Here is a 115,343-nt window from a genome sequence, read left to right on the forward strand (position 1 = left end):
ATTACTACACTCAAACAACGTTTGAAATGACTTCATCCAACTTGGGAGCCCAGAATACCATAGGGGCTGGGGGAAGGTATGACGGACTCGTCAGGAATTTAGGAGGGCCAGACACACCCGCTGTCGGTTTTGCGGTCGGTCTTGAACGGGTGAATCTCCTTATTCCTTCCACGATTCTTTCAGAACCTTCACCTTTGGTTGTCGTAGCTGGGTTTGGGCTCAAAGGACGACCTGCAGGCCTTCAACTCTTATCTCGTCTCCGTGAATCTGGAATTCGGGCCGATTCAGACTTTCGGGCCAATTCGCTGAAGGCTCACTTAAAATCGGCAGATAAACTTGACGCGCTCGCAACAATCATCATCGGAGATGATGAAGTCCATAAAGGCCTTATCGTCTTAAGGAATATGCGAGATAAACGACAGACTGAAATACCCATACCCCATGTCCCGGATCGCCTGAATTCATGGATCCACCACGATACGGACATCTTTCTAAATTCTTGACTTTTTTCGCGAATAACTGTTATTTTTTCTCTTACTTTTCAATAAGAAACGATTTTTTCGTTTATCCCTCCGCTGTTCGATACAGCATGCTTTCTGGTGTGTTATCAATCGTATACGTTTCCAATTCTTCAATGGTTTGTTAATGCATCCATGTCTTTATCACTCATTGTCCTAATCCGTAAGGATCCAACGGTTTCTCAACAACCCGTAGAGGGCTTACGCATTGCTCTCGGTCTATCAACTGGCCCCAATCGATTAACGATCATCCTTATGGGAAACGCTCGCATGCTCGTCACTGATGAACTGAGCCCAGCTATCATGGATTTAGATACCCTCGAAAAATACTTACCCTCCATTCAGGATTTACAATTACCAATCGTCCTTCCGGAGGGAAGTGAACAGTCATTTGATTTAGACCCTGACTTTTCCCTACAAAAGAAGTCAAAACGAGACATTCAGACCCTCCTTCATGAAGCTGATAGAGTTGTTGTTTTTTGAGTAAATTCAGGATGGCCTCTCAGGTGAAACCCCATTCTCTCTATATTCTTTCTCCTAGAGCACAGGAATCTCATGATTTTGAATTCATTGATGATATCAAACAGTATGTTGAGCAACATGAAATCCAGTCGTCACTTGTTCTATTAGAGGAACCTAAAGGTCAATATCAGTTCTTTGGGGAAAAACAATATATTATTCAAGAAGATAGAGAATGTCAGGTTCAAGCGTTATCACAGACTCCAATTTCATATAAAGATCTTTTGAACCTAATTTTTATTTCAGATCGGATCTTGATTTTCTAACAGATATAAACATGAGATTGTACGACTCTTCTCTTATGTTTTCTGTCTAAATACCAAATTCGTCGTAAGAGTCGGAAGAATAGTAGGACCTGTTAATAACAGGAAGTTTAAATGAAAAATGTTTAAAATCATTACTTTAGACGTTCTATTGTATCTTGGAAACTTGTGAAGTACTCTCAGATTTCAAGAGAAAATCTGTAGATGACATGGTGTATGAGGCTGAAGAAGGTGGTGGTAGCTTGCTTTTTTTATAAGGGGTTCTTCGTTAACGTTTTAAAATTCTCATTGAATTATTAACAGGTGTTTATAAGTCTGTGAATAAATTAGATTCTTCAACGGTCGACCTTCAACATACTTGGAGTCAGGTACTTGATTTCCTGCAACCCCGAGTGGGGGGAGAGGTGTTGGAGACCTGGTTTAACCCCTTGTTATACGAGGGAATTAATGGGAAAAAAGCTAGAATTTCTGTCCCTAATAAATTCTTTGGCGAGTGGTTAAGCCGGAATTATTTGGCTGTTTTGACGGAAGCCATTCAAGTCGTGGGAGCGGTATCTGGTCCCGTAGAAGTTGACTTTATCGTGAGGGAATCTAACGAAGACCCGTATTCCCAGTCAGGCGCACCGATTAGGAATCCACCACGAGATCCCCAATCCGTCTTGAATCGGAACAAGAAGTCCCCATTACCAAACCCTAAATACACGTTCGATAACTTTGTGGTCGGTGCAAGCAATCAATTTGCTCATGCCGCCAGTCGAGCTGTCGCGGAGTCTCCTGCCTTAGCCTATAATCCACTGTTCATCTACGGAGGGGTAGGCTTAGGAAAAACACATCTTCTGCATTCGATCGGAAATTACGTGGCCCAGAACGGAGAACTCCGAATCGCGTATGTCACCACGGAACAATTTACGAATGAAGTGATCAACTCCATACGCTACGACAAAATGATTGAACTCCGGCGTCGGTATCGTAACGTTGATATGTTGCTGATCGACGATATCCAGTTTTTGGCAGGAAAGGAGCGGACACAGGAAGAATTTTTTCATACGTTTAACTCTCTCTACGAGGCTCGGAAACAGATCGTGCTTTCCAGTGATCGTTTTCCTAAAGAGATGCCGTCGATGGAAGAACGTCTGCGGTCGCGGTTTGAATGGGGGTTGATCGCGGACCTGCAACAGCCGGACGTCGAAACGCGCATAGCCATCCTCAGAAAAAAATCTGAAGAAGAAGGTGTGGGGATATCAGAAGAAGTCATTCAATTGTTGGCCGCGAATCTCAAGAGCAACATCCGAGAAATTGAAGGGGCACTCATTCGTCTGGGTGCGTATGCATCACTGACCGGCCAAGTCATTACGGTCGAGATGACGAAGAATGTCCTGCGTGACTTGTTAGGGGGAAAGCGGAATGTGATCACGATCGAAGACATTCAGGAGGCCGTCGCAAACCGGTTTCATGTCAAGGTTTCGGACTTAAAATCGAAACGTCGAACGAAGACCCTCGTTCATCCCCGACAGGTTGCCATGTATCTTTGTCGTGAACTCACGGATGCCTCATTTCCTGAAATAGGCCGAGATTTCGGGGGGAAAGATCATACGACGATTATCCACGCCTGCAAGCAAATTCAAAAATCACAAGAAACAGATTCCGTGTTACGAAATACGATTATGAGTCTGAAAGAAGAGATCGGAAAAGGTTAGCCTCCGCAGGAGTTTGGAATTATGAAGGTCACGATCCAACGGCAAGGACTGCTCACGGCCCTTCAGCGTGTTCAGGGAGTCGTCGAAAAAAGAAACACGATGCCCATCTTGGCGAATATTCTTCTAGAAGCCAAAGAAGATGGACTAGACATTCTCGCAACCGACTTAGAGTTGGCCATGCGTGGACTCTACAATGCGAAGGTGGACCAACCTGGAGCCGTTACCTTTTCGGCTCGGAAGCTGTTTGAAATATTGAAGGAGATCCGCGAACCAGAAATTCAGATTACCGTATCGGACAATTCCTGGGTGACCATCAAGGCTGGTCGGAGCGAATTTCGTGTTGTTGGTCTTCCAAGCCAGGATTTCCCCAGTCTCCCTGCCATCGAAAGGGACGGTCTTATTCCTCTTCCTTCATCCGGGCTCTTAGAATTAATCCGACATACCATTTTCGCGGTTGGTGACAACGACACTCGCTACGTCCTCAATGGAGTCTTAGTCTCCATTACCAGTGGCCCGGCCCAAAAAGCCACGATTCGACTCGTCGGTACCGATGGGCATCGACTGGCCTTGGCGGAAGAGGAAGTCTCGATCGAGCCAGGATCCCTTCCAGACAATGAGACGAAAGTGATCATTCCCAAGAAGGCTGCAGTCGAAATCCGACGACTGTTAGAAGAGGATGACAACGAACCACTGGTGGGATTTACGAAGAATATGGTCATCTTCCGGAAAAGCGGACTTGTCCTGACATCGCGTGTCATGGAAGGCGCCTATCCTAATTACCAGCAGGTCGTTCCGAAAGAAGGATCCAAGAAGATTAAAGTCTCAAAGGACGATTTTGAAGGGGCCATTCGACGCGTGTCGTTGCTCTCCAAAGATAAGTCCTACGCTATTAAACTCGCCTTTACAAAAGATCGAATTCATTTATCATCAAGTAACCCTGATTTGGGAGAAGCAAACGAAGAAATCGCCGCACAACATACAGGAGACGACTTTTCAACGGGGTTTAACGCCCGCTATTTGCTAGACGTCTTGAGTGCGATAGATGGGGAATTTCTGACTTTGCAGATGGAAACCCCGCTGAGTCCGTGCTTAATCCAGGAGCACGAGAATCCCAAATTCAAAGCCGTGGTTATGCCGGTCAAAGTCTAAGAGGCTTTGGATTATCGGGAGCATCATTTACTAACTTCATCGTCAGATTTGGAATCTATGGAATCTTCCGAACTACCGGGATCAGGGGACGTACATGTCGGGAGCTCTGGTGAACCGTCAGAGCACTATCATGCCGATCAAATACGCGTGTTAGAAGGATTAGAGGCGGTGCGCAAACGCCCGGCCATGTACATTGGCAGTACTGGGCCAGATGGATTACATCACCTTGTTTACGAAGTGGTCGATAACAGTGTTGACGAGCACATGGCAGGGTTCGGCAAAGAGATCCATGTGACGATCCAAATCGATGGCAGCGTGGTCGTTTCCGATAATGGGCGGGGGATTCCCACCGGCATGCATTCTTCTCAGAAGAAATCGGCCGCAGAGGTAGCGCTCACCGTCCTTCACGCCGGAGGCAAGTTTGAACAGGGGGCGTACACGGTATCCGGAGGCCTCCACGGGGTGGGAATTTCTGTCGTCAATGCCTTATCAGAATGGTTAGAACTTGAAATCTGGCAGAACGAGCAGGTGTTCGAACAACGGTACCTTCGCGGGGTGCCAACCGATACGCTGACGACAACGGGGAAGACCAAAAAACGAGGAACCAAAATTACTTTCATGCCCGATGCGCAGGTCTTCGAAACGGTCGAGTTTAGCTTTGATGTCCTGGCGCGCCGGCTTCGGGAACTGGCGTTCTTGAATAAAGGGCTCGCGATCTACCTTGTCGATCAACGGCAAGGCAAAGAAAAAGAGCAAGAATTCTGTTACGAAGGTGGGATCGTGTCGTTCGTCGAACACCTCAATGAAGCCAAGACACCATTACATAAACCCATCGTCATCGAGACCGAGAGATCGGAAATGATTCTCGAGGTAGCGCTGCAATTCAACGTGGGGTATGCCGAACACCTGTTCTCTTTCGCCAACAATATCAATACGCGAGAAGGGGGCACTCATCTCATTGGCTTTAAGGCAGCGCTCACCAGGACCATTAATTCGTACGCCTCCGCCAATGATTTATTGAAGAAGGAAGTCGAATCCCTTTCCGGTGACGATGTCCGTGAAGGGTTGACGGCTGTCGTGAGCGTGAAAGTTCGCAACCCACAATTCGAAGGGCAAACCAAAGCTAAGCTTGGTAATAGCGAAGTCAAGGGAGTCGTAGAAGCAGCGGTCAACGAAGCGCTCGGGCGTTATTTTGAGGAAAATCCTCCAGTTGCCAAAAAAATCGTCGGAAAGGCCATTGATGCCGCGCGGGCACGGGAAGCTGCCAGGAAAGCGAAAGAGTTGATTCGTAGGAAAGGAGCCCTTGATGGTGGCTCGCTTCCAGGTAAGCTTGCCGACTGTTCCGAAAAAGATCCAGCGTTAAGCGAACTGTTTATCGTCGAGGGAGATTCGGCCGGTGGCTCGGCCAAACAAGGTCGGGATCGAAAATTTCAGGCCATCCTCCCACTCAAAGGCAAGATCCTCAACGTTGAAAAGGCCCGTTTCGACAAGATGCTCTCCAGCGAAGAGATCCGGACGCTTATCATGGCTCTGGGCACGGGAATAGGGCGAAGACGTGAAGAGGCAGAAAAGGGAAAGGATGATAAGGAAGTGTTTGACATCAACAAAACCCGTTATCACAAGATCATTCTGATGACGGATGCCGATGTCGATGGCAGTCATATTCGAACCCTCCTCTTAACATTCTTATTCCGTCAAATGCATGAGTTAGTCGAACGAGGCTATATCTACATTGCTCAACCTCCGCTCTACAAAGTGAAAAAGGGGAAGGTTGAACAGTATCTCAAGGATGATGGTGCGCTTAACGATTATCTGTCTTTACTGGCTGTCGAGGAAGTCGAAGTCTTTGTTGAAGGAGAGCAGGCGTTCATCACCCAAACGGACTTACTGCCGATCCTGAAGAATCTTCTCGCATTCGAAGACCTCTTGAATCGATTCGGGAAGAAACAATACCAAACGGGTATCTTGCGGGCCTTCGTCGATCAACCGACGTTAAGCCGAGATCTCCTGAAAAATCGGTCACAGCTTGAGGCCGTGGTTACGGAGGTCAAGCAGACGCTCGAAAAGGCCTACCCTGGTTCGCGCATACTCCTTGAAATCCAAGATGAAGAGGAACATGACACGCATTCTGTTGTCTGTCGTGTCCCGACCAATGGCATGCTGCATACGTTGACCGTCACTCACGACCTCGTCGGTTCTGCCGACTTTCGTGAATTACAGAAATTGAGTCCGACGGCCATGGGTCTAGGAAAACCTCCGTACAAAATGAAAGTAAAAGGCGTCGAGTCAGCGTTCGCGACCTCGAACGATTTAGTTCAGGCTATTCTGGCAGCTGGGAAAAAGGGCCTCTCCCTGCAGCGGTATAAAGGATTGGGAGAGATGAACCCCGGCCAATTATGGGAAACCACGATGAACCCCGAGACGCGGGCGTTGATGCAGGTCAAACTTGAAGATATGACGGGGGTTGATGAAATCTTCACGATCCTCATGGGCGATGAAGTCGAACCTCGACGAAACTTTATCCAACAACATGCACTCGAAGTTCGAAACCTGGATGTGTAACTGATGCCCACTGAAGAACGTCTGACACAGATTGCGATCGAAGACGAAATGCGTCTGTCCTACCTGGATTACGCGATGAGCGTGATCGTAGGGCGCGCCTTGCCCGATGTGCGAGATGGCTTGAAGCCGGTCCATCGTCGCATCCTCTATGGCATGAATGAGATGGGGTTGGCGGCGAACCGGCCCTACCGTAAGTCCGCCAAAATCGTCGGGGAAATCATGGGGAATTATCATCCTCATGGCGATTCGGCCATTTACGATACGCTCGTGCGGATGGCGCAGCCATTCAACATGCGCTACACCCTGGTGGATGGCCAAGGCAACTATGGCTCTGTTGATGGTGATCCGCCCGCCGCCATGCGGTACACCGAAGCGCGGCTCACCAAAATCGCCCAAGAGATGCTGGTCGATATCGAGAAAGAGACGGTGGATTTCACGCCCACCTATGATGAGTCCAGCGTTGAACCTCTCGTCCTTCCCGCCAAGGTTCCAAGCCTGCTCATTAATGGTGCGGGCGGGATCGCCGTTGGCTACGCTACGAATATCCCGACCCACAATCTCGGTGAAATCGTCAGTGCTCTCATCGAATTAATCGATCGTCCGGAAATGAGCATTGACCAGCTGATGGACTATATTCCCGGGCCGGATTTTCCAACCGCGGGATTTATCTATGGCACGCAGGGGATTAAAGAGGCCTATCATACGGGTCGTGGTTTATTGACCGTTCGGGCTAAGGCCGAGATTGAAACGGATGAAAAAACCGATCGCTCTCGCATCATCGTGACCGAATTACCCTATCAAGTGAACAAAGCCAGACTGTTGGAAAAAATCGCCGAACTGATCCACGACAAACGAATCGAGGGTATCAGTGACCTTCGTGATGAATCGGACCGTGATGGCCTTCGTGTCGTCATCGAGCTGAAGAGAAATGAGACTCCGATCGTGGTTCTCAATCAGTTGTACAAACACACGTACATGCAGACGACCTTTGGGGTCATCATGCTGGCGCTGGTACAGAACCGTCCGGAAGTCCTCAACCTCAAGCAAATTCTGGAAGCCTTCATTGAACACCGTCGCGAAGTCATCATACGTCGAACGGCGTTCGATCTTCGCAAGGCCGAAGAACGCGCTCATATTCTCGAAGGCCTGACGATCGCCCTCTCCCACCTCGATGCCGTCATTGCGCTCATCCGTGGAGCGAGTTCGCCGGACGTGGCTCGACAAGGCTTAATCGATCAATTTTCACTGAGTGACATTCAGGCCAACGCGATCCTCGACATGCGGTTGCAACGTCTGACACAACTCGAACAAGAAAAATTGGCTCAGGAATATCAAGAGATCAAGGCCAAGATCCTTGAACTCAAGAGTATTCTGGAATCCGATTCGCGCGTTCGACAGATCATGAAGGATGAACTGGTAGAGATCAAAGACGCGTATCGGGATGAACGCCGGACCCGGATTATCCCGGTTGAAGCGGAAATCCAGCGTGAAGACCTCATCGCCGAAGAGGAGGTAATCGTTACTATCTCGCATGCCGGGTACATCAAGCGAAACCCCATTTCCGAGTATCGCGCGCAGAATCGAGGCGGGAAAGGCAAGATTGGAATGGGGGTACGGGAGGAGGATTTCGTAGAAAAGATCTTCAGTGCCTCCACCCATGATTACCTGCTCTTTTTTACCGACGCTGGAAAAGTCTACTGGCTCAAAGTGTATGAGTTGCCGGATGTGGGCCGTGCCACGAAAGGGAAAGCCATCGTGAATCTCCTGGCTCTTGGGCAGGATGAAAAAGTGACCATTACGTTGCCGGTGAAAGAGTTTCGTGATGATCACTATGTCGTCATGGCCACCCGGCAGGGCACGATTAAGAAGACCGAGCTGTCTGCGTTTTCCAATCCTCGTCAGGGAGGCATTATCGCGTTGTCGTTGGATGAGGGGGACAAACTCATTGGCGTGGAACTGACAGATGGACAACGGGACATCGTCCTAGGGACGCGTTTTGGTCTGGTCATTCGGTTTCGCGAAGATGATGTACGGGCCATGGGACGAACAGCCCGAGGTGTGCGAGGCATTAATTTGGAAGAAGGCAATGAGGTCATTGGAATGACAACCCTGCTGCCTGCGTCTGAGTCTTCAATCTTAACGGTGACAGAACTTGGGTATGGTAAGAGAACCCAAGCGTCTGAATACCGTGCGCAAGCCCGAGCTGGAAAAGGCGTGATCAGCGTGCGGGTGACTGACAAAAACGGCCCGGCAGTGTCCTTTCATCAAGTCACAGATGCTGATGACATCATGGTCATGACGGCCGAAGGCAAAGTTTTGCGGATGCACATCGGCGATCTGCGCGAAATTGGTCGAAACGCTCAAGGTGTCCGATTAATCGATATGACCGATGACGATCGCGTGGTGGGTGTTGCGAAGCTCAGTGATTCCTCAGGCTCTGGAGAGAATGGAACCAGTGCGCCATTATCAGGGCCTGACGTAAACGGACCGGCCGATAATCACTAAAACCCTCTTTCCGTTTTTTATACTAGTCCTCCAAACTCGAAGTGGCCGAGCGGCCATGTAGTGATTTTGCCGAAGGACGTTTCGGATAGAAAAAACAAGAACGGGCGGTTGGCTTCACTGCCCAACCGCCCGTCATGACAGAATCTCTGCCTCTGTTTAGCTCGCCTAAAACCCAGGTGTTGCCTAGTTTCTCCCTTTCCCGCTTCCTGGCTTCGTCGAACCGCCACTATATGTGTAAGAGGCAGTTCCTGGGGTCGTTGAAACATGTCCTACCTGATCGACGGCGTAGATGTCATAATGATTGTCCGTCGTCGTTGAAAAGTTCTTATCAGAAAAATTCAAATTGGAGGCAGAGCCGATAAGCGTTCCATTTCTGTACACTGAATAGGATGCAATCCCCGACCCCTGTGGTCCATCACTGGCGGCATCCCAGGTGAGTTGAACGGTTTGGTTTTGTTTTTTCCCTGATAATGAGGCAGAGACATTCGATGGTGTCGTGGGAGCGGTCGTATCAACTGTTACAGAAGCGTTCCCTATCGTGTCATGCGTGGGATTTTCTCCAGAGGTCGTGACGATCAATGGATAGCTGGCATCTCCACTATTGGTCGTCATGACGGTCATCGTCGTTGTCGCGGAAGTTCCCGGCGCGACGGTCAGCACTGAATCCTGGAAGGTGCCTGTGACTCCTGAAGGAAACGTTCCATTCAAAGATAGTTGTGCCTCCATGCATCCCAACGTGTCAGTATTGGTAATGGTGACCATAAAGGGATGAATGGCGCTGGGGTCACCCACTATTTGTGTTGACGGAGTCAGGGACACGCTGGGCGTATGTGCGATACAAGAATGAAAGCTTACGTCTACCGTGACATAGTTCGCATTATTTTCAATTTGCGAGATTGTAATGCCGTTTTCAGAGTCATGGAACTCATAAGAACTGGGATCGCTAAAATCACTCTTCAACACTTTGATCAGATAAGACCAATTATCAGTATCAACCCCACGGTGGATATTCACTCCGGTTGTGTAGGTTGAGGAAAGCCCTGTGTCCAAACCGGTTCTTTGCCGGTAAGAGAGATAATAGGGACGGCCTGTGGAAGGTGTGATCCGGACAATTTGCGGATAGGTGGAAGTGTCTGGATCTGTGCCTAGTGGCGATAAGCTATATTGTCCCGCTCCAGTCACATCAATAATCTTCTCTTGTAAGTCGGCTCGATCGAACCACCCGACTTGATCGACATGCACACTGTTAAGCTTCCGTTTTGAACAACAATATCCCATCAAATCCGATGTATCTCCATATTCCACATTTTTCAGTTCATCGTTGTCTGGATCCGTCGCAGCATGGTGCCAGCCGATGTTATGCCCCAACTCATGTGCAAAAGCGATCGGGTCGATTTTAGTACTCCAGGATTTTCGCACCGACGAGCTTCCGTAACTTCCCACCTCGCCGAGGGCCAGCCAACTACATCCGGAAATGGATTGAGGCGGCACTACGTACATCTTGTGTTGGTACCCTTGCAAACTCACGGGAGAAGCGGCATCGGCCTGGGATGCGATGGTTCGGTAAGCGCATGACTCTGAAGAATCGTAAGGAATAGACACTAAGAAAACATCAGTCAATGAACTTCCAGAAAATGTCACTTGCCCAAAGGAAGCTTCTTCGTATGCACTATTCACAGAAAATTGATCGTGAGCATGCATGGCGGCTCCTGATTGGTCCACATGTGTTTGGGTATAGGGTGTCGCACCTTGGGCCGCATAATCGGCTCCATCCATATTGATCACGAATGTGATCGTTTTTCGATCGCCGGTTGTCGCGGATGCGGCAGTATTTGGGGTAGTGCTTGAGGAGTTGTCTCCATCCAATTCAGAAACCTCAGAGACCCAGACTTTTCCATTGGCTGCGTATCCCTTGATCTTAACCTTTTTCCCGGTGTGAAGATGTTTTGGCGGGATACCTTCAAAGACCATTTCCAAGACATAATCAGATGTTCCAGCCTTTCGGGTGTGCAAAAAATACACAAAGCGTGATTGTTCCGGAATGACTTCATCAATATGAATTAAGGTCACTTCACCGTCAAAGAAGACTGCCTTGGCATGATCCGGTGGAGTCCCAAAAGCTAAAAGGGGTTGAGCTATTCCAACAAGGACTCCCAAAAGGAGCATGAACGTCTTTTTGCAGGTCGATCGTCGTCGCCGAGGTATTCCAGGATCATTCAAACGCATTGCTTCTTCCTCATGGGTTGCCATGCATAGCCTCCGTAAATGTGAAAGTGAATGGTATGGAAGAAATGAGGCAAGATGCCTCATGTACGAAAATGTCAACCTTTGTAGGTCTCGCCGTTGCTCCACTCTGTAGGGAAACCTATCGGCACCTACTTTAGAAACTTTTAGGAAAAAAAGGAAAGAAACGATCAGGATACGGACGAATGATCAGGCAATAGACAAAAAGGGTTGATGATGGGCCAAAAAGTCTCAGACACTTTTTTTCAGGAATATCTTTTTCTGTTGCACGCAGTTTGATAGGAACTTAGAGCAATTGAGATAAGGGAAGAAGACAATTGGAAGCCCATTTGAATCGTCTGATTAGTCTTGAAGAGCCGTCTTTCCCCTCTTTTGAGGGATGGTCCTGCCTTTCAACATCTTGAGAAAATTATGGACGGTCTTGGCAATATGACAGAAAAGGACAGCCCGTGTTTTCCCACATCGAATTCGTTGCGCGTGTTGCTCAAGCTGGACGGTAAGTCACGATACTGGCTTCTAGTCGTTTCAAATAACTTCCGTACGGTTCAACGTCGTACCGCGCAGAGTTTGTCCTATTTACCGATTGGGCCGTATTTGGATTCGCTATAATCATTCAATTTCGTTGCAGAATATGGATCATCCTGTCACCCGCCCGCAGTTACATTTAGGTCTCACGTCTGGTAGAGATACTGATGCTTCAGCCTGGTTCTTGGCCGTTCTCTCTGAATCACCCATACTCGATGGTTCCGTGACCGTTCATTTTGGTCTCGTCGGGGTGGGGCCGATTCTGCTCCCGCTATTCTTTCTGCGCAGCACCCGTGGCCAGCGGCATATTCTGCTCGAAACGTCTTTGAATCCTTTTCAGGCGGATCTACAGGGTCTGAAACTTCTACGGTGTCTTAGCACTCAAGATTCCTATCAAATTCATTGTCGTGAGCTGGCGACGAATACCGAACAGACTTTCACTGTGCCGAATGTCCATCAAGCCCAATATCGACAGGCCGTCAAGCTCCTTGAAGCCCATTCACCGTGGACCGCGACGCAGTTTGTTCAAGCCCAATTTCATCTGGCCCGTTCGTGGGCAACTCCAGAAGAACGTTATAAAAACCTTCTATGTTCTCCCGATCCGAATGCCTTTGACGCATAGCCGTATCCTTCTCAGCGATTGAGAAAGTATTGAATTGATACAAGGAAATTTTCAATGTCAATTCAAGGCTAGATCCCGTTAGTTGAAACCCTACCACCTGTTTATTTTTGCGGCCTATGTGCGTTTGTTCAAGACAGGTATCGAGTAGGAGCTGCTGTTTAACCTGACTTTTGGTCATACTGGGTTGCCCTAGAAAAATGCACTTTCATCAATCGTGGAGTGTTGTTAACGGCACTGAGCAATGGGGCAGTAGGTGGCATTGGAAACGGAGAGTGTGAACTGTAATGTTAGATTTCAAATGTATCTGATTCGATACTTTTCCTATTTCAGCAATACCAGCCCTTTTCCCTTCTTTCCAAATTTTTCCTTCACTTCGACAGGTTTTTCAAATACCCCAGAAGAGAATGGTTTTTGCATTTTTCAACTTTTGCCGCAAACAAAATTGAACTTTCCCGACGGCTTCAATGTCGTTACTCCTGAAATTGCGGTAGACACTTTAAATCTATCTTGTCTGGAAATTTGCAGGAGGAATATATGCCTACTGAGGGAAGCAAACTGGAAATCTTGGGGACGATCATCAGAAACGTGGTCTCAGCATTGAGAGACAGTGTGGTCTTTTTCTTGTTTGTACTCTTGCTGTTTACCCCAACGACGATTCGGGACAGACTGGTTGAGGCAGGCTTTACGAAAGGGTCCATCGCTGGCTTCGAATGGGGGGCCGAGCTGGAATCCGCGGCTGAACAAACGAAGTCAATCGGTCAATCTGTTGAACAGGCAAGTGAAAACTACTCCGTCCTGATAGCGCGATTGAACAAGCTGGAGCGGGAAATCACCGACCCAACGGTTAAGGCAACAGTGAAAAGCATTGAAAAAGAGGCTCAAGAGTCAAGCACGAAACTCCAAGCAGTAGATAGAAACGTTCGACATAATTTCGCCGTTCAACAACAAATTGTCGCGAAAATCCGTCCATCAGCCGTCACGAAGGCTGGTTGGCTCTATCTCGGTAAACTGAGTCAAGATAAGACAGCGTGGGTCGCGGGTTCTCCAAAACACGTCAAGTCGATTAGCCCCACAATATCGTCGGGAGAGACGCTGACTGTGATAGACGACGTGTATTTACGAGAGCGGGACACAGTCAATGGACGCCCTAAGCGGGGGAAAATACTCGGGGCCGCGAAGGAAGGAGACATCATCGAAGTCATTGACTTGAACTATTCACATGCACAAGGGGGGGGATGGTTTGTGTGGGCAAAAGTACAGCAGGTGTGAATACTGAAGAAATCAGGTTTTCGCAAATCATATTTTCCTTGACTCACCTGTTGATACCGAGGCAAGTCAGATTATTTTCAAAATGTATTTTCTTAAAGGCATTGACGTGTACAATCGTGGTTTCAAGAGGCCCACCTTTCTTGTTCCTGTCATCGCTCCCCGTGCTTGAATATGAGACGGCCTGTATCTTTTTGGATACGACCTGTATCTTTTGATAGGTTTCTCGTCTCTTTTAGACAAACTTGATACAGTTTCATCCTGCGGAAAATACAACATTTCTTTCGATAACATAATGAGCCTGTTTTTTGCTTAGGCTTTTGGTGGACTGGGAGATTCTCTCGAAGAAGCCCAATACTCTTTCTCTTCTTCACTCTCCTGAAGCCAAGCATCTTCGCTCATGATGCCTGGTGGCGTTTCGGATTTCTGTCATGTTGATGACGTGAGATTTTTTATCACATTATCCCCGATCTGATCGAACAGGAGGTAGGACGATGGCCACACCCTTTACCGGTAAAACATTCACATTTACTCAACCCGATGGCTCGACGGTCGAAGTCCGTGGCTGGGGTGATCAGCACTATGCCGTCTTTGAAACACTCGATGGGTATACGTTGATGAAGAACCCGAGGACTGGATTTTTTGAAGTGGCTCAGCTCTCGAGTGACGGAACGAGTTTAGAGCCGGCGCCTGGACCTCCCGGAAATCTCGATGGCGATCGATTGCCCGTTCAACGCGGGTTGCGGATCACGCGCGACGCGGCGCGCGCTCAAGGATTGGAAGGGGCGCTTCGTTTGGGTGGCCGCCGATGTGATCAACGTCGCGAGGAACGGAAAACCTTTGCGCGCATGGCGCGGATGATGCCGGGGGCCGTCTTTGCCCCGCCTAAACGGGAAACCGTGGGGGATTTCGTCGGACTTTGTTTGCTCATTGATTTCCCTGATGAATCGGGAGCGATTTCACGTGATGAAGTGGAGCGCTTCTGCAACGAGACAGGGTACTCAGGTTTTGGCAACAACGGATCAGTGTCTGATTACTTTTTCGACAATTCGATCGGCCGTTGCCGGTATACCAACATCGTGGCCGATTATTATCGAGCTCAACACCCGAAATCCTTTTATACCGATCCCAACATTCAGCAAGGCGTACGGGCACGTCAATTGATCGTCGAAGCTTTAACGCATCTCAAAAACCAAAGCTTTGACTTTACCTCATTGACCGCCGATAACGAGGGGTTTGTCTATGCGATGAATGTGTACTATGCCGGGGATGTCGTCAACAACTGGGCCGAAGGTCTTTGGCCTCACGCATGGCATCTGGCGACGCCGATCGAATTAGCTCCAGGCATTGCAGCTTTTGACTATCAATTTACGGATATGAGTCGGGAGCTTTCGCTTGGCACCTTCTGCCATGAGAACGGCCATATGCTCTGTGACTACCCAGATTTATACGACTACGGCAGTGAGTCGAGTGGTGTGGGCGCCTATTGTCTGATGTGTGCCGGTGGCAATATCAATGAGAAAAACCCTGTCCACATTTCAGCCTACCTAAAACGACTGTCCGGGTGGGCTAATAGCGTGACAACCATCAAGCATGACGAGGACATTGAGCTGGCGGCCGGGACCAACGACTTTGCCTTACATGCCAAGAGCAGTGGAGAATATTTCATCGTTGAAAACCGACAAAAAGCTGGCCGCGATGTCGCCCTTCCGGATGAAGGTCTGGCTTTCTGGCACGTGGATGAAGAGGGAAGTAACAATAACGAACAGATGACACCCAGTCAGCACTACGAATTGTCTTTGGAGCAAGCCAATGGGCAATTTCGATTTGAGCGATCACGTGGTCTTTATGGAGATTCCACCGATCTCTATGGCCGAGTCAATAAACGGTTCGCGGATTCTACCTCCCCCAGTAGCCGGTGGTGGGACGGTACGGCGTCGAACCTTGATGTCTTCGAGATCAGCGATCCCGGGTCAACGGTGCGATTTCGGACAAAGCTGTTCGATGACGGCAGTGTTGTCAGGCCAATCGTGAGAGAGTCTTCTCCCGGCCTCAGTATTCCGGATAATACAGGCGCTGGAATATCCGACAAGATTACCGTCGATCAGGATGCCGTCATCGCCGGAGTCAAGGTAATGCTCGATATCACCCATACGTACCGGGGTGACCTGCGAGTGACGTTGGTGACTCCTTGGGGAGAAGAAATTCGTCTCCATGAACGTCATCAAGGGGGAAGTTCGGATCACATTCTGGAAACGATCGATGAGTCGGACCTGCAGGTCCTGGCTACACTTCATGGTCGAAGTGTCAAAGGCGACTGGGGCTTAATCGTACAGGACTTGGCGCCTGCCGACATCGGTGTCTTGAACCGATGGGGGTTGGAGTTTGCGACGAGTGAGTCCTCTCAGGGACAAATCGTGCTAGAAGAATCTCCCGGGACGCATATACCCGACAATGATCCGGTCGGCATCCAGCGAAACCTTTCAACTTCCTCGCAAGGACAGGTTGCCAATGTGGAGGTCTCTGTCAATATTACCCACACGTATATTGGTGATCTACGGGTGAGCTTGCTCTCGCCAGATGGGACCGAAGTGCCCCTGCGATCACAATCCGGTGGATCGGGCGATAACGTGATTGAAACCTACACAACGGCCACGACTCCTACCTTGGGCGACCTTGCAGGACAATCCATTAACGGGACATGGGCGCTGAAGGTGTCTGACAATGTCGGACAGGATGTCGGGAAGTTAAACAACTGGCAGGTCGTGATCCAACCCGTGTCATAATGAAGACGTGGGTACACCACTTCGACATTGGTTTTTTCGTCCGGTTCCAAATTCTTGGTCTTTGTGTCTCCAATGGGCCTAGGGCAGGAAAGGAACAATGACAGCTACCAATATGCTATCCGAATGACAGGGCTGTTCATTATAGCCGTTTGAGTGATACTGAAACGATACCGTGCTTCCTTGCACGCCTTGGCCCTTCAAGACGTGAGAGAAATATCCAGGTGTGTCAGGACATCCAAGCGGGTATCACCTTCCGTCTGGCCGTCTGGTTCAACGTCGTACTGCGCGGGGTGTGTCGACTGAAGAGGGCCGCTAATCAACAGACACAGATCATCGACTGCGTGGCTGAGCCACGGGTATGGTTGTCATCTCATGGCTCAGCGGATTAGTAGAATGGTCGAAGAAGAAAACACCAAATAAAAGATTTGTCTCCTTTAAGGAGGGGCTGACTGGGTTATGGTAGCCGTCTAAGGAAAGAGAGCATGAGTTGTCACGCAGCCTTGGTCGAGGCTCTGTGAAAACTCCATTCCACTCCAGTCCGCACACTCACCAATCAATCACCACGATTGGTTGACCCTCTTCAGCCGGAGTCGTAAGGAAGGCGGGAACCTGAACGGGAGAAGATATCATTGGCCCTCCGACTTGAACCCCATTAATCAAATCATTATCTGTTTTGCTATAGGTTTTTAGTCCTAGCCCCGTTGCAACGACTTCGACCTTGCATAATAACGGAGGATTTGAAGGAATACGCCCCAGTAATTTACGTACGAGACGTTTGGCATGCTTCGGATCGTCATCCCCTGAAGCAAGCGTGGGAACGCGGTTTCTTGGATGTTTAATATCTTTGAGGGCATTCAACACGCCAGCGTTTGAGAAAAGAACGCGGACAGTGCTGTCCGCGGCATCGGGTAGGAACTGGCAGGTATGCTTCGCGAATAACAGGCCGTTTGTGACTCGGTCAGCATCAAAGCTGTTGATATGAACGACAACAGTACGGCCTCGATTATCATCTGCGTGGGTTAACCCCACGGTCGATAAAACAAGAATTGAGGCGCTGAGTGCCATGCCGATGAACGATGAAGACTTGGAAAACGATGACATAAGAAACCTCCTACAGTGAAGAATGAATAGATTTGAACCTCCCATACCGTATTGGACTATTCTGTTTTTCCTCTTGTGCCGTCAACGCGTTTTCTCAAACAAAAAGTCAGTGAAAATGATAAAGAGAATTTCTCTAAAACCGTTACTCGAAAGAAGAGATCATTATTGTCGTAGGGAGTGTCTTTCAGTCAGTTAGCAACGCACATGCCATGAGCTTCGCAACTGGATGAACAGGAGAATTGAATGTATTTACCTGGAAAAACGAGAAAGGCGTAAGAGCGCGTGAACAACGTCTGACAGAATGTGAGGAATTTTTCTCCAATAGTTTATCAATGGCCATGGAAATTTTACACAGATAAATTATTGAAGTGTAGTAAGTAACAGCAGCCGTTAGAGGCCATGGGTTCAAATGTGTGGCATTATGCATCCCTAGTTCCCACCATTGATTGATGGACGATAGGAAACTTACGTTAGTGTCACAATGGCATAGTCCTACTTTTCGACTCTGGTGACATTCTCTCGATCAAATTCTAATCGTGTGTAGAAATGTATTTTTTCTGGTTCCTGACGGTTCATTTGACTTGCTCGATACACGCACGATACATGATTCTGTAAGCACACCTTATCCATTCAATTCCTATCATCTTTCAAGACAATGCCGAAACGATGTCATGGCTTTCAGGTCTATCTTTTGCAGTTTTAATTGGCAGTTTCAAAATGTCTCCGAAATTTTTTGTATTCATTACATTTGTCCTAAGGAGATTCTGCATTTATGAAGAGGTCTGTAGGGATCTTGGGGATTCCTTGTATGGTAATCGCTCTCGTGTTGTTCGCCAACACGGCTGAAGGTAAGCAACACGGTGTCCCGCCTCCATCGGCAGCAAGTGACTTTTTGGATTACCTCAAGCCCAATGCCGCCAAGGTCGAACTCGGAAGGCTATTATTCTTTGACAAGATTTTGAGTGGCAATAAAAATATTTCCTGTGCGACGTGTCATCATCCACTCGCAAACACGGGAGATGGCTTGTCGGTTTCTGTGGGGGAAGGTGGACAGGGGGTAGGTGTTACTCGGAATGTGGGATTCGGTGCCAACCGTATTCACGAGCGGGTACCACGAAATGCCCCTCCAATCTTCGGGCTAGGTGTGTTTGCGATTGACAAACTCTTTCATGATGGACGAGTGGCGATAGACGACAGCTTTCCCTCTGGGTTTCGAAGTCCTGCAGGTGAAGATCTGCCGATAGGCTTGGAAAACGTCTTGGCTGTTCAAGCAATGTTTCCAGTGACATCCACGGCCGAGATGGCTGGCCAAGCTGGGGAGAACCCGATCGCCGATGCGGTTACGTTAGGCCATGTCGCTGGCCCAACGGGCGTCTGGGGGCTGTTGGAGCGACGTCTCCAAGCCATTCCTGTCTATCGGCAACGCTTTGAGGAGGTCTATGGAATAAGCGAAGGTGAGATTACATTTGTGCATGCTGCCAATGCCATTGCTGCTTTTGAAATCGCCACCTGGAGAGCGAATAATACCCCGTTCGATCGTTACTTACGTGGGGAATGGAAAGTCCTGAGTCCAAGGGCAAAGCGAGGGATGCGCCTGTTTTACGGGAAGGCTCAGTGTGTCTCGTGTCACAGTGGGACGTATTTGACGGATATGGAGTTTCATTCCATCGCAATGCCGCAGGTGGGGCCAGGAAAAGGAGATGGTTTTGATGGACATGAAGACTTCGGTCGTGAACGAGTGACTGGGAATCAGGGGGATCGATACCGGTTTCGAACACCGCCATTACGAAACGTGGCATTGACAGCTCCCTATGGACATAGCGGAGCTTTTAACACGCTTGAAGAGGTTGTTCTGCACCATCTGAATCCTACGAAATCGTTACAGGAATATCGTTGCCAAGAACAGGTTGTTTTGCCCCCTGATTCTATGCTGGATCCGCTAGATTGTATTATACAGAATGACCCGGGCCGTGTTGCCCTCATAGCTGCGGCAAATGAGTTGCGGGAGACAAAACTGAAACCACAGGATTTTCGGGACTTAATCGAATTCTTACATGCCTTGACTGATCCTGAAGCCTTAGATTTACGCAAGGATGTACCGTTTGCTGTGCCAAGTGGACTGCTGATAGCTGAGTAGCTTTCCTTCTGGTAAGACCCAATTGGGGGCACCGGCCCCTGTGTGGCTCTGCTTCATAAACGAGACCACCCCGATCAGAACTATTGCTGCATCGAGGATGTGGAAGTGACATTGCAGTTGGGAAATCACATCGACGTTAGAATCTTTGTAGAATTTTGAGGAAGTTGCCGCTGCTCGGTCGACCGGAGGCGAATTTTAAAAATGACGCGCCGGCTTTGTTCATGGTTGACGAGATGGTTTGAATCGTAAATCAGATCCTGCCGTCCTCGACCGGAAGCGACCGTCAGCTCTTGAAAGCACTGGTATACCGACGGCTTGCGTGCTTTGATGACTTCTAAGCCTTTCACCATCACGGCCAGTGAGCGTTCTTGGCTGAGTCGTAAATTATAGACATCGTCTCCCTGGTTATCCGTATGACCTTGAATAGCCAGGGAATCTATCGTCCTACGCAAGGGTCCACACAGGGTTGCTGCGTAGAATGGCATGGCTTCTTCCAAAAATTTTTCGGCGCGGGGGGTAAGGGTATTTTTTCCGAACTGAAACGTCAGCAAGTTGTCAGGGATGACGATCATCAGCGTCAGCGGATCACGCGGATCGGACGAAAGCGATAGTCCGACGTTTTCTAAATGGTCGCGCAACGCCAGCTGAATTTCGTCTTTCTGTTCCTCCAACGTCGATTGCGCTTTGGATGAGGTCTGAGTAATAAAAGCGGAAAATAGCAGGATGAAGACCATGGCTAATGACGTCATGAGATCGGTCATGCCATACGTGTTCGTCGTGGTTATCCCTCGAGGTATAGGGGTGTTCATCCAGTACGTCCCAGTGATGAAAGTCGTGGCCACCGAAGGCGCGGTTTCGATTTTCCCGTTGGGATAGTGGCGGAGGGGGCCATGACATCAGCGGAGTTTTTCCATAAAAGAGGGCGTTTCTCGAATGGTGATTCGACTGTTGCCACGAGTGGTTGCGCCTCTTTGAGAATTTTCGTCAGATCGTGAATGGTCTCGGTTAATTCCTGAAGAGAGGGTTGTAACTCTGTTTTGAGCAGACGGGGAACCTCGGTCATCATTCGGCGCGTCTCGATTTGTTCATCCTCCTGCATCCTGGTCAACGATTGAACGGCGGTGGTCAAACTGGCCATTGATCCTGCGAGCCCGTTCATCCCCGGTCCCCGGTAGTCGCGTTGGGCTGTCACTGCAGGCGAACGTTCTTCCTGGCGGCCATTGTTCAGTCCGGTGAGTTGCTCGAGCATCTGTTCGATGGTTTTCCTCGGAAACAAGTGATCCACCAGACTGAGAAATTGACGATGAGCGTGCATAACCTCGGACAGCATCGGTTTTTCGATGAACGTAAAGATATTCGCGACAATGAGCCCGACGATCGATGTTAAAAATTTTCCGGCTAGACCATTGATCAACCCTTGGATCCCGACAATCTCACCCCCTTCGGCATGCAGTTTCCCCAGGCCAATGAAGAGCGCAATAAATGTCAGCAAGAGCCCAAGGCCGGTCACGAGGGAAGGAAATTGGCCATACCAAGGCAAGTTGACTCGATTGGCCATGATCGATTCTTGGGTAAAGATCTCTTCAGCCCGCCTGGTACTGAAGATGCGCGGCTCTAAAAACCAGGGAACCTGTTCCATGATTAATGAAGTCCGGTATTGGGCCCATGGTTCCCGAAGGAGCGGGCTGTTAGCCATGACGGTGTCGATTTGATGCAGGTCGTCACAGTCGATACGCGTGCCAGGACCTTCATTTCTCCGCGGTAACGAAGAGGATGGCTTTATGTTCGGAGTAAATCGGTCTTTATCGATCTCACCTCGTTCAGTGACAAGGGCCGCCAAACGAGGAGAAATCTGCTCCAAGCCTTGCCGAATGCCAGACAATTCTTTTCGCAGGCGGTAAACGTTCCTGAGAAAAAAAATCAGAATTCCTAAAGAGCCCAGCCAACTCAGCATCGGGCTTTCCGGTCCGCCCAAGAACGAAACGTCCTGGCTCAAGAACGCCCAAATTTCAGGTATGAAGGTCATCGTGTCTTTTGTTCTTGAAAGAAAGAAACGAGTTTATGCCCTATCTCCCTTCATGTATGTTCTCAAGTATTGTGCCGCGCGAAAATTCCCGGAAACGGCTATGAAAAGCGGTAAACTGAAAGTGGCGTCCTGGGGCAGAGGGCAGGCATTGGGCAAGAATTGCCGACTGTTTAGGCAACAAAAAGGGTATCTTCTTTCAGATCATATGGTAAAGTGGCGGAGTATTAGCTCGCCTGAAGGCTGTGAAATCATATCCTTATTTTGGGATAACATGACGATGAAAACGCTGTATGTATTCAGACATGCAGAGGCCGCTTCTACGGATAGGAATGGCACTGACTATGATCGCCCCTTACATGAGCGTGGCAAATCTGAGGCTTTTGTCATGGGGCAACGCTTACTATCATGGCCTAAGCCAGATATTATCATTTCAAGTCCAGCCCTACGGGCGACGACAACCGCAACTCTCCTCGCCACGGCAATTTCCTACCCATTGCCGCGCATAGTCTTCGATAAGCAAGTTTATGAAGCTGAGATGGAAGATTTATTCTTGGTAATCAGGGAGATTGATGATTCTCTGTCTTGCGCGATGCTGGTGGGGCACAATCCCGCGTTGACGCAATTTGTCAACATACTTGGGCGATGTGATGTTGGAAATATGCCGACATGTAGTATGGCGATATTACGACTACCCATGGATACCTGGAATGACATTGACAGAATCAGAGGGGAACTCAAGGTATTCGATTATCCCGCAAAGCCCGAGAAGTCCATGAGGGCGACTAGATAACATGGGGATGACACGTCAATCCGTCTGTGAAAGCCGTATCGCCGCTGGAATTCAGGCTTATTTTCTTGCCTTGGAAGGCTGTGCGAATAGCCGCTATGATATACTGAAATGGTTGGAAATTTTGACGATTGGGAAGAGCGGAGTTCCATCGTTCTACGAACCCTGTTAAGGGTATTTTGAAGAAACGTTCATGAAATCTCTTGTTGTATTTGCCCTGAAAAGCGAATCAAAATATAAAATGTGTGTCAGAAGGGTGCTGGCGATTCTGGCCATCTGTCTTCTCCTGCTGGTATCGGTAAACAGCCAGATTTTCGCGCACAACTCTCATCGCCAAGGCGCAGAAAACATAGCGATACAGGCCGAAGATGCCTGGCTGGACGGAGCGAACGTGCAAGCATTGGAAATGTTGGACCAAGGTATTCAAGCCCATCCTGACGCGTTACGACTTCAACGATTAAAAGGGGATGTCCTCGCAACTTCCAGACGTATTTCGGAGGCTATAGAAGCGTATGACAGTGCATTGCGGGCCGACCCGAAAGCCTTGGACGTGCATTGGGCCAAATGGAGTGTACTGCTTCGAGCTGGACGAAGCGAGGAGGCGATATCCGAGTTAGAACGTATCGCCGACATTGATGCGAAAAATCCCCTTGTGCCGCTTCAGATAGCCGTAGAACTTCGAAAACTCGATCGTTTGGAAGAATCGTTTAGATGGTACGAAAAGGCCGTGGCATTAAAGCCTGAGATGCCTGGTTGGCGTTTAGCGATGGCCCGGGCGCGTTTTGATATCCTGGATGGTCGAGGTGCCAGGGATGAAGTCAAGAAGGTCTTAACGATGGTCGTTCCTGGTTCTCCGGAAGATATGGCCGCCCGGAGTTTGCTCTCAGTGGTCTACGGGGCGACGAAAGAGCGAGGTCGTCGCTACCAGCCAATTTTTAGCCCGGAAGGAACTGCTGCGGAACGAAAGGAATGGGCAGCCATTCGAGCGAAAGCATGGGGCTTGTTTGAGGCCGGTCAGTATGCGGAAGCTGAACCCGTCTTACGGAAGGTTTTGACGCTCAAGCCCAGTGACCATGCCGCGACCCATGATTTAGGCGTCACACTCATGGAGTTGGACCGGTATGAGGAGGCCCTTCCCGTTCTGGAAAAAGTGTTGACCATCACGACAAATGAAGAAGTGTTGGCCGATACGTTTTTTCAGATCGGGCAAACACTGACCGCCTTAGAACGATGGTCTGAAGCGTACGACCATTTTGAAATACTCTATCAAGCGGCCGTCGAATTTGAAGAAACCAACAAGGATGTCGGTGTGATGCCAGGGGTTCGAGTGTTGAGCAAGGAAAAATTGGTGGAATGGATGGAGAAAGTCCGGCCCCATGTCCCAGACGCCACCAAGCCGGCGCAGGATAAAGCCAATGCGCAGATTCCACCGGCTGACCCCGCGAGCCCAGAGGCCCAGTCGGCTGACCAGGTCTATGAGCAGGTCCTTGAAAAGACGCTCAAGCCCGAAGACCCCATGTATCGGAGAGCTTCGCTCATGGGGAGAGATGCAGACTTTAGCACGTTTCGATTCGTCATATCCGCAGACCGCGTCATGCGGGACGATCTCCCGAGTGGCGCTCATGATTTTATCCCGATCGAACCCAACAATACTTTCTCTTCCACACAGGAAGAGGTCATATTGGTGTTCGGGCTTGTGACGCCCTCGTTTCATGATGTGCAACTCACGGCGGAATGTTTCATGGAGACCCCGAAAATACTCAGAGGTCAAAAGGCCGTCGCTCAAGACAAGGTTGTGATGGCCATGAATGAGCAGTCTGGGTATTTTGTCCTGTCAAAACCGGAACAGGCGGAATGGACGCCCGGGCTCTATCGGTGTGGTTTATTCATAGGAGAGGAAATTTCGGCGTATACCCATGCGGATGAGGTGCGATTCCGTATCGTCGAACCTGTTCGGTCATCCTAATCGTCCTACCTAGAATCTCCCAAGACCTATGCGCATTCTAGCATTCTGATTCAATCTCTTGACCCGTCGTGCCTGACGAGAATAACGTCGAAACATTTGGATACATGAAGTCCTCAAAGCCTCCTCGGAAACCTCTTGATACGCTCGTTAAACTCGGATTGGGTGTGTTGATCGGCGGATTTCTCATGATCGGCCTCGGCATGTTCTTGTCCCGTCCCGATCGAACCATTCCACCCTATAGCGTCGGAGCGCAGGACGGCATCACCGTGTTAATCCATACGCCATCCTGGACGAGCGATCCTGAAATTCGAACGCTTCTCGAACGCTTTCGATCCAAAGCCCAAGAAACACGAAATTTCGCCCCTATGAAAATTCGCCCCACGACGCCAGATGATCCGCAAGGCCGCTATCAACGTATGAAACTCTACGTATTTTCCGACCACCAATGGGCGGAAGCGGAAAAACTGCGTCGGTACCTTTCGGAGTCGACAGAAAAAGAAGACATGGAATTCAAGCGTTTGTTTGAATCCATGGTCAGAGGCGGGTTGTCGATCGATCTCAAGGAGGTCGTCGGATGGCTTGGACCAGTGGGTGGGCAGCGAATCGGGCAGGCCGATAGTGAGGTGGAGTGGCTGTTCAATGAGCCGGCACGACTCACGCACGAAATTTTATAGTGTTACGGGAGTTAATCAACCCAAGCAGGACGCGGAAACTTCGTCATCGAAAGATCTTTCGCGATCACCGTGGTCAGAAGGGCGCGAAGTTCTGGCTCTTTAATAGTGGAGGTCAAGGCGGTCGCATATTCTAATGACTTCGGGGTCGGTGTTACAGGGTCATTTGTAGGGGAAATGCTGGCCTGCTTCGCTGGTTCAATAGTCCCGATACGGAGGATGATATCAACGATTTGCGTTTCCTGATTAACGTCATGGAGCTTTTCCAGGATCATCGGCTTCAGGAAGACAAGTTGCTGGAGCCACGCGGAATTTTCTGCGATCAAGACCAATTTTCGAAATTTGATCGATTCCGGGCGAGTGTGTGAGGCGAGGGAAGCGCCCACTATTTTGGGCCAGTCGCGTAGTAGACGACTTTCCAGGATTTTCACGTCCAAGCCGTAGGATTTGGCGATACTCGGAACGAGTGATTGAGTAGAAGAGAACGCCCCCATCACGGTACTATAGCGTACCGAAGCCTGGCAGTCGAATCCTCATCCCAGTAAAACGAGAGCTGAGAGCGAATAAGTGTTATGAGCAAAACCAAGACGGATCACGCTATCGGAACGAATCGCAAAGCTTTTCATGACTATGCGATCGAAGAAAAAATCGAAGCAGGCATCGTGCTGCTTGGGACCGAAGTCAAATCGCTTCGTGAAGGAAAAGTCAATCTTCGCGAAAGCTATGCATCGATCGATTCGGGGCAAGTCATCCTTCATCAGTGTCACATCGGAGGCTATAGTCACGGCAACCAAATGAATCACGAACCTCTCCGACCTCGAAAGCTATTGCTTCATCACAAGCAAATTCAAAAGTTACAGAGCAAGGTCCAACAAGCGGGTCTGACTCTTGTTCCGCTTCGCCTGTATTTTAACCTCCGTGGGATCGCAAAAATCGAATTGGCGTTGGCGCGGGGGAAGAAGCACTATGACCGGCGCGAGACGGTCAAAAAACGTGAGGCCAACCGGGAAATTCAACGGGCGATGAAATCTTCCAACCAGTCACGATAGAGTCTTTCTTTCACTCGAGAAGCCTGGATCATGAAAATTCGATCGGCCGAATTCATCAAGAGTTGTGTGGCGCTTGATCAGTGTCCCAAGGCAGTCTGTCCGGAAATCGCCTTGCTGGGCCGGTCGAATGTGGGAAAGTCGTCAGCCTTGAATTGTTTGCTGAACCGGAAAGGGTTGGCCAAAGTGGGAAAAGTGCCGGGGAAAACTCAAATGATCAACTTTTTTCACGTGGAGTTGGCCGATTCGCAGGTCAGGCAACTGCATTTCGTCGATCTTCCCGGGTATGGGTATGCGAAAGTGCCTCAATCCGTTCGTCAAGCGTGGGGACCTATGATTGAGACCTATCTGACGTCGCGTCACACATTATGTGGAGTGGTGGTCTTCATCGATATCAGGCGGGTTGAACGCTCCGATGAAGAACTCTTGCACTGGCTGAAGACGTTGCCATATGCGATGATTGTTGTCGCGACAAAACTGGATAAAATCTCAACGGGCAAGCGGCGGGAACATTTGGATCGCATTCGGAAAGGATTGTCGCTCCTTCCTCACACGGAACTCCTCCCGTTTTCGTCCTATACTCAAGAAGGACGCGCTGAGGTTCTGTGCGCCATTAAAAATTTGATAGTGGCGAATATTTAATCTCAATGAAAGCCTTTTTCTTCAGGCCTGCGAGCCATTCCTGAAACACATGGTCCGTGCGTTGTTTGAGGAGTTTGGCTTGTATGTGATTTTCGACTTCTTCAAAAAGCTTGGGGACTTCAGGGGTAATTTCATCGAGAGCCAAAATGTGAAAGCCTAGCCGTGTTTCGATCGGTCCGCTGAGTTCTCCTGCCTGCATCGTTTTTAACGCGTTGGCCAGCGGAGCGAGGAGTTCATCGTGTGGCACCGCTCCCAACTCTCCCCCTTCTGTAGCTTCCGGTCCACCTGAATATTTGAGCGCAAGCTCTTGAAAGCTTTCTCCCGCTTGAAGGCGCTGATAGACCGATCGCGATTGAGATTGCTTATGGAGCCGCTCTTCATCAGTGTCGACGACAAATAAAATTTGACGTAGACGGTAGACGGGAGCCGTCATAAACTCATCTTGATGTTCTTTGTAATATTGCGCGATTTCCGCATGTGAAATCGTGATAATTCGACGAATCTCAAAGCTTCGTATTTTATCCAGAAGAATCTGTTTCCGGAGGTGCTCGGTATAGGCCGCATATGCGGCGTCATCCAGTTCCACTTGGGGCGGCTTACGTTGGAGTGCCGTGTCTAACTCTTCTTCCGTGACGGTAAACCCTTTCGCTTTGGCTTCTTGAAGTTGCAGACGTTCTTCGATGATGGCATTGAGGACTTGAGCTTCTTTCTGAGCCACCCGCCGATAGAGTTGTTCTCCACTGAACCTGGCCATCAGGCGAATGCGTTCATCTCGCACTTCCTCTTCTAACTCAGAAAATGTGATGACTTCTTTGTTGACGACCGCAACGATTCGGTCCATAAACGCGTTCACCGTCGAAATTGAAAAACTGAGGGCCATCAACGAGACCAGAAGGCTTGGCAGGAACAATCGAAGAAACAGACGCGTAAAAATTTTCATGACTACAGCTCTTGAGAGTGACAGAATTCTTTTGCCAACATTCATGACGGATGAGCTTCTTCAAGGGTCTGATGATGTCGATGGAGCCCTTGTAAGATTGTATTCAGCTCTGGGTACAGCACGTCCCAATCTTCAGACTGCATCTCCCGTTCAAAGGATCGTGGGGAAAGAAAGCGAATCTGACCCGCACCGCGATCCATCAACCATTGAATGCCCTCGTCTGGTAACTTGGCTTGCTCATGAAACGTGATCACAATCCTACGGCCCTGGAGCTCAACGGATTCTAGCGTTAAGGCCTTGGCCAAGAGTTTGACTTGCATCACTTCGTAGAGGCGTTCGACAGGTTCTGGCAGTGGACCATACCGATCCTGCGTTTCCCCATGAAGGAGCGCAAGGTCACTCATGTGTTCGCTTCCTGAGAGCCGCTTGTACAGGCTCAGCCGTTGATGGGAGTCCTCGATATAATCTTCCGGAATGAACGCCGACACATGGAGCTGGAGGGTGGGTTCCGGTATGTCTTCGATGGTGTGTCCTTTGAGTTGTTGAACGGCCTGTTCAACCATGTGCAGGTACAAATCCAGCCCGATGACAGCGATGTTGCCGGATTGTTGTTTCCCTAACAAATTCCCCGCGCCGCGGATTTCCATGTCGGCCGCGGCAATCCGGAATCCGGAGCCGAGTTCCGTAAACTCTTGAATGGCATTGAGACGTTTTTGCGCGTCGGTACTCAAGGTTTCTTCATTGGGCACGAAGAAATACGCATGAGCCTGTTGTCCTCCACGCCCGACGCGTCCACGCAATTGGTAGAGTTGGGCCAGGCCGAACAGGTCTGCCCGGTCAATGAGGATGGTGTTGGCGTTCGGAATGTCGAGTCCTGACTGAATGATGGCGGTGGCGACCAGCACGTCGGCCTCATGGTGAAAAAATTTGAGCATGACACTTTCGAGTAACCGTTCGTCCATCTGCCCATGGGCGATCACAATGCGAGCTTCGGGGACCAGCTGTTGCAGCCATGTCCCCGTGCGTTCCATCGTTTCGACGCGATTATGTAGGTAGAACACTTGCCCTCCCCGGCCCATTTCCCGATGGATCGCCTCGCGAATGACGTTCGCGTCAAAGCGCAGGACCTGTGTTTGAATCGCCAACCGCCCGGAAGGAGGGCTTTCGATGACCGACAAGTCACGTACGCCCGAGAGGGCCATTTGAAGCGTGCGGGGAATGGGTGTGGCTGACAGCGTGAGGACATCGACTTGCGTACGAAGTTGTTTCAGTCGTTCTTTGTGCCGTACGCCAAACCATTGCTCCTCATCCGTGATGACAATGCCTAGGTTCTTGAATGTAACGGATTTGGTCAATACGCGATGGGTTCCAATGATGATGTCCAGGGTTCCTGACGCCAGATCCCGAAGAATGACTTTGCATTCGCTCGCGGTTTGAAACCGGGTCAACATGCCGACCCGAACCGGGAAGGGGGAGAATCTTGCCGAAAAGGTCTCGTAATGCTGCTGAGCCAACAAGGTCGTGGGCACGAGCACGGCCACTTGTCGATTGTTCTGAACGGCTTTGAACGCCGCCCGCATGGCGACTTCGGTTTTCCCGTACCCGACGTCTCCACACACCAATCGATCCATTGGTTTTGGGGATTCCATGTCACGGTAAATATCCTCGATGGCTTTGAGTTGACCGGACGTTTCTTCGTAGTCGAAGGCCGCCTCGAATTCGTGCGTCAGCATCGTATCCGGCGTGTAGACCGCTCGGCGTGCAATCTCGCGATTCGCGTAGAGGGCCACCAGTTCCTCGGCCATGTCTTCGATGCTCTTTTTGACTTTAGCCTTCGTCCGAGCCCAGCTCGATCCCCCGAGTTTATCCAATTTGGGGGTCCGTTGATCGGCTCCATGATAGGGCTGAATTTCCGAGAGGCGTTCCAAAGGGACATAGAGCGTGTCGGTCCCTGCAAACTGCAATAACAAGTAATCACTCTCGAAATCCTGAACAGAGAGCCGGCGCAGACCTTGATAGCGGCTGATGCCATGATGGACGTGAACGACGAGGTCGCCTTCCTGAAGGTCATCAAGAGAGGAAAGGAATTTGGCCGTGTGGGTCTTAGGTTGCGGACGATGCCGCATACCTTTTCCAAAGAGTTCTTCTTCGGTGATAAATGCCAGACGCCCTTCATGGGTGATAAGCCCCGAGGATAGTTCACCCTGGATGCAATAAAAGGGGAATCGTTCATCAGGAGAACGCTTGTCATGTTGTGATGGATCCCATGGCGAGGCTGGATACCCATGTTCAGACAACAAACCCAAAAGACGTTCGACTTGTCCTGTGCTGCGAGCGATGAGAAACACGGGTCCCTGACTACGCAGTTGATCCAGCTTGACGAGGTTTTCTTTAAGCGGGACGCCCCGGAGCCCAAGTCCGACACTGTTCGGGGATTGCGCGGGAAAGGGTATGACGTCTTCCCAGTCTTCAGAAGCAGCCGGTGCGATCGTATCGATACCGATCATGGGCCATCGCTGTATTCTCGTAAGAATATCGTCGTAGAGATCATACAACCGGTCAGGATCAGGGTATGGTGGCTTGTCTTGAGCGGTCGAGGAGGAGTCTTGTTGATCCCATACCTGCAATATTTCGTCCCAACTCGTTGAGGCCATGCGTTGAAGACTCATTGGTGCATGCAGGACGACATGGGGAGCTTCCTGAAAATACTCCGTCACGGACTCCATCGTCCCGTAGAGATCGGGTGCATACCATTCAGCATCGGGGGAGAGAGGCGGACAGCCTTCCTCGTGAGTGGAATCATCAACAAGATATTCGCGAACCGGTAAAATCCAAGCTTCCGAAAGTTGTTGAATCGACTCCTGGGTCGATGGGTCGAACATGCGCAAGGATTCGATCGTATCCCCTAAAAATTCTACTCGAATAGGCTGATTGCACGCGGTCGAGAAAATATCCATGATCCCTCCTCGAACGCTGAATTCTCCTGGAATTTCCACGATCGAGACGCGGCGGTATCCAAGTTGAAGCAGTTTGGCGATCAGCGGTTCGTGCTCATGCACATCCCGAAGTGCAAGCGAAAAATAGGCGTCAAGAAATACCTGTTGAGGGAGTACCTTGTGCAGCAGGGCAAGGACCGACGTGACCAGTATGGTCGGTTGTCCCGTGGTTAACCGATGCAAGGCGCGAGCGCGCTGAGCGATAATATCAGTCGGAGGCAGAGAGGATTGATAGGGCAGGCTGGCCCATTGAGGAAAGTGGACTAACGGTTCGAGAGGAAGGTTGAAGACTGAATGGTAGAATTGGAGATCTTGAAATACCTGAAGCGAGCAGGGCTCGGATTCCGTGATGATCAACCATGACCTGGGGTGTTCAGGCTGCCTTTTGTGCGAGAATTGATTGTAGTACAGACCCAGTATCGCGAGTGAATGCGATGAAGGAGCGACGCTCGTCAGACACAGATGGCCGTGATGTTGCTCGAGAGCTGTGTGAATCGGCTCAAGAATGTGCTCGAGAGGCTGGAGGAGTGAAGAGGCGAGTTTCATAAAATCTCTGGACTTTCCTGCATTTGGCTGAGGTTAAGACGGTCGAGATGGGGATGAGGCTGCGATTTCATCGGCCGGAGATACGGAGCGTTTAAGGATTCGTTCGATGATCGCAGTCGTCGAGATGTGCGGGACCAACGGGAGAGAGACGACCGATCCTCCCAGGTTCTCCACGACTTCTCGGCCGATCATCTGGTCTGGTGACCAGTCGCCACCCTTAACCAGGGTGTCGGGCAGAATTTTTTTGATGATGACTAACGGGTCTGGCTCATGAAAAATAGTGACATAGTCCACGCAAGACAAGGCGGCCAGCACCTCTGCGCGTTCGTCTTCAGGGATAATTGGTCGGCTGGCTCCTTTTTCAAGGCAGCGGACTGAACGATCGCTATTCAGTCCGACGATGAGGAGGTCTCCCAATTGCCGAGCTTGTTCCAAATACCGAACATGGCCAACATGCAGGAGGTCGAAACATCCATTCGAAAACACGATCCGTTTCCCTGCCTGCCGTTCGCTATCGAGGATGACGACGAGTCTATCTACCGATTGAATTTTAGGGTGCAACATTCTCTCCTGTTATGCGATAACCTTATGATACCTGCTCAATCATGGAAATCCTAGAAGGAAAGATGGGATACACTCGAAAGGCGAGGGTGGGCCTCATTGGTGGACCGATCATCGCTGTATTCCTCTACATGATACTCCCTAATTCCTTGGACGATTCGTCCAGGGTGTTGGCGGCGGTGTTAATTTGGGTCGTGACGTATTGGATTACTGAACCCATTCCCCTTCCTGTGACTGCGTTACTCGGGTCGGGACTCTGTGTGGTGATGGGTTTGGGAACTATGAAATCCGTGTTTTCGGCCTATGCTCATCCTATTATCTTTCTATTTATCGGGAGCTTTTTTCTCGCGGAAGCCCTTGTCGTTCACGGTCTCGATAAACGGTTCGGTCTCTGGTTGCTTTCCCTCAGATGGGTCGGCGCTCACCCGGTTCGGGTGTTTATCGTCATGGGTGGGACTGTGGCGGTCCTGTCAATGTGGATCAGCAATACGGCGGCAACGGCCTTGATGTTACCGATTGCGTTAGGTGTGCTAGCGACGATTCGGCAAGAACATTCCAAGTCTGGAGAGTATGAAACCGGGTTCCTCCTATTCGTATCCTATGGGGCCGGAGTCGGCGGAGTGGCGACCATTATCGGGACGCCGCCCAATTTAATCGGGGTTGGCCTTCTTGCCGAACAAGCCGGGACATCAATTTCTTTTCTATCGTGGTTCGTCATTGGACTGCCGTTAGCCATCCTGATGTTAGCGGTTACCAGCGTGGTGTTGCTTCGGCTCCATTCTCCCCCAGCCTCGCTGCCGCATTTTACCGATGCGCTGAATGCCAAACGAGTGGATCTCGGACCATGGACGATCGGCGAACGGCATGCCTGTCTCGCGTTTGCGTTGGCCGTTGGCTTATGGCTTCTTCCTGGGGTTCTGTCGGCGTGGCTAGGTTCAGATCATCAGATCGTGTCCTGGCTTTCCCAGCATTTGCCAAAGGAACTGGTTCCGATCCTCGTTGCGGGCCTCCTCTTTCTCTTGCCAATCGATTTTTCATCCGGCCAGTTCACGTTGTCATGGAAACAAGCGGTCAATATCAATTGGGGAACGATTCTCCTTTTCGGAGGGGGTATTGCGTTTGGCCATTTAATGGTCGAAACTCACTTGGCTCATACGATTGGAGAAAACCTCGTCAATCTTTTTGGCGTGCAATCCTTATGGGGTTTGACCGCCATGTCGATCCTTACCGCTATCGTGCTGACGGAACTGGCTTCCAATACTGCGGCGGCCAGCATGTTGGTACCCGTAGTCATCGCGATTGCTCACGCTGCAGGAATGTCTCCTATCCCTCCGACCTTAGGGGCTTGTATGGGCGCGAGCCTGGCGTTTGTCTTGCCTGTGTCAACCCCGCCCAACGCGATTGTGTATGGCACTGGGCTCGTGCCGGTCACGAGTATGGTTCGTGCAGGACTGATTCTGGATGTGTTGGGTGGAATTCTTATCTTTATCGTGCTGCGAGTATTTTGCCCGATTCTTGGGTTTGTTTCCTAAACATGGATCAGGCATGGTGTTGGGTGAATGTATGAATCGATTGACATTCAAAAATCCCATACGGGATAATCGCATTCTTTTCACGGTTTAGACTTACCCATTCAAGGATATGACCACTCATCCATCTCACCTTCGCGTTGTTGTTTTATGCGATGACGCCAACGTTGCTACTCAACTGAAATTGGGAGATCATGAAGACACCATCACGCTGGTCAAAGACTATGACGCTCTTCAAAAAGCGATAGCCTCGGAGTCATATAGGGGAATCGTTCTGGAGGGGAATGGATCCACATCAGAACAATTAAAAGACTTAGAACAAACCCTCGACCTTTCAAAGACATTTATACTTGCGGGATCATTGCCATCCTTAGAGACGCTGAGTCAGTTTGTGCAATCGGTGGGAACAGGAAAAGAAAATTCCGTCAAACCGACTAAGACCACGTTAAGTCTTGTTGAATATGTTGAAGCGCAGTTTGGAGACTTCGTCCGTGCGATGAAATTAGGGGCCGCCCAAGATCTTTATCCCACGTTTATTCGAGCCGTTGAGCGCCCGCTGATTGAGCTTGCCCTTCAAGAAACCAGCGGAAATCAAATGCAGGCCGCACGCCTCTTGGGTGTGAATCGAAATACGTTGCGAAAGAAAATCAAAGAATTCAATATTTCCGTTGACCGTTGTAAGAGCGAGCGACGAAAAAAGGGGCCAGTTCAGCTGAGTCATGCATAGCCGACAGGCTAGGTTGTCATTAAATGGAGGGTGACACACTTCTCCTTGACAACCTCTGAATGGTCGACTAGCATGAGCGAAGGACCCATAGGCGCGTAGCTCAGGGGGAGAGCGCTACCTTGACACGGTAGAGGTCGGCGGTTCAATACCGCCCGCGCCTACCACTTCTCATGTAAGGCACCTAAGGCCAGAGCTGTGGTGTCTTTTTTTATTCCTATTTACGGCTTCTTAATTCTGTCTGATTCCGAATAATCCCCGAGTTGAGGGGAGCGATACATATGAGAGCTCAGCCCCAAACCATCCAATTGACATTTCCTGACGGGACTTCATTTCCGGCGTCAAAAGGTATTACCGGTGCTGAAGCCATTCGACAGCATCAGGGGGGGAGTATTCCTGAAGGCACATTCGCAGTGAAGGTCAATGGAGTGCCTCGTGATATGGAAGCGAGTCTTCAACAAGATAGCATGTTGGAACCGTTGGATTTTTCTTCAGAAGAAGGAAAGGAAATCTATAGGCATAGCAGCACGCACATCATGGCTCAAGCGGTGAAGGAGTGCTTTCCTACCGCGCAAATGACGATTGGGCCAGCCATCGAAGAAGGGTTTTTCTACGATTTTGCCTTTGAACGGCCGTTCACCCCTGAAGATTTGGAGAAGATCGAAGAACAGGCGAGAGAAATCATTCAGCGTGATTTGATGGTGACTCGTCAAGAATTTACCAAGCAAGAAGCGGTGGAGTTCTTTCAATCGCGGGGTGAGGATTACAAAGTTGAGTTGATTCAAGGATTTCCGGATGGAGAATCGATTTCCGCTTACGCCCAAGGGGAATTTGTGGATTTATGCCGTGGCCCGCATATTCCATCTACCGGTCACATCAAAGCTTTCAAATTACTGACGAGTGCCGGAGCCTATTGGCGTGGCGATGAACGTAACCCGATGCTCCAACGAATCTACGGAACTTCGTTTCCTTCTCAGGATGCGCTTGATGCACATCTGGCCAACCTGGAAGAAATTAAAAAACGTGATCATCGCAAATTAGGAAAAGAGCTTGATTTATTTAGCATTCAAGATGAAACCGGGCCCGGACTGATTCTTTGGCACCCCAAGGGAGCCTTGGTGCGCTTACTCATCGAAAATTTTTGGCGAGATCAACACATTAAAAACGGGTATGAACTCGTCTATTCGCCGCATGTTGCCCGTCTTGATTTATGGAAAACCAGCGGTCACGTCGACTACTACCGCGAGAACATGTACGCCCCGATGACCGTGGAATCGAGTGAATACCAGTTGAAGCCCATGAATTGTCCCTTTCACATCATGGTCTATAAATCGCACCTCCGGAGCTATCGAGATTTACCGTTACGGTATGGAGAACTCGGAACGGTCTATCGCTATGAACGATCGGGGGTTCTTCACGGACTCATGCGGGTCCGAGGATTTACGCAAGATGATGCGCATCTCTTTTGCCGTCCTGATCAATTGGCCCAAGAAGTCAGCAAGGTCTTGGACTTTACGATCTTTGTCCTTCAGACATTTGGGTTTACCGAGTTTGAGATGTACCTTTCCACGCGTCCCGAAAAGGCCGTGGGCTCGATGGAGCAATGGGAACAAGCCACTCAGGCTCTAGAGGAGGCCTTGCAGAAAGGGAAGTTTGAGTACAAAGTTGATCCGGGAGAAGGGGTCTTTTATGGCCCGAAGATTGATGTGAAGATCAAAGACGCCTTGGGTCGCTCATGGCAATGCTCCACCGTTCAGGTCGATTTTAATAATCCTATACGGTTTGAACTCTCCTATAGGGGGGAAGATGGTCAGTCACATCAGCCGATCATGATTCATCGAGCTCTGATGGGATCAATCGAACGATTCTTTGGAATTCTGTTGGAACATTATGGAGGAGCTTTTCCGACATGGTTGGCTCCAGTGCAGGCAGCTGTCCTGCCGATTTCCGATAAGCAGCGAGAATATGCGGTTTCCGTCGTCGAGAAATTGCGTCAAACAGGCTGCCGAGCAGAATCGGACTTGCGGAATGAGAAAATTGGCCTTAAAATCCGTGAAGCTGAAAAAGCAAAAGTTCCCTATATGCTCGTCGTCGGTGACCGTGAGTCTCAAGATGGAACGGTTTCTGTCAGAAAGCGTAATGGCAAGAATGTAGGTGCCATGTCCGTAGAGGAGGTTCTTACGATTATTCGAAATGAAATTCCGTCTGTACTGTCCTGTGATTCGTCGCGTTCAGTATGAGTCGACCCCCAGTCGTCAAACAGCGTATTAATCACCTGATCCGCGTCCCGGAAGTTCGCGTTATCGGAGCTGAAGGGGAACAGCTTGGGGTGATGAAAACGCCTGATGCTGTTCGGCAGGCGAAGGAGGCGGGCTATGACTTGGTCGAGGTAGCCCCTACCGCTGATCCTCCGGTTTGCCGGATCATGGATTTTGGAAAATTCAAGTACGAACAAAGTAAAAAGCAACATCGGACTCGACAACATCAAAAATCCACACAGGTCAAAGAAATCAAGTTACGTCCGAGAACAGATAAACATGACCTAGAAACCAAAGTCCGTCAGATTCGAGGGTTTTTAGAGGAAGGTAATAAAACAAAAGTTACGGTCATGTTTCGTGGGCGTGAAATGGCCAATAAAGAACTTGGATTTACCGCAATTCAAAAAGTGATTGAAGAGTTGAATGAGGTCGGAGTGATCGAAAGTGCCCCTCGTCTTGAAGGGCGGAACCTATTTATGATTGTGTCACCTAAGTAAAAATTTCAAGGAATCCAGAAGACACGAGAGGGGTTTTGGAGGAAAGTATGGCCCGGCAAAAACTAAAAAATCATTCAGGGGCGAGCAAGCGATTTAAGCGAACCGGTAGCGGAAAGTGGATGCGTCGTCGAGCCAAGATGCGTCATATCTTGACGACAAAACTTCCACGCCAAAAACGTCGTCTCACAGGGGCGGCACAAGTGCGGGATGTCGATTCGACTGCCCTCAATCGCCTACTCCCCTATTGTTAGTCTCCAAAAATTATTGAAAATATGAGGAAGGAGTATCGCTCATGCCACGCGTAAAAGGTGGTCCGCAGACACGACGAAGAAGGAAAAAACGACTCAAGCTAGCGAAAGGACAGTATGGTGGCAAGAGCCGTCTCTTCCGCACCGCGACCGAGTCAGTGGACAAGGGTGGAGTCTATGCGTACATCGGGCGAAAGCAACGAAAAAGAAATTTCCGCCGACTGTGGATCGCGCGAATCAATGCGGCGACCCGTGCGCACGAATTGACCTATAGTCAATTTATGAATGCGCTCAAAAAAGCGGAGATTTTCATTAATCGGAAAATGCTTTCCGAAATGGCGATTCATGATCCTGAAGGATTTGCTCAACTCGTTGGGTCTGTCAAATCCCAAGTCTCTGGAGCTGCCGCGTAATCACGCCCTCCTGGAAATCTGAAACTCAAAGGCCGCGATAGGCATGTGAATCTGCCAGGCTTCAAGCACTTCGGGATGAAGTTCTCCGATAAAGCCAACTGCGTTTTCTTCGCAGAGAATCCTACCGACTCGTCCATCCAAGAATGAGCCGTGGTTGCTCGGTTCAAGACGATAATCTCGAACGAGATAGTACATTAAAAGATCGAGATAGGAATGAATGTCTGAAAAACTCGCGCCCGGTTGCGCGATGATCGCTGCGATCTTCGAGACGGTTCGAGCCCCTAAGTCCACCCCCATATCTGGCACGGCGACCTCCCCGATTTCAAACAGTTGATGCGGGTAAAACGATCGCGGTGAGGCTGCTTCCACGCGAAGCAAAAAGGGAAGAATCGATGAACGAAGACAGGCGTAACTTTCTGTCATGGCGTTCTCGATCTCAACCACATGGCCATGCTCCGTTCCTCCGATGCGCATGCGTTCGATGAGGTCGGTCTTCGAGGCAAGAATATTCGAGAATATTTCTTGAAAGCCGAATCCGATCATCAAGTCGCGAATTTGATCGGAAAATTTTTCAGAAATTGACAGTGCGCCAACCGTAAATTGTGCGGGCATGATCGGCGAAAACGATTCATAGCCCCGGCTGATGGCGACGTCTTCTGCCACATCCATGACATGCATCAGATCATTCCGGTAGGCAGGGAGCTTGACGGAGAGCGTATGCCGAGTGGCTTTCACACGATAGCCATAGGCATGGAGGGCCTGTTCGATAAGCTCGGAGCCGAGCGGTGTCCCAAGCGCATGTTCTATGGCATTGAGGGAAATTCGCTGGGAGGTGGACATGTCGATCGGGGTTTTCACCGTTTTTCCGAACTCCGTAGAATAGGGATAGGTCACGTCGATCGAATGAATGTCTGCTCCACGGTCCGCAAGGTTAACGGAAAAAATATTCAAGGTCAGTAGGACCATAGGCAGGTCCGTGCCTGTGACTTCGACCAAGAGTTCGGTATCGCCGATTTGAACCTCCCCAACCTCCCGGCTGTTGATTATCGGTGGAAAGGAAAGAACCTGTCCTTCTTTATCCCAAAGCAGCGGAACCTCTGTCGCCTCGGAAAAGTCTGCGCCATACTCTAATCCCTTGGGATGAACAGTCAAAATTTCTTGAGGAGTCATCTTTTCGGTAAATCCGAGTGGCGTAAAGCGGGTTTTATCGGATTTCACGAGCCCATACGTAATGGGGAAAGAGATCGGCCCTAAACGATAAACCCCGATGGATACCGTCTGGCGTTTTCTCCCAAAGATGTCCGCTAATTTTTCCTGGGTTTGAATCAGTTGCGCTAGCCCCTCTTCCGTCACTTCATACCCTGTCGCGGTACATGCAGCGATATAGGGTCGAATTTTTTCAATACCAGGCAGTACCATTAATCGACGTTTCGAACGTCCTTTACTCGACAAGAACGGGTAATCGACAGGTTTGGCGTCGAGAACGATGCGGATTTGTCGAGCAATGCCTTCGACACACCATAAGTCCGGCCGGTTGCTGTCTTGAAGCTCAACACGGAGTTCGCCAGTGGAAGGGTTGTGATCTTTGAGCTCACCCTTGACGTACGGAAGCCAGGATTCAATCTGATTCACGTTCGTCTTGCGGTGAAGCAGGCGTTCAAGGTCTTTGTGAAAAATGGAAATGGTTGGCATAGAAATTAAAACTGGCGCCGCATGGTGCGGACGGCTTCGAGATCAGATGTAAATAAATCGCGGATATCATGAATGCCCAAGGCGACCATGGCCATCCGATCAAGGCCCAACCCCCACGCGATGACCGGAACATTCACTCCGAGCGGAATCGTGACTTCCGGACGGAAAAGTCCCGCCCCCCCAAGTTCCATCCACCCGAGGTGTGGATGGCGAACATGGAGTTCCACGGATGGCTCGGTAAATGGAAAGTAGGCCGGTAAAAATCGAATCTCTTTGGCTTGAGCCATTTCAGAGGCGAATAAATTCAATAAGCCCAGAAGGGTCCGGAAATTGATTTCGTGACCGAGCACGATCCCTTCGACTTGAAAAAAGTCAGTCGCATGAGTGGCATCGACCTGGTCATACCGGAAACAGCGGGCGATCGAAAAGTACTTCCCTGGTATCTGCGGGGAGCCGGCCAGAGTCCTCGCGGAAACGGCAGTTCCTTGACTTCGTAAAATGAGCCGTCGCGCCCGATCCCGGTCGTATGGATATTGCCATCCTTTAGAGCCGGTCGATCCACCGTTTTCATGAGCGTCGGCCACTTGAGTTAAGTAGGGCTCGGAAATGGATTTGGCATGGGTGGGATTCTTCACGAAGTACACATCGTGAATAGCCCGGGCCGGATGAAACTGAGGCATGTAGAGCGCGTCCATATCCCAAAACTCCGTCTCGACCAACTCGCCTCGCATTTCCTGGAAGCCCATGCTGACGAGTTTATGCTTCACCGAATCGAGAAATTCTCTATACGGGTGTCGTCGCCCCACGGCTAGCCGCGGAGGGCGAAGTCCGATGGAATATTTGCGGAAGGTATAATTCCGCCAGGATCCATCTTTGAGCATATCCGGTGTCAGCTGCGAAACTTCCTGCGTCGCATGCGCTGAGGTGAGTTGACTGAGAGCCTGACCTTCAGGGGTCAACGCATAGGTGCGAAGGATATTATCTTCAAGGCGAAAGGGCTCATGCGCACTCCCACGTTTAATCGCATATTGACGAATAATAGCCTGATCCGCCTCGGGCAATGTTCCTAGCGCTTGAGACCCTTGGGATAATCGTTGAAGCAGGGCTCGCAAGCTGTTTGCCGTCGAACTGGGTGTCCCAGTGGTTTCAAGAACGCCTCCGGCAACAAGCCGAATGGCCTGGTCTTTTTTCAACAGCCCGATCGCGCGACTTAATTCAGTCGGTTGAAACGATCCCTGAGCCTGAAGGTCTTTCACGGTGATTGGCTTCTGAAGGGTCTCGGATTCTTGAATGGATTGCAGAATCCATTCCGGGGGAGAATTTGAGCGATGATACGATTCACCCGTCTCACTTAACGACACCATGGGTGTGATAGTTTCTGTCTCTAGCGTGAGAAGCTTTTTCGTTAAGAGCCACCCAACTGCCATGCTTACCTGGGAAAGCTCCAGGGCCGTAGCGGAGGCCAGCTCGCCATCAGATAAAGCCCCGCTCGCATTTTTGAGAACGGTGAGCACCTTGATTTCGAGCGGATGAAGACTATCGAGAAGAATGTCGGTATTCATGTAAATCGTTAGACGTTGACGATGTGTCCGGCTTGACGCATGTGTTGGATCGTCCTGCTCTGATCTTCGCTTCCAAAGATGGCCGATCCAGAAACCAGGACATCGGCTCCCGCGTGAATGATTGAACCGGCGTTCTTGAGGTTCACCCCACCATCAACCTCCAGAAAGGCGTGACTGCGGGCGGCAGTAAGCATCTGACGCACTCGAGAGATTTTGTGAAGGGAGGAGTCGATAAACTGCTGTCCTCCAAACCCGGGATTCACCGACATGACGAGAACAAGGTCGATTTCACCGATAATCTCCTCAAGCGTCGTCACGGATGTTGCGGGATTCAACGTGACTCCCGCTTTGACTTTATGCTCCTTGATCAACTGGACCGTGCGGTGTAAGTGAGGGCAGGTTTCCACATGAACGGTGAGATGATCGGCTCCGGCATCGGCAAATTCTCCGATGAACGCATCTGGGTTCGTCATCATCAAGTGGACATCAAGCGGAAGTTTGGTGACTTTGCGGAGCGCTTCGACGATGGGCGGTCCGGCCGTCAGGTTGGGCACGAAATGCCCGTCCATCACATCAATATGAATCCAATCAGCCCCTGCCGTCTCGACTTGATGCACTGCTTCTGCCAGTCGACCAAAATCCGCTGACAGTATGGAAGGGGCGATCAGTGGCGTGGAGGTACTCATGTCCGATGTCCTTTCACGAAGCGCGCGGCGAAAAATCCATCCATTGAGGCGTCATTAAAAGCGGTGAGCAAACACCCTGTTTCATCGATGAGAGATCTTGCCGCCGCCGGTAGCCACGGCTCCACTGTATCTTGAGAAAACTCCTGATGTTCGGCAAGAAAGGACTTGACCACATCATGAGTTTCTTCTTTTTCTATCGAGCAGGCACTATAGACCAACACTCCACCGGGTCTCAAGAGTGCGCTGGCCCGGTCAAGGATCTTCTCCTGTGCGGATCGGGCCTGCTGAATCAGTTGGGGTCCCTTCCACCACTTGCCTTCCGGATGACGACGAAGGGTGCCCAGCCCCGAGCACGGTGCATCGACCAAGATGCGGTCAAAGGTTTGGGCGAATGGCGATGCTTGAGATGGGTCTTGCTCGCCTTGGGAGGAGGTTGAAACGCGTCCAGAGGTCTCTTTGGTGATATCGCCACAATGAGTAGTAATGTTCGTCAAACCCAGACGCTCCGCATTCTTCCTTACGAGGTGCAAACGCTGTGCGTTTGAGTCGAGCGCCAAAATGTTTCCCTGATTCTGCATGTGTTGGCTGATGTGCGTGGTCTTCCCGCCAGGGGCTGCGCAGACATCCAAGACATGGTGCTCTGGTTTGGCATCAAGTAATGTGGGAATAAGTTGTGCGGCTTCATCTTCAATATAGCAATATCCCTCCTGTAATGGGGAAAGATCTTTCAAGTCACCACATTTTTTAATGGTAATGCCAAGTGGACTCAGGAGCGTCGCGCGGGCTTCATATCCTTGTCGCTGAAGTAGGCGTAACAATTCGCCCCGAGTGCAACATAACGTATTGGTTCGCAGCGTCAAGGGAGGGATGTGGAGGGTGGATTCACATAACGTTCGTGTGCGGTCGATTCCCCAGGCATGTACCCATCGTTCAACCATCCAAGGAGGGCAGGAGTATCTGATGGAAAATGCCCTGACGGGGTCCTCGTCAATATGAGGCCATGCAGGTGCCGATTGTCTCATCAGGTTTCGAAGAACGGCATTCATCATGCCGCTCCAGTCCCGTCCTTTGACGGTCTTCGCCAGTTTGACCGATTCATTGACCGCCGCAGATGGAGGGATCCGGTCAAGATGCAAGAGCTGATACGCTCCTAATCGAAATATCATGGCAAGGGTGAGTGGCAATCGTTCAACGGGACGATCGGCCACATGATTAAGCCGCCAATCCAACGTCTCCCGGTGCCGCAACACCCCATACACCAGTTCGGTGATCAAAGGACGGTCCAAGTTAGATACATTTGACGTCTCTAACATGGAGTCGATGACCGAGTCTGCGAATGGTTCTTGTCGATGTATTTGTAAGAGAATCGTCAGGGCAGCTGAGCGAGCCCCGACGTATCGTATTTTCGGAAAGCGCTTTTTTGATGAGGCCATCGGAATGAATACTATCTCTCAACGAGATAATTCGTCATAACGCGTCGGGAATGTTTCCCTGGGTATTGGTCTGAGGTCAACGAGGTTGAGTGGCCAGTTGAGCAGCTAAGGTGATGGCCTCGATTAAACTCGTCGGGTCCGCCTTGCCTTTGCCGGCGATGTCATAAGCCGTCCCATGGTCAACCGATGTCCGAATGAATGGGAGGCCAACAGTCACGTTCACGCAATGCCCGAACGCCAGGGTTTTCAGCGCGACAAGTCCCTGATCATGGTACATGGCGACGACGCCATCGAATTCACCCTGAGCGGCTTTGCCAAAAAGCGTATCGGCTGGGTATGGCCCAAAACACCGGATGCCTGACGCTTTGCCCTGCTCGACGGCAGGGGCGATGGCTCGTCGCTCTTCCTCTCCAAACAACCCCTCTTCTCCCGCATGCGGATTCAATCCTGCGACGCCGATCCTCGGTCGTTTGATCCCAAACAGGCTGCGCAAGCCCTTATCTGCAAGGCGAAGAGCTCGGAGTACGTTACGTTTGGTGATGTGTTGAGGGAGCTGACGAATAGCGATATGCGTGGTCACAAACATGATTCGAAGGGGACCTCCAAAAATCATCATCCCAAATTCTTTAGTGCATGTCAGCTTCCCCAACATTTCGGTGTGGCCCGGGTATAAATAGCCCGCGAGGTGAATGGCCTTTTTATTGATGGGGGCTGTGACGATGCCGTGAACGCATCCGATCTTGGCTAAATGAACAGCTTTCTGTATGCAGCGGACGGATGCTTCTCCAGCAATAGCAGTGGCGCGACCTTTGGCGAAACGCCCTAAGGGCCTTTCAAGCGGGTCGAGCACAGGGAGAAGGCTTCGACGGAAGGCATTCGTCGAGCTGTCATGAGCGTGACCGTTCACGGAGGAAACCGTTAAGGGAATCTCGTATTTCGAAACTGCCTGTTCCATGATGAGGCGGGACCCGATCACCAAAGGACGGCATTGCCTGCGGATTACCGGTGAGGCGAGAGCTTTCACGATAATCTCGGGGCCGATACCGGCTGGGTCTCCCATAGTGATAGCTAAAATTGGGAGACGAGAAAAGGGTGTTCGCTTCGACATGTGTTAAGTATGAGCCTTTTCGAATGAATTTCTCGCAAGACGCTCAGGTATTCAACGAGAAGTTTTTGCCGCTTTGCGGGCGGTCCCTCGCGTCGTCTGTCTGTAGGCTTCTAGGGCTGAATCAATCACTTCACGAACAGGTTTGCCAGTTTTTTTTGCGAGAGACTGACAATCCCGATATTCCGGCATGATCTTCTCACGTCCTTCTCCGATATCAGCGATCTTGATTCGGACCTTTCCTTCGGGTAGCTGAATTTTTTCCAGTCTGCGATGAAGGACCGTACGATCAACCTCATGAATTCGCACGCCGAGCGTCGTCGTCTCCTGTAACAGGCATTGAATAACGGCTTCTCGACCTTGATCGGGAACGAGGACAGAAAGAATAATGCCGGGACGACTGCGTTTCATGATGACTGGAGTGAGCGTGACATCCAGGGCACCTGCCTGGAATAGTCGTTCCATGACCGACTCATACGCCTGGGGATTCAAATCATCAATCGTTGTGTGGATTTCGAGGATTGATTCAGTGTCATGGAATCCTTGAGACGATTCTTTTGCCATGAACACTCGAAGGGCATTGGCCCAATTATCGGGATTGGCCGTTCCCGCTCCATACCCAATGTGAGTGGGTGTTAATGGAGGAAGAGGCCCAAAGTTTTGCGTCAGGACGCTGATGATAGCCATTCCGGTTGGCGTGGTGAGCTCAAGCCTTGGTCCTGCCGCATAAATGGGAATCTTCTGAGCAAGTTGCGCGACAGCCGGACCGGGAACCGGTAATTCACCGTGGGCCGTTAGGATGGTCCCTGAACCAACGTTGATGGGAGACGCTGAGGCAGAAGTGACGCCCAAGTATTCGATTCCTAACAATGTCCCCACGACGTCTACCAGTGAATCCACCACACCGACCTCATGAAAATGAAATTTCGTCTGAGGAACTCCATGGACAGCGCTTTCGGCTTCCGCCAGCCGTTGAAATACCTTCAATGAATGCGTTTTCACACGAGAAGGCAACAGGCTTTGTTTAATCATTCGCCGAATCGTCGGGAGAGAAAGAGGCCGCTCGAATCCTTGGCGCACCTTGACCTCGACTTTGGTCGCTTGAATCGTTCCTCGATGCACGGGCTTGGCGTAAAGATGATAGCCATTCGTCTTTAACAGCTTGAGGCCCTTCTTGAGAGTGGCGAAGGACAGGCCTGCGTCAACCAGCGCCCCAAGGCACATATCTCCGCTGATTCCCGAGAAACAGTCAAAATGCAGATGAGACATCGTCTTCTTAATATTGAGCAAAGTTATAGAGGGATCCCATCATAGCAGATACAGTCGAGGTTCATACATGCTTATTCGTTGCGATCGTCTTCCATTTGACTGATGCGAAAGCCTGTGGTATTCGACCAGTAGGGTGAACATAAAAACTGTATCCTTCGCTATGAAGTACACATTCCCAGCCGGATCTGAGAACCCTCGTCACTTTTTCGTGAGGATCAGTTTGTGTGTGCTCGTGCTGTGGTGTTGTGCCGGGTTAGTCGTCGAGTCAGAAGCCCAAGAAAAAAAGCGACGTGCGGGATCTTCAGGTGGACTTCAAATTTCTCAGGTGACGACTTCCCCAGAGCCTCTCGAGGTGGGCAATGGAGCATTAACGTTTTCAACGGTTGTGCAGGTTCCTACAAATTTGTCAGGTCTTGACGTCTTAGAAGTTTCAGCTTTGATTACGTCGCCCACCCAACGATCATTACGATTTCTTTCTCGACGTATCACGATAAACGCTCAAACTCCAAATCGAGTTGGCCGTAGGATTTCAACAGACTTGGTATGGGATGGAAAAGACCAATCTCGGATGTTTGTGGCACCAGGGACGTATCACTATGAGGTTCGAGCTAAACTGATGGCCGAGAAGGATGTCGGAATTCTTACCCGAATGGTGTCACGGCGCTTTAGGGGAATGGTTGAAGTCATTAAGTATCAAGTTCCCGACCCGCCTAAGACCGTTGAGTCTCCTCAAGAGCTTCCCCGGGAGGTTATGGACGAGATTTTGATCGAAGAGGAAGAAATAGTCGCAGATGAACCGGTAGAAACGGCCGCTGATGAGGTGGAAATGCTGCTGGATGAATCGACGAGTCACCCCTTGCCGGAACAAGGCGAAGGAGGAGAGCAAACGAGTGAGGACAGTGAACCTATAGAGATTCCCCCAGCAAATTAATACGATGAGCCAAACATCCCGCCCCAAATCCATTATCGATATTCATCACGCCGATCCCGCTGGAACAGGCATTGAGCATCGTGAGTAAGGCCGCGAGGCCTCCAAAATTCGCTCCATATCCCTGACTTGTCGGAACGGCGATGATCGGACGATCGACGAGCCCTCCCACGACGCTTGGCAGGACGCCATCCATGCCCGCGGCGACGACGATCACCCGTGCTTCCACTAATAATTCTTGGCGGTCAAGGAGTCGATGAAGACCTGCCACGCCTACGTCGAAAAGCGTTTGAACGGAACTACCCATCACTTCGGCAGTAATGCGGGCTTCCTCGGCCACGGGTATATCCGATGTCCCAGCCGTTACGATTAACACTCGTCCCTTCCGAATCGGCTTACGCGTTTCAACGGACACGACTCGAGCAGCTTCGTGGTACACCGCCTTGGGAATCGCGCGCTTCAAAGATCGGGCGATCTCTGGCTGCACACGCGTCGCGAGGAGATTGTTGCCTCGTTTCATCAATGTTCTGGCAATATCGACGACTTGCGTCTTGGTTTTGCCTTCACAAAAAATCACTTCTGGAAACCCTTGGCGAATCGCTCGGTGATGATCGATCGATGCGAATCCGATATCTTCGTAGGGCAAGGAGCGAAGCTGTTTAAGGGCGTGTTCAACTGTGATGGTCTTGGAGCGTACCTTCTGTAAAAGGTTTTTGACGTGGGTATTGTCCATGTTTCTCCATTAGCGACTGACAGAAAATCGTCAGGTTAGCGTCAGGTTAAAGAATTGCCGGAATCGTTTTCATACTTTGCGGCCCGGTTCATGAGGGAGGTGACGGCCTCTCGGGGACTCGTGCCTTCAAAGAGGACGTCATGAATACCCTGGACGATAGGCATCTCCACATGATGGCGTGTTGCGAGCCGCGTCGCTGCGCGGGTTGTTCGAATGCCTTCAGCGACGGTGGGGGTCTGTGAACAAATTTCGTCAAGCGTCAAGCCTTGTCCCAGCTTCAGGCCTACCGAATAGTTTCGGCTTAATGAACCGGTACATGTCAGGACAAGATCACCCAATCCCGACAGCCCGTATAACGTTGTGACGTTTGCGCCCATCTCTTTGCCTAACCGAATCATCTCCGCCAATCCACGCGTGAGCAATGCGGCGCGGGCGTTGAACCCTAAATCCAGTCCGTCCACGATCCCAGAGGCTATGGCCATGACATTTTTAAGGGCGCCGCCTATTTGCGCACCGATCATGTCGTGACCAGCGTAAACCCGAAATTGAGAAGTCATGAACACCTGTTGTAATCGAATGACCAGGCTGTCTTGATCGCCTGCGAGCAAAATCGTCGTGGGTTTTTCCTGGCAAACTTCGAGCGCAAAGCTCGGCCCGGTTAGGACGGTGAGGGCTTGATGCCAAGATGATGGAAGTATGGAGCGTATGACATCAACCATGAGACGACAGGAATCCTCTTCGATGCCTTTTGTCGCGACGGTAATGGGAATGGGGTCCGTCAGATAGGGCTGCATCTGTGAGACGATGGTACGCATCACATGTGAAGGCACTGCCAAGATGATGAGTTCGCAATTCGTGAGCGCATCTGAAAGAGTATGCGTCGCGCGTAAGGATTGAGGGAGCAAGACGTTGGGAAGGTACAGAGAATTGCGGTTTGTCGCTTCAATCGATTCGACAACTTCACGCTCATAGGCCCAGAGCCGAACGGTAAATCCCTTGACGGCGAGAAGCCGGGCCAATGCCGTCCCCCAGGCTCCTGCCCCAATCACAGAAATTGTTGTAATGGATCGATTCGTCATACGTACTTAGAAGAATCTCATGGACGAAAGACGTGTAAGAGAAATAAAATATGGGAACATTGTCCTGAGACTCTAGACCCGTTCAAAGGGTTTTTCAAGCATTCCTTCTGACTCTCCACTAAGGAAGATAGTCCATGAATGAACGAAAAATTTGTCGTTCTTGCGGTTTTGGTATTCCCACCGGAGGTCGCTATTGTCTCAGGTGCGGAACCAGGGTCGATGCTCAAGAACCCGAGCTGCGAGCTGGGGAAACTTTGAACCTTCGAATCCTGTACATCATGGTAGGCGTGTTGATTCTTGCCTTACTTTTCCCTCCCTGGGAAGCGGCCCCTGGAGAGCCGACTCAGTTTCTGGGATTGCACTTCATCCTTTCTCCCCCGCGCGAAGAGGCGATCGTGAGTCGTATGTTACAGACGATCGAATTGGTGACGATTGCAGTGGGTGGCATGTATTGTTCCTGGTTGTTTCGAGGGAAATAGCGGATCAGCATCTCCATCACCGGGTCAATTGGCACAAGATCTGTTGGCGAGGTCTTTATCGGTCCTCGGTTAGATGGCAATTCCCCGCCTCCGCGCGCTTGTGGGTCGAGCGCTCAGGCGTGGGATCAGCGTGCGCAAGGTATTTGACCATGCGCTGCAGGTCTTCTTGAGTGATGCGATCATCATAAAATGAAGAAGGAAGGGTATGTTCTGCGTATAAAGCGTGATCGGGGGCGATATACTTGTCATGGGATAAGATGGATTCCGTTATATAAGCTGTGAGAGACGAAGCGTGTCCTTGATATCCGTGTTCTTTCAAACGTTCGAACGTGTTTCTTATCATATCTAGCGGGGGGCCGAGTGTTCCCGCAGGTCTCTCGAGACCGGGTATGCGATGACATCCGGCGCAAGCATGCCGGAGAAAGAGTTGCTTGACGGATGTCGACTTATCCAAGGGTTGTGTTTCGCGAGTCACGTAGATCCATTCTTCTTGAGAAAGAATGTTGTGATAACTGTCTCGAATGGTTTGCGGGGAAGGGGGTGGCGAACCGTCGTGCACGTAAATCCATGTATCAATGGCGATAAGTTCTTCCATAGTCAAATTGATTGGTGGTAAATGAACACGAGGCATTGACGACTCACAGCCGTGACTGCCGGGTAAGGCCCATCCAGCGACGACGTAGCAACTTGGACAGACGTGAGACTCGGCGAGATATTCGATCGCGGTCTGTTTCGTGCGTTTTCTGGCGGTAATTCCCCATAAGCTCGGGGCTCGTTTCGTGGGTTGTCCTGGCTGAAACGCATGGCACACCGGACATTGAGCCTTACCCGAATGTCCATGTCCGTCTGGTCGTCTCTTCTTGCCAAACAGTAACTCTTCTCCACGTTCGACGAGTTGTGGAGTCGTCAAATTGTCAACGTCGACGAACTTGTTTTGTACGGGGCCTGGAGTTGATGAGGACGGGTTCCCGTGCGCGAAGCCGAACGTTAGGCCCATCAAGCCGATCAGAAGAATGAATAAAATGCCACACGGGACACCCTTCCTCAACGAGTCCCACATTTTGCCGCTGTACCGTGCCATGACCAAGCGCAAAAATATTCTATTGTTTTTCCTCCTCAACACGTAATATTGCCTGGGTTTCTTGCGCTTTGCGTTTCTGAAGGCTCAAGAAAACGTCTTGTCCGTTGATAAGCCGGTATTGAACGTCTTCGGTCTTCACTTTGGCGCATAGGCCCTCACCGTTTTTGTAAGCGGAAAAACGTGTGACGGTGTTATTGCGACGATGTATGCGTAAAATGCTGATTGTACAAGGCTCTCCATCATATGGTTCACTCACCAATTGTTCGTCGTCCCACTCTTTGATGGCATACACATGAGTCAGGATATTCAGCATCGAAGCCTGCTCCACGAGAAGCACAGCTGTCGACTCAATGCACTGTTTCTGCTTTCGAAAGCAATAGAGCCGGGATGTTTGAATGGCATCGGATGTTGGTCCCGTATCCCGTGCCCATGTTCCTTGTACTTGGATGGCCTTTTCCCACTGATCAGCTTGGAATGCATACTGAGGGAGGTAGGGTAACGGTTGATCGAGGATCTTATTGTCATCCGTCAAATGTGCGAGCGTTGGATAGTCAAGCTCTCCCGTTGATGGGAGACCAACATGATGCTGATAACGTTGCAAGGCTTTCTGCGTTGCCTCATCCATCGTTCCAGTGTACGGACCCACGCCGTATCCAAATCGACCAAGAAAAATTTGTACGCCCAAGACCAAAACGCGATAATCCTCCGGTCGCTGCCTTATCGCTTCTAATTCTTGTTGTCCCTTTCTTTCCTTCAGAGACATTTGCCCGGACTGTTTTGACGTGGAAGTCTGTGTGGTCGAAGACGGTACGTCAGAAGTCGATGAAGTATCAGGCTGGACATCGTCGGCAAAAGAAATTGCCGCCGTTAAATGAAGAACAATGAGGGTAAAAATCCACTTACGTACCATTGTCAAAAAAGCCTCCTCCTCAAGATGAATGTATGTGACAACTCGGACTGCCCCATAATCACAGGAGACTTTGAGGGAGTCAAGGGATAGGCTGGGTGAACGGTGTATGCTGAAGGAGCGCTGAAGGAATAAGAGCAGTCAAAAAACATGGGGTGAAGCCGAAGCCCCACCCCACATTATCGAAACCCACAAGGAAAACTACTTCTTCTTCGCCGTCGTCTTCCTTTTGGTCGTGGTTTTCTTTTTAGCAGCTGGCGTTTTCTTTGCCGTGGTCTTCTTGGCTGCTGTTTTTTTCTTGGCAGCTGGCGTTTTCTTTGCCGTGGTCTTCTTGGCTGCCGTTTTCTTCTTAGCGGCTGGCTTTTTCTTCGCTACCGCTTTTTTGGCTGGCGCCTTTTTTTTCGCTGTGGCCAACGCTCTCACCCCCTTTCTAAATCTGGAGCTACCATCACCGTAGCCCCGACCGTCCATGTCGTTTCATGAACGGGTTAAGACACTCTATTCATCCGAGCGACACGGTGCTCGCCAGGTTGTCGTCGCTTCTTCGGTCAACGTGCTCAAAAGGGAATGATGTATTAAAAAGAAATTGAAAGTTTCGGTGTGAGATGTGTGTTGGAAAAGCGAAATAATATTTTTCATGACATCGTTAAAGATATACTACAACGTTCGAGAGAAATTTGCCAGAAGAAAATACATTTTTTTTCTTGACCGCAAAATTTCTTTCATCACGAATTTTTTGAGAAGCGATTCACGAATTTTTTTTGGAAAAGGGGAAGGGGAATAATTTGTGTTCAAAGCGTAAGACAATCGAAGGTTCAATGAACAATCGTACGAGTCTCTCCACGTTCATCGATCATCGAGGCCGCGAGAACATCTATGCGGCCGATGATGCGGCCATCTTCTGTTTCGACATCGACTCGCCATTCTCCCGGGTCCAATCGTTGTTTCCATGTATAGCTCCGGTAGCCATGTTCTCGTCCTCCGGAAATCGTGATGGGAATACGATCGGTCGTCAAAAACGCGGCTTCGCTCCCTTGTGGGCGATGCTGCCAGTGGTGGTAAATCGTGGTCTGCAAAGCGACTGGCGCGAAGACACTCGTAAAGCAATAGATCGGTCTGTCGGTCGAAACCCGATCGTCAGATTGTTTCCCAAATTGATACCAGGCTCCTTTTTGAAACGTCAGATGGTAGGCATTCTGTTTTTTTTCTACATGCTCATACATCCCCCCGTTCTTGAGTGAAAGGGGAACTGGTGGAATCCAATTGAGAAAGTATAAGCCGTTGAGGATAAGGATAAGTCCTAACGCCGGCAGGAATGTCCACACTGGTTCCCACGGTGAACTGAGTTCGGCATCGACAAAGATCAGGCGAATGATCTTCCAGATGATCAGGACACTGACAATTCCACCGAGAAGGAAGACCCATGTATTCATCCATCCTGTGAGGACGGGAAGGAAGAATGTAAAGAAACTGAACACGACCATGGTGTAGAGGCAAACCAGAAGCTTGAGACTCGACAGGCGATGGCGGGACCATTCATTGGCGATCAGGAGGAGAATGATCAGGCCTAAGAAGATGGACGAGGTCGTGAATGATGCGCTTTGAAAGTAAAATATCGTGTAGGCGCTGAAGAGCCCGCCCAGCAGAAATTGAAGCGCTTTGGTGAAATGAGGACGTGCCCATTGGATGCCATGGAGGACCGTCCACGATGACTCTTGGGAAGCGTGAGGAATCATCCCCAGTTGCATCCGGCCCGTGAGGACGACGAGAACCCCGAGCAGACTCAAGTATAAGAGTAAAATGAGATTGTCCAATAAACGGTCGATCCGGCTCAGCGTGAGTGTGTCATAGGCTACGCCCGATAAGAAAAACACGACGGGCATGAAGGGTTTTGCGAGCGTCGAATAGGTGCGGAGCGTGGCGGGGAGTTCGACGGATTGGATCATGGATATCAAACGGGGAATGAATGGGACGTTCCGGTCAAATAGATGGCATTCAGAAGATGAGACCTATCCATGATCGCGGCCATTGAGCGGGCCAGGATGCGGTTGGCGGATTAGTCGTCTTCATCTTGCCACTGCCTTTTAACTGCCTCGGCACGTTGGCGTTGTTTCTTGAAGGCATAGAGCGCTAAGACGATGATACTGACCCATAACACGCTCGAACTCGTCGCGACTGGAATCCATCGGGACCAAGGAGTCTGTTGATCCCAAAACTGGTCGCTGGCATGTTCAAATGAATGGGAAGTGATAAGTGCGAAGGCTGCGGGAAAGGAATATTCCTGCGAGAGCGCGGCGAGCGATTGCCGAGGCCACTGATTGCTGTATTGCCGGATGAGAAATCGAACGAATGCATGAGAAAGCAGGTACGCACGATGGGGCGCGCTACCATCCTGACTGAAGAGAGTGTCGAATGTTTCAGGCGATGTCTGTTCAGTCGTGAGCATAGCCCATATGAGTCTGGCTCGATCATCAAACTCCCAGGTATGGGAAGCGACCATCGCCAATCCTTCGTCGAGCCAACGTGGTACGGATTGACCGCCTGCAGCCCGCCCGATCAAAATATGGGCCAATTCATGCTCGAACAAACTCTCGAATGAATCGTACGGGTAGCCGATGACGCGTTCAGGAAGGAGCACGATGAGATCACGTTCCGAGATCGCGTAGCCTAAAACCCATGAAGGGGCTTGCCGGGCCCAGTCGGAATCTTCGGGCATGATGAGTACGCGAATAGGATTTCCGGGATGTTCTACGCCGACGAGATTCATGATGGCTTGCAGGCGGGCCTTGTCGATGTCTTGGACACGAGTCGACAGGTGGGAAAGAGCGGCTGGAGCTTCAATGATAAGATGGGGTGGTTCTGCGGCAGGAACCGGGAGGCGCAAAATTAATAAAAAGGCAACTGTCAAAGGGCCAAAGCAGTAAGGTTTCATCATTCACGTTCACAGGAAACACCGGGATCCTGTTGGGGAGCCTTAGAGGGAATCAGATCTTTTGACCTTGTTAGGAAGGCCTGTATGACATCAACCCGATCTTATGTTCTGGTGAGTGTGCAGTTTATCTGCCTGATCAGTATTGTACTCACCGGCCCGCTTATTGTCTCATCGCCCTGGCTGCTGATTCTGGAAGTGATGGGCGTGCTCATCGGACTGTGGGCATTCCAGGCGATGACCATGAAAAACCTCCATATTTTCCCAGAAGTTCACCAGAAAAGTTTCTTAGTGACCCGGGGACCCTATCGATTTATCCGCCATCCCATGTATACCGCGTTGCTGCTCAGCACATCGGCGATGGTCTTGGATGCGTTCTCGATGATACGGGGAATCGTATGGGTGTTGTTGGCAATCGATCTGGTCGCCAAACTCACGTTTGAAGAACGGTTGTTGGTTGAACGTTTTCAGGAGTATAGAGACTATCAGCGTCAAACATTTCGCCTGTTCCCCTTCATCTATTAGGAAATCAAATCGAACGGACGCTCCGGAGTTAGGGTGAGGATGCATTCATCATGGAGTGAATGACTTTCAGGGTCTTATCTAAGCTTTCCCTTTGTTCGGTGTTGATTGTAAGAACATGCGGTCGCTCGGTTGGTGAGAATGGTTCGTCGTGCGACAATTGCCCTTCGAGGACGGAAATATCGGCTTCTGAAGCATCACGGCCTTCTTGCAGGCGTTTCTCGATTCGCACGCGAAGAGTAGCTTCGGAAGCGTGAATATCCAGAATACAAAAGGGAACTCCTAAGTCGTTAGCGAATTGTCGAAACGCCTCCCGGTGAGTTCGCTTGAGGAATGTAGCATCGACGATGACGGAAAAGCCGGATCGAAGAACCTGGCGAGCGAGTTTCTCAAGCCGGTCATAGGTTGCTTCGGTCGAATCTTTAGAGTAGATAAACGGGCTTTTCCCCGCGTGGGTCCTTTCTTCTGGAGAAACGCCAAACAGACGCTGTCGCTCGATATCGGAACGAATACGGATGGCGCCAAGGGATTCAAGGAGAGTTTGGGACACGGTAGTCTTCCCTGAACCCGAAAGTCCATGGGTGATGAGAAGAACTGGATGAGGTGGTTTAGTAAACGATGTTGCCAGTGCAAGATATTGAGTGAGTTCTTCCTCCAGAGCAGCATATTCAGAATCTTCTGGCTCTTGTTGAGCCAGACGAATCCCCGTCACCTTTGCTCGAACCATCGCGCGGTAGGTTAAATAATACCGGAACGTGTTGATCCCTTCGTAATCTCCTGTCAGTTCCAGATAGTGATTCAGCAATCGCCACCCCAGCCTGGGAGCATCCCGGTCAATCAAATCCATGACCACGAATGCGACTTCGCTGATCACGTCAATCCATCGAAACCGTTCGCTAAATTCGATGCAATCGAAGATGACGAGTTGTTCATCGACGAGCGCGATATTCCCAAGATGGAGGTCGCCATGGCATTCACGAACGAAGCCCTTCTTTTTTCTCTCGCGGAAATCGTCGAGGTGCCTGGAATGTTCACACTCGGTCCAGCGCTTCAATCGTTCGACTTCCTCTCTGGAAATTAACCCGCTCATTGCACGAGGCAGGTGCTCGAAATTTTCCAGGATGGTCTGTCGAATAAGGTCTGATGTCCCGAAAGCCGACGCAGGATCCACAACAGCGACGTGCGCATGAAACTCCGCGATTGTTGCCGCTAATTCGTCGATATGGGATTTGGAAACCTGACCCCTTTGAATGCGTCGTGACAGAAGAGCTTCCTGGGGAAATTGTCTCATTTTAACGGCGTACTCGATCGATTCGCCTGTGTTGTTCAGACGAGGAGACTGGGGAGCCCCTGTAATCGTGACGAGTTCTACATAAAATTCAGGAGCCAGGCGTTGATTGAGCCGAAGTTCTTCTTCGCAAAAAAACCGACGCTGGTCGAGCGTCGAAAAATCCAAGAATCCTACGTTGACGGGTTTCTTGATCTTATACGCATACGGACCAGTCAGGAGTATCCATGAAATGTGGGTTTCGAGTACTTGAAAGTTTTGAACCTCGTGGTCGTACAATGATGGATTCTGAAGAGCTTGAATGAGGGTAGGAAAATTAGGCTCAGACACAAGAATATTTTAGAAATACCAGATGCACATAGAACTTAATGAGAGGAACGCTTCTGCTGCAAGATTTCTTGGACCTGTTCACTCGTCTCTTTCACGAGGATTCCCATTTTGGCCCGGGTCGGTTCCAGGTCAATGGCAAATCCATACTGCTTCAATCGTTCGCTCGTGATATATCCGATCGACGCTACAACCATGTGTTTCAAGGCCTGCCGAAAAGCATCGACTTCATGAGTTTCTTCCAGAACCTTGACGGCATGCTCGATTTGCACGGCATTGGTCACAAGGATAACATCGACCTTCCTCTCAATGATGTTTCGCAGCAGCCCACGAAGCGGTTCGATGTCGTCTGGAAAAGCCCATCGATAGACTGGGACTGGCGTGACGGTGGCGCCCTGTTTTCGTAAGGCCTCAAGAAGTTCCAGGTTGGTGGCCCCATATTCCTGAACGGCTATGTGAAGTCCTTGCATGCCATCTGGATAAAAGGTCCTGACCGATTCCAAGACATCTCTCCATGTATTGGGTTCCGGAACAACGATCTTGGGAGTCAGATTGATTTCTTTTAAAGCTGTCACTGATTTGGGACCCCTGGCGGCCAACATGGTTTGTCCGAGTGCCTCTTGTATGGAATCCAATGAGAATTTGGTTTGGAGAACTTGAACAAGACTTCTAGTGCCGACTCCGGTCAACAAAATGACGAGGTCGAATTGCTCACCGAGAAGTTGCTCTCCGAACGCCAAAGCCCTGGGATTTTCTTCCAAAGGAATTTCTTGCATGGATGGGGCGACGAGCGGTTTTCCACCGTGCCGTTCAATTAAACGGGTCATCTCGGTGGCCATCCGGCTTTCGAATGCCGCGACGACGAGACCGTCAAATCCACTTTTTTCATTCATTGTCTATGATGTCCTTATTGTGGAATAGTCACATTTTACAGGATAGTATTAATTGTCGAGACGAAAAAGGCAAACGCCGACCCTTCAAAAGCCATTGGGAACATGTCTATGAGCAAGCAATCGTACAACATCATCGAAACGGGAACAGGTGTGCCGATTAAAGCATGGACGAGAGGTGTGCCGCTGGAGCCCGAGGCTGAACAGCAGCTTCGAAACGTGGCGTCTTTACCGATAATCCATAAATGGGTCGCGGCGATGCCCGATGTCCATTGGGGAATGGGTGCAACAGTGGGAAGTGTGATTCCCACCAAGAAAGCGATTATTCCAGCCGCCGTGGGTGTTGATATTGGCTGTGGCATGATGGCGGTTCAAACAACGCTCAAGGCCGGACATCTTCCGGATAATCTGAGATCCCTTCGCGCCACGATCGAAAAAGCTGTCCCGCATGGCCGTACAAATCAAGGAGGGCGCGGCGACCGAGGAGCCTGGCACAACATTCCCAAGCATCACCAGAAAGAATGGGAACGATTACGGTCAGGGTACGATCAGATACGAGACAAGCATCGAGCGCTCGATCGCGGAAACGACCTGAATCATCTTGGCACATTAGGGACCGGCAACCATTTTATCGAAGTCTGTTTGGATACGAATGACACTGTCTGGTTTATGCTGCATAGCGGTTCGCGTGGGGTGGGGAATCGGATCGGCAGTTATTTTATCGAGTTGGCCAAAAAGGACATGCGAAAGCACGTGCGAAATCTTCCGGATAAGAATCTTTCCTATCTGTCCGAGGGAACTGAACATTTTGACGACTATGTCCAAGCCGTCCATTGGGCGCAGAACTTTGCCATGACCAATCGCAAGCTCATGATGCAGAACCTTATTCACGCGATTAAACAGGCCGGAGAGCTGCCTGAATTTCACGAAACGCAGGAAGTCGTGAATTGTCATCATAACTACGTGGCCGTCGAACGGCATTATGGAGAAGAGGTCTTCGTGACGCGGAAAGGTGCGGTACGGGCAAGAAGGGGCGATATGGGGATAATCCCGGGAAGCATGGGAGCGCAATCTTTTATCGTCCGAGGGTTAGGCAATGACGAAAGCTTCCATAGTTGTAGTCATGGTGCAGGCCGGGCGATGTCACGGACGGAAGCCAAGCGCCGGTTCACGATTGCCGATCATGAAAAGGCCACGGCAGGAGTCGAATGCCGGAAAGATAAAGATGTGATCGACGAAACCCCGCAAGCTTACAAGCCTATCAACGATGTCATGAACGCCCAACGAGATTTGGTCGAAGTCGTGTACACCCTTCGCCAAGTCGTCTGCGTGAAGGGGTAGCTCTGTTGACTTCCAAATAAGCTGAGCCACTTACAAAAGAAAATCTCAGCGATACCCTAAGAGAGTGGGCTATTGAGTGGACGACAAATGACGCGACGGATTCATACTCTTATGGAGAATCCGGACAATGAGGATGTGATGGTCTTCGACGGTATAAATAATTTGGTGGCTTTTGTGCTGATAGATCCGGACCGATGGAGTAAATTCAGATCGTTTGCGACAGATAAGAGGCGTTTGGGTCAAGAGTTCGAAGCAATGGTCTAATTCATCGGCGTATGCTTCGGCTTGTGTTTCACCAAACGTGTAAAAGCCATATTCATAGATGTTCTGTGAGTCTAAATAGGCTTCTTGCGTAAGTTTATACTCCATGCTTCGTGGCTTTGATCTTGGCACGAGCTTCTTTAATAGCGTCTTTAAAACTTTTGTCGCTCACACCGCTTTCAATGCCTTTAGTGATAGCAGCTTGCAGGGCTTTGATTTGATCCTGTTCGTTTTGGTCGCGCCGGATCAGATCACGGACATAGTCACTTGCGCTGCTATACTGCCCACTATTTTCAACTTGAGCTTCGACCCAGTCCTTCATAGGATCGGGAACGGAAATATTCATGGTGGCCATCATCATGTCCCCTTTCCCTTCCAGTATGACAGATAATGACAATTTTTGCCAATAATTATGAGTGCCAGTTATCATTATTGTTCTTCCAGATAATAGAACCTGATTCTGTTTTATTTGACAAGTTAGTAGTATTGAAATACAGTGTAGTGCATGAGCAAATCATCGGTGTATAGTTGGCGTATCGATCCTGTGTTGAAGCAGGATCTTGAGCAGGCAGCAAGAACAGAGCAGACTAGTATTGCACAGCTTCTTGAACAGATTGTTCAAGACTGGCTTTACAAGAAGTCCTCACCAGACGACGAAGAAGTGCAACAGCGCCTCCATGAAGCGGCCTCTCAAACCTTCGGCGCATTCCGGAGTCGCGATTCAAAGGGTTCGGAGAAGGTACGAGAACGAGTTCGTGCGAAGTTAAGGCAAAAGCGTGCAACCCAAAGGCCTGATTGATACCGGGCCAATTGTTGCCCTTTTAGACCGTGGTGATCGTTGGCACAAGATATGTGTAGAGACTTTCTCGAGTCTGCCGTTACCCTTAGCGACGACATCCGCTGTTCTTGCGGAATTGTTCCATTTTCTCGATGACCATCCACAACGCATTGCTGCTGCCTGGCAAACATTAAGATCAGGCGCTATTACCGTTCTCCCAATCACGGACCAAGACATGCCAGCACTTGAGCGACTGATGAAACAGTATGAGGATCGCCCCATGGATTTTGCAGATGCGACCTTAGTTCATCTTGCCAAGCGAGAATCCCTCACAACGATATTCACCATTGATCATAATGATTTCGAAACGTATCGTATCAGCGGCAAGCAAAAGTTCTATATCGTTCCCTCTCGCTAATTTGAAAATGGGTCAAGTCTTTTGTTGTCATATTCTTGATCGATCGTTTCAGTAGGCATGGTCCTCCTCAAGCTTGAACGCGAGCACCGTTCCAAGAACAAGCACACCTTCGCCTTGGAGCCACATTCACCTATCAGTGCCCCTCATTCTATCAAAGCGGCTGAGCTTCAACTGTCAAGGAAGAATACAGCAACAAAAGACTTGACCCCCTTATCCCCATTATGATCTGTTTGAAAGGTCTGTTGCCATAAATACTCATGGCGCGATTATAAAAGAAATGAATGGCCGAAACGATTGGTGAGACTATTTAGATAACGCGGTGAAGGATACTGAAAAGTAAGTCTTTGAACGGCCTGGCAAAAGATGGGTTGATTTGTCGTAATTAATATTATCACTCAATTCTTGATAACATCGTATTGATTGGAAAACTACCTTTTTCTTATTCATCAAATGAATCATCTATAAAAAGTAACGTTAAAACTTCCCCATAATTGGGGAAACCCCACGATTGTTCTGATAAACACGCCGTCGAATTCACTCTTCCATATTGCAACCAGCTTCTTGCAAGTACAGTTTGCATTTCCCGACTCAGATTCGCCCCATTAAAAAAATCAGTAGCCCAGGAATCTGGATCAAGTTTTTGGCCAGACTCCAACCGATACCCAAAATCCTCACTTTCTTTGGCCCATTTAATTTTATTATCTTTTGAAACTACTATTGCACATCTGTAAGGACAATATTGTATATACCGCAGTGCTGTGGCCGTTAGCGTTGTCTGAAAATCATCAGCGAGAGATTGAATATGGTTAAGACTAGGGGCAGTTTGAGCACATTGAGGCTTAAACATGTCTTCGGGCATCAATAATTCTGCGGCAAATTCATTGGCTTCAGTTTCTGGCGAAACATTAAAAAATCCTAAAAGCTGGACATCTTTTTTTGAACAAATAAATGAGGAAGTTTTTTTGCCATGTAATTCAAAGTGGCCTAGCTCATGGCCAATCGTAAATCGTTTTTTCCCTACTTCACGGGTATTTGTATTAACGGTAATAATTCCACAATTTCCTTTTCTTACAAGGCGTCCTTCACATCCTTCAAGAATGTCCTCGCGGACACAAACATTCTTGAGTCCTGCGATACCCTCAACATCGATTTCTTTAGGAGTGCGAATCCTGTACTCATGAATAATACTTCTGGCTCGCCTTGCACCAGCACCTCTATCAACGTAAACCATTCCCTGGCTAGTCTCCTTTTCCTTTTCTTCCCTATTCAACTCAGAAACAAGCTCTAAATCTTTGAGCAGCGAATGTAAATCTTGCTCCGTGAGGTTTTCCAAATTTCGATATGCCGCTTGCAGGGTACCGCCAGGTGCTTCTGAAAGGCTCGACCAAGCAAGTTTTACTTTCTCTCGCAACTGGTCAAAACTAAGATTGTGCCTGGGGATTTCTCTAACATTTTGAAGTGCAGCTTTTTTATTTTCCCTTGCCTCTTCTAGCATACGTTGGGTCGCAAGTTGTCGTTGTTGTTCGATGAATTCCATCCCCCGAGCAATCAAGGCATCAGGATCATCACCCTCTTCTCTTATTGATTCCTTCACATCATCGAGGGAAAGAGTATCGTCCTCAGCAAGCATGTCATAGATATTGGCCAGCCAATCACTGTCGGTCTTGGCCTCATGACGCTTTTCATCACTCATAGCCAACACCTCCCTTTAGTTCGCCGCGAACTTTTCCCAATAAACGTCGAAATCGTTTTTGTGCATTATTAACTTGTTTAACCGATAGCCCAGTTTTTTGGGCAATAAAGCGGGGCTCTTTTATTCCTTCCATAGTGCATTCTAAGATTAAATTAACCTCCGTATCCTCCTTTCCTAGATCCATTAAATTGTTCAATATTTTTTTTGCAGTCTCCTCTTTTTCTTCTCGTTCTCTTGCTTCCTCATTTTCAAGAGCAATTTCTTCAGGATTTTTGGTCCGAACCATGAGTTCAGTAGCGTGGTCATCCTCTGGTCTTGCAACTTGAACGATTTCTTCCAAGGGCCGATTTGATTCTTCTGGAATTATTTGAACACTAGTATTGTCCTTAGACCTAACCAGATTGCTCACCATGCTCTTAAGAACTGAATCCATTAAAAACTTTCCTAAATCTGGGTCTTTTTCGTGATCCCAAACCCGTTCACCGCTGAAAAGTTTTTTAATAGCCTCTTGCACTAAATCCTCTGCTTTCATTCCTTGAGCGAAATCAGACTTGTTCCCACTTCTCCACTTCAAGGCCCCACCCTTCATTTGGACGTAGTATAGGAGCCGAGGATAAATCTCCTCCCAGTTGGCATCATCCAACATTCTCTTTGATTCGGGTGTCAGGGAATATCGTTCCAATTAAAGCTTCATGCCTCCCCCTGGTGAAATATTCTGCTGCCGGGATATGAAATTTTGCCATTTTCAGGTTCTTTTTTCATGTAAACGGCAAAAAATGGGAATTCGTCAGCATTATTAATTAGAAGGAGGTGATGTACGTGATCGATCAGAACATCTTTACAAACGAGACAAGAAAGGTTCTGTATTATGTGTTTCGCACTTGGCGAAAGCATCCAAAAACAGGAGAAGTGCTCTGGGCTAAGGATTACGGCCTTCGGGCTTGGAGAATCCCAATTTACGCCCCGGGCCGTTAATTACCACTACAATCTTTTCAAAGGAGAAAAAGGATTATGGGGAAGAAAAGAGACATTCATGTAGTGCCACACAGTGACTTTGGGTGGGCTACCCGACGTGAGGGGTCTGCCAATGTATCATCACGTCACCGAACACAAGGAGCAGCGATAGATAAGGCTCGTGGTACTGCCAAAGAAGACAGAGTTGAAGTCGTAATCCATCGTCCGGATGGAAGAATTCGCGACAGCGATAGCTATGGGAACGATCCAAATCCACCAAAGGACCGCAAGCATTAAGCTTGCGGTCTTTTTCCTTTCCCTCCTATAAATTTTGAGTGACTTTAGTTAGCCTACTAATAACCAAGAAAAATAAATAAAGGGCGATGTTATGGGAGCCAGGTATCTTTCAGCATCTGATTTATTGCAGCGTAAACCAGAAGCAGAGTGTTGTGATTGTGCACTTGAAGTAGACGGGAGTGGACACGAAGAGCAGATTTGGACTATATGGAACGGTTCGATGATCTATTGTCCGAAATGCGCTCAAAACGAGGGAGTAGGCCCGGAGTAATTTTCCATATGTTATCTTATCATTCATCAAACTTCCCGCTACCCCTGCCATTCCAAAGCTAGCATTTGAAAAAGAAATCCCATAACCAAGAGGACGTAGGCTATTGGATGCGTAAGAGGCGGGATGTCCTCCAACACCTGGAAGTTTAGGTCATCCAGTTTTTCGCGTTCCTCCTGAAGAGAGTCAAGTTTCTTCCGAATCGAACCTGTCTCTTTTTCTTCACTGTATGCCTCGTAGCCGAGCCGTTCGTTTGTCCTGGCTACGGACTTAATTGCATCGGTGAGGTTTCGCTGCCACGATTTTAGCTCATTGGTTATATCAGCAAGCTTTTGAGTTCGCAGCGACTTTCTTGTGCGTTCCCTAATGTCGAATGTCAAAAGAAGCAGAGCGCCGCCTGTTGAAAGTGAAAGACCAAGTAAGGTTAATCCGTTATTCATGAAGACCTCCTATCATCGCCAACATCGTGCATATGGTAGGGTTTCTCATACGAATCAAGCAAATTAAATTTCTTCACCACTTATGCTCTCCTGTCCTTAGGAAGGCATAATGATATTTTCCACAATAACTGTTCACTTCGTTCCTGGGTCTTCACAAAGTATCTTTTATTTCACGATATTTGGCCCATTTTTCCAGCAAGTTTTTTATTTAACTGCCTGCGTTAACGATGCAGTCACTGGATCATACTGAAATCCTGTAATCGTGCCATCCTTAATGCGCTCAACAGCCTCGTCGATCACAAAGATCGGCACGAGAAACCATTCGCGCGGCACAACGGGATTTCCAAAGCGATCCTTGATTTCAATATCAAGTCTTGCCGGATCAAAAATCCGATGAATGAGATGTTCGAGCTTATTACGATTGATGTTAGAAAGCTTGTACGTGGCAACAACCTCCACATCCGCCATCAGGAATGTGGGATCAAGTTTGGCATTGCCGGAAATAGAAATGGGTCAAGTCTTTTGTTGTTATATTCTTGATCGATCGTTTCAGTAGGCATGGTCCTCCTCAAGCTTGAACGCTGACACCGTTCCAAGAACAAGCCCACCTTCGCCTTGGAGTCACATTCACCTATCAGTGCCCCTCATTTCCATCAAAGCGGCTGAGCTTCAACTGTCAAGGAAGAATGCAACAACAAAAGACTTGACCTCTTACCTTTTTCCAACTTGCTCCCGGAAGGCCCTCTTCGAAAATATCTTGCCGAGCGTGCAGGCATCAAACAATCGCAGGAATTTCATCTGCTCCATCTATTAGGGGAAGACTTGCCTGGTGCCGTCATAGCCAAGCCTGCACTGCAAAAGACTTGACTCATGCTCATGCCACCGTAGACGTCGATCTACTTTCCGGCATCTTTCGCACACCGAAAGCCTGTTGAGTGATTACGGTCGAGCGGTTTGCTCATGATGCGTGTAAAGATACGGGCTTGCGGGGTTTCTCCCTGCCAGCCGGAACTTCGGAGGACTTTGTATCCACCTGTTTGCGGGCCTTTGGGATTGCGGTCCGGGCTTTTCGAATAGTATTGCGAGTCATACCAATCAGCCACCCATTCCCAGACGTTTCCTGCCATATCGTACGCGCCGTATGGACTTTTCCCGGCTTCATAGATTCCGACAGGAACCAGTGTTGCTTCTCCGCGCCAGGTGACTTGGTTGTAGTTGAGGTGTTTGTCCGTCGGTTCGACGTCCCCCCATGGAAATCGCCAATTATTGGGGCCTTTGGCTGCCTTTTCCCATTCGGCTTCGGTCGGGAGCCGCTTGCCGGCCCACTTGCAATATGCGTCGGCATCGTACCAATCCACGTTGATGACCGGAAGGTCAACGACTGATTCAGGCATGATATTCCCTTTCCAAAGTCCTTTGGTCGGATCGGTGGGGTGCTGCGGGGTGCGATGACCAGTCTCGGTCACAAATTGTAAATATCGGCCATTCGTCACCTCATACTTATCGATATAAAATGTATCGAGGAATACGTCATGATTAGGCCGTTCATCGACTCCACCATCCCTGGCGGAATCAGGGACACCCATGGGAAACACTCCTTCAGGCACGAGAACCATGGGCGCGGTATCCTTCCCGATGATTTCCGATGGGTTATCGGTTTTTGCGAAAACGTTTCCTGATATAAGCAGTATGAGAAAAACGCCCGCGAGCATCGAGCCAGTATAGATTTTTTGAAAACTTCTCCTGTTCATCGCTTCCTCCCTTATATTCCTTATGTTCACGGCCATCTTGCGAGATGGCGGCATATACAAGATCTGAGTACGAGTCAATTATAGCACGCGCTATCGAGGGGTTGCCCCAGCCCCAGGCGGTAGCTATGATGCCCAGCGATCACGAAGCGATTCAAGAGTGGACTCTCTTAGAGGAGGTTCGCGGGCGCGATGAGCCAACCAGGTATGCTGGGCCTTCGACATGTGGCGCTCAATGTTAAGGATATACGAGTGTCCCAGCCTTTCTATGAGCGACTCTTCGACATGAAGGTCGTATGGCAGCCGGATTCGCAGAGCGTCTACTTGAGTTCGGGGTCTGACAATCTTGCGCTTCACCAGATTCCCAGCGAATCCCTCCATGCTTTCGCTGACCAGAAAAACCAATTTTTAGATCATCTGGGATTTTTGTACGAGTCCCCCTCCCATGTCGAAGAGATGTTTGCCCGGGCCCAGACGCAAAATATCCCTATCGTCAAACCGCTGAAAGCGCACCGGGACGGAAGTTATTCTTTTTACCTGGCAGATCCGGATGGCAATGTCGTTCAGGTTTTGTACGAACCATCTGTGGCGGGCCAGGAGGCCAAGTAAACGGTGAGGCGTCAAACGGGAAACGGTCTCTGTTTCCACGAGAGACCAGTCACACACGACGAGCGACGAATCGATCAATGAGCACGTGGGATATTTTTCAGCCTAATCAGTATATCGGGTTGCATCCCTGGGTGTGGGTGCAGTTAGAAAGCGCGGAACCTCCCGGGCCGTTACCGTTTCTTGGAGGGGTGGACCCTCAAGTCGTGGAGAGCCTGCATCAAGTTCATAGTATATTATTGAGTTCGGTCGAGACTGCCATCAGCGATATCATGGCTCACCGGGCTTCGTTGGACGACCCAGCGACCCCGCGTCGTCTTGAAGACGCTTACGCCGAAGTGGTGGCTTCACGCCCCCAATTAACGGCTCATATTCAATGTGGCCGCGAGGCAGACGGAACGTTTCAGTGGTCTTATCCCCGCGATACCCGGCTGTCGGCGACCATGGCCTACGCGGGGCTCCGTATTTTTAACGTGGCGACTCGCAATGCGATCCCATGGCAGTTTGAACGGCCCATCGCTCCGATGGTCGGAAAATTTTTGGGGTTCCTGGATGGCACTCGAACGGTGTCGGAGATTCGAACGGTGGCCACGGCGTCAGGACGGGATATGGAGGGTTACCTGACGAAGTTCTTTGAACTCTTGCGTGACAGTGACTGTTTAGCGGTCAGCTCGACATCCTCGGTCCGCCAGCAGTGGTTGGAACATACGCGGGATCGAGACGTTATTCATCTTGGACATGCGGCCGTGATGTATCGCCAACGGGATCAATTTTTCTGGGTCGATCCGTGGTTGATGCCCTGGTTTGCCGAATCTCCGGTTCCTTCTCTGTGGATGAATCTGTTACCAAAGCCTTCGGCGATCTTTTTGACGCATGATCACGATGATCATGTCGATCCACGCACCCTCTTTCATCTGGACAAAGACATTCCAATTTTTGTCCCCAGCCGGAAGAATCGGAAACATTTGTATTACGACTACCTTTCCCTTTTACGAGAGTTCGGTTTTAACCGTGTGACAGAGATGGCTCATGGCGATACCTGGAAGTTTGACGGTGGAGCGGTCGCGTCCGTGCCGTTCTATGGTGAAGATCCCTGTGATTTGGTGTTGCCGCGCAATTGTTATGTCATTGCCGACCGTGGTCACAACATCCTCGTTCATGCGGACAGCGGGCCGACAAACGCCGGTGAGTCGGCGTTAAAAGACGGCATCATCAAGGACCTTGTCGTACGCTATGGCCCCTTGTCCATCGTCTTGTCTTCTCAACAGCAGCTTAAAGAGGTGCGGAGTTATACGGCCCATGCCTGCCTGGCGCACCCTGGGACATGGCTGGATGTGGGGGAGAACGGATACCTCACGAATCAATACTTGGCCGATCTTTGTGCAACAGCCAAGGCGAAATTGTTCGTCTCCTATGCGACCGGCGGAGCCGATTGGTACCCGGATCACTTGTCATTCATGTTCAGTCACAGAAATCCCGCGCGCACGGCCTTAATCACGGCCCATTGGGATCAACCCGATTCCCTTCGCGCTTCCCTTGAACCGGTGGGATGTGGCTATCATTACGCGCAGGCCTTGGATATTTTTCGGATTGGCGAGCGGGAGGCTGTTCACGTGCATCCTTGTTCCCAAGCACTGTCACCCGTTCAACTTTTCCAGCAGGACCACCCGCTTCCGTCATTCTTGAGCCGGCCCGCACCGTCCCGGTGACGGGCGGGAAGGAATCGCCACAGGATTTCTTCCACAATGAGACTCGCTAACAACTAATTGATTTTATGCTTAATTTTGAACTTGGACTCCACCAGAGACTAAGGTATGATAAGGATCGTTCGTTGTTGAGAATGACTCTCGAATTTCAAAAGGATCACGATCATGTCAGAACTCGACCAAGATCAAGATAGCGATATCCCCTTTCCGGAAACCGTCGCGGTCATTGGCGTCAAGGTACGAGATCAAGGAGAAGTGAAGAAAACGAGGACAGATGATCATTCCGTGCGTGTTGGGGATCATGTCATCCTGGCGCTAGACAATGATCAAACGTACGGAAAGGTCTACACGGCTCTTCAGCTCCTTCCCTTTACGCCTCCCATGCGAGTCATGCGGTCAACGGTGCGAAAGGCGACTGAGGAGGACGAGCGAACGATCGACCGCCATCAAAAGATCGTGGCTGAAGGCCGCACGTTCTGCCTTGAACGGATCGAGGCCTTAAAGCTCCACATGAAACTCGTGGAAGTCTACAGTTCGTTTCAGCGACGAACATTGACCTTTACCTATACGGCTGACGGGCGCGTCGATTTCCGGCAACTCGTCAAAGATCTGGCCCGGCAATTTGGATGCCGCATCGAGATGCGACAGATTTCGAGTCGTGAGGAAGCTGGAAGATTGAGTGGGGTCGATACCTGTGGCCTGGTATTATGTTGTGCCAGTTTTCTCACGGATTTTAAGCCGATTAATCCCAATAAAAGCGGTCGTCACGAGGGGCATTGGAACGGAGGCGATAGTCATCGAATCGGTGTTTGTGGCCGGTTGAAATGTTGTTTGATGTTCGAAGAGGAAGGATGGTCGCTCACACGGCGGCAATCCCAACCTCTGATTCATCCCTCCCGGCGGTAATCGATTTCGTGTTCTGGGCGTTCAATCCTGCCAAAAAGGCCTTTTCTCATGAGATTTCGTGTTTGTAGCCGTGTGTGATGGATTGCTATGGAAATGTCCATGCCCAGGTTTATTATCTTTTCGCACAACGCCACGTATGACAAACTCCATCAGGTCGCGACTATAGGATTAACAGCCGCCGCGATGGGTAAAGATGTGACGGTAGTCTTGCTCTTTTGGACCATTAAAAAGTTAGCTGAAGGGCGTTTTAATGAGTTGGACTTTCCGCCGGAATATCAGTCGCATTCCTCAGAGGTTGCGCGACTCATTAAAGAGCGTAAGGTGCCTTTGATTACCGAGATGTTGGAAGAAGCCCGTCAAGTTGGGCAGTTTCGACTCGTGGCCTGTAGTGCGGGACTCGAGTATATGGGCGTAGACTCTGAGGCCGTGGCCAAGAATGTGGATGAAGTGATGGGCCTTCCCGCGATTCTCTCATTTTCGGCCGGTGCGGAAACGACGTTATTTATCTAAGGCCGGTCGAATAGCAAGCTCCTGCCTATTTTCTGAGCCTTTCCCAGAACATGAGTCATTTTCTGACGGCGGTCAGCGGAAGATGAGTCCATGTCTCTCCGCCGTCTTCTGTTCGGTAGAGTCCTCCTCCGTTCGTCCCGATATACAGCGTCTTCGGATTTTTCTGGTCGATTTTTACGCTGCGAATACTGGTGGCTTCAAGGCCAGAGCTTTTGAGCGACCATGTTTCACCACCGTCCAAGCTTTTTTTCACGCCCTGACTCGTGGCTAGATAGATTGTGTCAGGGTTTGATGGATCGAGTTGAATTTCGCTCACGTACCCAGCACCCAGGGCATCGCCAACCTTGGTCCAATTGTTTCCTTGATTCGTGCTTTTGAACAGACCCTGGGTCGTCCCCGCATACACGATCAGCGGGTTTTTCGGGTCAATGGCAAGACTATTGACCCCCATGGCCATCGAAGCCATTTTCGCGTCGGCCGCCACCATCCCCTCCGTGACTTTAACCCAGTTTTCCGCGCTGTTTTTCGTTCGATAGACTCCGCCTGTCGTTCCTGCGTACATGATCTCCGGACGGTGAGGATCAATCGCCAGGGAAACGACAAAATTAATTTCGGTCATACCGGAGAGACGAGGTTCCCACGTCTTGCCTCCATCCGAACTTTGAAAGATCCCAACGGTCGTCGCGGCGTAGAGCGTTTGAGAGTCGCCGGGGTGAAACACGATTTGATTCACGATGGAGGAAATGGTGCCTCGTTGAAGCCCTTGGTTGAATTGATGCCAACTACGGCCGCCATCCGGGCTCTTATACGCCCCGTCCCCATTGGTGCCGGCGAAGACATTCGCCGGAAGCTGCGGATCTATGGCTAAACTAATCACACGGGTTCTTTTCAATTCGCCTTCAAACCGTTCCCACGATTGACCGCTGTCCCGCGTTTTATACACAGCTTCATCGGTGGCGATATAGAGGATGTTCGACTTGGTGGGATTAAGCGCGATGGAGACGACGGTATTACTCCGTTCGCCACAGCCCATCACTATACCGCAGAGGAGGAAAACCAGCCCCAAATTCAGCGTCCACGGTCTGACTCGCTTCGGCTTTGAGGCCGTATGCTCACAGGCAATCTTATAATGTTGTCCAGAATGCATGACGGTGTGGAATGAGTGTTCAAGAACCTGGTTTATACGGTTCAGCATATCCTGTTAATTCAACATACCCCATGCCGGAAGCGGGAGTCTGTTCAAACGTTCCGGAGACATCCACAGCCCCTTCCCAATACGTGACTTGGGTACTTTTCGTGGTCTGCAATTCCTGGTTGGCTGTGAGGGGTTTGATGTGCAATTGAATGGGCGGCGAATGGAGAGACAGGGTCCATTCGCTGGGGTAGTGTGCCCCACTCTGTGGACTGTTCCAGTGATCCAGAATCGTGAGTTTCAAGTCCTTTCGAGTGAGGTGACGGGAAGAGCCATCAGGAAAGATCAGCGTACCGCTAGAGGCCGATGAGAACGTGCCATCTTCCTGACGGAGCCAATAGGTCATGATGTCGTGACCTGAGTCAAGTTGAATGCTAAACCAGTCCCAACCGACAAGCCCATCTTCCAGGTCCGAAGAGGCAAATTCCTGATCCATCCAGCTGGTTCCCGTGACGGAGTACTCTTGCTCCTGAACATGAAGCGTGCCGCGAGTTTGGAGTCGAGGCAATGAATAATAGTGAGATGCGTGGGTTGATCGGGCTCCTTTTTGACTGATGCCTCCGCGCCCGTGAATCACCGGCGGTTTTAAGGCTGTGGTAAATAAATCCACGGCAAAGTCTTTCGCCTGAGCGTGAAGATGAAACGTCTTATGCTCGTTATCAGTCGCCTTCACGAACCACCGATCGATCCATGTGTGGAGCAATCCCTCTTTGGCTCCTGCCTTTCCCACCCCTGCCCGACTGATTTTTTCGGCAAACCGGAAGTCTTGTCTCTGTTCATCGGTCAACGCAAAATGCGCCAGGTAGAGTTGGCGAATGGCCCATTGAGACGGATGAGTGTGGACGCGGTCATCGTCCACCGCACGTCGGAAAAACGTCAATTCATAGCCGAAGCGTCGTTTATCGGCTGTAAACAGATGCCCTGTAAAGTACCACCATTCTGTCAAAAAACGTTCATGGGCGCCATGATCATGGGGAAATTGAAATGTGTATCCAGGCTGAGCCTGTTGATAGGTTGATGGGCTCTCTCTTGCTTCGTTTTTGGCCAAAAGATTGGGAGGAAAGAGAACAAGCAGGATCGATGTGATGGCCCAGGTGAGGCACAGGGAAAAACCCAGTGGACGAAAAACGGCAGACTCTGAAGCGAGATGAGGCGAATTATGCATGGCCGGCTTGGCCGGCTTATAGCATGGAGTCTGAACATCCGCAAATCTTTTTAAATTATGTGTTACGAACGATTTTGGCGAGATGAGCTTTCGGTTGCTAGCGTTGACATTGAAGAAAACCCTCGGCTATCGTAGCTCATGTTTTCAGACTCTCATTCTACTCCCATTGGGACCTTTCGAATCCCTGAAGTCGTCCCATTTTTCCCGCTGCCGAATGTGGTGTTTTTTCCGCACACCTACCTGCCTCTTCATATTTTTGAGCCGCGCTATCGAGAAATGGTCGAGGATACGGCTTCCAGGGGTGATTGTATTGGAATGGCACTTCTCAAAGACGGGTGGGAAAGTCAGTATTATCAATCCCCTCCTATTTATGACCTGGGATGTGTGGGACGCCTGGTCAGTGTCAATTCACTTTCAGATGGACGGTTTAATGTTATCTTGAAAGGACTCAGCCGCTGCCGGTATTTTGAACAATCCGTCACTACATCTTATCGTCAGGCCAAGCTTCAAGTTCTGCCTGATACCATCGAATCATTAAAGCTCGAACCTTCGGTACGGGCGCAACTGATTGACGTGGCGGAATGTTATCTGAGACAGAAAAAGGCCGACGACCTGAGTCAACTGATTTCATCTGAAGATATGAACGATGGTGTCTTGGTCAACAGTTTATCAGCCGGGTTGGATCTGACAGCGAATGAAAAGCAGTTTTTGCTCGAAGCAGGGCATCTCACCCAACGTGCTCGCCGCTTAGCAGACTTCCTCAAGTTCAAACTCGCCGATATTCAGTCCTCCGCTCAAGGATAGGTTCTGTGACTACCTCATCAGTTGCGATAGAAGTCGTAGGTCTGTGCAAAACGTATGAGAATCTGGCCGCCGTCCAAGATTTATCACTCACGGTAAATACGGGAGAAATATTTGGTCTGCTCGGCCCGAATGGAGCCGGTAAGAGTACGACTCTTCGGATTCTCATCACGACCCTCAAGCCCACGAGTGGAAAGGCGACGATTCTGGGGCATGATGTCCTGACCGAGGCGGATACCGTCAGGCAACTTATCGGCTATGTGCCGCAAGAAAGGGCGATTGATAGATTTTTGACCGGACGTGAGCATTTGCTGCTCTTGGGAGATCTCTATCATCTCCCGAAGGAAGAATCTGTCAGACGTATTCAAGAGTTACTCAAATTGGTGGACTTGGAAGATCACGCAGATCGAGTGGCGAAAACCTATTCCGGAGGTATGAAGCGAAAACTCGATATTGCCTGTGGTCTCTTGCCAAACCCACGAGTCCTTTTTTTGGATGAACCAACGCTTGGCTTAGATGTCCAAAGTCGGTTGAATGTCTGGGAATACGTACGGCGTTTACGTGAACAGGGCATGACGATCGTGATGACGACCAATTATTTGGATGAAGCTGACCAGTTATGTGATCGAATCGCCATCATTGATGGTGGGAGGATTCGAACCATTGGTTCGCCCAAAGAACTGAAGGCCGGACTAGGGGGAGACGGAGTCTCGCTATCACTTCGTGACACCGAGCCTGCCTTGCTGGAAAAACTGGCTGGGGAGATTAAAGGTCTGTCCTTTATCCGGTCGGTCCGACCGCATGCCCGGGGATTAGACATTCGCGTTGAGGCTCCTGAAAAGGCCTTGCCCGCGTTATTCGAAGTAACGAACCGTCTGGGGTGCAAGCTTGAGGGCGTGGAATATCATCGTCCCCGGCTTGATGATGTGTTCATCAATTTTACCGGGCATTCTATCGACGAGACTCCGCAGCCTGCGGATCAGGATTAGGCCGTCAGACCGTGCATGATCGACCACGCGTCGTCAAATCGGTAAGTCGTGGAGTAAAAGCTCTAGAAGGAATAAGAGGGTAGAACATGCAGAATCAAATACAAGAAGTGTTGGCGCTCACGAATCGATGGGTCAAGCGACTCAGTCGAGAGAAATTTAGCATGTTGTTCACTCTCGTCCAACCCATGCTCTTTTGGCTGATTTTTTTTGGAAGTCTTTTTCAACGAGCCGCGGATGTTCAGGTGGTCCAGGCTCCGAATTACATCAGTTTTTTGGCGGCTGGTGTCGTTGTCATGACGGTCTTGAATAATGGGTTGGCTGGAGGCGTCGATTTACTCTTCGATAAAGAAAACGGATTTTTAGAACGTTTGATGGCCACGCCTATTCGTCGTTCTTCCGTCATTCTGAGCCGTTTCTTGTTCGTGATGGCAATCACGGCCATGCAGATTTTGGTTATCCTTGGTGTCGCCTTCTTTTTTGGCGTGCGTCCTGAAACTGGGCTGTTGGGTATTGCCGCCATCCTGTTTATCGGTATGTTATTCGGTGTGGGATTAACGGCCATTTCGATGGCCATGGCCTTTTCTGTCAAAAGCCATGGTGACTTTTTTTCTGTCTTAGGGTTTCTTTCCCTTCCAATGATCTTTCTCAGCTCGGCTTTAGTCCCCCTTTCGGCCATGCCCGGATGGATGCAGGCTCTCGCCTCTCTCAATCCTATGACCTGGGTAATTGATGCGGTTCGTCCGTTAATCTTGACTGGATGGGGAGCAGCTCTTCCTCAAATCTTAATCGCCGTCGCTGTCTTGGTCGTTTTTGATGCCTTGTGCCTCTATGGAGGCGCCAAAGCGTTCAAGAAAACGGTGGGATAATTCACCGTCTTTACGGCCATTACCTCTCTCGAACATTCCGGTTGGACCTATGGACAACGATTCGTCAACGGAACGGAAAATCCAAGCCCTTCTTCGTCTCCTGACAGATCCGAACCCCAAGATTGCTGCAACGATTCAACAGGAGCTTGTCAGGATGGGACAAACGGCTTTGCCATTTCTTGAACATTCCGATTTCACCGAACAGGGGCTAGCGACTCGAGTTGAAGAAATTCGCGAAGATATTCGATTTTCTGTGATTCGTAGAGAATTGGAGCGACTCCTTGCGGATGAGCAATCCCTCAATTTGGAATCTGGAACGTTTTTGCTTGCCCGTTCGGCGTATCCCAATCTTGACGTAGAGTCGTATATTCGCCAACTTGATGCGTTGGCCGACGAGGTACGTCCCCGCATCCATTCAACGTTACCGCCAGAAGATGCCAGCCTGATTCTTTGTGAATATCTTTTTCGGGAGAAGGGGTTCTGCGGGAACCGGGAGCTGTACTATGACCCGGAGAATAGCTTTTTAAATCGTGTGCTTGATCGTCGAACGGGAATTCCTATCACGCTGTGCGCGCTCTATTTGTTCATTTCCGGTCGTTTAGGTATTCCTTGTGCCGGTGTCGGGATGCCGGGGCATTTTGTGGTCGGCATCGAGGAAACCGATCCGGCGTTGTTTATCGATTGTTTTAACGGAGGAGTGTTTCTTCAGGCGAAAGATTGTGAACGGTTTTTAACGGAAGCTGGAATCGGGTTTGATGACTCCTTCCTCAGTCGGACACCGAATGACTTGATCTTGGCGAGGATGATCAGGAACCTGATAAGCATTCATGAAAAACAGGATCAGGCCAAGCAGGTCGAGCGTTGGCATTCGCTGATTGCTGCGTTGGAACGTACGCCGGAGATCGAATAGCCCTTGAAGGGCACCTCTAAAAACTTTCCTTTTCCGCGATGGTGGCGTCAACCACGTGCTCAAATCCTCATGTATTGAGGCATACACTGCGGTTTTCCGCACGCGGTTTCCTTGCCCTCACAGAAAAATCCTAGTTTTTAGAGATGTCCTGAATGGACTACCATTTCAGTTTCATCAAATCTCGGGCTAAAGAGATCTTTCCGCGAAAGGCCCTGGCCGCCTGCTTTTTCACGTCATATCGTTCGGCTACCGGATAGAAATGCGTCAAGACGAGGCGTTTGACTCCAGCTTCCTGGGCAACTTTCCCGCAATCTCCAGCATGCATATGTGCCGCACCAGGGCGATTCCTTGGAAAGGAGCAGTCCAAAATGGCACAATCGACATCTCGACACAATTGCACCAGATTCGGTGAATAACAGGCATCGCCGGAATACGCGAAGCAGTGACCTTGATATTCGACCCGGTATCCTAAGCACGTTTGTTTGTCTGTATGCGTCATGACCCTAGGGGTAATACGAGTCGTTCCAATCATGAAGGGACGGGCCTCCACTTCTTTGATTCTGACTCGAAAAGGGGCCTGGTCAAAGACAGGAAAAGTCTTCAGAATGCTACGAAAGAGATGTTTCGTTCCTTTTGGCCCAATGATGGTGAGATCGGGTCGGCTTTCAGTATATTGCGAGTGGCACACCGCATCAAAAAAGAAGGGAATGAAATCGGCAAAATGGTCGGCATGGTAATGGGTGAAAAGAAGGTATTCCAGCCGATGGCGATTGAACCCGGTTTTTATCAGATTCGTTAATGTGCGAGGACCGAAGTCAATCAGAAAAGGTTGACTGGTTTGTACCAGGTAACCTGCTGCCGCGCGGCGAGGGTGAAGATTCGTACCAGAACCGAGAATCGTAACTTGCACTGGGCCTCCAATGGCGTTCACACTAAATATTGAAGACAATTCGTGTCAAGCCTATGGGAATGTCTGATGGGAAATGAACCAAGTCCTTCTGGTCAAGTCAATGTCCTAGCCGGACTGGCTATCCTAGGCCTCGTGGTTGGCGGTATTTGGGTTTGGCATCATTTATCGTTCGATACGCAGGATTGGATTATCGATGACATCGTTCCTGTATTGCTCGTTCTCGTTGCAGTGGGTGCCGCACTGTGGGTGATTATTCGGAAATTTCAAGCGAAACGCCAGATCCGGCTGAGACGCGATCGCCTGATCAAACGATTCGAACAAGAAGCCTCCCCGAAGAAACGTCTGGACATTGCCTTTGTGCTGGTTGAACTCAATGACTACCAATTGGCTGGGTTGGAATCTATTGTTGAGCCAATGGCAGAGCTTTTTATTTCCACATTGAAAACCGCGTTGGGTGACAAGCAGCACCGGATACGGGGCATGGCGGCGAGCTACCTCGGGGTTTTACAGTATCGGCCCGCGATTGCACTCTTGCTTCGTGCGCTCGAAGATGATCATGCCCATGTTCGTGCTTCAGCGGCGTTGGCTCTTGGCCGGATGCGCGCGATCGAGGCAAGAGGAAAACTGGAATATACGATGAAGGAGGATTGGGACCAAACCGTGAGAAGCCGCGCCCGTGAAGCCTTTGAACGAATTAGCCGGATCGACGGCCAGCCATTGGTAGAAAAGACGTAAGAGTTGTTTCGTACGACGTTGAATTGAAGTGTGGATTACAGGTGCCCTGGGCCACGATAGTTGAACAGGATTTTTACGGTTATAGGAGAGCTAGCCCACGGTAGAGGAAAAACGTAGTGGCAAATGCCATTGCAGCTTTCAGAGGGAAAGACGCACCAACTGAGAAACCGATTACAAGTGGGCTAGTTAGTTAATTTCGCGATTGAGGGCGGCTTGATCGGCAGGGGTAAAACGATATCCCTTGTTAAGCAGGATACTCATGCTGTTGGCTAATGTTTCAATTTCACCTTGGCGCTTCACCGTATCGAATAGGCGATTCAAACTGGAGACGTATTGAGCTGAGGGAAGATGGGCTTCAAACGTCTGGCCGAAGGCTTCCATGACGTCGCGCAGTTCCTGACTCGTATATTCTTCATCATCATTTTTGTCTCCCACCAGCGCAAACTCGAAAAACGTTAAGCTCAATGACAAAGCTTGTTGAGTACGTGAAAAGGCTTCTCTCGCCTCATCGAGCCCTTTCGGGTATCGTGCCGGGCAATCGAAGTTTTCAGTGGATTGAAACATGACATCGTACGAAATGTTCTGAACTTGAGGGGTCTCATGTTTCTTGGGCTTTTTATAAAAAAAGAATGTGCAGGTCTGAGCAACGTAAAAGTCTTTTTTGTCTTGTAAGATTTGTTGACTAATGTGAGTCGTGAACCCACGGAACACGTCTGTTCCTGCAGATCCAAGGGCTGGGGATTCCGGCATAGCACTGACTGAAAACGTCACGAATGCTACCAGCCCTAGGATCCATGTCTGCCATGCCTGAATGTTTGGTCGGATTCTACGCATATGAATGACCCTTGCCTTTCTTAAAAGTATACCAGTTAGCTTTTTTTCTTGCCAGGCTGGTTTCTAAACTTCAATACTTCTCGTGCACGATAATCCGATGTTTTCTGAGATTTCGAACTGAAAAAAGCATGATACAATATTTCTGATGGCTACACAGACAGTCCTCTTGAGTGGACATATTATCGATTCGCTAATCTTGGCGAAAGTGTTAGACACGATCGTCATGCTTGAAGGGACTTTTGACCTCCTAACGGTAGAAATCGGGAAGTCACGAGAAGAATCCTCCCATGTCAAAATTCAGATCCACGCAGCCACTTCCGATCGTCTCGCGGAGATCGTGGAAGCCATTCAACCCCATGGCGCGAGAATCGAGGAGGAGATCAATTGCTCGGTTCAAGCGGCTCCAGCCGATGGAGTCCTTCCCGACACGTTTTATGCTACGAGTCATCTGCCAACCCAGATTCGCGTGAATGGAGCTTGGATCGAAGTCGAAGGGACCGAGATGGATCTAGCCATTGCTGTCTGTGAGGAGACTGTGACTGCTCGAATGGTGCCGATGGCTGATGTGAAGAAAGGCGATCTCATCGTGACAGGGAGCGATGGTATTCGCGTTCTTCCGCTCGAGCGTCCGGAAGAGCGTGATGTATTCGGCTTTATGGAAGCCCAGGTTTCCTCCGAGCGCCCCTATCGTCCCGTCATCGGGGATATCGCCCGTCGAATGCGGGGAATAGCTCAGGAACGTCGGACCGGAAATTCCCCGCGAAAAGTGCTGTTGGCCGGGGGGCCGGCTATCGTCCATGCCGGTGGTCGGGAGGCGTTGGCGTGGCTCATAAACTCGGGGTACATTCATGTCTTGTTCTGCGGGAATGCCCTCGCGGCTCATGATATGGAAGCCAGTATATTTGGGACGTCGCTGGGGTACAATCTCGGGGCAGGGAGAACGGTTCCTCATGGTCATGAACATCATCTCCGAACCATCAATCGAATACGGAGCATAAGGAGCATCGAGAAGGCCGTCAAAACAGGAGTCATTCGGGACGGTATCATGGCCGCATGCGTTCATCATGATGTGCATGTGGTCATGGCGGGGACGATTCGTGACGATGGTCCTTTGCCGGGAGTGATAACCGATTCGATGCAAGCTCAAGCCGCGATGAGAGCGGCCCTTCCCGGTGTCGACTTGGCGTTGCTGGTCGCATCAACGCTCCATGCCGTTGCGACCGGAAACTTGCTGCCGGCTATGGTTCCAACGGTTTGTGTGGATATCAATCCGGCGGTTCCGACAAAGCTGAGCGATCGCGGGAGCTTTCAAGCCGTGGGACTAGTGATGGACTCATCGTCGTTTCTTCGCGAATTGGCCAGGGAGTTAGGCTGGCAGGAGCAGAACTCGTGAGCAGGCTACTGATGTGCCGGCCGGAGTATTTTGGGGTGGAATACGAGATTAATCCCTGGATGCGGATATCCAACGCCTCTGATTCCTCAAGATGTCTAACGCAATGGCAAGCGCTGGTTCAAGTTCTCAACCAAGATCTGGGAGTCGAGATAGAGTTGATCGAGCCCCAGAAAGGATTACCGGATTTAGTGTTCACCGCGAATGCAGGTGTTGTTGCCCGAGGGAAAGCGGTTCCTAGCCGCTTTCGTCATCCTGAACGTCAACAGGAAGAGCAGCATTTTGAGCGATGGTTTGACGTGCATGAGTTGGAAGTGATTCGGTTGGATTCTGACCTGTATTTCGAAGGGGCAGGAGACCTCTTGGGGTTCTCAGATGTGTGGTTCGGAGGATATCGACAACGGAGCGATATCCGAGCGTATACCGTCCTCACGGCGATCTTTCAGAAGGAAATTCTTCCACTCGAACTCGTCGATGCAAAGTTTTATCACCTTGATACATGTTTCTGCCCTCTCAGTGGAGGTGAATTGCTGTATTATCCGGGAGCCTTCGACTCCTATGCGCGAACGGTTATTGAATCACGTCTCGAGAAGAAACGACGATTACCCGTTCCCGGTGAGGAAGCGGAACGCTTTGCCTGCAATGCCGTGTGCGTCGGGCGGCATGTCGTACTTCCGAAGGGCTGTCCGACAACCATGAGGTTGCTCGAAAGCCATGGGTACAAGACCCATCCGCTTGAATTGGACGAATTCATGAAAGCGGGAGGGTCAGCCAAATGTCTCACCCTTGCCTTAGATTGATTCGATGACCAACACAGAACCCTACTTCGAACTTGAATCTGATCCGGCCCTGCAACGTCATATCAAGATCGAGAGAGAGCGGGCACGGAAACTACGAAAAACATCATGGTGGCGGGAGTTAATCGCGAAAGGGCTCTGTCATTACTGTCAACAAGCATATCCTCCTGCCGAATTGACGATGGATCATATCGTTCCGCTGGCGCGAAGAGGCAAAAGCTCCAAAGGCAATGTGGTGCCATCTTGTCGGCCATGCAATGGAAAAAAAAATCTGGAAACTCCGGTTGAAACGATCTTAAATACACTCAAGCCTTCCCCCTGAATCCCCTTCCTCAATGGTTGAGTCAACCATTAAGAACAACGTGCTGTAACAGGTAAGAACGGTTACAGACTTGGCTTTTCATAGAATTGACTTCATCTAAACTCACTTATTCGTCCCTTCAAATTTTTGATTTATAGCGAATCCACATACGTTCCAATCGATACAGGCGACACACCCCGCGCGGTACGACGTTGAACCAGGCGGAAGTTATCTGAAACGGCTATAACCTGCTGCTGTTCGAGGAAAACAAAGCTTTGTATTTAATTCTTTACGGAATAACTCCGATGTGAGTATAGGAAACTGTATCATTCCTCTGTATGAAGATGCAGTTTGATTTGCTATGTCGAGGTAAGGTTGACGTCTATCTAGAGATGAGGACACAGATCTCAATGTGCAGACATCTACATAATCAAAAAGGCGGATTCCTCATACTGGGGGCGATTTTTATCGCCCTCCTTTTTGGGTTTGCCGCATTGGGTATAGAAGTCGGACGATGGTTCGCCGTGAAAGCCGAGATGGCGAAGGCGGTTGACGCCGCCTCTCTGGCAGGGGCGACGCATTTTACCAATCCAAATATTCAAGATAAACAACTATTCATTCAACGGATGGCCCAGGCGAATTTTTATGATGGGATCTTGGGGACGGACGAATACACGACATTTACCGTGACGACGAGCAACACGGGAAAGGTCACGATCAATGGACAAGCCAATGTTCTCAATACAGTCAGCAAGGCGCTTTTCTCAGCAGGGACCGTCCCCGTGGCTGCGTTGGGTGCCGCGCGGCTTGGGGGTGCAGAAATCGGCTTAGTCTTGGACGTTTCGGGCTCAATGTACGGAACGCCCATTAGTGATCTGAAAAGTGCTGCAAAGCAGTTTCTTGATAATTTCGAAGATACGGAGGATCGTAATAAGTTTGGGCTTGTGGCCTTTGCGCATGGGGCAGAAGTGAGATATCCCCTTCAAGATTATTATTACAATGATCTTGCGGGAACGTCTGGATACATTAATGCTCTCACTGCAGTGGGGGGAACGAATACTGAGTATGCCTTGGAACGAGCCAAAAATGATCTGGGTTATACCGACCAAACAGGCGTTCCGGATGATGAACGACTCGATCAGTACATTATATTTATCTCGGATGGCAATCCGACAGCCTTTACGGGATCCTTTACGCGAGATGGAAACGAAATTCAGGCAGTGGCCTATGCCTCGTCAGATTCCTCCAGAGTGCTCTATGACCCCAATATGCAATCACAATCTTTGGGTATTGCCCAATACGAAACAGGAGATGGATTGCCCGTAGCATCAACCGCTTGTACAGGGCTTAATACAAAATGGCATGTGTTCAGTGATCCTGTGTATGGAATGACCAATTACAACAGCATTTTAGGGACTTCCAATCCTATTCAATGTGGTATTACTAGGGGCAATATTAAATTGTATGTGGATGAAATAATAAAACAAATGGCGATCGATCATGCCACCGAAATCAAGAATCAAGGTATTCTCATTTACTCCATCGGGTTCGGAGGTATGGACCTGGCATTTCTGAATGCCATTTCAAGTGGGCCAGAATATACCTTCCCTGCAGCTAGTTCTTCAGAATTGCAGGACCTTCTTCAAATCATTGCGAACCGCCTAAAACTAAGGCTCCTTGAATAGTCTGAGCGAGTGAACCTGTGAAAGCACTCTATTTCAACCCGTGTTCGACTTGTGAACTATAAAGAAAACTTCAAGGTATGTTTTCAATGAAGAAGCCGCATGGTCATACAGCTCTTGAATTTTCGTTGATGCTTCCGTTGTTTTTATTCGCGGCCATGGCGGTTACGGAATTCGGCTGGTTCTATCTTCATCAACATGTGTTGCAGTATGCCACCCGAGAAGGGATGCGCGTGGGCCTGCTTGGCGTGACCTTGGAAGATGAGAGCAATAACCCTCTGACGCGGGAGAAATCGATCGTCAAAGCGATAAACGATCAGACGTTCTCAGTGATGAAAATTGACCCGAGTAAAATATGGATATTCCCTGTCGGATCAGATTATTCCGATCCGACGAGTTGGGATACGAATCCTGTCAATGCGGGGGCAGGCGGGGCATACATGCGAGTGCGTGTTCAGTACGAACATCAATTTCTGACACCATTTCTTGACACGTTCTTCTCTCATAGTGGATCGGGCATAATTCTGGCTGCTGAAGGAACTTATCGTAATGAAGATTTTTAAGACTTTCAGAAGAAGTAAAGCGATTGGCCACTCTCTAGAAAACAACAGAGGCATCGTCGCCATGGAAGGCCTGTTCATCATGATGGTCTTTTTGGCCTTGGCCTTTGGCATCGTGGAATTCGGCTCGATCATTCATGCTCAAACGACTGTGACGCACATTGCCCGGGAAGGAGGGAATCTGGCTTCTCGAGACTATAATGCGGGTGAGGACCTTTTAGATCTGTTGGTCTCTTCGAGTTCTTCACTGGACTTCAGTCAAAACCCTGGCTCTTATAAAATGTATCTCCTTTCCGTCGATGCTGGCGATGCAACCAATAATAATCCAACATGCGCGACGATTTCCCAACGAGGGACGCTAGCGGGAAGCCATGTTGTTTCACCGCAGACTGAACTACATTGTGGTCTGACCCCTGAGCTAGCGACCTATCTCACCCACGATGGAACCAGCGTACCGATCGATCGGCTCACGATTGTGAAGGTCTATTATCACCATCACCCGATGACGCCACTCGGTGGAGTACTGGCTGCATCGATGTTCGGTGGAAGTCGGCACGAGAATGGAGACATCATCCTCACGAGCAAGTCAATCTTTTAAATGTGACGTCATTTATCGGCGCATCATCGCCACCCACCGCCAGAGATTGAGCAAGCTCGCCATGGACCCTGCGACGTAGGTCAGCGCGGCGGCCCTTAAGATTGTTCTCGCATCTACGAGATCTTCCCGGGACAAATACCCTCCCCGTTCCAAGACTGGAAGCGCCCGCTTGAAACTCGCATCCCATTCGACTGGCAGAGTCAACAGATGGATCAGTGTTCCGACACCCATCGTGGCGATGCCCGCGCACATGACCAAGATCCCCGCTCCAGGAGCGCGTGTGATCCCCGCGACGAGTGGTATGCCCAGCATGACGAACGCGCCAACTTTCTCGGCACCCTGTGCTATCCGAACGAACCGTGTGCGTTCTTTCAGGGGCGCGTAGCCGGCTTGGTCTTGAAGGGCGTGACCGACTTCATGGGCCGCGATCGTGGCGGCGGTCAAGGATTTGCCATGGAAGTTCTCAGGGGTTAGTCTGATGATTTTCTTGATGGGATCATAGTGGTCGCTGGTGTCGGTCGTTTCAACCTGGACCTGTTCCAAACGAAATCGATCCAGTAGATGTCTCGCCAATTCGCCTCCGGTTCCCGGAAAGTCTTCTCTCAACTTGCTGTGCTGCGCGAAGACTCGTTTGATCCACAACTGGGGACCGACGAATACCGCGGCCAGCACTACGAGAAACAGGAGAAGGCGAATCATCGGAACGCCGCGATGGGTAAAAGTTGAGCGGTAGGCCGGAATAGGAAGCAATCAGAAGACATGCGATGAAGAGAGACGCGAGAATTCAAATCATGACTGAGACCGGATGCATCGGGATTCGCCAAGACTACGAGGAACAGCTCACGATAATCGGTGCACTCCCGGGAGCCGGAGGCAACGCGTACTGTTCCATGCCTGGATGCTCCGTGAACGGTTCGCCTAAGAGCATGAGTAAACGATCGATCTCGGAATAGTCTTGTTCTCTTGTGGCGAGTTCGATGGCCTGTTGCGCGAGATGGTTGCGGAGTACGTACTTGGGGTTGATTCGGTTCATGCGTTGCCGCCGTTCAGGGTCCTGGCTTTTCTCTGCCTGAAGACGGTCCCGGTATCGTACGGCCCAATCATCGAAAGCTTCTCGATGAAGAAATTGGTCTCTGATCGCAGTGTGCCCATCAGCTGAGTTCTGTTGAAACCCGCCCAGAGACCGGAAACTATTTGTATAATCGGCCCGGCTCGAATCCATGAGATTCAACAAATCCGTGACGAGTTTATCGTCGCCCACATGGTGTTCGAGCAAGCCAAGCTTTCCCCTCATGAGATCGGCGTATGTGTTGAGCATGGCTCTCTCGTATATTTCCGGTGCCGCGTGAGAGTCCGTCTGCTCAAGAAGAGGTGACATCGCCTTCGCGAGCGCCCGAATATTCCAATATCCAATGTCAGGCTGATTTTGAAAGGCATACCGCCCTTGATGATCGGAATGATTGCAGATGAATGCGGGGTTATAGGATTCCATGAAGCCATAGGGCCCGTAATCGAGCGTTAATCCCAGAATTGACATATTGTCGGTATTCATCACCCCATGAGACCAGCCAACAGCCTGCCATCGAGCGATCATCTCGCCTGTTCGAACCGCCACTTCATGTAGAAGTTGTGCGTAACGGTTTTCCGCATCTAAGAGATGGGGATAATCATGGGCAATGACGAAGTCCGCGAGGGTTTTTAGGTATTCATACTGCCCGCGATAATAAAAGACTTCAAAGGTGCCAAAACGGACATGACTTGGAGCCATTCTGAGCAACATAGCGCCTGGCTCTGGTCGTTCACGCCAGACAACTTCCTCTCCACTCACGATACACAAGCTACGGGTCGTGGGAATCCCCAGTCCGTGCATGGCCTCCCCACAAAGGTACTCGCGTATCGTCGAACGGAGGACGGCCCGTCCATCTCCATCGCGGGAAAACCTCGTCAGCCCCGCTCCCTTTAATTGTAAATCCCATGTCTCCCCCTTGGCGTTGCGAACCTCTCCCAGCAGGATTGCCCGGCCATCGCCTAACTGCGGCACGTAGTGCCCGAATTGATGACCCGCATACAGCATGGCCAGGGGATCGCTCCCTGGTAAGGATTTCCCACCGGAGAAAAACGCCGGAAAATCGGAACGCGCGTGCTCATCCGGGTCGAGATCAATGATCTCGGCTGTCCGGGGGTTAAAGCTCACCAATCGCGGGTTGGGAAACGGAGTGGGTTGGACTCGTTGATAAAACGCTTCGGGTAAACGAGCGTAGGTGTTATCGAAAGTTAAATGTTCAAGGGACTTCATCGCAGCGACTCGTACAACATTGTTGAACCATATTATACCTTTTACGGATACGAGTTTGGCTACCCCGTTATTACAGGCCTGGCGGTTCCTGCTTGAGGACAGACTTACGTGATGATGAATAGAGCCTCGTTGGGATTGTTCAGGAATTTCTTAATGGCAGATTCTTCGCGGATAAACAGGTCATAGATGTGCATTGTCGAACAATTCCCAATTCGTAATTGAATCACTTTAGGTGGGCGGCCACGAAGGAGGCTTCTGCGCAAGAAGTCAGCGTCTTTGGTAACGATGGTGAATCGTTACTCTGAGGCTAGTTTCCAAATGGCCTCGTCATCATTTCCAGTCAGACCAAAATCTTTGACATGCTTTGAACCGGGGTATTGTTGAGCAAGGCTTAGGACGAGTTTATACGAAAGATTCTGGTCAAAGACCAGTTTCATACGTGAGCCACGGAAAGTTTTTTCTCACGATCGGCAGCAAAAGCGAGACAGGCGCGTATATCCTCTTTTGTCAGTTCTGGGAAATCACCGATGATTTCATCCTCGGTCATCCCCGATGCCAGATATTCCAGAACATCAGAGACCGTTATGCGCATCCCCCGAATACAGGGCTTGCCACTGCGCTTTCCTGGCTCAAGAGTGATGATACCTGTGTAGTCCATAGTGGTATGGTATCGTTCCAGTCCAAAATGACAACCGGACTACCCTGTATTTCACAGCTACTCATACGTCACCGCATGAGGAAGCGGGAAAGCAGGAGATCTTCGATATTCCGTCGTGAGTCGAGCACTGAGACCACGAAGGCAACTTGCGCAGATACACGATAGATGAGTCTCCAGGGAGCGATGATCAACTCTCTGTATTGTATGATCCCTTGCTCTTTTAGCTCCGGGACAACACGACCTCGCAGGGGGCTATGAGTCAGGGTAGAGGCAGATTTTTTGATTTTCTGTAATATCTTTCGTGCTTGAGACGGATTATCTTGAGCAATATAGGAGACAATTCCTTGTAAATCCTTTTCAGCAGTCTCTGCCCAAATCACCTCATAGGACTGCTTCATAAACCACGTAACTGCGCTTCCAACTTCTTGAACACGTCTGCTTGTTCCCTGGTCTTGTTCTTCTTGATATCGTCTTCACCTTGAGAAATTAATTTCAATAGCCCCAATGCATTCCTCATATTTTCGTAGCTTTGCGGGTCCTGCAATACGGCCTTGGGCTCGCCATTTTGCGTAATCACAACCGGACGATGCGTGGTATTGATTTGATCCAGCAAGGCGGCGGCGTTCGCCTTCAGGTAGGTGACTGGCTTGATGTCTGAGGAAATTTTCATCATGTGCCTCCGTGGTCTTATTATCGTATCATATTCAGTCCGTTAGCACTATGCTTATAGCTCCTGCAGCTTGAGTCGTACAATTCATTCATTTTAAATAAGATTTTCTCTCGGTCCCACGGGTAACGAACTGAGCAAGGCAGATGCTGGGAAATTCAAAGTAACAAAATCAGTCGTCACCGCATGAGGAAGCGGGAGAGTAGGAGCTCTTCCATATCCCGTCGTGAGTTCAGCACCGAGACCACGAAGGCAACTTGCGTAGATACACGATAGACGAATCTCCAGGAATGAGGGACACTGATAAGTCAATGTGGCTCCAAGGCGAGGGTGGGCTTGTTCTCGGAAGGGTGTCCCTGTTCAAGCTTGAGGAGGACAATGCCTACCGAAACGATCGATAAAGAATATAACAACAAAAGACTTGTCCTATACACCGTACACGAGACTTCGAAGGCAACCCTTGATGACGCAAAAAACGTTCACCTGCATCATCGTACATTGACATTTTCTTCAAACCTGTAACAATACGTTCCCTTATAAAGGTTGTGACCTTCAGAGAAGTGAAGTCTCTACGACAGACCCGATATTCATAGTAGGTAGGCCTACAATGATTCCGCGCATCCAAGCAAAACTCGCAATCGTTTTTGTGGCCTTTACTTTGACCGCATTATTAACTGCTTGTGTTATAACTGACCACCAATTGAGGGAGTATCGAGCGGCTGAGGAAGCTCGTTTGGAAGAATCTCAACGACGAGGAGGGAAAGGTTATCAGCCCGTTGAGCCCATTCCTATCCGTGTCGCAACAGGACAAGAGTACAACTCCAAGGAAGAGAACATTTCCAATCAACGACTTCTTCGAGCCTTACCTAATGAGTCGATGAGACTGGCCATCGGTCAATTGCATCAAGGAGGTGGCATTAGCTACGGTCCTTTTGCCCTGGCCCTTAAAAACAAGAACTATATGGTGATTCTTGATTATATTAAGTACTACACGAAATCAATGCGAGTGATTGCAACATCTGAAGATCCAAGTTTCCGGAAGTTTGCGATAATGGAAGAAGATCAAGAACTGCCTGAAGGTGTCACAGCAATGGCTATTCCCATTTATCTAGGCGTGGGATTGCGTTTACAAGCTGCTGTAACGGTTCTCGAAAGTGGGGTGAATCTTGGCAGTCTTTATGGATTAGGTTTAGCAGCTCAACAAGAGAGAATCGTAGGGACGTTGCACATTCAGACCCTAGGAATTAGTGGAGAGTCTATCTCTCCTTTGCTACCCATGCCGAGTGAGATCAATGTCTCCACCATTCAAGCGGCCATTCAAGCTCTGGCAACTATCAAATCTAAACTCTACGACCCATCAACGATCCAAAGACAAGACAATAAAAAATCATCTACAAATTTAAGAGCCGAACGAGTCACGATCGTTCCTGCAATTGTCGGTCTCGAAGATTACTTTGGAGAAGAAGGGAGCAAAGAACAATTCATTTCCAACCTACTCAAAGAGCCCATACAGCTTGATATATCTCAATTTGAAAGAACCCTAGACTGATGTTCAAGGTTGCTCTTATCCTCCATCGTACTTGTAAGTCGCTTTCAATGATTGGCGGTAAATCATATAGGTAAGCAATGGGCCTATCCTTACAATGTTAGAAGTTCTGTAGTCTGGGTATACATATGCTACATCCAGAAAAGTAAAGGGGGCAAATCTTTTTCTGCCATATTCCTCCTCGACAGTTAAAGCTCAGCCACTCTGATGGAATAAGGGACACTGATACGTTCATAACGTAATGCCTTATCCTACCTCGGCCTTGATCTTCGTCGGTGTCCGATTCTATGGGCGTGGTTGAATGACCGCTTGCCTTATCATCCCAAGACTTGACAGATTTGTCAGGATCGTGCAGCCTCTTTCAGATCAGGACGCTCGAAGCGTGACCACGGACATCTCATGAGCTTTTCCCGATCGTAGATCATCAAGCCATTGTACCTTATACTTCACACGATGAATGATCTTCACGAACTTTGGCAGATACATCAGGAGGCGCAATGGCCTGATTCTTTAGGCGGATCAGAAGGTGAGCTGATGATGTTAGATACCGTCATCGTGGGATGTATCACCTACTATGTGGAAGAAAACGAATTGGATACTCAAAGGGTCGGGATACTGGAGGACAGTCTCTCGGAACTCGATCAATTGTTGCCGGATATTCCCGATGAAGCCACGGCATACTTTTTGCGGTTACAACAATTGGGTTTTCTGATCCTTAACGAAACTCCAAAGGGCCAGGCCTAGGTTGGGGGAATTCATGTTATGAATGCTCACGCCCAAGGCAATCGAGAGTAAACTCCATCACGCGTCAGCAAACAGGGACTGAGCCTGATGATGAGTAGGGTGCACAGGAAGCTTATGGTCAAGATACGGCCACGTCAGCGCCTTCTTCTACCGCTGCTAGTTTTTGCCAGTTTATCCATCCTCGTAGTTGCATCTTCCTCCAGCCTGGCCGACTCCCGATTAAGTGCTCAGGCGATGGAAGCCGGTCAAGTGGCATTCTCAAAGGGCCACTTCGCTGAGGCGGCGCAAGCCTGGGAACGGGCAGCTCGCGAATTCGAGAACGACGGGCAATCCGATCAGCAGGCTCGTGCGCTTCTGTATTATTCTGAGGCTCTTTATTACCTGGGACACTACCGAAAAGCCGCAGGTTCGCTCGACTTAGCGCTGCAACTGGCCAGCCAATCTCACAACCAGCCGCTCCTTGCCCAGATCCTTGGACGATTAGGCAATGTGGCCTTTGCTTTAGATCTTCAACAAGATGCCGAGCGGTATCTCACGCAGGGCTTGTCTCTCGCGAGAAGCATAGAAGATTCTGCACTAGTGGCCGCGATTTTAAACGATCGCGGCAATGTCTTGGCTTCACAAGGCCTCTATAACAAAGCCCTTGGTTCATTCACCGAATCGACTATCCTGGCGGATGCGATCGGTCATCATTCTCTCGCCGTGACAGCTCTCATCAATGCCGCATGGAGCTCATTGTTCGAAGGCCAACTCACGGCGAGTAAGGATCGTCTGGATCTTGCCTCCACGCAGGTGACCCTTCTTCAAGATTCTCATGAAAAAGCTCAAGAATTGTTGAGTATCGGACTTGCTTATGATCGTCTCCGGAAATTACTTCAGTCGTCCAACGTCAAATTAACTCGTCAATCTGCCGAGGCATTTCAAAAATCAGCAGAGTTGGCTCATCGGCTTCGAGATCATCGGACAGCATCGTATGGATGGGGACATTTAGGAACGTTGTACGAAGCCGAAGGACGGTATGATGAGGCGTTGGATTTGACTCGACGAGCCATTCAGGCGGCGCAACAAGTCGCGGTTCCGGAATCCCTGTACCTGTGGGAATGGCAAACTGGCCGCTTGCTAAAAGCGCAAGGAAAGATCGATGAGTCTATCCTGGCGTATCGTCGCGCCATCTATACGTTGCAGCCGATTCGTCGGGAAGTCACTCGTGGGTTTCATCAGCAATACGAATCATTCCGTTCCTCCATTGGTCCCCTGTTTTTTGAACTCGTCGATTTGTTGCTCACCCAAGCCGATCAGACGCGTTCAGCCCTTGAGTATCAGCGTCTTCTGGGAAATGCCCGACGCACGATGGAGCAATTGAAGACCGCTGAGCTCCAGGACTATTTTCGTGATAATTGCGTTGCATCCTTGTTGGAAAAACGATCGAATGTCGATGAAATCGTGAAAAATTTAAAGCATACGGCCGTCGTCTATCCGATCCTCCTGCCCGATCGAGTGGAGTTACTCGTCAGCGTCCATAATGGCGAGAAAGCCGAGTTCAAGCGGGAACGGGTGGCGGTGACGCAGCAAGAATTAGCGAAACAAGTGCGAGTCTTGCGCAGGTATTTAGAAAAGCGAACGACGCGCGAATATCTGCCCCATGCCCAACAGGTTTATTCGTGGCTTATTCAACCGATTCGCCATTATCTCGCGCAATTCGAAATTCACACGCTGGTCTTCGTGCCGGATGGACCGATTCGAACGATCCCTCTTGGGGCCCTGCATGATGGCAAGGAATTTCTCATCGAACAGTACGCGTTAGCGATCACGCCTGGCATTGTGCTGACCGACCCACAACCGATCAATCGTGAGACCATTAAAATGTTGTCCGTGGGGTTAACCGATTCTGTTCAAGGGTTTCCCTCCCTGCCGAACGTTGCGGAAGAAATTCAGACACTCACAGAACTCTACGGCGGACGGGTGCTTCTCAATCAGCAATTTCGTGTCGACGAACTTGAGTATGAAATGAAAGATGAACGACCGACGATCGTGCATATCGCCTCTCATGCGAAGTTCGAAGACGAGGCCAAAAATACCTTCCTCCTGGCATTCGACGGCAAGTTGACGATGGATCGATTGAATGAATTGATCGGTCTGTATCAATTCCGGGAAACGCCTTTGGACTTGTTAACGTTAAGCGCCTGCGAGACCGCTGCCGGTGATGACCGTGCGGCGCTGGGGCTGGCCGGTGTGGCGGTGAAAGCCGGCGCGCGCAGTGCGCTGGCGACGCTCTGGTTTATCAATGACAAGGCGACATCCGAGTTAATCACCGAATTCTATCGTCAATTGCAAGATGCATCGCTTTCCAAGGCCGCGGCGTTACAGAAGGCCAAGCGGAAACTGATCAAGCATCCAACCTATCAACATCCCGGCTATTGGTCGCCATTCCTCCTGATCAATAATTGGCTGTAACCGGACAGGTCTGCCCATGACAGGCTTGCGTGAGCTCTTCCGTTCCACTCCGGTTCGAATGCTTCTCATCGGTCTGCTCGTGGGATTGCTCGTCGTGCTCTGTCGCGAATCGGGAATGCTGGAGCCGACGGAACTGTCGGTCTATGATTGGACGGTCAGATTCGCGTCATCTTCGGCGGTCTCAGATCCCCCCATTGTGTTGGTGACGATCACGGAAGACGATCTTCAGCGTCTTGGCTGGCCGGTGCCTGATCAGTACATCGCGAAAGCCTTGAACATGCTTGCTGGCTATGGAGCCCGGTCTATCGGACTCGATCTTTACCGGGATCGAGAAGTCTTCCCTGGGCGAGAAGCCTTACACGAGGTGTTGGTTCAACATCACAATATCGTGGCGGTCATGAAATTTCCAGACGAGACCGGAGCCGGGATTCCGGGACCGCCAATTCTACGCGGGACGGATCAGATCGGCTTTAACGACATTATGGTCGACCCTGGAGGCATTGTTCGCAGGGCTGTTCTCTTTTTAGAGAATGAAGAAGAAACAACGATGTCCTTCCCGTTAGCAGTCGCGCTGAAATATTTGCAAGCAGAAGGCATCGCGCCGGAAGCTGACCCGAGTCATCCCGAGTGGATGAAACTCGGCGGGACAACCATTCCACGATTTCAATCACGGGATGGCGCGTATATGGGGATTGATTCGGGCGGCTATCAAATGCTGGTGAAATATCTGGGGGCGCAGTATGCCTTTATGCGGGTTTCTCTCGGTCGTGTGATCTCCGGAGAAGTTCAACGTGAAACGATTGAGGATAAAGTGGTCATTGTGGGATCTGCCGCAGAGAGCGTCAGAGATGATTTCTATACGCCCTTTAGCGTTGGACGGGATGGAAATCAACAGATTCCTGGGATTGAGCTGCATGCACACCTCGTGAGCCAGTACATCCGCATGGCCTTGTATGGGGAGCCTCCCATTCGGTCGCTGTCAGAAGGAGTAGAGGCGGGCTGGATTATCATATGGGGCTGCCTCGGAGCTCTGGCAGCCCTGTGGACCGTCTCTCCGTGGAGAATTGTCCTTATACTGGGCGGCGGAGTGAGCGTTCTGACTCTGATCGCCTACTGGGCGATTCTTGGCCACTGGTGGATTCCTCTGTTGCCGCCAGCCATGAGTTGGCTGATCGCAGGAGGCATCGCGACCGCATGGATGTCAACGCGTCATCAACGGGAGAAAGCCTGGTTGATGCGGCTATTCTCGCAGCATGTATCAAAGGAAGTGGCCGACGCCGTCTGGTCTGCAAAAGAACAGGTCCTGGAAGACGGACGAATTCGACCGCAAAAACTCATCAGTACGGTCTTTTTTGCTGATGTAGCAGGATTTTCCAGCATTGCCGAACGATTAGCTCCCTCGCCATTGATGGAGTGGTTGAACACGTATTTACGGGCGATGACTCAAGTCATCGTCTCTCATCAAGGGGTGGTCGATGATTTTTTCGGTGACGGCATCAAAGCGAATTTTGGAGTGCCAGTGCCACGCCTCACACAGGATGAAATTCGGCGGGATGCGGTGAATGCCGTGCAGGCTGGGTTGGCTTTGATCAGTGAGTTCGATCAGATTAATCAGGCACGCAAGCAGGCGGGGATTCCTGTCGGTCACGTGAGGATAGGCATCGCGACGGGACCGGTTGTGGTCGGGACTGTGGGAGGGACGGAACGGGTAAAGTACACGACCGTCGGAGACGTCGTGAATATTGCCGCCCGATTAGAGCAATATGCGAAAGAGACTCATCGTGATGACCGGCATCCCTGTCTCTATCTTTCAGAAGACACTCGACGCTTTCTTGACCAACGTTGGAACATTGAAGATTTGGGAGTTGTCCGTCTTCCTGGAAAGCACGAGCCGGTCAAGGTGTACCGGGTGCTCAACGGGTCTCAGGAGCATATCGCGTCGCCATAGCCTATGAGACGGTTTATTCATTCTTCTCGTCCCGAATTCGTGAGAATGCCCAGCCGTTTCATTTTTTTGATAAGCCCCTGTCGACTGATGCCCAGCCGTTTGGCTGTCTGCACTTGATTGAAATGGCAAGCGCGTAACGCGTCGCGAATCATCTTTTCTTCGAGTTGAGCGACGGCCCGCGGAAGAGAAGATGCCAGACGACTGCCTGTCACGCGGCCTTGTGAACGAATCGTGGCATCAAGATCTGGCTCGGAAATCACGATGCGTCTCTGGGTCGCCACGATCCGCTTCATCTCGTTCTCGAGTTCTCGCACGTTGCCGGGCCAGGCGTATGTTTGCAGGAGGCGTTGGGCGTTCATCGTCAGGCGCTTTTCCTCCTTCCCGGTCCTCTGGCAATAGAGAGTCAGAAAATGAGCGGCAAGAAGAGGAATATCTTCCGGGATATCTCGTAGGGACGGGGTGTGAATATGGACGACTTTCAGTCGATAATACAAATCCTTCCGAAAGGCGCCTTTTTTGATCGAATCATCAAGCTGTTGGTTCGTTGCCGCAAGCACTCTCACGTCAAGCGTGCGATCGGTTCTTCCCCCGACGGGTTGTAATGTTCGTTCTTGGAGAACGCGTAATATTTTGGCTTGTGCATTCAGGCTCAGGTCGCCGATTTCATCAAGAAACAGCGTGCCTTCATTGGCCTGCTCGAATTTCCCACTCTTCGCCTCGACTCCCGTCGCGACGCCCCGTTGAATCCCAAACAGTTCACTTTCGACCAAAGGCTCGGGAATGGCCGCACAATTCAAGGCGACAAAGGGTTTTTGCCGTCTCATGCTGTTGTCATGTATCGCTTTGGCCACGAGTTCTTTGCCTGTTCCACTCTCACCCGTGATCAGGACATCGACCGCGGTATCGCGAATTTGATCAATCAGTCTGACGATGCTTTGGATAGGCGGACTGACTCCGATCAGGTTTTGGGTGGCAAAGCGCCTTTCGACTTCTTTACGGAGGTGAGCATTCTCATCGATGAGATGCTGTCGTTGTTGTTTCAGTTCTTGAACGGTACGGGTCGATTCGATGCTTAACACCGCTTGTTCGGCCAGTGTGATGGCGACGGATTCATCGTGAGAAGTGAATGAACCGCCTTTTTTGTTGATGATTTCCAGCACGCCCAGAACTTCGCCTTCATGAGTCTGAAGAGGAATGGCCAACAAGTTTCGGGTTTTTTTCTTGGCCTGGAGATCGACTTCGTCATAAAACCGGGAATCATGCTGTACATCAGGCACATTTTGCACTTCTCGGTTGAGGACCGCCGCACCGGCGATTCCAAGACGGGCATCAAAGCGGATGGTTTCGCCATCGAGTGCGACGTATGACCAGAGTTCACACAGGTCCCGGTCGAGCAGTAGAAGGCTGGCGTCTTGTGCGGCCAGCAATTGTTTGGCTTCTTTCGCGATGAGCAGGAGTAAAGAGGGTAATTCCTGCTCGGTTCTCATCTTTCGACAGAGGGATAAGACCGACTGAAGCGAAGGAGTGGAGATGTCAGCGCCTGTCAGTTTGCGGTCTGTGGTGATGGACATGATAAGGATCAAGCCTTATACGTTGATTGCATGATGGCTTTGGCTACATCGCCTTTTGTTCTGTTTTTATATAACGGCAACACGAAAATCTCAGTCAACGAATTGTCTACATCGTAGACATATTTGGTCACAAAGTAAACAATACAAGAAAGTCCTGTCAAAATCTGATGCCCATTGGTGGACTAAGAGAAACGTTGTCTACAAAGTGGACATGAGATCATTATATTTCATGCTAAATATTTTTTGTACTGAGGTGATGAGAAGCGGGAAGGTAAGAGTTGTCGCCGGCTTCACCGCTATATGTATGGCTTGTGCGAAGCATGGCATGATCGTTGCCTATTTAATTAAGGACCTATAAAGAATGCGATATACAAAACATCATCGTTTGCCATCTTTCCTGGAAATATGCTTCGATGAGTTGATGTGATGGCATTCGCCGTAGGGTTTACATATATGCAATGGGTTTCATAAATACATAATCTGGTGAATGGAGTATTTGACAGGAGGTCTTTCATCATGACGTGTCAAAGGCATTACATCACGCTGATGGCTTTTCTTACCGGTGTCATCATTACTGTTGGATCGCACGATCCTGCATCAGCACAAATGGTGCAAGAGATCAAGGCGTATCGCCCATCGGATAGCAAGATGACGTGGTGTGGACATCGGTTGTTATTGAAGGACGTGACGTCTACGAAGCCCTTGAAAATGCCGGTGTATAAGCCGCCGAAGGGAATAGGCGCGCCAGGTGGACGAGTCGGAGGCGGCACTCGAGGGGGAGAGGACCCCAATATGTTGCGGTTGTTTGCCCTGGTGCCTGATCATTTAGGATTGACGATTCGGGAGCAGCCTTCTTTGTATTGGTACGTGTCGAGGAGCGCCCCTCATCGCTTGGTCTTAACCATCAATCATGAAGAGTTGGTGAAACCGGTCTTTGAACAGACCATTGCCGAAACGGTTGAAGCAGGCATTCATTCGGTAAACTTGCAAGACCTGAATGTCAGACTTGAGCTGGAAAAGGAATATCGATGGTTTGTCGAGCTAGCCCTCGATGCTGACTATCCTGCCCGCAACACGGTAGCTGGCGGACGGATCAAACGAATTGCGCCGCCAGAAACGTTATTAGCAAAACTTCGGGAAGCGGAGCGCCAAGAAGTGACGTCGATCTATTCCGAAGGCGGGTTGTGGTATGAAGCGCTTGCTTCCATTTCGAATTTAATCGACAGGCATCCAGGCAATCCGGTCTATCCCACCTGGCGTAATTTTCTTTTTCAGCAAGTAGAATTGGACGAGATTGCTTCGGAGCAGGATATCGCTGGCGTGTTCGACGATTCCACGTTCTTGCCTGGCGAGTACGAAGAGTCGGGAATTCCGACGCTCGTTGGACATACGAGAAAGTAAATCGTCTGAGGACCATAGATGCTGGTTTCAGGGGTATGTGGATTTCCCTCTCCCTGTCCACGTTGCCGAGTATCATGTGATGTGAGTGCTGGCCCTCTTCGTTCTTGAATAAATTCAGGGGCCGTAGAAATCTTCACTCGTGTAACCAATACCTGCCCCGTACGAAACGTACAAACAACATTCTCTTCAGCGACTTTCAGTTCTTCCTTCTGTCTCGTATTATACGTCCACGAATGATAGCCAGGTTTTAGGCTTAGCCATTTCTATGGCAAAACGAGTGTGTCGTATGCGTATGCCTACGAAGAACGAAAGGCTCCCCGGGAAGTGGTCAGATGACCAATTCTTGGATGGTCTGCGAATGCTAGCTGATCGCGATGCGGATCGTTGCTTTGAGCACCTTCGAGATGAATTGAAGGAGACGGATTTTTTTGACCTGTTTAAGGAATTGAACCGAAATGATTCGTTTCTCTCGGAGAATATTCCAAGGCCGTTGTCAGAGTTTTTTCATGCTTCCATGCAGGTTCCCCTTATTGACGGGGAACCCATCGACCATGACCGCATAAGGCGGGGCCAGCAGGTATTTATGACGCATGCGATGCCGACTGCGCTGGTCCTCTTGGCGAAGAGTTTGCCAGAAGGATATGCCGCACCCAGTCTGTCACGGGTGCTCAGCCTGTCCAATAATCTCACGCATCATCCATACCGCCGATTACTGGGTGTACTGCAAATGGTCATCAACGTCTCAACCGTTGGGGGGTTTACGCCTTCAGGAAAAGCTCTCATCACGGTTCCTAAAATTCGACTACTCCATTCTGGAGTACGCAAGGTTGCGAGTGAGCACCTGGCGAATTATGAACGTCAGTTTGGCGTACCGATCAATCTAGAAGATATGCTGGGAACGGTGATGGGATTCTCGTATTTAGTGATCGTGGGTCTTCAGCGATTGCAGATCGGACTGTCGGACGGTGAAGCCGAAGACTATTTTTACCTGTGGCGTATTTTTGGGCAAATGATGGGGATCCACCCTGAAGGGCAGCCAAACAATAGTGAATATATCCCACAAAACCTGAGCGAGGCCAAAGAGTTTTACGAGTCGTACCAACGAAGGCACTATGTGAACGTCGAGGACAATCCAGAAGGGCAGCAGTTAGCCGTCGTTCACCTGAATCTTCTTCATGATTTATTGCCACAGACGCCGTTGCGGCGATTGGGAATGCAGATAGTTCCAAGGGTCTACATGGAGGAATTGATCGGGAAACAAGGCTGTGAGCGGATCGGAATTAAGCCGGTTCCGTCACTCGTTCTCACAAAATGGCTCATCAAGACCTTTCCGTACATCTGGAGTCGTCTGTGGAACGTCGTTGACCGGGTAGACCCGTCTCAACACCTGCATGAAAATATCAGCCGCCTCTTTTTTCAGGGTCTCATCAATCGGGAATTTGATGGAGAGGTCACGTTTAACATTCCTGATACCTTAGAAGAAGTCAAGACACTGCATATCCGCTAGCCAATGACAGGTCTGTTCGTTCACTCACACCTCAGCGGATTAGGAGTGTGACGGAACCTGCGTTTCAAAGAAAACCCCCTTCGAATGCGATCTTTCAGCTTGGATGTATCCGTTTGGATACATGGTGTATCTGAATCAGTTCATGTGATGACGGTCTTGAACCCTCTGGACAATTTTCCCATAAGGACCTACCATGCGAATGATGAGTGGCTTTAAATAGGTCCGTGAATTTCGTCAACAGATTGTATGAATGGCGTATGATCTGCACTGACCCTTTATTCGGATACGGACTTGAAGTACTCGCTAGCCGTTATGAGGAAGATGAACATTTCTATGCAGGCCTCAGTATGATTCCACTCGACGCGTTGAATTTTCTCACACAGATATAGCATCAAGACTGTTTGCAAGGAGGCATTATCGTTATGAATTCGAACACAAGGGTCATAGGGGTTTTTCTGCTCGTCGCTCTGTTGTGCCTACCCGGTTGCAGCCTGTTTCGATCGGCAGCGCAAGATGAAGCCATGCAACAGGGCAAGACGGTTGCGGATTTTCCTGAGACGGATGTTGATGTGTTTCGAGACATGGACGGCGGCATTGCTCTGACGCCCGATGAAGTGAAAGGCCGAAATACCTGGATGTTATGGACAGGAGGCAATCAGGCATTTTGGGACTATCTCGCTAATCATAGTTATGGAAACTTGGACTTCTTGAAGATCCTTTCGTCCTATCCCAAGCCTGACAAAAATGGGAAAACGTACTACTACAGTCGTGACAATCGATTTTCGTACTTAGGGCTGATGAACGAACCGGGTTTCCGAAAAGCCACCGTGCCGGACCCGGAGTTTGGTCTCTACCTTGATGAGCGTATCGAGGATGAGCCATTGGGGGTTGATCAAAAGATTTACGGAAAATCTTCAGGCATTGTCGGCCTGCGCTTGTTCCTCAACCCGAAATTTGACAAAACGCATTCTGACTATGATCAGGATGTCGTGAATGTCTGGGATGCCGAACGATATTATACTGACCCGGACTATTACTTGGACAAAAGCCTCGAACGACCCTACCGGGTTGGAATGTCCTGTGCCTTTTGCCATGTCGGTCCCCATCCACTCAATCCTCCGGCGGACCCCGAAAACCCCAAATGGGAAAACCTCTCAACCAACGTAGGCGCGCAATACTTTTGGATCGGCAGAATTTTTATTGCTCACCCCGATGAAGAAAATTTTGCATGGCAATTATTCAACAGTTCGCCACCAGGAGCGTTGGATACCTCGATTATCGCGACCGACAACATCAACAATCCGCGAACGATGAATGCCATTTATGAAGTAGGGGCCAGGCTGGCCACAGGAGAAGAAGAAGACATTACCGGAGGAGCGTTGGCGGTTCCGGGAACGCAACCGCGCATGGTCGTTCCACATATTCTCAAGGGTGGGGAGGATTCGATCGGTATTCTCGGGGCGCTGAGCAGGGTCTATATCAACATTGGTGAATTTCATCAGGAATGGATTAAACATTTTAAACCCATCGTCGGCGGAAAAAAACAATCGCCAATGGATGTCGCCACGGCCAAAGAAAATTCGGTTTACTGGCAGGCGACGGAGCAGCGGGTCGAAAATCTGGCCCTGTTTTTCCTCAAAGCCGCGGGTGCGCATCGCCTAAAGGATGCACCTGGGGGAGAGGCCTATTTGACCAAGGATGAATCCGTCCTCGCGCGTGGGAAATTAGTCTTTGCCGATAATTGCGCGGCCTGTCATTCGAGTAAGCTACCCAAGCCGCACACCACCGTAAAGCCGTATGACCGTTTCTTCAATAAGTGGGTGCAGTCGAATGACTTTAAACAAAAAATGCGCAAAATGGTCCTGGAGCCCGATTTTCTTGACCATAACTACCTTTCGAATGAGCATCGTTATTCCGTGGCCGATCTCAAAACGAACGCCTGCGCCGCACTGGCCACCAACGGTCTGCGCGACCATGTTTGGGATAATTTTACGTCTGAGACTTACAAGACGCTGCCCGCGGTCGGAACGATCAAAGTTCATCACCCACTCACAGGGGAAGCGTCTTCTTATGAAATGCCAGGCGGTGGTCGAGGATACTATCGTTCACCTTCACTCGTGAGTCTGTGGAGCACCGCTCCTTACCTGCATAATAATGCCATCGGAAAGTTTACGAATGATCCATCCGTCGCGGGAAGGATGGAAGCTTTCCAAGACGGAATAGAAAAGCTCTTATGGCCTGAGAAACGATTCAAGTCAGACTGTCAGGAAAAATGGGGATTACCCTGGTGTCCGCCAATATACCGAACCACCAAAGAAAGTTACTTGAAGATTAACCAGGAATATCTCCCAGACATTCTCAAGTTAAAGCTTTTGAAAAAGGGAGAGGAAGAACTCAGGATTGGTCCAATCCCCAAAGGCACCCCCGTGAATCTGCTCGCCAACATTAATAACGAACTCTCTTTTGGCGATCCGGTTCGACTCGCGCGACTGGTGAAGGTGTTAATCAAAGTCAAAGCCGGACTCAAACGTATAAAAGCCGAAAACCTCAATGAAGAAGAAAGCCTTGTGCTACTCAAAGAATTGGTGCCGGACCTGCTGGAGGTCAACAAGTGTACCGACTTTATCGTGGATCGTGGTCATGAATACGGCAGTCATTTGAGCGACGACGATAAGAATGCGCTCATTGAATTCCTGAAAACTCTATAGATCCCAGTGCGAAAGATACGATCAAAGCCCGGCAAGCCAAAAATGAGAAGCCTCGAACATGAGCGAGCACGATAAACAATCGGAAATGCTGAACTCAGACTTGACGCGTCGGAGCTTTGGAAAGCGCTGTGCTGCCTTTATGTCCACGGTCGTGGCGTTTCTCAGTGGATGTTCGTTCTTGGGAGGGCGTGGGACCTCACAGCCGCCAAGGGCAGGGATTACCTGCGCCGACCCTGTCGGGGGAACACAAGATTATGAGTACATCGTCGTAGGGTCGGGTGCTGGAGGCGGGCCACTTGCCGCGAATCTCGCCAAGGCCGGTCATCGGGTCTTACTCCTTGAAGCGGGTAAGGGGGGAGACGTTCCAGGGCAAGATTCGCTCATTTATCAAGTCCCGGCATTCCATGGGTTAGCTTCGGAAGAACCTTCTCAGTCTTGGGACTTCTTTGTCCGGCATTACGAATCGGAAGGGAGGCAAGCGCGTGATGACAAGTACTTCAAGGACAAGGATGGCGTCTTGTACCCTCGGGCAGGAACGCTTGGGGGCTGTACCGCTCATCATGCCATGATCACCATCTATCCGCATAAGAGTGACTGGGACGATCTGGCCACGCTCACGGGAGATGCGTCGTGGTCGGATGACAACATGCGAAAGTATTTTGAGAGACTTGAGCGATGTCAATATGTCGATGAACCAGGAGAAGGAAATGACAATCCTACTCGTCATGGGTTCGATGGGTGGTTGACGACTGTGACAGCCGATCCCAAGCTGGTCGTGGGAGATCGTTCTCTCAAAAAGCTCATTAAAGCGACTTTGACTGAGTCTATTTTTAACGTCAACGGGTTCAAGGGGTTTATCAGCCGGGTGAAATTGAAACTCAAAGGCCACCTCGACCCGAATGATTGGCGTTGGCGGCAAGCAGGAAAAAGTCCGGAAGGGCTCGTGTTCACGCCCCTCTCTGTGAATGAAGGCAAGCGAGTCGGGACCAGAGAATATATTCGAACCGTGCAGCAAGCCTGTCCCAACAATCTGACCGTCAAGACAGGGGCACTGGTGGCCCGAGTGCTGTTTGAGGAAGACGCTGATGGCAGGAAAAGAGCAACCGGTGTGGAATATTTGGAAGGCCCGCATCTCTATCGAGCGGACCCTCGAGTCAATCCTACCCCGAATGCGGGCATCCGAACGACCGTCCAATGCACTCGGGAAGTGATTCTGTCGGGCGGAGCTTTCAACACGCCGCAAATGTTGATGTTGTCGGGAATCGGACCAAAATCCGAGCTAGCCAAGCACGGTATCGATGTGCAGGTCGATCTCCCCGGAGTGGGTCGAAATCTTCAAGACCGGTATGAAGTCGGAATTGTCAGTGAAATGAAGAAGGATTTTTCCATCCTTGAAGGCGGAACATTCGCCCCACCCGGTCCTGACGAGGCGCCAGACCCGATATTGCAAGATTGGAAGAAAGGCCAAGGAGTCTACACGACCAATGGCGCTGTCCTGTCGCTCATCAAGCGTTCCGACGCGAGCCGTCCGGACCCCGACCTGTTTATCTTCGGACTGGTCGGCTATTTTCGAGGGTATTACCCGGGGTACTCCAAAGATGCAGCCATGAATAAAAATTACTTTACGTGGGCGGTACTCAAAGCCCACACGCAGAACCGGGGTGGCGTAGTGAGGCTGCGTTCGAACGACCCGAGGGACACCCCCGACATTAATTTTCGCTATTTTGACGAAGGTACCGCGGGGTGGGAAGAAGACCTGGATTCGGTCGTGGACGGTATCAAGACTGCGCGACGGATTATGCAACGGGCGGACAGTGTCGTGGAAAGAGAGTTGATTCCCGGGCCTGAGCATGACAACGACGAACGCCTCCGGCAATTCGTGAAAGACAACGCCTGGGGCCATCATGCTTCATGTACATGCAAAATTGGGCCAACAGATGATCCAATGGCCGTCGTGGATGGCAATTTCCGGGTCCATGGCACGGCGAATTTGCGGGTGGTCGATGCCTCGGTGTTTCCCAGAATTCCTGGGTTTTTTATCGTGACTTCGGTGTATATGATCAGTGAAAAAGCCACTGACGTCATTCTTGAAGAGGCGAAGCATGCCACATGAAACGGAAGAGATAAAGATAGGTGGCGAATCATCCAGGGAGATAGACAGTATGAAGACCTTGATTCATAAGGCAAGACAATACGTGTTTTGGACGATGGCTATTGGTCTTGCCCTTCTTGTCATCGGAGGGTGTGCACACCGGACTGGACTCAAGTTAGGGCAAGAACAGGAACCGCCCGACGAAAAACAAACTATTGAGAATATTAAAAGCTTGCTGTCTACTCAACTAGCCAAGCAGTATGAAGGCAAAGAGTTTCTGCGCGATACGCATCCCAAGTCCAATGGCTGTGTCAAAGCCCGGTTTATCGTCGATCCGGAGATTCCTGAGAAGTTTCAAGTCGGAGTGTTTGAGAAAGGTCATTCCTACCCGGCATGGCTGAGGTTTTCCAATTCAGCCCCGGAAGTCACTCCGGACCAAGACCAAGACTTTCGCGGGTTGGCCATCAAGCTGTTTGATGTAAAAGGTGAACGACTCCCGATTCCCGGTGATGAACAACACACGCAGGATTTTCTCTTTATCGCTTTTCCCGGTTTTTTTGCCGGAACCCCGAAGGATTTTTTCGAGTTCTTTGATGGAGAGTTTAACGGCGGCCCTCTGGCGACCAAGGCTTACTTTGCGAAGCGGCCGCGGGCTCTCAGAAATACCCTCAAAGGACGGAAACAATTCGCCAACCCGTTAGAGATTACGTGGTTTAGTGTGGCGCCCTTTCAACTCGGGGCTCCAAACCCCGACGGTTCCGCGCTGGCCGTGAAATACAAGGTGAAGTCTTGCATCGAGCGGCAAAGTCCGCTTCCAGACCAGCCATCAGATGACTATCTTGAAGAAGCCATGGCCAGGGATTTAGCCCGAGGCGACTGGTGCTTGGAATTCCTGATTCAAGTCCAACAGGATCCCGATACAATGCCCGTCGAGGATACGCTGGCCGTATGGGATGAGGAAAAAGCGCCGTTCACGAAAGTGGCGACTATTCAAATTCCCCGGCAAACGTTTACCTCTGATGCGCAGAAACTCTTCTGCGAAGACCTTTCCTTTAATCCCTGGCATGGGCTTACGGTACATAAGCCACTGGGGGGCATTAATCGCGCGCGCCGCGATGAAATGAAAGCCATTTCCGACCTTCGCCTCAAACAGCGGGGCGTGACCCGCACAGAACCCACCGGACTTGAAACATTTTGAGACGACAGTGAACCCTCTCAGAATGAGAATCGTCACGCCTTTGTCGCTCGATTCCTGGCGTTTCAGTCAGAAAATGATTTTCGTTTTTCAGGCTATAGCGAATCCAATTAAGTTCCAGACGATACATACGACAAACCCCGCGCGGTACGACGTTGAACCAGACGGAAGTTATTTGAAACGGCTGTAGAGCGTAGTGGCACAAGAACGTTCTCAATCAAGACCGGCGGAACCGGGAAGCCTTTCCTGGCGGCGCGTCGTCTTCATGCCGGAAGATGTGAACCCGCGGCGTACCCTCCTCTTACGAATCATCTTAGTCGTCGCCCTCCTACTGTCTCTGTTTGTCGTTCTCCTGCTTGATCGGGATGGACTGATAGATCACTCAGATGGCGAAGTGTCTTTTGTCGATGTCATCTATTTCACGATGGTTACCATCACGACGGTGGGTTATGGCGATATTGTTCCGGTCACCCCTCGCGCGCGGCTCATCGACGCGCTCGTCATTACGCCGGTTCGGATCTTTATCTGGGTTCTGTTTCTCGGAACGGCTTACCAACTGGCCCTTAGACAATTTTCAGAAGGATTTCGCATGGCAAAACTTCACGCAAACCTGCACCAACACATTATTGTCTGTGGATATGGTCATACAGGGAATGCAGCCGTTAAGGAATTGCTGGCCAAAGGCACTCCCAAAGAGCAAATCCTGGTAATCGACCCTCAAGATGACCGAGTTCGTGCAGCCGTGAAACTGGGCGTCGCGGCTCTTCGGGGTGATGCGACCAAGGAAGGCCTTTTGAAAGATGTGGCTCTTGTCAATCAGGCACGGGCGGTAATTATTTCAGCGGGTCGTGACGATGCCAATGCGTTGATTCTCCTCACCGTTCGTCACTTGGCTCCATCTTGCCGTGTGATTATGAGCGCCAAGGAACAGGAAAATGTCAAACTTTTCCGCCAGGGAGGTGCTCAACGCATTATTTCACCATCGACCTATGGGGGGTACCTGTTGGCCGCAGCGGTCAATCAAAGACATATGACCCAATACATGGAAGATTTATTGACGGCGGGCGGGCGAGTCAATCTGGTGGAAGAAGCTGTCCGAGACGAAGATGTGGGAAAGACTCCGGCCGATCTTAAACCGGATGTCCTGCTATGCGTATTCCGCCAGGGTAGCACGCTTTCACCCTGGGAATTCAAGGAAAATGAATGCCTTGAGCCGGGGGATGTATTGCTCCTCCTCAAACAAGCTCAAGAAACCACGTAAGTGCACGTGATTTCCGCACATGATTTTCTGGATCTTCGCGGCTGACAGAAATCACTGGTTCAGGAGTCGCAGTCCATTATCCATGATCAGAAACACCCCCGTCAGGCCGACGAGCATGGCAAAGTTTGACCGTAAGGTTTTTTCCTTCATTTTTTGAGCGACTCGGGTGCCCACAAGCATACCCAACAGACTCCCGGCTATCACGAAACCCGTTAGCTGAATATCCAAGTGGCTCCTATCCAAATGACCGATGATCCCTCCGATTGAGATGAGCGCGATAATTAATAATGACGTGCCCACAGCCATGCGGACGGGAAAACCCATGACAAACATGAGAACCGGAACGATGACAAATCCTCCGCCAATACCGAAGAATCCTGTTAAGAGTCCAACGCCCATTCCGATCGTCATCGCTTTAACCGCACAACTGACCGAGCAATGTTGCGCACATTCTGCAGAGGCGTTCTTCTGATGTCCATGGTTTCCTGGCCACATCAACCAAAAACTAATCGAGACTAATAACAGGCCAAAAATAAGCAGGATGACATCCTCTTGAACCAAACGATGTCCCTGCGCCCCCAACCAAGCGCCCATCATTCCCGTGCCGCTGAACAGAAACGCGATCAGCCCCTTCACGTTGCCATATCGGTTTTCGCTCCAAGCGCCGAATAGCGCCGAATAGCCCACGACCACCAAGGACATGGCGGTCGCGTGTTGAACAGGAATCCCCACGATATAGACCAACAAGGGAATGGCAATGAGGGAGCCTCCTCCACCGGTTGCGCCAAGCAACAAGCCGACCACGCCACCGGAACCCACGGCTAAAATGGTCTGAGAAATCATGCAGCAATACTGTCCAAGGCAAGGAGCGTATCCGAAAGCACAGGATCGGACAGGAGTGTTCGGTGTTCTATCCTCAATGGATTTGGTTAGAAGGGTGACACATGAATGAGTTGCACTTCGTCTTTCCTGTACCAACACTGTCTGGAGCCTCTCAACAGTCCAGAGATGGACGAGAGGAGGATGGACAAGGAAAGTTTAGCTGATAGATAATCTACCCCAGAAAACCATGAAAGCCAAGGTATCACCGATTCAGGAAGAAACCCGTCAGGACACAATACGCCGGGTCCGGAATATCCTTAACACGCTTGAGAAGACGTATCCTCGAACGACGCTGGCGTTGGATTTCTCGACCCCGCTGGAACTCCTGATTGCCTTGATCCTCGCGGCTCAATGTCACGATGTGTTAGTCAATCAGGTCACGGTTCCCTTGTTCAAAAAGTACCGTACTCCTCTAGACTGGGCCAATCTAGATCCATCCATTCTCGAGCAAGAGATTCGCAAGGTGACCTTTTACCGGAACAAAACCAAGTCGATCCAGAAATGTTGCCAGGACTTGGTGGATCGATTCGGTGGAACCGTGCCTGAAACACTCGAAGACCTCATGTCCTTGCCGGGTGTCGGGCGAAAGACCGCCAATGTGCTACGAGGCAATGCAATGGGGCAGCCGGCGATCGGCGTCGATCGTCATGTTGGCCGTATTTCGCAAGTATTGGGTTTAACCAAAGAGAAAGATCCAGACAAGATTGAAGCTGATTTAAACCCCATCGTTTCCGACAAACACAAAGTACAATTTTGTCATCTGCTCCAAATCCATGGTCGGACCATCTGCTTGGCAAGAAAACCCAAATGTGTAGAATGTCCAGTCAATCGATATTGTCCGTATCCATCCACATATGGTGAATCATGAATTCTTTCTCGACTCTTGAATCACGGACCGGAGAGCCTCCAGCCGACCGTATTCTGACGAAACTTTCTGAGGAAGGCGAAAAACTTCAGACGCGTCTGTGTCGTCGGGTGGGACAGGCTATCGCAGATTACGGCATGATCGAGGAAGACGATAAGGTGATGGTGTGTCTTTCAGGTGGGAAAGACAGCTATGGGTTACTCGACATACTTCTAGCTATCCGGCCTCGCGCCCCGATTCATTTTGAGATCGTCGCGGTCAATCTCGATCAGAAACAACCGGGCTTCCCCGTTCATGTTTTGCCCGACTACCTGACGAAACGCGGCGTCCCGTTCCACATCGAAGAGCAAGACACCTATTCAGTCGTGAAAGAGCTCATTCCTGAAGGCCAGACGACGTGCTCGCTGTGCTCTCGTCTGAGGCGTGGCCACCTGTATCGTGTGGCCTCTGAGTTAGGCGCCACGAAGATTGCCCTTGGTCATCATCGGGATGATCTTATCGAAACACTCCTGTTAAATCTGTTGTTTGGTGGAAAGATGAGGACCATGCCACCCAAGTTGTTGTCAGATGATGGACGACATGTGGTCATCCGTCCACTGATCAACGTGGAGGAGGAGGATTTGGCTCATTATGCCAAGCTGAGAGCATTTCCCCTCATTCCCTGCAACCTGTGCGGGTCGCAAGAAAACTTGAAACGCAAAGACGTAAAGTCCCTGCTCACTGAATGGGAGGCTCGATTTCCTGGTTGTAAAGATTCGATCTTTGCGTCACTCTCGAATGTCCTTCCCGAACACCTTCTTGATCAGAGGCTATTCGACTTCTCGGCTCTCCGCAAATGACAGGGATAGAAAGACAGCCTCAACGGCTATAACGAACAGATCTATCATTGTTCAGTGGAATAGTAGCTTCGTTCGGACTATTCCTGGGGCTTTTTAATGCGTAAGAAGGTGCATGCTCGCTTTCACCCCCTGTTCCATAATCGTTTTGACTTTCCCCTGTTGGAGTTCGACGTACTTTTTGGCTACCAGGTCACTTGCTCGTATGATCAAAGCCGTGAATCCTTCAAGATGCCAAAAGGAAGGCTCGATGACTGGGGGGAGACTTTCTTTGGGGGGATAGGGCCAGAGGGAGACGTAAAAATACGGATCCGCGAAGGTGGCATCACCCGGCGAAAGCCCGATGCCGATGGTCGCCTTCTCCGAAGTTCCTTTTTGCTCAAGAGTTAGCAGAGTCGCAATATCGAAGAAATGCGGCCAGCAACGGACTGGAGAGGCTTCCGAATAGGCGGCACGAATGGCTTCAAGGATAGGTGCAGCATTGTTGTAATATTTTGCTAACTCTTCTCGACTTTTTTTGTCCGCTGATCCATACGCCATGCTTGAATCGAGAGGGTGCTTGTCCAGGGTATACGGGCCAGGCTTATCCAATTTTTTCGGATCAAGGTTGTGACGTTCAACAAGTTCAGCCAGCCAAGTTCCTACGGAACTCTCTGTTTGCCCGATAAGGCAGAACGATTCCTCCCCTTGTCTCGACTGTCCAATGATGGTCAGATCCGTTAGGTGCAGACCTACCGTGAGGTCAGAGGATAGAGGTCGACCCATCAACGCTTGCGAATGAGAGTCCCATGACATAGTGGTGTGACTGTCGTCAGGCTCAGGTTGGCAATATGCCCGTGTGGCACGTGCGACCCACTGCGCGGCATGGTGAGCCTCAAGACGCGCATCAAGAAGTTCTCCTGGAGGTACTTCGCCTAGTGTTTTCCACATAATCGCTCCTTATCGAAAAAAGTTACGCATATCCCGTCGTTCGTCTCTCGCAGGAAGAGACTGCTCATTATTTTCGATGAGGTCCTATTCCGCTCGAGGAAAATCTATTTTTATTTATACCAATTCAGGGTCTGATATGATTTCAACCAATGCTGGTCCCTCGAAAGCGATGGCTTCCTTGATGGCCTCATCAAGTTGGTCAAGCGAGGTAACACGTCGTCCATGTCCCCCGCAGAGCTTGGCGTACTCCGCAAAGTTGGGATTATGAAGAGAGGTTTGCCACACGGTCCATTCACCGGCCCGTTGCTCCTTAGTAATTTTTCCAAGCTGACTGTTATTCAATAAAATATGCGTGATATCCATCCCATACTTCACTGCGGTCGTAAACTCGGCCAAATATTGACCAAATCCGCCATCGCCGCTGACAGAGATCACTTTACGCCCCCGATGCTCTTCCCAGTCTTGCGTGGCCGCCCAAGCTCCCATCGCCGCCGGAAAGGCAAAGCCGATCGACCCGAGATATCCCGACATTAAGACACGTTGTTCGCTACATTCAAAATAGCGTCCGAATGAATACGTGTTATTGCCAACATCCACGGCGATGACGGCATCCGAAGGAGCCATTCGGGAAAGCGCGGCAAATATCGAGGCAGAATTCATACCCTGATTTCGATCATCTTGCGTGCGGCTCTTCTTTTCTTCACGCCACATCTTCCAACGCTCGGTGAGCTCAGGCCTTTGATCGGTCGCGGGTAAGGTTTCCGGGAGTCTTGACAGGATTTGCCTTGCCGTCACACCAATCTCTCCCCAGACTGGAACTGTGACGGGATGGAATTTCCCAAGCGCCATCGCTTCAAAATCAACCTGGATGATGGGTTTGGATGGCTCAATGCCGGTATGATTAGAAAAAGAGGAGCCGAACGCCAAAATGATGTCGCATTCGTTCATAAACCAACTGGCGATCGGCGTTCCCGATCGGCCAAGTACGCCTGCAGCAAGCGGATGTGAGTCTGGAATCAGCCCTTTCCCTTTAAAAGTTGTGAGAACGGGCGCATGCAATCGTTCTGCAAGGGCGATAATGTCCGGCATGGAATCCCGTGCCCCATATCCCACGATAATAATGGGGCGAGCGGCCTTTGACAAAAGTGTCACGGACTCGCTGAGCGAATCTTCGGAGGGAGCAATATCAGTGACCGGCAGGCGGCCGGCAGGTTTGGAGATTTTGACATCTTCGGCCGCTGGAATGGTTTGCACATTGTCAGGAAAAATAAGATGGGCCACATCACGCTGCACTATCGCATTTTTACAAGCCAACGCCATCAATTCAGAATGTTTTGAAGAATGCAGGACCGTATGGCTGAAGCGAGCAACAGCTTGAAACGCAGAGGCCAGATCGATTTCCTGAAAAGCGCCAGGCCCTAACACCTGCACATCGACTTGACCCGTGAGCGCCAATACTGGGGCGCGATCGACTTTTGCGTCCCACAGGCCAGTTATGAGATTTGTTGCCCCCGGTCCCGCGATAGACAAACAGGCTGCTGGATGCCCACTGAGCTTGGCATAGCCGGAGCAGGCGAACGCCGCCGCTCCCTCATGGCGAATGCCGATATAGGTCAGGTTGCCCTTGGTTTCCTGTACACGCAACGCGTCGGCCAGGCCAAGGTTGGAATGCCCGACCATCCCGAACACGCGCTTTATCCCCCATTTCACCATCGTTTCCGCCATGACGTCACTTATGGTTCGCTGATGCTCCGGTATGTGAGGAAGTCCGACATAAATCGCTCCATCACGAACTTCGACCGGAAAAAGCTCCTGACCACTATCCTCATGACCTCCAGGAGGTTTTCCCGTCAACGGGTCAAAGTCCCATCCATGCCAAGGACAACGTAGCCAACATTTTCCGTCGACCCCCGTTTCGATCGATCCCTCACCGAGAGGGCCGCCTTGATGGGGACACCGATTGTCCATGGCGGTGAATGTCCCTTGAAAATGCACCAGCGCAAGAGATTTGGTTCCCGCAGTCACAGTCTTGACCCTGCCATCAGGTAAATCATGTAAGCTGCCGACCTGATGCCATTCTATTTTGTCTGGATTTTGCGATCTGTTAACCTCACCGGACATTGTTCTACCCTTTCTTGGCCGTTAGAAATTTACAGACAACCGTCGGAGCGAGTTTCGTTATAATACTGGGCGAACGTATGGGCTGCAATTCTAAACGTCAGAATGACAGATATTAAACGGGATTCGAATTTATGTATCGTTCTTGTAGATCAATCCATGTTACACATTCAAGACCGTTTGTGTAGAAATTATCCAAATTAAAAAGCTCATGAATTTTCAAGATCGAAAAATTCAGGAGGGAGAGTGAACATGCACAAAGTATCGATTGCAGAATGGAATTCGCTGAACGATCGAAGACCGGCCTATGCGTTGGTGGCCAATGTGGACCTTGTTGTCATCCGGTACGATGATCAGGTGTCTGTCCTCTATGGGCGCTGTTTGCACCGAGGAGCGCTCTTGGCCGATGGTCGCGTTGAAGACAAAAATTTGATTTGTGGACTCCACGGGTGGGACTTTCAGTACGAAACCGGGATCAGCGCCTACAACAATGAGGAACGGTTACAGAAGTTCAATGCCTGGATCGAGCACGGACAAGTGTGGGTCGATGAAGATGAGGTCGCTCACTGGGAACGGAACCATCCTCAGCCCTTTAATCGCCAAGAATATCTCGGGACTTATGCGGATACTCATCCTGCCCAAGAAGAACCCTTTGTCGGATTTATTCAAGATTATGCCGCACATGGCCTTGAAAAGACTGGTCCTCATGGAGTGCTCGCGGCCATGGGGGTCTCCCGGACGGAGCTTCCCTCATGGGACGATATTCAGTTTGTGACTGCACAGCTCGCCACACCGCCTCAACTTGATAACGCTCAGGTCGGAACAGAAGTTGTGATTGGTCCAAACGCCAAGAAGCCACTGACGCTCAAAATCCCCATTTTCGTATCAGACATGAGTTTCGGTGCCTTGTCCGAAGAGGCCAAGACAGCGCTCGCACGAGGAGCAGAAATGGTGGGTACCGGAATCTGCTCAGGCGAAGGCGGCATGCTCGCTGAAGAACAAGCCGAAAACTCGAGGTATTTTTATGAATTGGCATCCGGCCGGTTTGGATTTGCCATGGAAAAAGTGAAAAAATGTCAGGCCTTTCATTTCAAAGGAGGACAAGGAGCCAAAACCGGTACGGGAGGGCATTTGCCAGGACCGAAAGTCAAAGGCAAAATCGCGATAGTCCGGGGGCTCAAAGAAGGTGAGCCAGCGGTTTCTCCACCGCGCTTCCCCGATTGGACCGATGTTTCACAGATTCGCGATTTTGCGACGAAAGTGCGAGCTGAGACAGACGGGATCCCCATCGGCTATAAACTTTCAGCGCAACATATTGAAAAGGATATAGATGCGGCTCTGGATGTGGGAGTCGATTATATTATTCTCGACGGACGTGGTGGCGGAACCGGTGCCGCTCCTATCATCTTCCGCGATAACATATCCGTCCCTACCATTCCTGCGCTCGCCAGAGCACGCCGTCACTTGAATCGAATCGGTCGCCAAGATGTGACATTAGTCATCACCGGAGGACTTCGTAAACCGGCAGATTTCGCAAAGGCGCTGGCGCTTGGGGCCGACGCCATCGCCGTTTCGAACTCAGCCATGCAAGCCATTGGCTGTCTCGGTATGCGAGCCTGCCATACCAACAATTGTCCCGTCGGCATCGCCACGCAAAACGAGCACTTACGTGCTCGTTTCATCGTAGAAGAATCGGCGAAGCGGTTGGCTCGCTTTTTTGAAACTTCAGTGAAATTGATGAGCTTGCTGGCCAGGGCCTGTGGACATACACATTTGAATCAATTCTGCCTCGATGACCTTACGACATTTAAAAAGACCATATCAGAACTCTCGGGTGTTCCCTATGGCGGCGTGAGTTAAGCGAGGCCGGTTGGAGAAGTGACTGCTCAACGTGATGAGGGATTCTCAAAGAAGAGTCCTCTCATGCCGATCGGGCTGACGGTTCTCGGCATACTCATCCTTCCTATATTTCTGTATTCCAATGCTCCCGAAGGACCGATCAAAGAAGGCGATATCGTATTCTCCACTGGCCGGCATCGAGCGCACTTTGTCGAACCAACCCAGTATCAGGACTCGGGTTTTCAGGGTTTTTGCGTGCTGGAGCCTCGAACGCAGTTACTCGTCATGCAACAACCGGCGACACGACCCGATGGAAGCTTTATTGCCCGTCCTCTTGACCGTTCGGTTCATGAATTTCCCGACTGCCCTGCAAGGGCTGACCTTGTGCTTCACTCTCATCAAGTCACACTGCAAAGCGATACATGGAGCGAAATCAAAGATACTCTGGGAAAGATCTTTTCTTTCGAGTGAAAAGAGATCCCTTGGGAATGGCGACGTAGAAGCGGGGAACGTCCTACTTGAGCTTCGTCGCAAACTGCTGGCGGAATTTGGCCACCTTAGGATTGATGAGGTAGGCGCAATAGGGTTGCGACGGATTTCGAGCGAAATATTCTTGATGATAGTCTTCTGCCAGATAGAATGTCTCGGCTGGAACGACTTGGGTCACGATTGGACGGTCGAAGATTTTCTCATCGGTAAATGCTGCGATGACCTCTTGGGCCACTTTCTGTTGTTCCGGTGAGTGATAAAAAATGACCGATCGATATTGTGTGCCGACATCATTGCCTTGCTGGTTGAGTGTCGTTGGATCATGGATGGCGAAGAAAATCTCGAGCAATTCCCGATATGAAATGATCGTAGGATCAAACGTGACTTGAACGACTTCGGCATGTCCGGTGTTCCCCATGCACACGGCTTCATACGTCGGATTCTGAGCGGCTCCGCCCATATAGCCTGACTCCACTGACTCGACACCCTTTAATTGATCGTAGGCGGCTTCCAAACACCAAAAACATCCGCCGCCTAACGTTGCGATCTCTTTGCCTTGTTTGTCGGTATCAGTCATTATGGGTTCCTTTCATTCAGAATAAGATGATCCGTATTAGACTAAGCAAGAATGAAATTGTTACAACCGTTTATAGCATCTGCTCTCATTGTTCGGCTATCTCTCAAAAAATGATAGATCATCTATGTATATCGTCTGGGCCACTGATATCCATTTGAACTTTCTGAATAAGCCTGGACGAGAGCAATTTCTCCGCTCCATCGTGCAACATGATCCAGATGCCGTGTTCATTACGGGTGATATTGCCGAAGCGCCGACATTGCATTTTCATCTACAAGAAATGCAAGAAGCTATTCAGAAGCCCATCTATTTCGTGCTCGGTAATCATGATTATTATTACGGATCGATTCAAGACGTACGAAGTGCCATGCGGCATCTCTCTGAATCACGGCAAGGCCTGACATACTTGGATGGCAGCCAGGTTATCCAGTTGACGAAGAATACGGGGTTAGTCGGCCAGGATGGGTGGGGAGATGGCCGGCTTGGCAATGCCGAACAGACTCCCGTCCGGCTCAATGATTTTCGATTGATAGAGGAACTCAAAATATTGGAGTATGGTCAACTTCTTGAGCGGCTTGGAAAGTTAGGCGACGAGTCTGCTGCATCGATTCGCGAGACGCTATCAGAAGCACTGGGCCTGTATGAGCACGTGGTCTTCCTGACCCATGTTCCGCCGTTTAAGGAAGCCTGTTGGTATCAAGGTCAAGTGGGGAACGACGACTGGCTGCCGTTTTTTACCTGCAAAGCTGTCGGGGACGTATTGTCTGAACTCATGAAAGAGCGAGTTGACCGTCAACTAACCGTCTTGTGCGGGCATACGCATCATGAAGGGATAGCGCAAATTCTGCCAAACCTTCGTGTCTGCACCGGCTCAGCGGACTATGGGGCTCCGTATGTTCAAGACGTACTGAAAATAGATTAACCGTTCGTTAAAGACTGCCAATTTCTCAAGACGCGGATTGGGTTCACAAATCATAAAAAAGGCCGCCATTGCTAGCGGCCTTTGAAGATTTTTAGTCCCTCAAGTGAGCGGACGAGTCAGAGAAGCTGTTCATTTATGTTCCTCATGTGACTCTTGATGCTCATGCGTGACTTGAATGTCGACCGTGGCCCCTTCTTTTTCAAGAACGGGTTTTCCGAATCGATAGTTGGGGTTCATGGTGTTGTGAGCCATCCGCTTGTCTCGAGGATTCTCGAAGCGCATCGTGGTTTTGAGGGTATCATTTGCCAGCACCACAACTTTGGTATCTAAGAATCCGCCCATACCGGGATGCCAGGCGATCATGGTGTAGACGCCTTCGGGAATGTCGGGAATGGTGAAGTTTCCCTCGCCATCGGTAATGGCATAATAGGGATTCTGTACGGCCAATCCCCACGACTGCATATAGGTGTGAAACCCGCATTCCAAGTAAAAAATCCGACGGCCTCGTGAAAAGTTCACTTTATCGATCATGGCTTCGCCAGGGTTATGCTGATGATCCATGAGCAGATTCTTGGGATGATGCGGGTTGAGTCGTAAGGGGCGATGCATCATGACTTTAGACCCAAACGGAGCTGTTTCGTAGACCTGGACATCATGAATGATCGGGTCCATGTTGATAATGTGCATCGGTTGTTGATCTTTGACCGCCATCACCCATGGTTTGAAGACACAATCCTCCACGGTCACCTTTGCCGGCTCCGTTTGAGGGAAGGGTTTGCCTGTTTGAATATCCTCCAAAAACACGACGGTATTCTTAAGGCCGCCATCAGGCCCAACCTCGAACTCATCCACGACGCGCCATCCGGTTCCTGTCGAGATACGGCCACAGAATGCGGTATCAGGGTTGGTCACTAAGCTATACGCGAGTGCCGGGGGTTTTTTGCCATCCAAGATGACTTTCCCGGTAATCGTTCCACCATTCGTTACAGGCTCTTCTGTATAAGACCAGCCAGGCATGACTGAGGTAAAGATGAATAGGAAACTGAGTAGACTAGCATAGCGTTTCATTGTGATATCCTTTGAATGGGGGAAGTGTTGAACGTAAGACAAACAGTCAGATGCTTGATCGTCACATAAGTCATCCTACGAGATCTCTGGTCTAGTTTTCTAGTCCTTTCGGATGGGTCGTTCATACCATGAAAATACCGTTGTCCAAGGTGTTTGACAAGACGTGATCGTAATGCGTCGGGCAGGTTCTATAGGGCTGGGCGTCTTGCCTTCAATGCCGCCATATGTTGGCGGTTTTGTCAACGGCCCCCTCAAAGAAACGAGAGCCGGCAGTCCATTTGCCTTACCCAAGGCGGTGTGATACGGTAATTTTCACTTTAGCGCATTGGGCCTGCGTTATCGTGTCTAGATGATTTGAGGTCCGTGAATCGTTGTTGTTTCTCCTGGGAGTTTACTCGAAAGCCTGACCTAAGCCGCGCCATCCCCTCTGCGTCTTTGGCTCGTTCTTTCCTACTTCGT

General features: G+C 50.1%; 105 protein-coding genes and 1 tRNA gene (1 of these 106 only partly in view). 61 read left to right on the forward strand and 45 right to left on the reverse strand.

Going from position 1 to position 115,343, the window contains the following annotated elements:
* The 7 genes from hisS to gyrA form a co-directional block, all read left to right on the forward strand.
* Window positions 1–503: the 3' portion of a histidine--tRNA ligase gene (gene hisS / locus MRJ96_05600; GenBank protein MDR4500908.1), read on the forward strand. It extends 778 nt beyond the left edge of the window; the window shows 503 of its 1,281 coding nt (coding positions 779–1,281); the start codon falls outside the window, past its left edge; the stop codon is at window positions 501–503.
* A 150-nt stretch (window positions 504–653) separates the two neighbouring features.
* Entirely contained in the window at window positions 654–1,001 is a 348-nt protein-coding gene (locus tag MRJ96_05605; protein MDR4500909.1) for a hypothetical protein, read from the forward strand.
* 11 nt (window positions 1,002–1,012) lie between these two features.
* Entirely contained in the window at window positions 1,013–1,303 is a 291-nt protein-coding gene (locus tag MRJ96_05610; protein ID MDR4500910.1) for a hypothetical protein, read from the forward strand.
* Between the two features lie 314 nt (window positions 1,304–1,617).
* Window positions 1,618–2,997: a chromosomal replication initiator protein DnaA gene (gene dnaA / locus MRJ96_05615; protein MDR4500911.1), complete on the forward strand. Its 1,380-nt coding sequence runs from the start codon at window positions 1,618–1,620 to the stop codon at window positions 2,995–2,997.
* Between the two features lie 21 nt (window positions 2,998–3,018).
* Window positions 3,019–4,146 carry a DNA polymerase III subunit beta gene (gene dnaN, locus MRJ96_05620; GenBank protein ID MDR4500912.1) on the forward strand — a complete coding sequence of 376 codons (1,128 nt, stop codon included), beginning with the start codon at window positions 3,019–3,021 and terminating at the stop codon, window positions 4,144–4,146.
* Window positions 4,147–4,287: 141 nt separating this feature from the next.
* A complete protein-coding gene (gyrB, locus tag MRJ96_05625) occupies window positions 4,288–6,708 on the forward strand; it encodes a DNA topoisomerase (ATP-hydrolyzing) subunit B (protein MDR4500913.1) in 2,421 nt (806 codons plus the stop codon).
* A 3-nt stretch (window positions 6,709–6,711) separates the two neighbouring features.
* A complete protein-coding gene (gyrA, locus tag MRJ96_05630) occupies window positions 6,712–9,213 on the forward strand; it encodes a DNA gyrase subunit A (GenBank protein ID MDR4500914.1) in 2,502 nt (833 codons plus the stop codon).
* Window positions 9,214–9,396: 183 nt separating this feature from the next.
* On the opposite strand, the gene MRJ96_05635 is transcribed toward gyrA, so the two are convergent.
* Window positions 9,397–11,463 (reverse strand): hypothetical protein, encoded by a 2,067-nt coding sequence (locus MRJ96_05635; protein ID MDR4500915.1) that lies wholly within the window; start codon window positions 11,461–11,463, stop codon window positions 9,397–9,399.
* Window positions 11,464–12,088: 625 nt separating this feature from the next.
* Between MRJ96_05635 and MRJ96_05640 the strand changes: the two genes are divergently transcribed.
* From MRJ96_05640 to MRJ96_05650, 3 genes are all read left to right on the forward strand, one after another.
* The gene (locus MRJ96_05640) at window positions 12,089–12,604 is read left to right on the forward strand and encodes a hypothetical protein (GenBank protein ID MDR4500916.1); all 516 of its coding nucleotides are present in this window, start codon (window positions 12,089–12,091) and stop codon (window positions 12,602–12,604) included.
* 534 nt (window positions 12,605–13,138) lie between these two features.
* Window positions 13,139–13,873: a hypothetical protein gene (locus tag MRJ96_05645; protein MDR4500917.1), complete on the forward strand. Its 735-nt coding sequence runs from the start codon at window positions 13,139–13,141 to the stop codon at window positions 13,871–13,873.
* A 491-nt stretch (window positions 13,874–14,364) separates the two neighbouring features.
* Window positions 14,365–16,656, forward strand: coding sequence for a M6 family metalloprotease domain-containing protein (locus MRJ96_05650; protein MDR4500918.1), 2,292 nt, complete (start codon window positions 14,365–14,367; stop codon window positions 16,654–16,656).
* Window positions 16,657–17,202: 546 nt separating this feature from the next.
* On the opposite strand, the gene MRJ96_05655 is transcribed toward MRJ96_05650, so the two are convergent.
* Window positions 17,203–17,757, reverse strand: coding sequence for a hypothetical protein (locus MRJ96_05655; protein ID MDR4500919.1), 555 nt, complete (start codon window positions 17,755–17,757; stop codon window positions 17,203–17,205).
* A 772-nt stretch (window positions 17,758–18,529) separates the two neighbouring features.
* Here MRJ96_05655 and MRJ96_05660 point away from each other — a divergent pair.
* A complete protein-coding gene (locus tag MRJ96_05660) occupies window positions 18,530–19,894 on the forward strand; it encodes a hypothetical protein (protein MDR4500920.1) in 1,365 nt (454 codons plus the stop codon).
* A gap of 125 nt (window positions 19,895–20,019) precedes the next feature.
* Here MRJ96_05660 and MRJ96_05665 read toward each other — a convergent pair whose 3' ends face one another.
* Together MRJ96_05665 and MRJ96_05670 are read right to left on the reverse strand one after the other, a co-directional pair.
* The gene (locus MRJ96_05665; GenBank protein ID MDR4500921.1) at window positions 20,020–20,703 is read right to left on the reverse strand and encodes an OmpA family protein; all 684 of its coding nucleotides are present in this window, start codon (window positions 20,701–20,703) and stop codon (window positions 20,020–20,022) included.
* Window positions 20,700–21,920 (reverse strand): hypothetical protein, encoded by a 1,221-nt coding sequence (locus tag MRJ96_05670; protein MDR4500922.1) that lies wholly within the window; start codon window positions 21,918–21,920, stop codon window positions 20,700–20,702. Before MRJ96_05670 ends, MRJ96_05665 begins: the two co-directional genes overlap by 4 nt.
* 271 nt (window positions 21,921–22,191) lie before the next feature.
* Between MRJ96_05670 and MRJ96_05675 the strand changes: the two genes are divergently transcribed.
* From MRJ96_05675 to MRJ96_05690, 4 genes are all read left to right on the forward strand, one after another.
* Window positions 22,192–22,710 (forward strand): histidine phosphatase family protein, encoded by a 519-nt coding sequence (locus MRJ96_05675; GenBank protein MDR4500923.1) that lies wholly within the window; start codon window positions 22,192–22,194, stop codon window positions 22,708–22,710.
* 1 nt (window position 22,711) lies between these two features.
* Window positions 22,712–22,879 carry a hypothetical protein gene (locus tag MRJ96_05680; GenBank protein MDR4500924.1) on the forward strand — a complete coding sequence of 56 codons (168 nt, stop codon included), beginning with the start codon at window positions 22,712–22,714 and terminating at the stop codon, window positions 22,877–22,879.
* Window positions 22,880–22,900: 21 nt separating this feature from the next.
* The gene (locus tag MRJ96_05685; GenBank protein ID MDR4500925.1) at window positions 22,901–24,673 is read left to right on the forward strand and encodes a tetratricopeptide repeat protein; all 1,773 of its coding nucleotides are present in this window, start codon (window positions 22,901–22,903) and stop codon (window positions 24,671–24,673) included.
* Window positions 24,674–24,777: 104 nt separating this feature from the next.
* A complete protein-coding gene (locus tag MRJ96_05690) occupies window positions 24,778–25,347 on the forward strand; it encodes a hypothetical protein (GenBank protein ID MDR4500926.1) in 570 nt (189 codons plus the stop codon).
* Between the two features lie 11 nt (window positions 25,348–25,358).
* Here the strand turns inward: MRJ96_05690 and MRJ96_05695 are convergent, their stop codons facing one another.
* Window positions 25,359–25,838 (reverse strand): DUF721 domain-containing protein, encoded by a 480-nt coding sequence (locus tag MRJ96_05695; GenBank protein MDR4500927.1) that lies wholly within the window; start codon window positions 25,836–25,838, stop codon window positions 25,359–25,361.
* 78 nt (window positions 25,839–25,916) lie between these two features.
* Here MRJ96_05695 and smpB point away from each other — a divergent pair, with 78 nt between their 5' ends.
* Window positions 25,917–26,393 (forward strand): SsrA-binding protein SmpB, encoded by a 477-nt coding sequence (gene smpB / locus MRJ96_05700; GenBank protein MDR4500928.1) that lies wholly within the window; start codon window positions 25,917–25,919, stop codon window positions 26,391–26,393.
* Window positions 26,394–26,423: 30 nt separating this feature from the next.
* A complete protein-coding gene (gene yihA / locus MRJ96_05705; GenBank protein ID MDR4500929.1) occupies window positions 26,424–27,032 on the forward strand; it encodes a ribosome biogenesis GTP-binding protein YihA/YsxC in 609 nt (202 codons plus the stop codon).
* On the opposite strand, the gene MRJ96_05710 is transcribed toward yihA, so the two are convergent.
* From MRJ96_05710 to rfaE2, 3 genes are read right to left on the reverse strand one after another with little or no spacing between them, the layout of a single operon-like run.
* Window positions 27,004–27,972 carry a peptidylprolyl isomerase gene (locus MRJ96_05710; protein ID MDR4500930.1) on the reverse strand — a complete coding sequence of 323 codons (969 nt, stop codon included), beginning with the start codon at window positions 27,970–27,972 and terminating at the stop codon, window positions 27,004–27,006. The two genes, yihA and MRJ96_05710, sit on opposite strands and share 29 nt — an antisense overlap.
* 41 nt (window positions 27,973–28,013) lie before the next feature.
* Complete coding sequence (gene mfd / locus MRJ96_05715; protein ID MDR4500931.1) at window positions 28,014–31,514, reverse strand: transcription-repair coupling factor; 3,501 nt, start codon at window positions 31,512–31,514, stop codon at window positions 28,014–28,016.
* 33 nt (window positions 31,515–31,547) lie between these two features.
* Complete coding sequence (rfaE2, locus tag MRJ96_05720; protein ID MDR4500932.1) at window positions 31,548–32,078, reverse strand: D-glycero-beta-D-manno-heptose 1-phosphate adenylyltransferase; 531 nt, start codon at window positions 32,076–32,078, stop codon at window positions 31,548–31,550.
* A gap of 41 nt (window positions 32,079–32,119) precedes the next feature.
* Here rfaE2 and MRJ96_05725 point away from each other — a divergent pair, with 41 nt between their 5' ends.
* From MRJ96_05725 to rplT, 7 genes are all read left to right on the forward strand, one after another.
* A complete protein-coding gene (locus MRJ96_05725; protein MDR4500933.1) occupies window positions 32,120–33,607 on the forward strand; it encodes a DASS family sodium-coupled anion symporter in 1,488 nt (495 codons plus the stop codon).
* Window positions 33,608–33,716: 109 nt separating this feature from the next.
* A complete protein-coding gene (locus tag MRJ96_05730; GenBank protein MDR4500934.1) occupies window positions 33,717–34,331 on the forward strand; it encodes a hypothetical protein in 615 nt (204 codons plus the stop codon).
* An 89-nt stretch (window positions 34,332–34,420) separates the two neighbouring features.
* Window positions 34,421–34,495: transfer RNA gene (locus MRJ96_05735), tRNA-Val, on the forward strand.
* Window positions 34,496–34,609: 114 nt separating this feature from the next.
* Window positions 34,610–36,568 carry a threonine--tRNA ligase gene (gene thrS / locus MRJ96_05740; GenBank protein ID MDR4500935.1) on the forward strand — a complete coding sequence of 653 codons (1,959 nt, stop codon included), beginning with the start codon at window positions 34,610–34,612 and terminating at the stop codon, window positions 36,566–36,568.
* Window positions 36,565–37,083 carry a translation initiation factor IF-3 gene (infC, locus tag MRJ96_05745; protein ID MDR4500936.1) on the forward strand — a complete coding sequence of 173 codons (519 nt, stop codon included), beginning with the start codon at window positions 36,565–36,567 and terminating at the stop codon, window positions 37,081–37,083. Before thrS ends, infC begins: the two co-directional genes overlap by 4 nt.
* A 47-nt stretch (window positions 37,084–37,130) precedes the next feature.
* The gene (gene rpmI, locus MRJ96_05750; protein ID MDR4500937.1) at window positions 37,131–37,334 is read left to right on the forward strand and encodes a 50S ribosomal protein L35; all 204 of its coding nucleotides are present in this window, start codon (window positions 37,131–37,133) and stop codon (window positions 37,332–37,334) included.
* Between the two features lie 41 nt (window positions 37,335–37,375).
* Entirely contained in the window at window positions 37,376–37,744 is a 369-nt protein-coding gene (gene rplT, locus MRJ96_05755) for a 50S ribosomal protein L20 (protein MDR4500938.1), read from the forward strand.
* Here the strand turns inward: rplT and pheT are convergent, their stop codons facing one another.
* The 6 genes from pheT to larC all read right to left on the reverse strand — a co-directional run bounded on the left by pheT (window position 37,745) and on the right by larC (window position 45,491).
* Window positions 37,745–39,436 (reverse strand): phenylalanine--tRNA ligase subunit beta, encoded by a 1,692-nt coding sequence (gene pheT, locus MRJ96_05760; GenBank protein ID MDR4500939.1) that lies wholly within the window; start codon window positions 39,434–39,436, stop codon window positions 37,745–37,747.
* A gap of 5 nt (window positions 39,437–39,441) precedes the next feature.
* On the reverse strand, window positions 39,442–40,998 hold the full coding sequence (locus MRJ96_05765) for a phenylalanine--tRNA ligase subunit alpha (GenBank protein ID MDR4500940.1): 1,557 nt from the start codon (window positions 40,996–40,998) through the stop codon (window positions 39,442–39,444).
* An 8-nt stretch (window positions 40,999–41,006) separates the two neighbouring features.
* The gene (rpe, locus tag MRJ96_05770; GenBank protein MDR4500941.1) at window positions 41,007–41,684 is read right to left on the reverse strand and encodes a ribulose-phosphate 3-epimerase; all 678 of its coding nucleotides are present in this window, start codon (window positions 41,682–41,684) and stop codon (window positions 41,007–41,009) included.
* The gene (gene rsmB, locus MRJ96_05775; protein ID MDR4500942.1) at window positions 41,681–43,117 is read right to left on the reverse strand and encodes a 16S rRNA (cytosine(967)-C(5))-methyltransferase RsmB; all 1,437 of its coding nucleotides are present in this window, start codon (window positions 43,115–43,117) and stop codon (window positions 41,681–41,683) included. Before rsmB ends, rpe begins: the two co-directional genes overlap by 4 nt.
* 76 nt (window positions 43,118–43,193) lie before the next feature.
* Complete coding sequence (pdxA, locus tag MRJ96_05780; GenBank protein ID MDR4500943.1) at window positions 43,194–44,225, reverse strand: 4-hydroxythreonine-4-phosphate dehydrogenase PdxA; 1,032 nt, start codon at window positions 44,223–44,225, stop codon at window positions 43,194–43,196.
* Window positions 44,226–44,276: 51 nt separating this feature from the next.
* A complete protein-coding gene (gene larC / locus MRJ96_05785; protein MDR4500944.1) occupies window positions 44,277–45,491 on the reverse strand; it encodes a nickel pincer cofactor biosynthesis protein LarC in 1,215 nt (404 codons plus the stop codon).
* A 220-nt stretch (window positions 45,492–45,711) separates the two neighbouring features.
* Between larC and MRJ96_05790 the strand changes: the two genes are divergently transcribed.
* Window positions 45,712–46,422: a hypothetical protein gene (locus MRJ96_05790; protein MDR4500945.1), complete on the forward strand. Its 711-nt coding sequence runs from the start codon at window positions 45,712–45,714 to the stop codon at window positions 46,420–46,422.
* On the opposite strand, the gene larB is transcribed toward MRJ96_05790, so the two are convergent.
* Together larB and MRJ96_05800 are read right to left on the reverse strand one after the other, a co-directional pair.
* Entirely contained in the window at window positions 46,397–47,152 is a 756-nt protein-coding gene (gene larB, locus MRJ96_05795) for a nickel pincer cofactor biosynthesis protein LarB (protein ID MDR4500946.1), read from the reverse strand. The two genes, MRJ96_05790 and larB, sit on opposite strands and share 26 nt — an antisense overlap.
* Window positions 47,153–47,193: 41 nt before the next feature.
* Complete coding sequence (locus MRJ96_05800) at window positions 47,194–48,231, reverse strand: NAD(P)-dependent glycerol-3-phosphate dehydrogenase (protein MDR4500947.1); 1,038 nt, start codon at window positions 48,229–48,231, stop codon at window positions 47,194–47,196.
* 134 nt (window positions 48,232–48,365) lie between these two features.
* Between MRJ96_05800 and MRJ96_05805 the strand changes: the two genes are divergently transcribed.
* Window positions 48,366–48,710 (forward strand): hypothetical protein, encoded by a 345-nt coding sequence (locus MRJ96_05805; GenBank protein MDR4500948.1) that lies wholly within the window; start codon window positions 48,366–48,368, stop codon window positions 48,708–48,710.
* A gap of 55 nt (window positions 48,711–48,765) precedes the next feature.
* On the opposite strand, the gene MRJ96_05810 is transcribed toward MRJ96_05805, so the two are convergent.
* The 5 genes from MRJ96_05810 to MRJ96_05830 form a co-directional block, all read right to left on the reverse strand.
* Entirely contained in the window at window positions 48,766–49,620 is an 855-nt protein-coding gene (locus tag MRJ96_05810) for a c-type cytochrome (protein ID MDR4500949.1), read from the reverse strand.
* Between the two features lie 190 nt (window positions 49,621–49,810).
* On the reverse strand, window positions 49,811–50,701 hold the full coding sequence (locus tag MRJ96_05815) for a peptidoglycan-binding protein (GenBank protein ID MDR4500950.1): 891 nt from the start codon (window positions 50,699–50,701) through the stop codon (window positions 49,811–49,813).
* 198 nt (window positions 50,702–50,899) lie between these two features.
* Window positions 50,900–51,112: a hypothetical protein gene (locus MRJ96_05820; GenBank protein MDR4500951.1), complete on the reverse strand. Its 213-nt coding sequence runs from the start codon at window positions 51,110–51,112 to the stop codon at window positions 50,900–50,902.
* Between the two features lie 401 nt (window positions 51,113–51,513).
* Complete coding sequence (locus tag MRJ96_05825; GenBank protein MDR4500952.1) at window positions 51,514–52,644, reverse strand: DUF2914 domain-containing protein; 1,131 nt, start codon at window positions 52,642–52,644, stop codon at window positions 51,514–51,516.
* A 110-nt stretch (window positions 52,645–52,754) separates the two neighbouring features.
* Entirely contained in the window at window positions 52,755–53,633 is an 879-nt protein-coding gene (locus tag MRJ96_05830) for a hypothetical protein (GenBank protein MDR4500953.1), read from the reverse strand.
* Between the two features lie 81 nt (window positions 53,634–53,714).
* On the opposite strand from MRJ96_05830, the gene MRJ96_05835 reads away from it, so the two are divergent.
* Window positions 53,715–54,152 (forward strand): hypothetical protein, encoded by a 438-nt coding sequence (locus tag MRJ96_05835; protein ID MDR4500954.1) that lies wholly within the window; start codon window positions 53,715–53,717, stop codon window positions 54,150–54,152.
* A gap of 28 nt (window positions 54,153–54,180) precedes the next feature.
* On the opposite strand, the gene MRJ96_05840 is transcribed toward MRJ96_05835, so the two are convergent.
* Both MRJ96_05840 and MRJ96_05845 read right to left on the reverse strand, forming a co-directional pair.
* The gene (locus MRJ96_05840; GenBank protein MDR4500955.1) at window positions 54,181–55,767 is read right to left on the reverse strand and encodes an AAA family ATPase; all 1,587 of its coding nucleotides are present in this window, start codon (window positions 55,765–55,767) and stop codon (window positions 54,181–54,183) included.
* A 35-nt stretch (window positions 55,768–55,802) separates the two neighbouring features.
* Complete coding sequence (locus tag MRJ96_05845; GenBank protein MDR4500956.1) at window positions 55,803–56,657, reverse strand: uroporphyrinogen-III synthase; 855 nt, start codon at window positions 56,655–56,657, stop codon at window positions 55,803–55,805.
* A 108-nt stretch (window positions 56,658–56,765) separates the two neighbouring features.
* On the opposite strand from MRJ96_05845, the gene MRJ96_05850 reads away from it, so the two are divergent.
* A complete protein-coding gene (locus tag MRJ96_05850; protein MDR4500957.1) occupies window positions 56,766–57,995 on the forward strand; it encodes an RtcB family protein in 1,230 nt (409 codons plus the stop codon).
* A gap of 69 nt (window positions 57,996–58,064) precedes the next feature.
* Here the strand turns inward: MRJ96_05850 and MRJ96_05855 are convergent, their stop codons facing one another.
* Together MRJ96_05855 and MRJ96_05860 are read right to left on the reverse strand one after the other, a co-directional pair.
* The gene (locus MRJ96_05855) at window positions 58,065–58,364 is read right to left on the reverse strand and encodes a type II toxin-antitoxin system RelE/ParE family toxin (GenBank protein ID MDR4500958.1); all 300 of its coding nucleotides are present in this window, start codon (window positions 58,362–58,364) and stop codon (window positions 58,065–58,067) included.
* A complete protein-coding gene (locus MRJ96_05860; protein ID MDR4500959.1) occupies window positions 58,354–58,617 on the reverse strand; it encodes a type II toxin-antitoxin system ParD family antitoxin in 264 nt (87 codons plus the stop codon). Before MRJ96_05860 ends, MRJ96_05855 begins: the two co-directional genes overlap by 11 nt.
* A 144-nt stretch (window positions 58,618–58,761) precedes the next feature.
* On the opposite strand from MRJ96_05860, the gene MRJ96_05865 reads away from it, so the two are divergent.
* Both MRJ96_05865 and MRJ96_05870 read left to right on the forward strand, forming a co-directional pair.
* Window positions 58,762–59,055: a hypothetical protein gene (locus MRJ96_05865; protein MDR4500960.1), complete on the forward strand. Its 294-nt coding sequence runs from the start codon at window positions 58,762–58,764 to the stop codon at window positions 59,053–59,055.
* Entirely contained in the window at window positions 59,033–59,452 is a 420-nt protein-coding gene (locus MRJ96_05870) for a PIN domain-containing protein (protein ID MDR4500961.1), read from the forward strand. The genes MRJ96_05865 and MRJ96_05870 overlap by 23 nt, the downstream gene beginning before the upstream one ends.
* Window positions 59,453–59,891: 439 nt before the next feature.
* Here the strand turns inward: MRJ96_05870 and MRJ96_05875 are convergent, their stop codons facing one another.
* Window positions 59,892–61,145: an ImmA/IrrE family metallo-endopeptidase gene (locus MRJ96_05875; GenBank protein MDR4500962.1), complete on the reverse strand. Its 1,254-nt coding sequence runs from the start codon at window positions 61,143–61,145 to the stop codon at window positions 59,892–59,894.
* A complete protein-coding gene (locus tag MRJ96_05880; protein MDR4500963.1) occupies window positions 61,138–61,791 on the reverse strand; it encodes a hypothetical protein in 654 nt (217 codons plus the stop codon). The genes MRJ96_05875 and MRJ96_05880 overlap by 8 nt, the downstream gene beginning before the upstream one ends.
* A gap of 365 nt (window positions 61,792–62,156) precedes the next feature.
* Between MRJ96_05880 and MRJ96_05885 the strand changes: the two genes are divergently transcribed.
* A complete protein-coding gene (locus MRJ96_05885) occupies window positions 62,157–62,396 on the forward strand; it encodes a DUF2188 domain-containing protein (GenBank protein ID MDR4500964.1) in 240 nt (79 codons plus the stop codon).
* Window positions 62,397–62,705: 309 nt separating this feature from the next.
* Here MRJ96_05885 and MRJ96_05890 read toward each other — a convergent pair whose 3' ends face one another.
* The 3 genes from MRJ96_05890 to MRJ96_05900 all read right to left on the reverse strand — a co-directional run bounded on the left by MRJ96_05890 (window position 62,706) and on the right by MRJ96_05900 (window position 64,855).
* Entirely contained in the window at window positions 62,706–63,104 is a 399-nt protein-coding gene (locus MRJ96_05890; protein ID MDR4500965.1) for a hypothetical protein, read from the reverse strand.
* Window positions 63,105–63,308: 204 nt separating this feature from the next.
* Complete coding sequence (locus tag MRJ96_05895) at window positions 63,309–63,572, reverse strand: GIY-YIG nuclease family protein (protein ID MDR4500966.1); 264 nt, start codon at window positions 63,570–63,572, stop codon at window positions 63,309–63,311.
* Window positions 63,573–64,000: 428 nt separating this feature from the next.
* The gene (locus MRJ96_05900; protein MDR4500967.1) at window positions 64,001–64,855 is read right to left on the reverse strand and encodes a formylglycine-generating enzyme family protein; all 855 of its coding nucleotides are present in this window, start codon (window positions 64,853–64,855) and stop codon (window positions 64,001–64,003) included.
* Between the two features lie 189 nt (window positions 64,856–65,044).
* Between MRJ96_05900 and MRJ96_05905 the strand changes: the two genes are divergently transcribed.
* The 4 genes from MRJ96_05905 to MRJ96_05920 all read left to right on the forward strand — a co-directional run bounded on the left by MRJ96_05905 (window position 65,045) and on the right by MRJ96_05920 (window position 68,580).
* Window positions 65,045–65,461 (forward strand): VOC family protein, encoded by a 417-nt coding sequence (locus MRJ96_05905; protein MDR4500968.1) that lies wholly within the window; start codon window positions 65,045–65,047, stop codon window positions 65,459–65,461.
* 77 nt (window positions 65,462–65,538) lie between these two features.
* Window positions 65,539–67,167 carry an MBL fold metallo-hydrolase gene (locus MRJ96_05910; GenBank protein ID MDR4500969.1) on the forward strand — a complete coding sequence of 543 codons (1,629 nt, stop codon included), beginning with the start codon at window positions 65,539–65,541 and terminating at the stop codon, window positions 67,165–67,167.
* Window positions 67,168–67,329: 162 nt separating this feature from the next.
* Window positions 67,330–68,070 (forward strand): PSP1 domain-containing protein, encoded by a 741-nt coding sequence (locus tag MRJ96_05915; protein MDR4500970.1) that lies wholly within the window; start codon window positions 67,330–67,332, stop codon window positions 68,068–68,070.
* A 99-nt stretch (window positions 68,071–68,169) separates the two neighbouring features.
* Window positions 68,170–68,580: a hypothetical protein gene (locus MRJ96_05920; protein MDR4500971.1), complete on the forward strand. Its 411-nt coding sequence runs from the start codon at window positions 68,170–68,172 to the stop codon at window positions 68,578–68,580.
* Window positions 68,581–68,635: 55 nt separating this feature from the next.
* On the opposite strand, the gene MRJ96_05925 is transcribed toward MRJ96_05920, so the two are convergent.
* Together MRJ96_05925 and MRJ96_05930 are read right to left on the reverse strand one after the other, a co-directional pair.
* Complete coding sequence (locus MRJ96_05925) at window positions 68,636–69,775, reverse strand: hypothetical protein (GenBank protein MDR4500972.1); 1,140 nt, start codon at window positions 69,773–69,775, stop codon at window positions 68,636–68,638.
* Window positions 69,747–70,937: a carotenoid 1,2-hydratase gene (locus MRJ96_05930; GenBank protein MDR4500973.1), complete on the reverse strand. Its 1,191-nt coding sequence runs from the start codon at window positions 70,935–70,937 to the stop codon at window positions 69,747–69,749. Before MRJ96_05930 ends, MRJ96_05925 begins: the two co-directional genes overlap by 29 nt.
* A 138-nt stretch (window positions 70,938–71,075) precedes the next feature.
* On the opposite strand from MRJ96_05930, the gene MRJ96_05935 reads away from it, so the two are divergent.
* The 4 genes from MRJ96_05935 (at window position 71,076) to MRJ96_05950 (ending at window position 74,503) form a co-directional block, all read left to right on the forward strand.
* Window positions 71,076–71,741, forward strand: a complete 666-nt coding sequence (locus MRJ96_05935; protein MDR4500974.1) for an LON peptidase substrate-binding domain-containing protein — start codon at window positions 71,076–71,078, stop codon at window positions 71,739–71,741.
* A gap of 5 nt (window positions 71,742–71,746) precedes the next feature.
* Window positions 71,747–72,727: an ATP-binding cassette domain-containing protein gene (locus MRJ96_05940; GenBank protein ID MDR4500975.1), complete on the forward strand. Its 981-nt coding sequence runs from the start codon at window positions 71,747–71,749 to the stop codon at window positions 72,725–72,727.
* 86 nt (window positions 72,728–72,813) lie between these two features.
* On the forward strand, window positions 72,814–73,593 hold the full coding sequence (locus MRJ96_05945; protein ID MDR4500976.1) for an ABC transporter permease: 780 nt from the start codon (window positions 72,814–72,816) through the stop codon (window positions 73,591–73,593).
* A 49-nt stretch (window positions 73,594–73,642) separates the two neighbouring features.
* The gene (locus MRJ96_05950) at window positions 73,643–74,503 is read left to right on the forward strand and encodes a transglutaminase-like domain-containing protein (GenBank protein MDR4500977.1); all 861 of its coding nucleotides are present in this window, start codon (window positions 73,643–73,645) and stop codon (window positions 74,501–74,503) included.
* A gap of 157 nt (window positions 74,504–74,660) precedes the next feature.
* Here MRJ96_05950 and MRJ96_05955 read toward each other — a convergent pair whose 3' ends face one another.
* Window positions 74,661–75,413: an MBL fold metallo-hydrolase gene (locus MRJ96_05955; protein ID MDR4500978.1), complete on the reverse strand. Its 753-nt coding sequence runs from the start codon at window positions 75,411–75,413 to the stop codon at window positions 74,661–74,663.
* Between the two features lie 66 nt (window positions 75,414–75,479).
* Between MRJ96_05955 and MRJ96_05960 the strand changes: the two genes are divergently transcribed.
* Complete coding sequence (locus MRJ96_05960; GenBank protein ID MDR4500979.1) at window positions 75,480–76,148, forward strand: HEAT repeat domain-containing protein; 669 nt, start codon at window positions 75,480–75,482, stop codon at window positions 76,146–76,148.
* A gap of 186 nt (window positions 76,149–76,334) precedes the next feature.
* On the opposite strand, the gene MRJ96_05965 is transcribed toward MRJ96_05960, so the two are convergent.
* A complete protein-coding gene (locus MRJ96_05965) occupies window positions 76,335–76,982 on the reverse strand; it encodes a hypothetical protein (GenBank protein ID MDR4500980.1) in 648 nt (215 codons plus the stop codon).
* A gap of 145 nt (window positions 76,983–77,127) precedes the next feature.
* Between MRJ96_05965 and MRJ96_05970 the strand changes: the two genes are divergently transcribed.
* The 6 genes from MRJ96_05970 to MRJ96_05995 all read left to right on the forward strand — a co-directional run bounded on the left by MRJ96_05970 (window position 77,128) and on the right by MRJ96_05995 (window position 82,310).
* Window positions 77,128–78,375, forward strand: a complete 1,248-nt coding sequence (locus MRJ96_05970) for a TIGR00300 family protein (protein MDR4500981.1) — start codon at window positions 77,128–77,130, stop codon at window positions 78,373–78,375.
* Window positions 78,372–79,172: an arginine deiminase-related protein gene (locus MRJ96_05975; GenBank protein MDR4500982.1), complete on the forward strand. Its 801-nt coding sequence runs from the start codon at window positions 78,372–78,374 to the stop codon at window positions 79,170–79,172. Before MRJ96_05970 ends, MRJ96_05975 begins: the two co-directional genes overlap by 4 nt.
* Before the next feature lie 4 nt (window positions 79,173–79,176).
* On the forward strand, window positions 79,177–79,491 hold the full coding sequence (locus MRJ96_05980) for an HNH endonuclease (protein ID MDR4500983.1): 315 nt from the start codon (window positions 79,177–79,179) through the stop codon (window positions 79,489–79,491).
* Between the two features lie 389 nt (window positions 79,492–79,880).
* Window positions 79,881–81,155 carry a TadE/TadG family protein gene (locus MRJ96_05985; protein ID MDR4500984.1) on the forward strand — a complete coding sequence of 425 codons (1,275 nt, stop codon included), beginning with the start codon at window positions 79,881–79,883 and terminating at the stop codon, window positions 81,153–81,155.
* Window positions 81,156–81,241: 86 nt separating this feature from the next.
* Window positions 81,242–81,715: a pilus assembly protein gene (locus MRJ96_05990; protein MDR4500985.1), complete on the forward strand. Its 474-nt coding sequence runs from the start codon at window positions 81,242–81,244 to the stop codon at window positions 81,713–81,715.
* Window positions 81,702–82,310 carry a pilus assembly protein gene (locus tag MRJ96_05995; protein ID MDR4500986.1) on the forward strand — a complete coding sequence of 203 codons (609 nt, stop codon included), beginning with the start codon at window positions 81,702–81,704 and terminating at the stop codon, window positions 82,308–82,310. Before MRJ96_05990 ends, MRJ96_05995 begins: the two co-directional genes overlap by 14 nt.
* A gap of 12 nt (window positions 82,311–82,322) precedes the next feature.
* On the opposite strand, the gene MRJ96_06000 is transcribed toward MRJ96_05995, so the two are convergent.
* The 5 genes from MRJ96_06000 to MRJ96_06020 all read right to left on the reverse strand — a co-directional run bounded on the left by MRJ96_06000 (window position 82,323) and on the right by MRJ96_06020 (window position 85,937).
* Entirely contained in the window at window positions 82,323–83,009 is a 687-nt protein-coding gene (locus tag MRJ96_06000) for a zinc metallopeptidase (GenBank protein MDR4500987.1), read from the reverse strand.
* Window positions 83,010–83,136: 127 nt separating this feature from the next.
* On the reverse strand, window positions 83,137–84,606 hold the full coding sequence (locus MRJ96_06005; protein MDR4500988.1) for a YdiU family protein: 1,470 nt from the start codon (window positions 84,604–84,606) through the stop codon (window positions 83,137–83,139).
* A gap of 433 nt (window positions 84,607–85,039) precedes the next feature.
* Entirely contained in the window at window positions 85,040–85,264 is a 225-nt protein-coding gene (locus MRJ96_06010; GenBank protein MDR4500989.1) for a DUF433 domain-containing protein, read from the reverse strand.
* Between the two features lie 68 nt (window positions 85,265–85,332).
* Complete coding sequence (locus MRJ96_06015; GenBank protein MDR4500990.1) at window positions 85,333–85,662, reverse strand: type II toxin-antitoxin system RelE/ParE family toxin; 330 nt, start codon at window positions 85,660–85,662, stop codon at window positions 85,333–85,335.
* The gene (locus MRJ96_06020) at window positions 85,659–85,937 is read right to left on the reverse strand and encodes a type II toxin-antitoxin system Phd/YefM family antitoxin (GenBank protein ID MDR4500991.1); all 279 of its coding nucleotides are present in this window, start codon (window positions 85,935–85,937) and stop codon (window positions 85,659–85,661) included. The genes MRJ96_06015 and MRJ96_06020 overlap by 4 nt, the downstream gene beginning before the upstream one ends.
* A 601-nt stretch (window positions 85,938–86,538) precedes the next feature.
* Here MRJ96_06020 and MRJ96_06025 point away from each other — a divergent pair.
* From MRJ96_06025 to MRJ96_06040, 4 genes are all read left to right on the forward strand, one after another.
* Window positions 86,539–87,480: a hypothetical protein gene (locus tag MRJ96_06025; GenBank protein MDR4500992.1), complete on the forward strand. Its 942-nt coding sequence runs from the start codon at window positions 86,539–86,541 to the stop codon at window positions 87,478–87,480.
* A gap of 531 nt (window positions 87,481–88,011) precedes the next feature.
* Window positions 88,012–88,221, forward strand: coding sequence for a hypothetical protein (locus MRJ96_06030; protein ID MDR4500993.1), 210 nt, complete (start codon window positions 88,012–88,014; stop codon window positions 88,219–88,221).
* A 114-nt stretch (window positions 88,222–88,335) separates the two neighbouring features.
* Window positions 88,336–90,675 carry a CHAT domain-containing protein gene (locus tag MRJ96_06035; GenBank protein MDR4500994.1) on the forward strand — a complete coding sequence of 780 codons (2,340 nt, stop codon included), beginning with the start codon at window positions 88,336–88,338 and terminating at the stop codon, window positions 90,673–90,675.
* Between the two features lie 16 nt (window positions 90,676–90,691).
* Window positions 90,692–92,623, forward strand: a complete 1,932-nt coding sequence (locus tag MRJ96_06040; GenBank protein ID MDR4500995.1) for an adenylate/guanylate cyclase domain-containing protein — start codon at window positions 90,692–90,694, stop codon at window positions 92,621–92,623.
* Window positions 92,624–92,640: 17 nt separating this feature from the next.
* On the opposite strand, the gene MRJ96_06045 is transcribed toward MRJ96_06040, so the two are convergent.
* The gene (locus MRJ96_06045) at window positions 92,641–94,194 is read right to left on the reverse strand and encodes a sigma-54-dependent Fis family transcriptional regulator (protein MDR4500996.1); all 1,554 of its coding nucleotides are present in this window, start codon (window positions 94,192–94,194) and stop codon (window positions 92,641–92,643) included.
* Between the two features lie 516 nt (window positions 94,195–94,710).
* On the opposite strand from MRJ96_06045, the gene MRJ96_06050 reads away from it, so the two are divergent.
* From MRJ96_06050 to MRJ96_06075, 6 genes are all read left to right on the forward strand, one after another.
* Window positions 94,711–95,595 (forward strand): DUF928 domain-containing protein, encoded by an 885-nt coding sequence (locus MRJ96_06050; protein MDR4500997.1) that lies wholly within the window; start codon window positions 94,711–94,713, stop codon window positions 95,593–95,595.
* 286 nt (window positions 95,596–95,881) lie between these two features.
* Entirely contained in the window at window positions 95,882–97,102 is a 1,221-nt protein-coding gene (locus MRJ96_06055; protein ID MDR4500998.1) for a DUF2236 domain-containing protein, read from the forward strand.
* Window positions 97,103–97,524: 422 nt separating this feature from the next.
* Window positions 97,525–99,810 carry a hypothetical protein gene (locus MRJ96_06060; protein MDR4500999.1) on the forward strand — a complete coding sequence of 762 codons (2,286 nt, stop codon included), beginning with the start codon at window positions 97,525–97,527 and terminating at the stop codon, window positions 99,808–99,810.
* 58 nt (window positions 99,811–99,868) lie between these two features.
* On the forward strand, window positions 99,869–101,923 hold the full coding sequence (locus MRJ96_06065) for a GMC family oxidoreductase N-terminal domain-containing protein (GenBank protein MDR4501000.1): 2,055 nt from the start codon (window positions 99,869–99,871) through the stop codon (window positions 101,921–101,923).
* A gap of 49 nt (window positions 101,924–101,972) precedes the next feature.
* Complete coding sequence (locus MRJ96_06070) at window positions 101,973–103,100, forward strand: catalase family protein (GenBank protein MDR4501001.1); 1,128 nt, start codon at window positions 101,973–101,975, stop codon at window positions 103,098–103,100.
* A 193-nt stretch (window positions 103,101–103,293) separates the two neighbouring features.
* Window positions 103,294–104,358 (forward strand): potassium channel family protein, encoded by a 1,065-nt coding sequence (locus tag MRJ96_06075; protein MDR4501002.1) that lies wholly within the window; start codon window positions 103,294–103,296, stop codon window positions 104,356–104,358.
* Window positions 104,359–104,409: 51 nt separating this feature from the next.
* On the opposite strand, the gene MRJ96_06080 is transcribed toward MRJ96_06075, so the two are convergent.
* The gene (locus MRJ96_06080) at window positions 104,410–105,201 is read right to left on the reverse strand and encodes a sulfite exporter TauE/SafE family protein (protein ID MDR4501003.1); all 792 of its coding nucleotides are present in this window, start codon (window positions 105,199–105,201) and stop codon (window positions 104,410–104,412) included.
* 226 nt (window positions 105,202–105,427) lie between these two features.
* Here MRJ96_06080 and nth point away from each other — a divergent pair, with 226 nt between their 5' ends.
* A complete protein-coding gene (nth, locus tag MRJ96_06085) occupies window positions 105,428–106,108 on the forward strand; it encodes an endonuclease III (protein MDR4501004.1) in 681 nt (226 codons plus the stop codon).
* Window positions 106,105–106,944: a tRNA 2-thiocytidine(32) synthetase TtcA gene (gene ttcA, locus MRJ96_06090; GenBank protein ID MDR4501005.1), complete on the forward strand. Its 840-nt coding sequence runs from the start codon at window positions 106,105–106,107 to the stop codon at window positions 106,942–106,944. Before nth ends, ttcA begins: the two co-directional genes overlap by 4 nt.
* Before the next feature lie 93 nt (window positions 106,945–107,037).
* On the opposite strand, the gene MRJ96_06095 is transcribed toward ttcA, so the two are convergent.
* Both MRJ96_06095 and MRJ96_06100 read right to left on the reverse strand, forming a co-directional pair.
* Window positions 107,038–107,871 carry a hypothetical protein gene (locus MRJ96_06095; protein MDR4501006.1) on the reverse strand — a complete coding sequence of 278 codons (834 nt, stop codon included), beginning with the start codon at window positions 107,869–107,871 and terminating at the stop codon, window positions 107,038–107,040.
* A 114-nt stretch (window positions 107,872–107,985) separates the two neighbouring features.
* Window positions 107,986–109,992 carry a thiamine pyrophosphate-dependent enzyme gene (locus MRJ96_06100; protein ID MDR4501007.1) on the reverse strand — a complete coding sequence of 669 codons (2,007 nt, stop codon included), beginning with the start codon at window positions 109,990–109,992 and terminating at the stop codon, window positions 107,986–107,988.
* Between the two features lie 249 nt (window positions 109,993–110,241).
* Here MRJ96_06100 and MRJ96_06105 point away from each other — a divergent pair, with 249 nt between their 5' ends.
* Complete coding sequence (locus tag MRJ96_06105) at window positions 110,242–111,849, forward strand: glutamate synthase-related protein (protein MDR4501008.1); 1,608 nt, start codon at window positions 110,242–110,244, stop codon at window positions 111,847–111,849.
* A 63-nt stretch (window positions 111,850–111,912) separates the two neighbouring features.
* Window positions 111,913–112,299 (forward strand): hypothetical protein, encoded by a 387-nt coding sequence (locus MRJ96_06110; protein MDR4501009.1) that lies wholly within the window; start codon window positions 111,913–111,915, stop codon window positions 112,297–112,299.
* A gap of 43 nt (window positions 112,300–112,342) precedes the next feature.
* Here MRJ96_06110 and msrA read toward each other — a convergent pair whose 3' ends face one another.
* On the reverse strand, window positions 112,343–112,894 hold the full coding sequence (gene msrA / locus MRJ96_06115; GenBank protein ID MDR4501010.1) for a peptide-methionine (S)-S-oxide reductase MsrA: 552 nt from the start codon (window positions 112,892–112,894) through the stop codon (window positions 112,343–112,345).
* Between the two features lie 124 nt (window positions 112,895–113,018).
* Between msrA and MRJ96_06120 the strand changes: the two genes are divergently transcribed.
* Window positions 113,019–113,816 (forward strand): metallophosphoesterase family protein, encoded by a 798-nt coding sequence (locus MRJ96_06120; GenBank protein ID MDR4501011.1) that lies wholly within the window; start codon window positions 113,019–113,021, stop codon window positions 113,814–113,816.
* A 129-nt stretch (window positions 113,817–113,945) separates the two neighbouring features.
* Here the strand turns inward: MRJ96_06120 and MRJ96_06125 are convergent, their stop codons facing one another.
* Window positions 113,946–114,884, reverse strand: coding sequence for a carboxypeptidase regulatory-like domain-containing protein (locus tag MRJ96_06125; protein ID MDR4501012.1), 939 nt, complete (start codon window positions 114,882–114,884; stop codon window positions 113,946–113,948).
* Window positions 114,885–115,343: the final 459 nt, after the last annotated feature.

This window comes from Nitrospirales bacterium, assembly GCA_031315865.1.
Classification (GTDB): domain Bacteria; phylum Nitrospirota; class Nitrospiria; order Nitrospirales; family UBA8639; genus JAGQKC01.

What these genes read in the sequence shown, in the direction of transcription:
- MRJ96_05605 (MDR4500909.1), top strand. Translation starts at nt 654, where the DNA reads ATGTCTTTATCACTCATTGTCCTAATCCGTAAGGATCCAACGGTTTCT.
- MRJ96_05610 (MDR4500910.1), top strand. Translation starts at nt 1,013, where the DNA reads ATGGCCTCTCAGGTGAAACCCCATTCTCTCTATATTCTTTCTCCTAGA.
- dnaN (MDR4500912.1), top strand. Translation starts at nt 3,019, where the DNA reads ATGAAGGTCACGATCCAACGGCAAGGACTGCTCACGGCCCTTCAGCGT.
- gyrA (MDR4500914.1), top strand. Translation starts at nt 6,712, where the DNA reads ATGCCCACTGAAGAACGTCTGACACAGATTGCGATCGAAGACGAAATG.
- MRJ96_05635 (MDR4500915.1), bottom strand. Translation starts at nt 11,463, where the DNA reads ATGGCAACCCATGAGGAAGAAGCAATGCGTTTGAATGATCCTGGAATA.
- MRJ96_05640 (MDR4500916.1), top strand. Translation starts at nt 12,089, where the DNA reads ATGGATCATCCTGTCACCCGCCCGCAGTTACATTTAGGTCTCACGTCT.
- MRJ96_05645 (MDR4500917.1), top strand. Translation starts at nt 13,139, where the DNA reads ATGCCTACTGAGGGAAGCAAACTGGAAATCTTGGGGACGATCATCAGA.
- MRJ96_05650 (MDR4500918.1), top strand. Translation starts at nt 14,365, where the DNA reads ATGGCCACACCCTTTACCGGTAAAACATTCACATTTACTCAACCCGAT.
- MRJ96_05655 (MDR4500919.1), bottom strand. Translation starts at nt 17,757, where the DNA reads ATGTCATCGTTTTCCAAGTCTTCATCGTTCATCGGCATGGCACTCAGC.
- MRJ96_05660 (MDR4500920.1), top strand. Translation starts at nt 18,530, where the DNA reads ATGAAGAGGTCTGTAGGGATCTTGGGGATTCCTTGTATGGTAATCGCT.
- MRJ96_05665 (MDR4500921.1), bottom strand. Translation starts at nt 20,703, where the DNA reads ATGAACACCCCTATACCTCGAGGGATAACCACGACGAACACGTATGGC.
- MRJ96_05670 (MDR4500922.1), bottom strand. Translation starts at nt 21,920, where the DNA reads ATGACCTTCATACCTGAAATTTGGGCGTTCTTGAGCCAGGACGTTTCG.
- MRJ96_05675 (MDR4500923.1), top strand. Translation starts at nt 22,192, where the DNA reads ATGACGATGAAAACGCTGTATGTATTCAGACATGCAGAGGCCGCTTCT.
- MRJ96_05680 (MDR4500924.1), top strand. Translation starts at nt 22,712, where the DNA reads ATGGGGATGACACGTCAATCCGTCTGTGAAAGCCGTATCGCCGCTGGA.
- MRJ96_05685 (MDR4500925.1), top strand. Translation starts at nt 22,901, where the DNA reads ATGAAATCTCTTGTTGTATTTGCCCTGAAAAGCGAATCAAAATATAAA.
- MRJ96_05690 (MDR4500926.1), top strand. Translation starts at nt 24,778, where the DNA reads ATGAAGTCCTCAAAGCCTCCTCGGAAACCTCTTGATACGCTCGTTAAA.
- MRJ96_05695 (MDR4500927.1), bottom strand. Translation starts at nt 25,838, where the DNA reads ATGGGGGCGTTCTCTTCTACTCAATCACTCGTTCCGAGTATCGCCAAA.
- smpB (MDR4500928.1), top strand. Translation starts at nt 25,917, where the DNA reads ATGAGCAAAACCAAGACGGATCACGCTATCGGAACGAATCGCAAAGCT.
- yihA (MDR4500929.1), top strand. Translation starts at nt 26,424, where the DNA reads ATGAAAATTCGATCGGCCGAATTCATCAAGAGTTGTGTGGCGCTTGAT.
- MRJ96_05710 (MDR4500930.1), bottom strand. Translation starts at nt 27,972, where the DNA reads ATGAAAATTTTTACGCGTCTGTTTCTTCGATTGTTCCTGCCAAGCCTT.
- mfd (MDR4500931.1), bottom strand. Translation starts at nt 31,514, where the DNA reads ATGAAACTCGCCTCTTCACTCCTCCAGCCTCTCGAGCACATTCTTGAG.
- rfaE2 (MDR4500932.1), bottom strand. Translation starts at nt 32,078, where the DNA reads ATGTTGCACCCTAAAATTCAATCGGTAGATAGACTCGTCGTCATCCTC.
- MRJ96_05725 (MDR4500933.1), top strand. Translation starts at nt 32,120, where the DNA reads ATGGAAATCCTAGAAGGAAAGATGGGATACACTCGAAAGGCGAGGGTG.
- MRJ96_05730 (MDR4500934.1), top strand. Translation starts at nt 33,717, where the DNA reads ATGACCACTCATCCATCTCACCTTCGCGTTGTTGTTTTATGCGATGAC.
- thrS (MDR4500935.1), top strand. Translation starts at nt 34,610, where the DNA reads ATGAGAGCTCAGCCCCAAACCATCCAATTGACATTTCCTGACGGGACT.
- infC (MDR4500936.1), top strand. Translation starts at nt 36,565, where the DNA reads ATGAGTCGACCCCCAGTCGTCAAACAGCGTATTAATCACCTGATCCGC.
- rpmI (MDR4500937.1), top strand. Translation starts at nt 37,131, where the DNA reads ATGGCCCGGCAAAAACTAAAAAATCATTCAGGGGCGAGCAAGCGATTT.
- rplT (MDR4500938.1), top strand. Translation starts at nt 37,376, where the DNA reads ATGCCACGCGTAAAAGGTGGTCCGCAGACACGACGAAGAAGGAAAAAA.
- pheT (MDR4500939.1), bottom strand. Translation starts at nt 39,436, where the DNA reads ATGCCAACCATTTCCATTTTTCACAAAGACCTTGAACGCCTGCTTCAC.
- MRJ96_05765 (MDR4500940.1), bottom strand. Translation starts at nt 40,998, where the DNA reads ATGAATACCGACATTCTTCTCGATAGTCTTCATCCGCTCGAAATCAAG.
- rpe (MDR4500941.1), bottom strand. Translation starts at nt 41,684, where the DNA reads ATGAGTACCTCCACGCCACTGATCGCCCCTTCCATACTGTCAGCGGAT.
- rsmB (MDR4500942.1), bottom strand. Translation starts at nt 43,117, where the DNA reads ATGGCCTCATCAAAAAAGCGCTTTCCGAAAATACGATACGTCGGGGCT.
- pdxA (MDR4500943.1), bottom strand. Translation starts at nt 44,225, where the DNA reads ATGTCGAAGCGAACACCCTTTTCTCGTCTCCCAATTTTAGCTATCACT.
- larC (MDR4500944.1), bottom strand. Translation starts at nt 45,491, where the DNA reads ATGTCTCATCTGCATTTTGACTGTTTCTCGGGAATCAGCGGAGATATG.
- larB (MDR4500946.1), bottom strand. Translation starts at nt 47,152, where the DNA reads ATGGACAATACCCACGTCAAAAACCTTTTACAGAAGGTACGCTCCAAG.
- MRJ96_05800 (MDR4500947.1), bottom strand. Translation starts at nt 48,231, where the DNA reads ATGACGAATCGATCCATTACAACAATTTCTGTGATTGGGGCAGGAGCC.
- MRJ96_05805 (MDR4500948.1), top strand. Translation starts at nt 48,366, where the DNA reads ATGAATGAACGAAAAATTTGTCGTTCTTGCGGTTTTGGTATTCCCACC.
- MRJ96_05815 (MDR4500950.1), bottom strand. Translation starts at nt 50,701, where the DNA reads ATGGTACGTAAGTGGATTTTTACCCTCATTGTTCTTCATTTAACGGCG.
- MRJ96_05825 (MDR4500952.1), bottom strand. Translation starts at nt 52,644, where the DNA reads ATGATCCAATCCGTCGAACTCCCCGCCACGCTCCGCACCTATTCGACG.
- MRJ96_05830 (MDR4500953.1), bottom strand. Translation starts at nt 53,633, where the DNA reads ATGATGAAACCTTACTGCTTTGGCCCTTTGACAGTTGCCTTTTTATTA.
- MRJ96_05835 (MDR4500954.1), top strand. Translation starts at nt 53,715, where the DNA reads ATGACATCAACCCGATCTTATGTTCTGGTGAGTGTGCAGTTTATCTGC.
- MRJ96_05845 (MDR4500956.1), bottom strand. Translation starts at nt 56,657, where the DNA reads ATGAATGAAAAAAGTGGATTTGACGGTCTCGTCGTCGCGGCATTCGAA.
- MRJ96_05850 (MDR4500957.1), top strand. Translation starts at nt 56,766, where the DNA reads ATGAGCAAGCAATCGTACAACATCATCGAAACGGGAACAGGTGTGCCG.
- MRJ96_05855 (MDR4500958.1), bottom strand. Translation starts at nt 58,364, where the DNA reads ATGGAGTATAAACTTACGCAAGAAGCCTATTTAGACTCACAGAACATC.
- MRJ96_05860 (MDR4500959.1), bottom strand. Translation starts at nt 58,617, where the DNA reads ATGATGATGGCCACCATGAATATTTCCGTTCCCGATCCTATGAAGGAC.
- MRJ96_05865 (MDR4500960.1), top strand. Translation starts at nt 58,762, where the DNA reads ATGAGCAAATCATCGGTGTATAGTTGGCGTATCGATCCTGTGTTGAAG.
- MRJ96_05875 (MDR4500962.1), bottom strand. Translation starts at nt 61,145, where the DNA reads ATGAGTGATGAAAAGCGTCATGAGGCCAAGACCGACAGTGATTGGCTG.
- MRJ96_05880 (MDR4500963.1), bottom strand. Translation starts at nt 61,791, where the DNA reads ATGTTGGATGATGCCAACTGGGAGGAGATTTATCCTCGGCTCCTATAC.
- MRJ96_05885 (MDR4500964.1), top strand. Translation starts at nt 62,157, where the DNA reads ATGGGGAAGAAAAGAGACATTCATGTAGTGCCACACAGTGACTTTGGG.
- MRJ96_05890 (MDR4500965.1), bottom strand. Translation starts at nt 63,104, where the DNA reads ATGAATAACGGATTAACCTTACTTGGTCTTTCACTTTCAACAGGCGGC.
- MRJ96_05895 (MDR4500966.1), bottom strand. Translation starts at nt 63,572, where the DNA reads ATGGCGGATGTGGAGGTTGTTGCCACGTACAAGCTTTCTAACATCAAT.
- MRJ96_05900 (MDR4500967.1), bottom strand. Translation starts at nt 64,855, where the DNA reads ATGAACAGGAGAAGTTTTCAAAAAATCTATACTGGCTCGATGCTCGCG.
- MRJ96_05905 (MDR4500968.1), top strand. Translation starts at nt 65,045, where the DNA reads ATGAGCCAACCAGGTATGCTGGGCCTTCGACATGTGGCGCTCAATGTT.
- MRJ96_05910 (MDR4500969.1), top strand. Translation starts at nt 65,539, where the DNA reads ATGAGCACGTGGGATATTTTTCAGCCTAATCAGTATATCGGGTTGCAT.
- MRJ96_05915 (MDR4500970.1), top strand. Translation starts at nt 67,330, where the DNA reads ATGTCAGAACTCGACCAAGATCAAGATAGCGATATCCCCTTTCCGGAA.
- MRJ96_05920 (MDR4500971.1), top strand. Translation starts at nt 68,170, where the DNA reads ATGCCCAGGTTTATTATCTTTTCGCACAACGCCACGTATGACAAACTC.
- MRJ96_05925 (MDR4500972.1), bottom strand. Translation starts at nt 69,775, where the DNA reads ATGCTGAACCGTATAAACCAGGTTCTTGAACACTCATTCCACACCGTC.
- MRJ96_05930 (MDR4500973.1), bottom strand. Translation starts at nt 70,937, where the DNA reads ATGCATAATTCGCCTCATCTCGCTTCAGAGTCTGCCGTTTTTCGTCCA.
- MRJ96_05935 (MDR4500974.1), top strand. Translation starts at nt 71,076, where the DNA reads ATGTTTTCAGACTCTCATTCTACTCCCATTGGGACCTTTCGAATCCCT.
- MRJ96_05945 (MDR4500976.1), top strand. Translation starts at nt 72,814, where the DNA reads ATGCAGAATCAAATACAAGAAGTGTTGGCGCTCACGAATCGATGGGTC.
- MRJ96_05950 (MDR4500977.1), top strand. Translation starts at nt 73,643, where the DNA reads ATGGACAACGATTCGTCAACGGAACGGAAAATCCAAGCCCTTCTTCGT.
- MRJ96_05960 (MDR4500979.1), top strand. Translation starts at nt 75,480, where the DNA reads ATGGGAAATGAACCAAGTCCTTCTGGTCAAGTCAATGTCCTAGCCGGA.
- MRJ96_05965 (MDR4500980.1), bottom strand. Translation starts at nt 76,982, where the DNA reads ATGCGTAGAATCCGACCAAACATTCAGGCATGGCAGACATGGATCCTA.
- MRJ96_05970 (MDR4500981.1), top strand. Translation starts at nt 77,128, where the DNA reads ATGGCTACACAGACAGTCCTCTTGAGTGGACATATTATCGATTCGCTA.
- MRJ96_05980 (MDR4500983.1), top strand. Translation starts at nt 79,177, where the DNA reads ATGACCAACACAGAACCCTACTTCGAACTTGAATCTGATCCGGCCCTG.
- MRJ96_05985 (MDR4500984.1), top strand. Translation starts at nt 79,881, where the DNA reads ATGTGCAGACATCTACATAATCAAAAAGGCGGATTCCTCATACTGGGG.
- MRJ96_05990 (MDR4500985.1), top strand. Translation starts at nt 81,242, where the DNA reads ATGAAGAAGCCGCATGGTCATACAGCTCTTGAATTTTCGTTGATGCTT.
- MRJ96_05995 (MDR4500986.1), top strand. Translation starts at nt 81,702, where the DNA reads ATGAAGATTTTTAAGACTTTCAGAAGAAGTAAAGCGATTGGCCACTCT.
- MRJ96_06000 (MDR4500987.1), bottom strand. Translation starts at nt 83,009, where the DNA reads ATGATTCGCCTTCTCCTGTTTCTCGTAGTGCTGGCCGCGGTATTCGTC.
- MRJ96_06005 (MDR4500988.1), bottom strand. Translation starts at nt 84,606, where the DNA reads ATGAAGTCCCTTGAACATTTAACTTTCGATAACACCTACGCTCGTTTA.
- MRJ96_06010 (MDR4500989.1), bottom strand. Translation starts at nt 85,264, where the DNA reads ATGGACTACACAGGTATCATCACTCTTGAGCCAGGAAAGCGCAGTGGC.
- MRJ96_06015 (MDR4500990.1), bottom strand. Translation starts at nt 85,662, where the DNA reads ATGAAGCAGTCCTATGAGGTGATTTGGGCAGAGACTGCTGAAAAGGAT.
- MRJ96_06020 (MDR4500991.1), bottom strand. Translation starts at nt 85,937, where the DNA reads ATGATGAAAATTTCCTCAGACATCAAGCCAGTCACCTACCTGAAGGCG.
- MRJ96_06025 (MDR4500992.1), top strand. Translation starts at nt 86,539, where the DNA reads ATGATTCCGCGCATCCAAGCAAAACTCGCAATCGTTTTTGTGGCCTTT.
- MRJ96_06030 (MDR4500993.1), top strand. Translation starts at nt 88,012, where the DNA reads ATGATGTTAGATACCGTCATCGTGGGATGTATCACCTACTATGTGGAA.
- MRJ96_06035 (MDR4500994.1), top strand. Translation starts at nt 88,336, where the DNA reads ATGGTCAAGATACGGCCACGTCAGCGCCTTCTTCTACCGCTGCTAGTT.
- MRJ96_06040 (MDR4500995.1), top strand. Translation starts at nt 90,692, where the DNA reads ATGACAGGCTTGCGTGAGCTCTTCCGTTCCACTCCGGTTCGAATGCTT.
- MRJ96_06045 (MDR4500996.1), bottom strand. Translation starts at nt 94,194, where the DNA reads ATGTCCATCACCACAGACCGCAAACTGACAGGCGCTGACATCTCCACT.
- MRJ96_06050 (MDR4500997.1), top strand. Translation starts at nt 94,711, where the DNA reads ATGACGTGTCAAAGGCATTACATCACGCTGATGGCTTTTCTTACCGGT.
- MRJ96_06055 (MDR4500998.1), top strand. Translation starts at nt 95,882, where the DNA reads ATGCGTATGCCTACGAAGAACGAAAGGCTCCCCGGGAAGTGGTCAGAT.
- MRJ96_06060 (MDR4500999.1), top strand. Translation starts at nt 97,525, where the DNA reads ATGAATTCGAACACAAGGGTCATAGGGGTTTTTCTGCTCGTCGCTCTG.
- MRJ96_06065 (MDR4501000.1), top strand. Translation starts at nt 99,869, where the DNA reads ATGAGCGAGCACGATAAACAATCGGAAATGCTGAACTCAGACTTGACG.
- MRJ96_06070 (MDR4501001.1), top strand. Translation starts at nt 101,973, where the DNA reads ATGAAGACCTTGATTCATAAGGCAAGACAATACGTGTTTTGGACGATG.
- MRJ96_06080 (MDR4501003.1), bottom strand. Translation starts at nt 105,201, where the DNA reads ATGATTTCTCAGACCATTTTAGCCGTGGGTTCCGGTGGCGTGGTCGGC.
- nth (MDR4501004.1), top strand. Translation starts at nt 105,428, where the DNA reads ATGAAAGCCAAGGTATCACCGATTCAGGAAGAAACCCGTCAGGACACA.
- ttcA (MDR4501005.1), top strand. Translation starts at nt 106,105, where the DNA reads ATGAATTCTTTCTCGACTCTTGAATCACGGACCGGAGAGCCTCCAGCC.
- MRJ96_06095 (MDR4501006.1), bottom strand. Translation starts at nt 107,871, where the DNA reads ATGTGGAAAACACTAGGCGAAGTACCTCCAGGAGAACTTCTTGATGCG.
- MRJ96_06100 (MDR4501007.1), bottom strand. Translation starts at nt 109,992, where the DNA reads ATGTCCGGTGAGGTTAACAGATCGCAAAATCCAGACAAAATAGAATGG.
- MRJ96_06105 (MDR4501008.1), top strand. Translation starts at nt 110,242, where the DNA reads ATGCACAAAGTATCGATTGCAGAATGGAATTCGCTGAACGATCGAAGA.
- MRJ96_06110 (MDR4501009.1), top strand. Translation starts at nt 111,913, where the DNA reads ATGCCGATCGGGCTGACGGTTCTCGGCATACTCATCCTTCCTATATTT.
- msrA (MDR4501010.1), bottom strand. Translation starts at nt 112,894, where the DNA reads ATGACTGATACCGACAAACAAGGCAAAGAGATCGCAACGTTAGGCGGC.
- MRJ96_06120 (MDR4501011.1), top strand. Translation starts at nt 113,019, where the DNA reads ATGTATATCGTCTGGGCCACTGATATCCATTTGAACTTTCTGAATAAG.
- MRJ96_06125 (MDR4501012.1), bottom strand. Translation starts at nt 114,884, where the DNA reads ATGAAACGCTATGCTAGTCTACTCAGTTTCCTATTCATCTTTACCTCA.